85 protein-coding genes and 2 pseudogenes (1 of these 87 only partly in view) are annotated in these 102,137 nt (G+C 71.5%); 34 read left to right on the top strand and 53 right to left on the bottom strand.

Features of this window, described 5'->3' with window-relative positions; all coding sequences use genetic code 11:
* Nucleotides 1-283: 283 nt before the first annotated feature.
* The 5 genes and pseudogenes from WN71_RS41430 to WN71_RS41425 all read left to right on the top strand — a co-directional run bounded on the left by WN71_RS41430 (nucleotide 284) and on the right by WN71_RS41425 (nucleotide 4,289).
* Entirely contained in the window at nucleotides 284-919 is a 636-nt protein-coding gene (locus WN71_RS41430) for a hypothetical protein (RefSeq protein ID WP_143074816.1), read from the top strand.
* Nucleotides 920-1,151: 232 nt separating this feature from the next.
* A complete protein-coding gene (locus tag WN71_RS08625; RefSeq protein WP_046582041.1) occupies nucleotides 1,152-2,093 on the top strand; it encodes a hypothetical protein in 942 nt (313 codons plus the stop codon).
* Nucleotides 2,094-2,190: 97 nt separating this feature from the next.
* A complete protein-coding gene (locus WN71_RS08620; protein WP_240529599.1) occupies nucleotides 2,191-2,868 on the top strand; it encodes an alpha/beta fold hydrolase in 678 nt (225 codons plus the stop codon).
* Between the two features lie 185 nt (nucleotides 2,869-3,053).
* A pseudogene (locus tag WN71_RS43420) lies at nucleotides 3,054-3,419 on the top strand (hypothetical protein); the annotation flags it as partial.
* Between the two features lie 519 nt (nucleotides 3,420-3,938).
* Nucleotides 3,939-4,289 carry a hypothetical protein gene (locus WN71_RS41425; protein WP_143074815.1) on the top strand — a complete coding sequence of 117 codons (351 nt, stop codon included), beginning with the start codon at nucleotides 3,939-3,941 and terminating at the stop codon, nucleotides 4,287-4,289.
* A 99-nt stretch (nucleotides 4,290-4,388) separates the two neighbouring features.
* On the opposite strand, the gene WN71_RS08610 is transcribed toward WN71_RS41425, so the two are convergent.
* The 4 genes from WN71_RS08610 to WN71_RS43190 all read right to left on the bottom strand — a co-directional run bounded on the left by WN71_RS08610 (nucleotide 4,389) and on the right by WN71_RS43190 (nucleotide 15,037).
* Nucleotides 4,389-5,087, bottom strand: a complete 699-nt coding sequence (locus tag WN71_RS08610) for an alpha/beta hydrolase (protein WP_046582045.1) — start codon at nucleotides 5,085-5,087, stop codon at nucleotides 4,389-4,391.
* Between the two features lie 386 nt (nucleotides 5,088-5,473).
* The gene (locus WN71_RS08605; RefSeq protein WP_046582046.1) at nucleotides 5,474-5,674 is read right to left on the bottom strand and encodes a hypothetical protein; all 201 of its coding nucleotides are present in this window, start codon (nucleotides 5,672-5,674) and stop codon (nucleotides 5,474-5,476) included.
* 4 nt (nucleotides 5,675-5,678) lie between these two features.
* Nucleotides 5,679-6,329: a hypothetical protein gene (locus tag WN71_RS08600; RefSeq protein WP_046582047.1), complete on the bottom strand. Its 651-nt coding sequence runs from the start codon at nucleotides 6,327-6,329 to the stop codon at nucleotides 5,679-5,681.
* On the bottom strand, nucleotides 6,326-15,037 hold the full coding sequence (locus WN71_RS43190) for a polymorphic toxin-type HINT domain-containing protein (RefSeq protein WP_046582048.1): 8,712 nt from the start codon (nucleotides 15,035-15,037) through the stop codon (nucleotides 6,326-6,328). The genes WN71_RS08600 and WN71_RS43190 overlap by 4 nt, the downstream gene beginning before the upstream one ends.
* 252 nt (nucleotides 15,038-15,289) lie before the next feature.
* Here WN71_RS43190 and WN71_RS43185 point away from each other — a divergent pair, with 252 nt between their 5' ends.
* The 3 genes from WN71_RS43185 (at nucleotide 15,290) to WN71_RS08580 (ending at nucleotide 21,940) form a co-directional block, all read left to right on the top strand.
* The gene (locus WN71_RS43185) at nucleotides 15,290-19,282 is read left to right on the top strand and encodes a LamG domain-containing protein (RefSeq protein WP_143074814.1); all 3,993 of its coding nucleotides are present in this window, start codon (nucleotides 15,290-15,292) and stop codon (nucleotides 19,280-19,282) included.
* Between the two features lie 104 nt (nucleotides 19,283-19,386).
* Nucleotides 19,387-21,045, top strand: a complete 1,659-nt coding sequence (locus tag WN71_RS08585) for a hypothetical protein (protein WP_046582050.1) — start codon at nucleotides 19,387-19,389, stop codon at nucleotides 21,043-21,045.
* Nucleotides 21,046-21,166: 121 nt separating this feature from the next.
* A complete protein-coding gene (locus tag WN71_RS08580; RefSeq protein ID WP_046582258.1) occupies nucleotides 21,167-21,940 on the top strand; it encodes a TIGR03084 family metal-binding protein in 774 nt (257 codons plus the stop codon).
* Between the two features lie 232 nt (nucleotides 21,941-22,172).
* On the opposite strand, the gene WN71_RS08575 is transcribed toward WN71_RS08580, so the two are convergent.
* The 15 genes from WN71_RS08575 to WN71_RS08505 form a co-directional block, all read right to left on the bottom strand.
* Nucleotides 22,173-22,352 (bottom strand): DUF6480 family protein, encoded by a 180-nt coding sequence (locus tag WN71_RS08575; protein ID WP_046582052.1) that lies wholly within the window; start codon nucleotides 22,350-22,352, stop codon nucleotides 22,173-22,175.
* 2 nt (nucleotides 22,353-22,354) lie between these two features.
* On the bottom strand, nucleotides 22,355-22,609 hold the full coding sequence (locus WN71_RS08570) for a hypothetical protein (RefSeq protein ID WP_046582054.1): 255 nt from the start codon (nucleotides 22,607-22,609) through the stop codon (nucleotides 22,355-22,357).
* A gap of 594 nt (nucleotides 22,610-23,203) precedes the next feature.
* A complete protein-coding gene (locus tag WN71_RS08565; protein WP_046582056.1) occupies nucleotides 23,204-24,181 on the bottom strand; it encodes a sugar kinase in 978 nt (325 codons plus the stop codon).
* A 12-nt stretch (nucleotides 24,182-24,193) separates the two neighbouring features.
* Complete coding sequence (locus WN71_RS08560) at nucleotides 24,194-25,099, bottom strand: SMP-30/gluconolactonase/LRE family protein (RefSeq protein ID WP_107469595.1); 906 nt, start codon at nucleotides 25,097-25,099, stop codon at nucleotides 24,194-24,196.
* Nucleotides 25,090-25,725, bottom strand: coding sequence for a bifunctional 4-hydroxy-2-oxoglutarate aldolase/2-dehydro-3-deoxy-phosphogluconate aldolase (locus tag WN71_RS08555; protein ID WP_046582057.1), 636 nt, complete (start codon nucleotides 25,723-25,725; stop codon nucleotides 25,090-25,092). Before WN71_RS08555 ends, WN71_RS08560 begins: the two co-directional genes overlap by 10 nt.
* A gap of 154 nt (nucleotides 25,726-25,879) precedes the next feature.
* Nucleotides 25,880-26,677 (bottom strand): hypothetical protein, encoded by a 798-nt coding sequence (locus tag WN71_RS08550; RefSeq protein WP_046582059.1) that lies wholly within the window; start codon nucleotides 26,675-26,677, stop codon nucleotides 25,880-25,882.
* Entirely contained in the window at nucleotides 26,671-27,816 is a 1,146-nt protein-coding gene (gene dgoD, locus WN71_RS08545; RefSeq protein ID WP_046582061.1) for a galactonate dehydratase, read from the bottom strand. Before dgoD ends, WN71_RS08550 begins: the two co-directional genes overlap by 7 nt.
* Nucleotides 27,813-28,574 (bottom strand): FadR/GntR family transcriptional regulator, encoded by a 762-nt coding sequence (locus WN71_RS08540; protein WP_046582063.1) that lies wholly within the window; start codon nucleotides 28,572-28,574, stop codon nucleotides 27,813-27,815. The genes dgoD and WN71_RS08540 overlap by 4 nt, the downstream gene beginning before the upstream one ends.
* A 51-nt stretch (nucleotides 28,575-28,625) precedes the next feature.
* On the bottom strand, nucleotides 28,626-29,384 hold the full coding sequence (locus tag WN71_RS08535; protein WP_046582065.1) for an SDR family NAD(P)-dependent oxidoreductase: 759 nt from the start codon (nucleotides 29,382-29,384) through the stop codon (nucleotides 28,626-28,628).
* Nucleotides 29,385-29,439: 55 nt separating this feature from the next.
* Nucleotides 29,440-31,551, bottom strand: coding sequence for an alpha-galactosidase (locus WN71_RS08530; RefSeq protein WP_046582067.1), 2,112 nt, complete (start codon nucleotides 31,549-31,551; stop codon nucleotides 29,440-29,442).
* Nucleotides 31,548-32,462, bottom strand: coding sequence for a carbohydrate ABC transporter permease (locus tag WN71_RS08525; protein ID WP_240529598.1), 915 nt, complete (start codon nucleotides 32,460-32,462; stop codon nucleotides 31,548-31,550). The genes WN71_RS08530 and WN71_RS08525 overlap by 4 nt, the downstream gene beginning before the upstream one ends.
* On the bottom strand, nucleotides 32,462-33,316 hold the full coding sequence (locus WN71_RS08520; protein WP_240529597.1) for a carbohydrate ABC transporter permease: 855 nt from the start codon (nucleotides 33,314-33,316) through the stop codon (nucleotides 32,462-32,464). The genes WN71_RS08525 and WN71_RS08520 overlap by 1 nt, the downstream gene beginning before the upstream one ends.
* Nucleotides 33,317-33,360: 44 nt before the next feature.
* Nucleotides 33,361-34,653, bottom strand: coding sequence for an ABC transporter substrate-binding protein (locus tag WN71_RS08515; protein WP_046582070.1), 1,293 nt, complete (start codon nucleotides 34,651-34,653; stop codon nucleotides 33,361-33,363).
* Between the two features lie 310 nt (nucleotides 34,654-34,963).
* The gene (locus WN71_RS08510) at nucleotides 34,964-37,075 is read right to left on the bottom strand and encodes a DUF8189 domain-containing protein (protein WP_046582071.1); all 2,112 of its coding nucleotides are present in this window, start codon (nucleotides 37,073-37,075) and stop codon (nucleotides 34,964-34,966) included.
* Between the two features lie 573 nt (nucleotides 37,076-37,648).
* The gene (locus WN71_RS08505; RefSeq protein ID WP_052742890.1) at nucleotides 37,649-38,554 is read right to left on the bottom strand and encodes an LLM class flavin-dependent oxidoreductase; all 906 of its coding nucleotides are present in this window, start codon (nucleotides 38,552-38,554) and stop codon (nucleotides 37,649-37,651) included.
* A 642-nt stretch (nucleotides 38,555-39,196) separates the two neighbouring features.
* On the opposite strand from WN71_RS08505, the gene WN71_RS08500 reads away from it, so the two are divergent.
* From WN71_RS08500 to WN71_RS08480, 5 genes are read left to right on the top strand one after another with little or no spacing between them, the layout of a single operon-like run.
* Nucleotides 39,197-40,219, top strand: a complete 1,023-nt coding sequence (locus WN71_RS08500; RefSeq protein ID WP_167382903.1) for a glycosyltransferase family 2 protein — start codon at nucleotides 39,197-39,199, stop codon at nucleotides 40,217-40,219.
* Nucleotides 40,216-41,733 carry an NAD(P)/FAD-dependent oxidoreductase gene (locus tag WN71_RS08495; RefSeq protein WP_063777665.1) on the top strand — a complete coding sequence of 506 codons (1,518 nt, stop codon included), beginning with the start codon at nucleotides 40,216-40,218 and terminating at the stop codon, nucleotides 41,731-41,733. The genes WN71_RS08500 and WN71_RS08495 overlap by 4 nt, the downstream gene beginning before the upstream one ends.
* Entirely contained in the window at nucleotides 41,730-43,148 is a 1,419-nt protein-coding gene (locus WN71_RS08490; RefSeq protein ID WP_046582072.1) for an aspartate aminotransferase family protein, read from the top strand. Before WN71_RS08495 ends, WN71_RS08490 begins: the two co-directional genes overlap by 4 nt.
* Complete coding sequence (locus tag WN71_RS08485) at nucleotides 43,145-43,588, top strand: hypothetical protein (protein ID WP_046582073.1); 444 nt, start codon at nucleotides 43,145-43,147, stop codon at nucleotides 43,586-43,588. Before WN71_RS08490 ends, WN71_RS08485 begins: the two co-directional genes overlap by 4 nt.
* The gene (locus WN71_RS08480; protein WP_046582075.1) at nucleotides 43,585-45,045 is read left to right on the top strand and encodes a GMC family oxidoreductase N-terminal domain-containing protein; all 1,461 of its coding nucleotides are present in this window, start codon (nucleotides 43,585-43,587) and stop codon (nucleotides 45,043-45,045) included. Before WN71_RS08485 ends, WN71_RS08480 begins: the two co-directional genes overlap by 4 nt.
* A 60-nt stretch (nucleotides 45,046-45,105) precedes the next feature.
* Here WN71_RS08480 and WN71_RS08475 read toward each other — a convergent pair whose 3' ends face one another.
* From WN71_RS08475 to WN71_RS41790, 5 genes are all read right to left on the bottom strand, one after another.
* Nucleotides 45,106-45,432: an SDR family oxidoreductase gene (locus tag WN71_RS08475; RefSeq protein ID WP_052742892.1), complete on the bottom strand. Its 327-nt coding sequence runs from the start codon at nucleotides 45,430-45,432 to the stop codon at nucleotides 45,106-45,108.
* 109 nt (nucleotides 45,433-45,541) lie between these two features.
* A complete protein-coding gene (locus WN71_RS08470; RefSeq protein WP_240529596.1) occupies nucleotides 45,542-46,336 on the bottom strand; it encodes a hypothetical protein in 795 nt (264 codons plus the stop codon).
* A 378-nt stretch (nucleotides 46,337-46,714) separates the two neighbouring features.
* Nucleotides 46,715-46,897, bottom strand: coding sequence for an SDR family oxidoreductase (locus WN71_RS08465; RefSeq protein ID WP_071369808.1), 183 nt, complete (start codon nucleotides 46,895-46,897; stop codon nucleotides 46,715-46,717).
* 155 nt (nucleotides 46,898-47,052) lie between these two features.
* The gene (fxsT, locus tag WN71_RS08460) at nucleotides 47,053-49,320 is read right to left on the bottom strand and encodes an FxSxx-COOH system tetratricopeptide repeat protein (protein ID WP_079177738.1); all 2,268 of its coding nucleotides are present in this window, start codon (nucleotides 49,318-49,320) and stop codon (nucleotides 47,053-47,055) included.
* Nucleotides 49,321-49,418: 98 nt separating this feature from the next.
* A complete protein-coding gene (locus WN71_RS41790; protein ID WP_046582273.1) occupies nucleotides 49,419-49,904 on the bottom strand; it encodes a hypothetical protein in 486 nt (161 codons plus the stop codon).
* 482 nt (nucleotides 49,905-50,386) lie between these two features.
* Between WN71_RS41790 and WN71_RS08455 the strand changes: the two genes are divergently transcribed.
* The gene (locus WN71_RS08455; protein ID WP_052742893.1) at nucleotides 50,387-51,028 is read left to right on the top strand and encodes a uridine kinase family protein; all 642 of its coding nucleotides are present in this window, start codon (nucleotides 50,387-50,389) and stop codon (nucleotides 51,026-51,028) included.
* 331 nt (nucleotides 51,029-51,359) lie between these two features.
* Here the strand turns inward: WN71_RS08455 and WN71_RS08450 are convergent, their stop codons facing one another.
* The 15 genes from WN71_RS08450 to WN71_RS08380 form a co-directional block, all read right to left on the bottom strand.
* Nucleotides 51,360-51,824: an iron chaperone gene (locus WN71_RS08450; protein WP_046582079.1), complete on the bottom strand. Its 465-nt coding sequence runs from the start codon at nucleotides 51,822-51,824 to the stop codon at nucleotides 51,360-51,362.
* Nucleotides 51,825-51,890: 66 nt separating this feature from the next.
* On the bottom strand, nucleotides 51,891-52,529 hold the full coding sequence (locus WN71_RS08445) for a VOC family protein (RefSeq protein WP_046582276.1): 639 nt from the start codon (nucleotides 52,527-52,529) through the stop codon (nucleotides 51,891-51,893).
* 152 nt (nucleotides 52,530-52,681) lie between these two features.
* Nucleotides 52,682-54,853 carry a caspase, EACC1-associated type gene (locus tag WN71_RS08440; protein WP_079177729.1) on the bottom strand — a complete coding sequence of 724 codons (2,172 nt, stop codon included), beginning with the start codon at nucleotides 54,851-54,853 and terminating at the stop codon, nucleotides 52,682-52,684.
* The gene (locus tag WN71_RS41420; protein ID WP_143074812.1) at nucleotides 54,846-55,202 is read right to left on the bottom strand and encodes an effector-associated constant component EACC1; all 357 of its coding nucleotides are present in this window, start codon (nucleotides 55,200-55,202) and stop codon (nucleotides 54,846-54,848) included. The genes WN71_RS08440 and WN71_RS41420 overlap by 8 nt, the downstream gene beginning before the upstream one ends.
* 318 nt (nucleotides 55,203-55,520) lie before the next feature.
* Nucleotides 55,521-56,180 (bottom strand): hypothetical protein, encoded by a 660-nt coding sequence (locus WN71_RS08430; protein WP_046582084.1) that lies wholly within the window; start codon nucleotides 56,178-56,180, stop codon nucleotides 55,521-55,523.
* Nucleotides 56,181-56,289: 109 nt separating this feature from the next.
* Nucleotides 56,290-57,003, bottom strand: coding sequence for a DUF4232 domain-containing protein (locus tag WN71_RS08425; protein WP_046582085.1), 714 nt, complete (start codon nucleotides 57,001-57,003; stop codon nucleotides 56,290-56,292).
* A 273-nt stretch (nucleotides 57,004-57,276) separates the two neighbouring features.
* Entirely contained in the window at nucleotides 57,277-57,942 is a 666-nt protein-coding gene (locus WN71_RS08420) for a nitroreductase (protein ID WP_046582087.1), read from the bottom strand.
* Nucleotides 57,943-58,259: 317 nt separating this feature from the next.
* On the bottom strand, nucleotides 58,260-58,643 hold the full coding sequence (locus WN71_RS08415) for a hypothetical protein (protein WP_046582089.1): 384 nt from the start codon (nucleotides 58,641-58,643) through the stop codon (nucleotides 58,260-58,262).
* A gap of 3 nt (nucleotides 58,644-58,646) precedes the next feature.
* A complete protein-coding gene (locus WN71_RS08410) occupies nucleotides 58,647-58,895 on the bottom strand; it encodes a hypothetical protein (protein WP_046582091.1) in 249 nt (82 codons plus the stop codon).
* Nucleotides 58,888-59,580, bottom strand: coding sequence for a GNAT family N-acetyltransferase (locus WN71_RS08405; RefSeq protein ID WP_167382902.1), 693 nt, complete (start codon nucleotides 59,578-59,580; stop codon nucleotides 58,888-58,890). The genes WN71_RS08410 and WN71_RS08405 overlap by 8 nt, the downstream gene beginning before the upstream one ends.
* A 175-nt stretch (nucleotides 59,581-59,755) precedes the next feature.
* On the bottom strand, nucleotides 59,756-63,247 hold the full coding sequence (locus tag WN71_RS39625; protein ID WP_046582093.1) for an ATP-binding protein: 3,492 nt from the start codon (nucleotides 63,245-63,247) through the stop codon (nucleotides 59,756-59,758).
* Between the two features lie 134 nt (nucleotides 63,248-63,381).
* A complete protein-coding gene (locus WN71_RS08395; protein ID WP_046582094.1) occupies nucleotides 63,382-66,282 on the bottom strand; it encodes an FG-GAP-like repeat-containing protein in 2,901 nt (966 codons plus the stop codon).
* Nucleotides 66,282-68,858 carry a S8 family serine peptidase gene (locus WN71_RS08390; RefSeq protein WP_046582096.1) on the bottom strand — a complete coding sequence of 859 codons (2,577 nt, stop codon included), beginning with the start codon at nucleotides 68,856-68,858 and terminating at the stop codon, nucleotides 66,282-66,284. Before WN71_RS08390 ends, WN71_RS08395 begins: the two co-directional genes overlap by 1 nt.
* A 483-nt stretch (nucleotides 68,859-69,341) precedes the next feature.
* Nucleotides 69,342-69,800 (bottom strand): GreA/GreB family elongation factor, encoded by a 459-nt coding sequence (locus tag WN71_RS08385; RefSeq protein ID WP_046582098.1) that lies wholly within the window; start codon nucleotides 69,798-69,800, stop codon nucleotides 69,342-69,344.
* Nucleotides 69,801-69,958: 158 nt separating this feature from the next.
* Entirely contained in the window at nucleotides 69,959-70,981 is a 1,023-nt protein-coding gene (locus WN71_RS08380; RefSeq protein WP_079177727.1) for a cation diffusion facilitator family transporter, read from the bottom strand.
* Nucleotides 70,982-71,219: 238 nt separating this feature from the next.
* On the opposite strand from WN71_RS08380, the gene WN71_RS08375 reads away from it, so the two are divergent.
* Both WN71_RS08375 and WN71_RS39620 read left to right on the top strand, forming a co-directional pair.
* Nucleotides 71,220-71,930 carry an IMP cyclohydrolase gene (locus WN71_RS08375; protein WP_046582102.1) on the top strand — a complete coding sequence of 237 codons (711 nt, stop codon included), beginning with the start codon at nucleotides 71,220-71,222 and terminating at the stop codon, nucleotides 71,928-71,930.
* 249 nt (nucleotides 71,931-72,179) lie between these two features.
* Nucleotides 72,180-72,413: pseudogene (locus WN71_RS39620) on the top strand (substrate-binding domain-containing protein); the annotation flags it as partial.
* Nucleotides 72,414-72,424: 11 nt separating this feature from the next.
* Here the strand turns inward: WN71_RS39620 and WN71_RS08365 are convergent.
* Both WN71_RS08365 and WN71_RS08360 read right to left on the bottom strand, forming a co-directional pair.
* On the bottom strand, nucleotides 72,425-73,654 hold the full coding sequence (locus WN71_RS08365; protein WP_046582106.1) for an MFS transporter: 1,230 nt from the start codon (nucleotides 73,652-73,654) through the stop codon (nucleotides 72,425-72,427).
* Between the two features lie 251 nt (nucleotides 73,655-73,905).
* On the bottom strand, nucleotides 73,906-74,817 hold the full coding sequence (locus WN71_RS08360) for a LysR family transcriptional regulator (protein WP_046582107.1): 912 nt from the start codon (nucleotides 74,815-74,817) through the stop codon (nucleotides 73,906-73,908).
* A gap of 123 nt (nucleotides 74,818-74,940) precedes the next feature.
* Between WN71_RS08360 and WN71_RS08355 the strand changes: the two genes are divergently transcribed.
* The 11 genes from WN71_RS08355 (at nucleotide 74,941) to WN71_RS08305 (ending at nucleotide 85,111) form a co-directional block, all read left to right on the top strand.
* Nucleotides 74,941-75,939, top strand: coding sequence for a fumarylacetoacetate hydrolase family protein (locus WN71_RS08355; RefSeq protein WP_046582109.1), 999 nt, complete (start codon nucleotides 74,941-74,943; stop codon nucleotides 75,937-75,939).
* Complete coding sequence (locus tag WN71_RS08350) at nucleotides 75,936-76,910, top strand: cyclase family protein (RefSeq protein ID WP_046582111.1); 975 nt, start codon at nucleotides 75,936-75,938, stop codon at nucleotides 76,908-76,910. The genes WN71_RS08355 and WN71_RS08350 overlap by 4 nt, the downstream gene beginning before the upstream one ends.
* A gap of 38 nt (nucleotides 76,911-76,948) precedes the next feature.
* Nucleotides 76,949-78,082 (top strand): FAD-dependent oxidoreductase, encoded by a 1,134-nt coding sequence (locus WN71_RS08345; RefSeq protein ID WP_046582113.1) that lies wholly within the window; start codon nucleotides 76,949-76,951, stop codon nucleotides 78,080-78,082.
* The gene (locus WN71_RS08340) at nucleotides 78,079-79,083 is read left to right on the top strand and encodes an amidohydrolase family protein (protein ID WP_046582115.1); all 1,005 of its coding nucleotides are present in this window, start codon (nucleotides 78,079-78,081) and stop codon (nucleotides 79,081-79,083) included. Before WN71_RS08345 ends, WN71_RS08340 begins: the two co-directional genes overlap by 4 nt.
* 14 nt (nucleotides 79,084-79,097) lie before the next feature.
* Entirely contained in the window at nucleotides 79,098-80,036 is a 939-nt protein-coding gene (locus WN71_RS08335; protein ID WP_046582117.1) for a VOC family protein, read from the top strand.
* Nucleotides 80,037-80,110: 74 nt separating this feature from the next.
* Nucleotides 80,111-81,082 carry a fumarylacetoacetate hydrolase family protein gene (locus tag WN71_RS08330; RefSeq protein WP_046582119.1) on the top strand — a complete coding sequence of 324 codons (972 nt, stop codon included), beginning with the start codon at nucleotides 80,111-80,113 and terminating at the stop codon, nucleotides 81,080-81,082.
* Nucleotides 81,079-81,831, top strand: a complete 753-nt coding sequence (locus WN71_RS08325; RefSeq protein ID WP_046582121.1) for an SDR family NAD(P)-dependent oxidoreductase — start codon at nucleotides 81,079-81,081, stop codon at nucleotides 81,829-81,831. The genes WN71_RS08330 and WN71_RS08325 overlap by 4 nt, the downstream gene beginning before the upstream one ends.
* 81 nt (nucleotides 81,832-81,912) lie before the next feature.
* Nucleotides 81,913-82,668 carry a CoA transferase subunit A gene (locus WN71_RS08320; RefSeq protein WP_046584263.1) on the top strand — a complete coding sequence of 252 codons (756 nt, stop codon included), beginning with the start codon at nucleotides 81,913-81,915 and terminating at the stop codon, nucleotides 82,666-82,668.
* Nucleotides 82,668-83,318 carry a CoA transferase subunit B gene (locus WN71_RS08315; protein WP_046584264.1) on the top strand — a complete coding sequence of 217 codons (651 nt, stop codon included), beginning with the start codon at nucleotides 82,668-82,670 and terminating at the stop codon, nucleotides 83,316-83,318. The genes WN71_RS08320 and WN71_RS08315 overlap by 1 nt, the downstream gene beginning before the upstream one ends.
* 484 nt (nucleotides 83,319-83,802) lie before the next feature.
* On the top strand, nucleotides 83,803-84,435 hold the full coding sequence (locus WN71_RS08310; RefSeq protein WP_046584265.1) for a restriction endonuclease: 633 nt from the start codon (nucleotides 83,803-83,805) through the stop codon (nucleotides 84,433-84,435).
* Between the two features lie 199 nt (nucleotides 84,436-84,634).
* The gene (locus WN71_RS08305; RefSeq protein WP_079177736.1) at nucleotides 84,635-85,111 is read left to right on the top strand and encodes a macro domain-containing protein; all 477 of its coding nucleotides are present in this window, start codon (nucleotides 84,635-84,637) and stop codon (nucleotides 85,109-85,111) included.
* A gap of 93 nt (nucleotides 85,112-85,204) precedes the next feature.
* Here the strand turns inward: WN71_RS08305 and WN71_RS08300 are convergent, their stop codons facing one another.
* Both WN71_RS08300 and WN71_RS08295 read right to left on the bottom strand, forming a co-directional pair.
* A complete protein-coding gene (locus WN71_RS08300; RefSeq protein WP_046584267.1) occupies nucleotides 85,205-86,413 on the bottom strand; it encodes an FAD-dependent oxidoreductase in 1,209 nt (402 codons plus the stop codon).
* Nucleotides 86,414-86,543: 130 nt separating this feature from the next.
* Nucleotides 86,544-86,831 (bottom strand): putative quinol monooxygenase, encoded by a 288-nt coding sequence (locus WN71_RS08295; RefSeq protein WP_052742977.1) that lies wholly within the window; start codon nucleotides 86,829-86,831, stop codon nucleotides 86,544-86,546.
* A gap of 132 nt (nucleotides 86,832-86,963) precedes the next feature.
* Between WN71_RS08295 and WN71_RS08290 the strand changes: the two genes are divergently transcribed.
* Nucleotides 86,964-87,626 carry a TetR/AcrR family transcriptional regulator gene (locus WN71_RS08290; RefSeq protein WP_046584268.1) on the top strand — a complete coding sequence of 221 codons (663 nt, stop codon included), beginning with the start codon at nucleotides 86,964-86,966 and terminating at the stop codon, nucleotides 87,624-87,626.
* A gap of 333 nt (nucleotides 87,627-87,959) precedes the next feature.
* On the opposite strand, the gene WN71_RS08285 is transcribed toward WN71_RS08290, so the two are convergent.
* From WN71_RS08285 to WN71_RS08275, 3 genes are all read right to left on the bottom strand, one after another.
* A complete protein-coding gene (locus tag WN71_RS08285; protein WP_046584269.1) occupies nucleotides 87,960-89,156 on the bottom strand; it encodes an NAD(P)/FAD-dependent oxidoreductase in 1,197 nt (398 codons plus the stop codon).
* 121 nt (nucleotides 89,157-89,277) lie between these two features.
* On the bottom strand, nucleotides 89,278-90,222 hold the full coding sequence (locus WN71_RS08280; RefSeq protein WP_046584270.1) for an RNA polymerase sigma-70 factor: 945 nt from the start codon (nucleotides 90,220-90,222) through the stop codon (nucleotides 89,278-89,280).
* 55 nt (nucleotides 90,223-90,277) lie between these two features.
* Nucleotides 90,278-91,108: a hypothetical protein gene (locus tag WN71_RS08275; RefSeq protein ID WP_046584271.1), complete on the bottom strand. Its 831-nt coding sequence runs from the start codon at nucleotides 91,106-91,108 to the stop codon at nucleotides 90,278-90,280.
* A gap of 882 nt (nucleotides 91,109-91,990) precedes the next feature.
* Here WN71_RS08275 and WN71_RS08265 point away from each other — a divergent pair.
* Complete coding sequence (locus WN71_RS08265; protein WP_046584273.1) at nucleotides 91,991-92,524, top strand: hypothetical protein; 534 nt, start codon at nucleotides 91,991-91,993, stop codon at nucleotides 92,522-92,524.
* A gap of 324 nt (nucleotides 92,525-92,848) precedes the next feature.
* Here WN71_RS08265 and WN71_RS08260 read toward each other — a convergent pair whose 3' ends face one another.
* Nucleotides 92,849-93,628, bottom strand: coding sequence for a SigB/SigF/SigG family RNA polymerase sigma factor (locus tag WN71_RS08260; RefSeq protein ID WP_240529595.1), 780 nt, complete (start codon nucleotides 93,626-93,628; stop codon nucleotides 92,849-92,851).
* 445 nt (nucleotides 93,629-94,073) lie between these two features.
* Between WN71_RS08260 and WN71_RS08255 the strand changes: the two genes are divergently transcribed.
* The 3 genes from WN71_RS08255 (at nucleotide 94,074) to WN71_RS08245 (ending at nucleotide 97,308) form a co-directional block, all read left to right on the top strand.
* Nucleotides 94,074-94,760, top strand: a complete 687-nt coding sequence (locus WN71_RS08255) for a GAF and ANTAR domain-containing protein (RefSeq protein ID WP_240529594.1) — start codon at nucleotides 94,074-94,076, stop codon at nucleotides 94,758-94,760.
* Between the two features lie 343 nt (nucleotides 94,761-95,103).
* Nucleotides 95,104-95,583 (top strand): SRPBCC family protein, encoded by a 480-nt coding sequence (locus WN71_RS08250; protein WP_046584275.1) that lies wholly within the window; start codon nucleotides 95,104-95,106, stop codon nucleotides 95,581-95,583.
* A 108-nt stretch (nucleotides 95,584-95,691) separates the two neighbouring features.
* Nucleotides 95,692-97,308 (top strand): phytoene desaturase family protein, encoded by a 1,617-nt coding sequence (locus tag WN71_RS08245; protein WP_206300043.1) that lies wholly within the window; start codon nucleotides 95,692-95,694, stop codon nucleotides 97,306-97,308.
* 47 nt (nucleotides 97,309-97,355) lie between these two features.
* Here WN71_RS08245 and WN71_RS08240 read toward each other — a convergent pair whose 3' ends face one another.
* Genes WN71_RS08240 through WN71_RS08215 form a run of 6 tightly spaced genes read right to left on the bottom strand, consistent with a single transcriptional unit; the run spans nucleotide 97,356 to nucleotide 101,087 of the window.
* Complete coding sequence (locus WN71_RS08240; protein WP_046584277.1) at nucleotides 97,356-99,098, bottom strand: complex I subunit 5 family protein; 1,743 nt, start codon at nucleotides 99,096-99,098, stop codon at nucleotides 97,356-97,358.
* Complete coding sequence (locus tag WN71_RS08235; protein ID WP_046584278.1) at nucleotides 99,095-99,445, bottom strand: sodium:proton antiporter; 351 nt, start codon at nucleotides 99,443-99,445, stop codon at nucleotides 99,095-99,097. The genes WN71_RS08240 and WN71_RS08235 overlap by 4 nt, the downstream gene beginning before the upstream one ends.
* Before the next feature lie 43 nt (nucleotides 99,446-99,488).
* Nucleotides 99,489-100,229, bottom strand: coding sequence for an MnhB domain-containing protein (locus WN71_RS08230; RefSeq protein WP_046584279.1), 741 nt, complete (start codon nucleotides 100,227-100,229; stop codon nucleotides 99,489-99,491).
* Nucleotides 100,226-100,486, bottom strand: coding sequence for a Na(+)/H(+) antiporter subunit B (locus WN71_RS08225; RefSeq protein ID WP_046584280.1), 261 nt, complete (start codon nucleotides 100,484-100,486; stop codon nucleotides 100,226-100,228). Before WN71_RS08225 ends, WN71_RS08230 begins: the two co-directional genes overlap by 4 nt.
* The gene (locus WN71_RS08220) at nucleotides 100,483-100,935 is read right to left on the bottom strand and encodes an MrpF/PhaF family protein (RefSeq protein ID WP_046584281.1); all 453 of its coding nucleotides are present in this window, start codon (nucleotides 100,933-100,935) and stop codon (nucleotides 100,483-100,485) included. The genes WN71_RS08225 and WN71_RS08220 overlap by 4 nt, the downstream gene beginning before the upstream one ends.
* Nucleotides 100,932-101,087 carry a hypothetical protein gene (locus WN71_RS08215; protein WP_420856473.1) on the bottom strand — a complete coding sequence of 52 codons (156 nt, stop codon included), beginning with the start codon at nucleotides 101,085-101,087 and terminating at the stop codon, nucleotides 100,932-100,934. The genes WN71_RS08220 and WN71_RS08215 overlap by 4 nt, the downstream gene beginning before the upstream one ends.
* A 395-nt stretch (nucleotides 101,088-101,482) precedes the next feature.
* Here WN71_RS08215 and WN71_RS40775 point away from each other — a divergent pair, with 395 nt between their 5' ends.
* Together WN71_RS40775 and fdh are read left to right on the top strand one after the other, a co-directional pair.
* Nucleotides 101,483-101,842 (top strand): hypothetical protein, encoded by a 360-nt coding sequence (locus tag WN71_RS40775; RefSeq protein WP_420856472.1) that lies wholly within the window; start codon nucleotides 101,483-101,485, stop codon nucleotides 101,840-101,842.
* Nucleotides 101,843-101,932: 90 nt separating this feature from the next.
* Nucleotides 101,933-102,137: the beginning of a formate dehydrogenase gene (fdh, locus tag WN71_RS08205; RefSeq protein WP_046584283.1), read on the top strand. It continues 3,041 nt past the right edge of the window; the window shows 205 of its 3,246 coding nt (coding positions 1-205); its start codon is at nucleotides 101,933-101,935; its stop codon lies beyond the right edge, outside the window.

Here is a 102,137-nt window from a genome sequence, read left to right as displayed (position 1 = left end):
CCCCAGCCCCCAGCCCCGACAGCGTGCGGCACGACGCCGCCGGCCGCCCGATACCGTGACATTCTCTGTGTCCCCCGCACACCGCGCCAGAGGGCCTGCCGCCGGGCCCGGACACAGCCGTCCATGCGGGACGCGGGCGCGCCGGGACTCCTCCACGCCACCGTCCGGGCCCCGCCCGCCCGGCACTTCCCCATCACGGTTCACAGCCGTCACAGGATGGCTGAAACCGCTTGTCCCGGTTCCTGGACAGGAGTCTCATCGTAGGCAGGCCACTGGGGGTTCGATGATCAAATTGCTGCTTCGTCTCATCCTGCGCGACAAGCCCACGGCCGGGCCACCGTCACGGGGTGACATCCTCTGGGGAGCCGCCAAGGACGTGCTGACCGGCCGCGACGACGCATCGAGGTTCGCGGACCGCCGGTGCCCCAACTGCCGCGGTTCGGGCTTCCTTGACGCTTTCAGCGGCTCCTACGAACGATGCTGGTGCGTCGGCGCAAACGTGCAGCGAGAACTCACCGCCTACCACCTTCGCACCGCCGTCCCGGCGCCGCCTCCGGGCCGACCTCGAGTGGACCTCTCCGGCTTCGACGACGAACCGGCAAGCACCGGCGCGGGCCTGACCCCCGCCCAGCAGGCTCAGCTCGAAGTCGAGTCCGAGCTGTGGCGACGCCTCTCCCCGGCAGCGCGGCAGGCTCTCGGCAACGGACAACTACCGCAGTGCTGCGCGCACAACCCATGCATCTGCACGGTGAACCACTGGATGAACCAAGGCGGATTCGCCTCGGCGCCGCCTCTCGACGCCCCTCAATATGCACACTGGCTTCAGCATCGATCGTGGATGCTGAGTCATCCTGTCATGAACTACACGTGGGGAGCCGAGCAGTTCTTCGGCCATCCGATCCCCAAGGACCGCCCCTGACAGCGGCCGACGGAACAGCCCTCACGGGCTGAAGCACCGGATGAAGCACCGAGCAGCGACTTCCCACCCGCGCCGGGCCTGCGCCGGTTTGCGTCCGTCGTTCCGCAAGGACCGCCGCCGTCATCGCCCTTCGGTGTCCGGCCTGAACGACGCCCGCGCAAGGCAGTTGCCCGCAACGGCCTCGACGATGAATCCGATCGCCACTGTACCGGCGGGCCGTTACTGTCCCACCATGGACGATTCGCTCTCGTTCGAGAGCTTCTTCGACGGCGCCAGGAGAGCCGCGCAGAAGGCGATGGAGGACCACGGACGCGGCGAGTTCGACGAGTTCGCCCTGCACGCCGGTGTCGCCGTCGAACGGCTGGCGAAAGCCGTTCTGGTGATGAGGAACCCGCTCTACCTGGTGGAGATGCGCAACGGCAACGCAGACCTGCTGCTGTACTTCGGGGGCGACCTGGAGCTGGATGCCGCCAAGGTCCGTACCGTCGGCGCAAAGGAAGCCCTCGGACGGCTGCGGCGCATGGGCGTTCTTCAGCCCGACGCGCAGCTCGACCTGCTCATCGAGCTCCGCAACGGCACCGCCCACACCAGCGTCGGCGATCAGGCAAGGACGCTCCTGCCCACACTCGCCGAGACCACCACGATTCTGCTGACTGCCCTCGGCACACGCTTCGAGGTCTTCTGGGGCCGCTGGTCCAGAGCGGTGGTCACAGCCGTCGACACGCAGCTCGACGAGATCCGCCGGGACGTCGAGATCCGTATCGACCAGGCCCGCCACCTCTTCGAGGACAGGTTCAAGGACCTGCCCGAGGGCACCATGGCGCACGTACGCACAGCGTCCGAACCGGACGTTGCAAGCCCCGAACCCGTCGTCGCGGCAATGTGGCTCGACGAACTCCCCACCGGCGGATTCTACTTCCACCTGGCCACCGTCGACTGCCCCGCGTGCAAAGGACCCGCCACCGCCAGGATCCTCCCCTCCCCGGCGCACAACATCCCCGGCACTGCGGACATGCTGCACTGCGGTCTGTGCCACCTCAACCTGACGGGACAAGACGAAGTCAAGGCATGCGGCATCGGCAACCCGTGGCAGCACGGCCGAACGCCCCGGCTCATAGTGACCTCCGGCATCGGGCCGCACTCCCACACGGATCCCGAGCCGACCGAAAGCTGATCGGACGCCAGCCAGCGCCCGCCCCTTGCCTTCGCCGACCACGGCGTCTTGGTCGTCAACCCGCCGCGAGAGCGGCTGGTCGGCCTACGATGGCGCCGTGAAGTTCGTGATGGTGCCCGGTGGCTGGCAAGGCGGGTGGGTTTTCGACTCGGTGGCTGCCAAGCTGCACCGAGGCGGTCACCACGTCGAGGCGGTGACCCTGTCAGGGTTGGAACTGGACGGCCCGACCGATCCGGACCGGCCGCCGAACCTCGACGCCCACATCGACCAGGTAGCGGACATCGTTTCTCGCAGCGGCGATGGGCCCCTCGCACTGTGCGGGCACAGCTACGGCGGGATGGTGATCGCCGGCGTCGCGGATCGGCTCGGCGACCGCCTCGATCAACTCGTCTTCATCGACGCCTACGTCCCCGACGACAGGGACTCATGCTGGTCTTTGACCAGCGACACCTTCCGGGACTTGTTCATCGCCGGTGCCCACGCCGACGGTCGTTGGGTCGCCGTCCCGGACGGGCTCGACCCGCGTGCGCGACCGCACCCCATGGCAAGCTTCATCCAGTCGATCAGGCTCCGAGGCAAGCCCGGTCGCACGCTCGGCCGAACGTTCATCAGCGGCGGCACGTGGCCAGGAAGCCCGTTCGTGACCCTGACCGAACGGTTGCGCCAAGACTCGAGTTGGCGGGTTCACGAAATTCCGGTTGGCCACAACATCGCCCGCCGCGACCCGCACAGCCTCGCAACCGTTCTCGGCGCACTGCCGCCCAACTCCGCCTGACCCGCGACCCCTCACTCCTTCGCGCCGTCGTCGTCCTCGTCGAGGTGGACCGTCGCAAGGGCGCGCAGGGCGCACCGGCCCTCGTTCGCTGCGGGCGGGCGGCGAAGCTGGAGCGGGCGAGGCCGTTGAGGTCGGCGTGCTGACGACGAAGCGACGGTCGGCCTCGCCTCGAGCGTGCCCGCCGCCCCTTCGACGAGGCCGGATGCGGCAGGGCCAAGGCGGCCCTCGCCGACGGCGCGAAGGGTGCGCCCGCCGGTGCGCCCTACGATCGCCTCATCGCCACTACGGCCGAATCGGCCGTCGCCCCGCCGTGGATCAGTGGGCTGGCCGAGGACGGGCGGCTCGTCGCCCCGCTGACCCTGTACGACACCACCCGCTCAATCGCCTTCGAACGCGACGGTGGCGGTCAGACGGGCCGTTCCTCTCATCTGGCGCGCTTCGTACCCGCGGACGCACCGCCCGAAAGGTGCACTCCAGTACCGGCGCCGCTTTTCGCATGTATGCGGCAATTGCTTTGCCGGCGCGCGCATTGTGAATGTCGCATGGCTTAACTGCGCGTTGACCGCTCATGAGTCCGCATGTGATGTCGGGGCGGCCGTTCTGACGGATCACCAGGGTGTCATCATGAGTCCTTCCGAACCTGATCAACGCCGGTCGGAACCTTCCGCGGGCGAGCGCCTGCGGCTTACGGGTGCCGGGGGGGCGAAGGCACCCACCGATCAAAACCCCTGGGGAGGGACCTTGTCGATCAAGCGAGTCGTCACCACTGCCGCTGCGACTGCAACGGCCGCCGTGCTCATGGCTGCGAACAGCGCCTACGCGTGTGACATCAGCGACTTCACCGCGACGGCGACCTGCGACACGAGCACGGGCGAGGGCAAGGCCGCCATCACGATCACCGACAAGGACCCCCCTCGGGCACGCCCGCGGACATCACGGTGCGGATCCGGATGGCGGTCGGCAGCGACGGCCCGACCGTCGGCAACGGGCACATCGAGCACTCCACCGCGGACGGAGTGAGCACGACAATCCTGGTGCCGTGGCTGCAGGGATACCAGTGAAACATCTACGTGACGGCAGGCGACGTCCACGAAGAGCTGCTCAAGGACCTGCCGATCTCGCCGGACACCGCATGTGAGGCCACTGCCTCCGCCAGCCCCATCGGCACGGCCTCCCCGGCGTCCCCGGCTGCCGACGCCGCGCCGTCCTCGTCGGCGACCGCACCCGCGAACTCTGCGTCGACAGCCGGCTCGGCGTCCCCGGTGCCCGCCGCATCCTCGTCCACCGCCGGCTCCGGGCTGGCCGAGACCGGCGGCGGCGACGGCGCCGCACTCATCGGAGGTGCGGCCGCTTCGGTGATCGCCGCCGGTGGAGGCGTCCTCTACGCGACGCGACGCCGTACGGGCGCCGCCCGCCACTGACCCGGCACGGCCGAACGACACCGCCCCCTCCTCGGCCGGGCCACGCCGGCGCGGGCCCGAGGGCACCATGGGGGGCGCCACCCGCCATGAGAGAGCGCATCAACGGGTGACTGCGATTCCTTCGCCCCGCCTTGGTGAGGGGCGGCCGCTGAGCAGTTCCTGCACAAGTGCAACGACGCGATCGGGCTGCCCCACAAACGGGGAATGGCCCGTCTGCCACTCACGCACATCGGTGCATCGCCTGGACAACTTCCGCTGCAGGACCGGGTCGACGGCCCGGTCCTGTGCGCAGACCACGTACGTGGCGGGAGTGTGCTTCCAGCTCTGGTGTTCCGGAACTCCTCGCCCGCAGCCCGGGGATTGCGCGCGCAGGAGGCCAACCGCCCAGGAAGCGAGAGGTTGAGGACAGTCCGCGCAAAGGGTGCGGGCGGCGCGGTCGGGGTGGAGGCTGGTCGAGCCGTCGGGCTCGAGGACGATCGCGTCCTGGAGCTGCCGGGACCCTCCACCGAGCCCGGCCGCGCTCTCGCCGGCATCAGGCACGAAGGCCGCCACGTAGACCAGATGCCGCACCCCGCGCACCCCGGTGATCACTGACCCTCCGTAGGAGTGCCCCAGGACGATCGGAGGCTCCTGCAGCAGGTCGATGGCAGCCTGGACGGCCGCCGTGTCGGCGGACAGCGAGCCTCGGTGAAGCTCAGGAACGACAACCTCAGTTCCCGCGGATCGCAGGCGTTCCGCTACCGCCGTGAAGTGCTCAGGACGGTGATACAGCCCGTGAACCAGCACCACGGCGGTCAACGTCGCCTGCCTTTCGAAGTCGGCGCCAGGCCAGCCATCCTAAGGCCAGCAATCGCCAGTGCGGTCCTTCGCCGCATGCGCCGACTCCAGGGCACTCGGATCCGGGCACGATGGCGGCAGCCGGGCCACTGACAACGCATGCTGTCAGGAAGGGACCTCCCAGCGGACCTGGACGCCACGGCACTGCGAGACGCACGCCTCGAATGCGGCGGCGGCCGGGCCAAGCCGGTCTGTAGGCCTCCCTTCCGCCAGACATCGAGCCGTCAGGCCTGGCCGGTGGCCACGCCGTTCTCTGCCTCGCAGGGCGGCCGCACCGGCCCGCCGACCCGCGGACCCGCCGACCCGCGGACCCGCCGACCCGCGGACCCGCGGACCAAGATCAGACGTCAGCCGGCCATCAGGACAGCGGTTCCGGTCAGCAGCAGAAAGGCACCGCCCGCGAAGGCGATTCCGGCCATCGAGGCCAGGAATGCGGGCCGCAGCAGAGGCGAGGAGGATCGCGAGTCCCCTGCGGTCACCTTGCGCCGGAGGCCGAGGGCCCGAAACCCGGCGAGGACACCGGCGATTCCGATGACCAGATACGACATGCTGTCAGCCCTCCAGGCCGTTGAGGAATTCTGCGAGTACGGCCACGACAGCCGGGCCGTCTCCTTCGACGTCCAGCTCCTCGCGTCCGGGAACACGAAAGGTGTAGCGTCCCGGCCGGTCCACCGTCACCGACGCCAGGATGTCGCGGGTGAAGGCATGCGGCCGTACGGCGAAGCCGTGGCCCAGTTCCGGGAAGAACCTGCGGATCACGGCATTTCCCGCGGCCAGTTCGACGACGTCACGGTAGGCAGTCGAGTTGGCAGTCGAGTCGCTGTGGCGCACGATCCGCCACTGCGTCTCGCGTTCGTCGCCCCGCTCGTAGGCCGACTGGAGTTCGGAGAACGCGACGAAGGGCCACCGCGCTGCCATCTCCTCCAGCCCGGTCCCCTCCAGCCATGCGTGGGCGGCCCGGACGAGCGCGCTCTTGTCCTGGGTGGCCCCGTGCGCCCAGGCCCACGCGTCCTTGAGGAAGGTGATGACGTAGGCGTCGTTGCCGGTGAGCACGGTGACCCGGGAACGGTCGCCGTCGAGTGCGACGGGGCCTCGTCGGCGGGTCGTCGTGGGAGCGAACCGGTGGGGCGATGCCTCGTCCAGCTCGGCATTGAGCGCATCGGCCAGTTCGGCGCCGGCGGCGGCGCCGGGGAAACCGGTCACGGCGTGTACTCCTTCATCTGCTCGGTGACGTCCTCGCCTCTCATGAACCATCGGATGCCCGACCAGGGGCGGGACTCGCCGATGAACACGTGGTAGAAGATGCGCCACATCTCCCACTCGGTGCCTCGGGTCTTTTCCGGATGATTCACCGCGCGTCCCTTGCTGACCGCGTTCTGGAACACGGCGACGGGATCGGACTCGTCCTCGGCCAAGCCTCCGAGGTCCACGATGATATGCACGTCCGGGTTGCCGAGTGCCGCGTTGACCTCGTCCGCCCACTGGGGGAAGGCGCCTTCGTAGTTCTCGTGCTTGTACGCGTAGAGGTCGCCGTTGAACGTCATCGCACCCTCGCGCTGGGCGAGCGGGACGCCTACGCTCGCGACGCCCAGGACGACACTGTCGCCGGGCGCGGCCTCGACTCCTCGGGGCGGGCCACCGCTGTCACAGAAGCAGAGCTTGGAGTGCCCCTCGGTCCCGCAGTGGTTGTGGACCAGTACCGGCACCCCGCCCGCGACCACGTAGTACGTGTGCAGTTCGCGGACGGTCAGGTTGTATCGCCAGGCCGCACCCGGTGTCGCGCGGATCCGGGCGATCAGGACGTGCCGGCCGTTCTCCGTGGTGAGGGTGTGGCCCGCCAGGAGCCTGCCCGCCGGCACCCAGGTGCGGGTGGTCGCGTCCCAGAAGGGGTGCTTCGACGTCGTGTGCAGGGTGGCCGTGCGCCCGTGGCCGAGGCTCAGCGTGACGTCGACCAGGTCCTTGTCGTGGTTGACCAGCGTCGCCACGACCTCGCGGGCACCCGCGTGGCTGCCGTCGGCGGCGTTCGCGGACTCGACCTTGTCACCGGCCCGGATCCTGCCGATGGCCTTGGTCCTGCCGCCGGCCATGAGGACCGGCGTGTCCGGGGAGAAGCTGCACTGGGTGACTTCGTCGGTGCCCGAGTTCCCGGTGCCCGGGTCGTCGGAGGCGGCCGCCGTCTTGCGGGCGGCCGTCGCCTCCTGCTGAGCGTCGGACTTCTTGGGCTTGGCGGCGTTCGCGCCTTCCGCGTCGCTCGCCGCCTCCTTGCCCGCGCTGGAGGCCGCGGCCGCGTCGCCGGAGCCGCCCGAGGCGCCGGCCGCGTCGTGCGGGGCGGGTTCCGCCGCGGCCTTGGGGGCGGCGTCGCTGCCGCCGCCGGCGGGTGGTGACTCGCCTTCTTCCGCCGCGAACCCGCCGCCCGCACAGCCCATCGCGGCGCAGTCGGCGCCGAACATGCCCGCGACCATGCCCGCGCCCTCGGCAGCGCCGAGGACGCAGGCGGGTGCCGCGACCACGGTTCCGGCGCAGGCGGAGACGACGACCGCGACGGCGACCACGACGACCACGACCGTGACGACGGTCTCGACCACCGGCAGGGCCTTCTTGAAGTAGTGCCCGGCGCAGCCGAAGAAGCCGTGGCAGCCTCCGCTGTGGTGCTTCTTCTGGCCGCTGGAGGTGCTGGTGTCCGCGTAGGCCTTGTCGTTGGCGGCCGCGCACTTGGCGTCGCAGCCTCCGCCGCCGCCGCCGTCCATCGCCAGCATCAGGCCGCTCGGGTCGGAGCCGCTGGCCGGGTTGTCGCCGGCGTAGGTGTAGCCGCCCATCTGGTTGGGGTCGCCGGTTTCGAAGACCGGGTCCGGGGTGAGGAAGCGGCCGAGGACGGGATCGTAGTCGCGCGCGCCGAGCAGGTTGAGTCCGGTCGTGGGGTCGGCCGGCTGGCCGAGGAAGCCGTGGTTCTCGTCCGGTGCCACCCACGACGTGGGCTTGGTGCCCCGCGGATTGCCCCAGGGGTCGTAGGAACGGCGGGTGACGGCGAGCGAGGCGGCGTCGACGGAAGTGACCGACGTGCCCTGCCCGTTGGCGATCTGGTAGGTGACCGAGCCGCTGCTGGAGCGGGTGATGGTGGTGCCGTCCGGTCCGTCGATGTTGCGCAGCCCGGTCCAGGTCTTGGCGGAGACGTTCAGGGTGATCTGTTCGGCGCCGCCGAAGAGGTAGAGGATCCTGGTCTTGTCGGTGCCGTCCACCGCGGCGGTCTGCTCCAGCAGGTCGCCCTGGGCGTCGTACAGGTACTTGCTGGTGCTGGTGTGGGTGCCGGAGGTCGTGGCGACCGTCGAGGTGCGGCCCTCGGCGTCGTAGGTGAACGTCTGGCTCTGGCCGGCCGCCACGGCTCCGGTGGCGGCGTTCGTCCAGGTCTGGCCGCTGCCGCCGCAGGTGGCGATGGTCAGCTGGGTGGCGTTGGTGGCCGAGGCGCCCGGATCGGTCAGGCAGAGCGCGCTGTTGGCGTTGCTGACCAGGGTGCCGGTGGTGGTGACCTTCCACTTCTGCGTGGCGTCGGTCTTGCAGGTGTCGATCACGACGAGGGTGCCCGCGGCGGTGGCGTTGCCGGCCGTGTCCAGGCACATGCCGAGGACCTTGACCGTGCCGTCGGTGCCGATGGTCCACTTCTGGCCGGTGGCGGTGCCGCAGGTGTCGATCTGGACCTTGGCGCCGGCCGTCGTGGAGTTGCCGGCGTCCTCGATGCACTTCTTGCCGCCGCCGGAGAGGGTGAAAGCGGTGGACAGCGGACCGGTGGAGGTGACCTTGCGGCTCGTCGTGTCGCCGGCGTTGAGGTTGCCGTAGGAGGGATCGGCGTACGTGGCGGTCGTGGTCGCCGTTCCGGTGGCGGGGTTGGCCGTGGTGGCCGTTCCCGTCTGGTCCGGCAGGGCCGCGGCCGCCGTTCCGTCGCTGCCGGCGTAACCGACGCTCTGGGTGGTGTCGTTGAGCGCGTTGCCGGTGGTGTCGTGGTTCACCATGCCCGTGCGGTCGCCGAGTTGGTCGTAGGTATAGGTCTGCCAGTACGGTGCCGGGCCGCCGACGGTCGTCGTCCTGATCGGCGTTGTGGTGCCCGTCTGGACCCGTGCGGTGGTGCAGCCGCCGACCGCGCCGGGCGTTGCCGCACCGGGACCGGTGATGCCGGCGGTGTCCGTCCAGGCCGTGGTCAGCCGTTGGAAGGAGTCGTAGGTGAAGCACTGGGTGTCGTGAGTGGTGTTGTCCTGCAGATCGTCGACGGCGGTGAGTTCGCCGGCCTGGTCGTAACGGAGGTTGATCACGTCCAGGGCGGTGGTGGAGGTCTGCAGCATGCTGCTGGCCTGTGTGACCCGCCCGGTGGTGTCGTCGTACTGGGCGAAGGTCGCCAGTTCCTTGCCGGTGCGGCCGTAGTCGGCCTGCAGCACGCGTCCGAAGGCGTCGTGGACGGCGGTGTCGAGGTAGGCGGGCGTGTTGGCGGAGTTGATGAAGCCGCCGATGCCGTCGAGGTTGCCCTGCTGGGTGTAGCCGTAGTCGATGTCCTCGGCGGGCAGGTTGCCGTCCGCCTGGTAGTGCGTGGTGGACAGCAGGCCGGTGGTGGGTGTGTAGCGGGAGGTCGAGGTGTAGGTGACCGTCCCGGAGGTGGGCGCGGTGCTCTGTCCGGCGGCCGCGAACCCGTCGGCGGACGGCACGGTCAGCGTGGTGCCCAACGGCTGGTAGGCGGTGTTGTAGCCGGTGACGGCCTGGGTGTACGCCGTGCCGGAGGCGCCGCCGACGTAGCGGGTGGCGGAGGTCTGGTAGCCCTTCTCCAGGGTGTCGTAGACGTGCGAGGCGAGCAGTTTGTCCGCGGGCGGGGTGGCCGACCAGGCGCCCGCGTACTCGGCGGTGGGACGGTTGTCCCAGTCGTAGGTGAACGAGAGCACCTGCCCGCGCGGGTCGGTGGTCTGCAGGAGGTTGCCGGCGACGTCGTACTTGTCGTAGGTCGTCTTCCCGGCGTTCGGGTCGGTCTGAGAGGTCTTCTGGCCGAGTGCGTTGTAGGTGTACGACCAGGAGTTGCCGGCGCTGTCCTTGATCGAGTCGATCTGGCCGGCGGCGGTGTAGGCGTAGCGGGTGGTGGCGTCCGCCGCCGGTACGGCGTTCGCCGTGCCCTGCTTCCACAGGGTGGAGCCGCCCGAGGAGACCACGGCCGCGGTGGAGTCGTTGCGGATCTGGAAGGTGGCGCCCGTGGTGGCCGTCAGCCCGGTGGTCCACAGCTGGACGGCGGCCGTGCTGAACAGGACCAGGTTGCCGTCGGTGCCGAACTTGGCCCAGGCGCCGGGGTTTCCGCTGGTTCCGGAGGACCAGATGGTCTTGCCGGTGGCCAGTGCGGACAGCACGAGGTTGCCGTCGGCCTGCATGGTCAGGCGGACGCTGTCGGAGGTGAGCGAGGTGCCGGACGGAATGACCGAGCCGCCGGTGAGGCTGACCGTGGAGCCGGTGTTCTTCACGACGGTGCGGGTGGTCTGGCCGACGGCGTCGGTGAAGGTGGCGGTGGCCCGGCCGCCGGCCGGCGCCGTGGTGTCGGTCTCGTCGGCGCCGGGGTAGCTCGCGGACGTGTGCCACTGCTCTACGGCCTGGTGCCACAGGGTCTGCCGCAGCGGCCGGCCCTCGCCGTCGTAGGTGGTGGTGGTCTCGGAGGGGATCTGGTTCTCGTTCGCGGCGTACAGCGTCGTCGTGGGGAAGTTCCCGGGCTCGGAGTAGGCGGCGTACGACGCCACCTGCCAGCCGTGCGAGTCGTAGAAGGTGTCCGAGATGATGCGGCCCGAGTTGGAGTCGCCCATCGCCGTCGACTGGGTCTGCCGGGGTTGCAGCATGCCGTCGTAGAGCGCGATCGATGTGGCGTACGTGCCGTCGTCGCGCAGTGTCCTCGTGGTGACCGACGACGGTGCTCCGGGCTGGGTGATCGTGCCGCCGGGCGCGGGTACGGCGCCGGGGTTGATGGCGTAGTCGAACGTTTCGTCGGCGCTCTGCCCGGACGCCTTGTCCCGGCCGGGCTCCCACACCGCGGTGCGCCTGCCGAGCGCGTCGTAGGTCATGTCGGTCTTGCGGCCGTTGGCGTCGACGCTTTCCAGGGTCAGTCCGCGAAGGGCGTCGAAGGTCGACGTGATCTGCCAGTTCTGGCTGTTGACGGACGTCTCGGCGGTGGCGTTCGTGTTGCCGCCGGAGCTGCTCCAGTCCGGGTCGAAGTCGGTGTGCGTCTTCTGCCCGGTGGCGTCGTAGGCGTCGGTGACGCGGCCACCGCCGTCGTACGTCATGGCGGAGGTGGTCTGCCAGTTCTCGGTCGCGTTGGTGAACCCGGTCGCGGTCTGGGTGCCGGTGGCCCGGCCCGAGGCGGTGACCTGTCCGAAGGCGCCCAGCCCGGAGGGTGTTCCGTCACCGGCGTAGTAGATCTTCTTGTCCGTGAGCAGGCTGCTCGCGCTCACCGAGGTCGAGCAGTCGCCGACGACCGAGGTGACGCGGTCCGCGTAGGACAGCATCATCGTGTTGGACGCGGGCGGGTCCGCGTAGGTGGTGGTGGCGCACTTCTCCTGCTTGGGATCGGTGCCGTCGCCGTGGCCGTTGACGGTGGAGACCCGGCCCTGGCTGTCGTAGGTGGTGTCGGTGCTCGTATGGCGCCAGGTGCCGTCGGCGAGCAGTTGGTACTCGCGGGAGCTGCTCGCCTTGATCCGGTGTGCGCTGAGGTCGGGCAGGGTGGACAGGGCGGGCCGGGTGTCGCCGGGGTTGTCCTCCTGGGTCCAGTCCGTCCAGGGGGTCTGGTTCGCGGAAGCCGTGGTGGTGAAGGTGAAGGGGCCGTTGACGCTGGCCGCGTCGACGGTGCCGCCCTCCTTCGTGTAGGTCTCGTCCTCCAGCGTGGTGCCGGCCAGTTGGTCGGCGTCGGTGACGCTGAGGACGGTGTTGCCGCCGACCTTGGCGTCGACGGTGACCGAGCGGCGCGTGCCGTCGGCCTTGTAGTCGCCGTCCATGCCCTGCAGGTACGTGGTGGTCTGCCGGGTGACGGGCTCGGGGGCCTGGCCGGTGTTCACGGTGACGCTGCGGAAGCCGCGGAACTGGTCCCAGGTGCGGTACCGGTCGTCGGCCTGGGCCGAGTCGTCGCGGTGCCAGGCCGGGCCTGTGTAGCTGTAGCGGGATATCTGGGTCTCGGAGCCCGCGGGATTGTTCTGGGCGTCCGGCTTGTACTGGCCGGCGATGGTCAGGTCGGACACGGCGACGCTGTTGACCGTGACCTTGTTGAACCAGTCCGCGATCGGCTTGGAGGCGCCGGGGACCGTCCAGTACACGGGGTAGCAGGCGTTGGTGTTGGAGTCGGCCTGCTTGATGTCGAGCGACTTCCCGGCGCACGGGTGGGGGTTGTACTCGACGGCGATGGACTCGCCGGTCTCGGTCTGGATGCTGGAGATGCGCGGCCGGTACAGCGGCGGGGCGGACGGGGAGTCGTCGTCGACGCGGTTGTCGATCTCGGTGCCGGTGAACGAGACCTGGTTCAGGCGGATGTCGCTGTTGCCGTTGCCGTAGGTGTCCTTGCCGGTGTGCTGCACGGACTGCAGCCACATCACGGCCTGCAGCATCCCGGCGTCCTTCGGGTCGACCGTGGTGCCGGTGACGGGGTCGACGGTGCCGCCCGCGTCGGAGTAGACCTGGCCCAGGCTGTAGGAGTCGACCGCGGTGAGCTGATCGGTCGCCTTCACATGGACCTTGGTGGTGATGGAGTCCAGCCGGGTGGTGGTCCAGAAGCTGGGGCCCGAGGTGACGCACACGTCCTCGGGCACCTTGGTGGCGCCGTCCGGCATCTTGGTCTTGTCGGTGGAGTCGCAGTGCAGGTCCCATGGCACGTCCGGCCAGTGGGTCGCGGTGGAGTCCTTCAGGTTGCCCGAGGAGCAGTCGGTGAAGGTGCTGGTGGTCTGGCAGCGCTGGGCGAGGCCGAAGTCGACCTCGGCGGCGGGGGCGCGGCCCGCCTGCTCGTCGGCCAGCCGGTAGCCGTACGAGATCAGTGTCAGGGCGCCGCCGCGGGTGTAGGAGGTGAGGGTGCCGGTGTCGTCGGGGTCGTCGCTCTCGCCCGCCTGGCCGCCGCCGAGGTCGTAGTAGTTGGTCTCGGCCGTGTAGTCGTACCGCTGGACGAATCCCGTCGGCGAGACGACGAAGTCGAGGTTCCAGCGCCATCCCTCGGGCTTGTCGCACTGGGACTTCTTGCCGTCGGCGTCGGTGTGGCAGGGGTCGGCGGAGCGCGGGTGCAGCACGGGGACACCCCACGCGGAGTGCGTGGAGGGGTCGGCGGGGCTGGAGTCCATGGTGGCGCCGGTGCCGGGGCCGCTCGGCGCGTGGTCGGCACCGAAGTAGGCGGCGGTGCCGTCGGTGGTGAGCACTCGGTAGTAGAGGCCGTCGTGCAGTCCGTTGGCCGCGCCGGACAGTTCCTGTACGACGGTGCCGTCGTCGCCCTGCAGCCGCCACTGCTTGATCTCACCGGGCACGCCGGGGTCGGTCCCGTCGGGCACGAGCACGCCGGAGTGGGAGCCGAAGGAGAGCGTGGCGTTGTCCCCGCCCCAGCACTCGTCGCCCGAGCCCTTGAGGATCTTCTTGTCGTCGGAGTCGAGGAGGGAACCGCAGCTGCGGTAGCCCCGCTCGACGTAGCCGACCTGGTAGCTCCAGCCGTCGCCGACCCAGGAGGACTGGGCGTTGCGGGCGGTGGTCTCGCCGTCGACGGACTGGGAGTCGTAACTCAGGCCGACGGAGGGGGCGTTGCCGCCGATCGCGGCGGGCACGGAGATCGGGTAGGAGTAGGTGAAGGAGCCGGTGGCGGACGCCTGCCAGCTGCCTGCGGCCGACAACTGGGTGGCGCCGTAGTCGCCTTGGGAGCCGGAGGCGCCGGAGGTCACGGCGAGTGCCGTGGTGTCGGCGGCCGCGGCGGCGGTGAGGGGGGCGGTGCGGGCCGACATCGCCGCCGGGCCGTTCGCGCTGTCGGACGGCTTCGGGGACGCGGTGCCGCGCCCGGACTGCGAGGGACTGGCGGTCGGGGCCGGTGTCGAGCTACCGCTGGCGCTGTCCGCGGGCTGCGGGGAGCCAGTGCTTGCCGACGCCCGCGAACTCGGGTCGGCGCCGGGCGTGTCGGAGCCGGTGCCCGCGCCGTCGCCGGGTGCGGAGTTCATGGTGACGGTCGCCGTCAACTGCTCGGCGCCCGCCCGGTTGGTGAACTTCAGCGGAGTGCTCTTCTGGCACTGCGGCTTCTGCGGAGTGGTCAGCGCACAGCCGGGCAGCTGCACCAGCCGCAGCCGGGAGCCGTAACCGCCGCCGTACGCGCGGGCGATGGCCGAGTAGTCGATGACCACCTTGACCCGGCCCGTGGCCGAGCGGGTGCCGGAGGGGGTGATGCCGAGCAGCATGCCGTTGGCGCCGGTGCGCAGCGTCTGGGTGTGGGACGCGGCCTGCACCCGGACGGAGTCGACACCGTGCCCGGCATCGGCGGGTGCCACCCACACGGGCAGTGAACCAGCCTTGACCGGCTTCGACGTGCCCGGCGAGCCGAGGTCGACGACGGCGGTGCCCGCCTTGGGCCACTGGGCCGCCCGGGCCCGGTAGGTGCCCAGCGCCTTGTAGCCCTTGGGGTGCTTGTTCGCCTTCGGCTGGAGGAGGTGTGCTCCTACGCCCTTGGTGACGGGGAGCTTCTTCGGGCGCCAGACCTCGCCGTCGAAGGAGAAGCCGCCGTGGTGGCCGAATCCGTCGCCGCCGTCGTGACCCGCGAGGAAGCCCGGCATGCCGAACCCGCCGGCGATCGCCACCGGCAGCAGGAGCGCGAACAGCGCGACCGGAACGGTCCACCACCCCGGTCCGCCGAAGAATCTCCGGTGCCATGTGCCCGCGAACCAGCGCCGTCTGCCACTCACGCGTAATCCCCCTACAAACCGGCCCGCTTGAGGGGCCGTCACACAGTCGGATCACTGGTCAGTGATCGTCCGGAGGCTAGGTATGGTCATGATCACGGCTCAAGGGTCTTTGCCATTTCCATGAACAAACCATGCATGTGCATGACAGTTCCTGTGTAGTTTCTGTGCGGCAGTTGATCACTTTCCTGCTCTCTGTGGCACTCGGGCCTTCCCCCACCCGCTGCCCGCGACCCGAAGGAAGCCCACCAGGTGTTGAGACCACCGATACGCATCGGCCGTAGACGCAGTGCCACCGCCGGCAGACTGGTCCTGTTCGCCGCCGTGTTGAGCCTGACGGCGGCCCTTCCGGCGCTCCCGGCCGCCGCCGACACCACCTCCGGCGACCCGCTGCTGGCCGCCCGGACACAGGCCCTCGCCAGCGGAAAGACCGTCCCCGTCGACGCGCTGACCACCGAGGTCTCCACCACCGAGGCACAGCCCGACGGCACCTTCGTCAACACCACCAGCGCCCTGCCCACCCGCGTCCGCAAGGACGGCAAGTGGGCTCCCGTGGACTCCACCCTCACCGCCGACGGCCACGGCGGTTTCGCACCCGAGGCCACGCCCAACGCGGTGACCCTCTCGGGCGGCGGCAACGGCCCGCTGGTCACCCTCACCCACGCCGACGGGGCCGGCATGGCGCTGACCCTGCCCTTCACGCTTCCCGCCCCGACCGTCGACGGCGACACCGCCCTCTACTCCTCGGTGCTGCCCGGCGTCGACCTGTCCGTGTCCGTCACCGACCAGGGCGGCTTCAGCGACGTCCTGGTCGTCCACGACGCGGACGCGGCGGCCGACCCCCGGCTGAAGAAGCTCACCCTGGCCACCGACACCCACGGCCTCACGCTGGCCACCACCGGCTCGAACACCCTGCAGGCGACCTCCGACGACGGCGACCTGGACTACACCAGCCCGCAGCCACTCATGTGGGACTCCGCCACCACCCCCGCCAAGCTCGGCGGACCCGCGGGCGACGTGACCTCCTCCGTGGACGGCCCCGGACCGGAGGCCACCACCGAACCGGTCGCCATGACCGCCACGAGCAAGGCCGTCACGCTGACCCCCGACGCGGGCATGCTCACCAGCCCGGACACGGCCTACCCGGTGTACATCGACCCGTACACCAACCCGGTCACCTCCACCGCGGGCCACTACACCGAGGTGTACTCCAGCTCGACCTGCGACAACTCCCCGCAGTACGACAAGGCACAGACCAACGGCCAGGGCGCGGGCTACCAACGCTGGGGCGGCGCCTGCGGAGTCGGCGTCGAGCGCTCGTACTGGGCGATCAACACCGGCGGGCTGCACCCCTCGTTCGTCGTCGACGACGCCTACGTGAAGATCTCCACCACGTACGCGGCAAGCTACAACTGCAGTCAGAACCAGCCCCTCACGCTCCACACCACCAACGCCATCAGCGCGAGCACCGACTGGCTGTCCCGGCCCGGCGTCCACGACTCCGCCTTCCCGACGGTGTCCGACACCGTGCCCAGCGGCGCCAACTCCGGCAGTTCGTGCAGCAACAGCACGGCCACCTTCCACGTGAAGCAGCAGGCCCAGAAGATCGCCGACGAGGACGGCGACGGCTACGACGCCGACGGCACCTTCGGCGCCGAGAGCAACACCTGGACCATCGGCCTGTACGGCAACGAGTCGGAGTCGTCGAGCAACGACGACTACCTGCGCCTGTCGACCACACTCACCCTGACCACCAAGTTCGACATCCCGCCGGGCATCCCGACCGACCTGCACATCACGCCGGCCGCCGCGGGCGCCTCGGCCCCCTGCACCACCAGTGGCGTGGGCTGGATCGGCGCCACCACCTATTCGGACGCCGGCAGCAACGTCACCCTGCACTCCACCGTCACCAGCCAGATCTCCGGCGAGAAGGTCAAAGCGCACTACTACGTCTGGGACCGCACCGTCGACCCCGACGGCGACGGCAACGGCGCCGCCGTCTCGACCCCGGACAGCGCCGCCCTGGCCTCCGGCACGGACGCGGCGATGAAGATCGGCGCCACCCTCAAGGACGGCCACCAGTACGCCTGGGACGTCTACGCCGAGGACGACTCCGACCAGGCCCTCACCTCCGGCAAGTCCGACCACTGCTGGTTCACCACCGACTTCACCGCCCCCCCGACCCCCGACATCTCCGGCAACCCGGCCTTCCCGCCGGCCGGAACCGCGCGCGAGGGTGACCCGGTCTACGCGGGCCCCGGCAAGACCACCGACTTCACCGTCGCGGGCACCGACTCCCCCGCCAGTGACGACACCTGCGCCCCGGGCCCCTGCAAGTCCAGCGGCATCACGTCCTTCCTGTGGCAGCTCGACTCGCCCCCCACCGCCGCCGACGGCCGGAGCGCCACCGTCTCCGGCACCGACAGCCAGGGCCGCTCCACCGCCACCATCCCCGTCCCGATCCAGGACTGGGGCGTGCACACCCTGTACGTCGCCGGAGTGGACAAGGCCGGCAACATCTCCACCAGCCCCGCCGGTTACACCTTCACGGTGCCGTGGAACCCCGCCACCACCGTCAAACCCGGTGACATCACCGGCGACGGCGTGCCCGACCTGCTGGCCACCACCAAGACCGGCGACCTCGACCTGATCCCCGGCGACCAGGACCCGGGCCAGAGCACCGCGCCCATCCACAGCGACCCCGTCACCGGCACCCCGCCCGCCGTCACCGGTCCCGTCACCGTGTCCACCAAGGAGGACTCACCCGACGGCACCGGCTGGAACAACTACCTCATCGCCCACCGCGGCAACCTGCACGGCGCGAACGGCGACGACCTGTGGGCGTACAACAAGACCAGCCACAACCTGTACATCGTCAAGAACGACCTCGACCCCGTCGACGACGCCTCCATCCCGCGCGCACCGTGGTCCACTCTCGGCGGCTTCGTCGACAAGCGCTTCGACCGCGTCGTCAAGGACCCCTGCGCGGCTTCCGACGTCGTCGCCGACGACACCCGCTGCCGCGGCACCGACTACGACAGCACCACCTGGAACGTCAGCCAGCTCATCGCCCCGGGGAACGTCTTCGGCAACACCGACGACTACCCCGCCGTGATCACCGTCGAGAACAAGGAACTGTGGATCTACCAGTCCGACGGCGGCTACCACCTCAAGAACCCGCTGCTCCTCGGTGACGGCGACTGGACCGGCCAGAGCCTGATCGCCGCCGGCACCTTCAAGGGCAAGCCCGTCCTGTGGTCCCGCGACAACACGACCGGCCAGCTCTACAGCTACCCGATCACCGTCGACCCGGCCACCCTGGTCCCCGCCCTCCTCCACCCGACCGCCCACGCCAGCCTGGGCCTCACCCTGTCGCCGACCGCCTACCCCGTCGTCGCCTCCCCCGGCGACGTCAACAGCCCGGTCCTGGCCACTTCGGCCAACCCCGGCGGCCCGGACGGCTACCCGGACCTGTACACCGTCAACAGCAACGGCCGGCTCATCGAGTACAACTATCGCCAGAGCCTCGTCCTGACCTCCCCGCCCACCTACGACTTCGCCGCGCCGGTCGCGCTCGGCTCGGTCACCGACACCGCCACCCACTGGTGGAAGCTCGCCGAAGGCACCGGCACCACGACCGCCGACAGCACCGGCACCCTGGGGGCCACCCTGTCCGGCGGCTACTCCTGGAGCAACGACACCACCCGCGGCAACGCCGTGACGCTCAACGGCACCACCGGCTACGGCAGTACGACCGGCCCGGCCGTCGACACCTCCAAGAGCTTCACCGTCTCCGCCTGGGTCAAGCTCACCTCGCTGGGTACCGCCAACAGCACCTTCGTCTCCCAGAACGGCACCACCAACAACGGATTCCAGCTGTACTACTCCTACGGCGCCAAGTCCTGGGCGTTCGGCCGGCACAGCACCGACGCGAGCGGCGCCGTCTGGCGGGCCACCTACGGCAGCAAGGTCGTCGTCGGCCGGTGGACCCACCTCGTCGGCATGTACGACGCCTCGGCGAAGGAGATCCGCCTGTACGTCGACGGGAAGCTCACCGCCACCACCGACTGGACGTACACCCCCTGGAACGCCACCGGCCCTCTCCAGATAGGCCGCAAACTCGCCTCCGGGGCCTACGGCGAATACGCCAACGGAACGGTCAGTGACGTCCGCCTGTACCCCACCGCCCTGCCTCCCGCGGACGCCGCGTACGCCGGAGACCTCCCCAAGGTGGCCCAGCTCGACTGACACCTGACCACCCCTTCGCACCACCGCCCGCACCCGGAGACCTCCGGGTGCGGGCCCTTTCTCCAGGCTCCGGCTCCCACCCCACGTCTGCCCTGAGGACCATCATGAGACGCAGCACCCTCCTGGCCGCGGCCACGGCCACCGCCCTGTCGGCATCCCTGTTCACGGGCACCCTGCCGGCCCGTGCGGACGGCACCGCCGGCGGTCCCGTCCTGTCCGACGCGGACGACTGGTACGAGCCGGGCCTGCTCTTCGTGACGGCGCACTCCGACTCCCCACTCACCCGAATCACGGCGCACTTCCACCCCCTGGGCGCGCCGGACGGGGCTCCGGAGGCCGGAGAGACCGAGGACTTCACCCAGTACTCGGGGCAGGACGCGCGGTCGGGCGTGTGGCGGGCGCCGGTGCACCTCGCCGAACTCGGCGACTACCGGATCACCGTCGATCTGGAGGACGCCTCCGGCGCGACCGTCACGGGGGTCCTCTCCCCGCACACGCTGCACTACCGGACGGTCCTCGCCATCTCGGGCCTCACCACCACCCCGAACGTGCCGGACTACCTCCACCAGGAGGTCTCGGTCAGCGGCACCGTCGTGGCCCGGGACCCTCGCGACCCCGACACTTCGGCCCCCGCCGCGGGCATCACCGTGGACACCGACGCCGGACACCTCCACACGACCGCGACCACCGGCGCCGACGGCCGCTTCACCGCCGCGTTCGTCCCCTCCGAGCCGTCGTTCCAGCTGTACACCGTGCCCGAGGCCTCCGGCAGCTACCGTGAGGCGGTCGTCCCACCGACGTACCCGCAGAACCTCCACACCAGTCAGGCACCGGTCCGTTTCTCGGCGAGCACGCACGCCCTGAACCTGGCGCAGGGGGCCACCGGGACCGTCACCGGCCGAGCCGAGATCCAGACCACCGCCGGCTGGCAGCCGCTGCCGAACACCGCGATCGCCCTCGGGGACCAGGCGCACGTGGTCGCACGAACGACCACCGACAGCCACGGCGACTACACCCTGCACGTCCCCTCGGACAGCCCCGCCCCGGACGCCGAACTCGTCGCGGGCACCGGGGACCTGCCCTTCCAGCAGACCGCGGCCGAACCCTTCACCCTCCACGTCGCCTACACCACCCACACCACCCTGAGCCCGACCCTCCACGACGACGGAACCCTGTCGGCCGACGGCTACGTCTCCTACGACGACGCACACGCCCACTGGCCCGCCAAGCCCACCGTCACCCTGCAGTACTCCCAGGACGGCAAGAGCGGCTGGAAGGACGCCGCCACCGTCGCCGTCCCGATCCGCCACAACAAGCCCCTGTGGCAGGAGACGTTCGCGCGCACCCTCACCAAGGTGGACACCGACGCCTACTGGCGGGCCCGCTTCGACGGCAACCCCGACCTGGCCTCCAGCACCACCAAGCCCGTCCACCTCTACCGCTACGCCACCCGCGTCACCGGCTTCCACGCCTCACCCGACCCCGTCCGCAAGGGACAGCCGATCAGCTTCGCCGGCACCCTCCAGTACAAGAAGGGAACCACCTGGAAGGCGCTCGCCGGCGGATCACCCACCCTCTACTTCAAGCCCCGCGGCTCCAGCACCTATCACTACGTCTGCGAGCTGGACACCGACAAGAACGGCCACCTCAAGGGCAGGGTGACCGCCCAGCAGGACGGCACCTGGGCCGTCGCCCTCAGCCGCGAGACCGCAACCCACTACCTCGCAAGCACCAAGGTCACCGACTACGTCGACGTCCGCTGAACCCGTCCTCGGTGGTGGTGCCCGGGGCGCCACCACCGAGTGAACGGAATCCGGCCGCACGGGAGTTGCCCGCGCAGCCGGTACCCGACTCCGGTCAGGACGCGGTGGCAGCATGGCGCCCATGGTGAACTACAACCTCGCCGTCCCCGAAGAGGACGACGCCGATGTCCTGTCCGCGCTGGTGGCCGAGGGCGACGAACTCGACGGTCTGGTCGGTGAAGTGGACGACTGGTCCCTCCCGACCCCGGCGCCCGGCTGGACGGTCGCCCACCAGATAGCCCACCTCACGTGGTCGGACGCGAACGCACTCTGCGCGTTACGCACGCCGGACGCGTTCGACGCCGAACTCCGGCGGGCGGAGACCGAGGGCAGCGCATACGCGGACCGTGCCGCCGCCGCCCGAGCGGCACTACCGAGGCCCGTACTCCTGGACGAGTGGCGGTCCGGTCGAACGGAACTGGCTGCGGCGCTGCGCGACACGCCATGGGACCACGCCTTCCCCTGGTACATGTCGAAGGTGACCCCGGCCCTGATGACGCCCCTTCGCCTGATGGAGACCTGGGCACACGGACAGGACGTCTTCGACGCCGTGGGCCTCGCGCGTCGCCCCACGGATCGGCTGCGGCACGTGGCGTCGCTGGGGGTGCTGGGACGGGCCCTGTCCTTCGCCGCCGTCGGACTGCCCGAACCGGCGGACCCCTTCCGCGTCGAACTGACGGCACCGGACGGACTGACCTGGGTGTGGGGCCCTCAGGCCGCCGCGCAACGGGTACAGGGCAGCGCCATGGACTTCTGCCTGTGCGTCACGCGGCGTCGCTCCTGGTCCGAGACCCACCTGACGACGACCGGCGAGGACGCCCGGAAGTGGCTGGAGGTGGCACGCGTCTTCCTCTGACGGCGCGACGGAGGTCGGTGAGCGGACGAACGAACACCCCGCACCGACCACGCGGCACTCGGCGGGCGGCGCGCAGTGACGGCCACCCTCCCGGATGCCGATGAGCGCCGGTCCGCCCCCTCCCACAACAGAGTGCGCGGATTCACCGTGCGGGCTGCGAGAGCCTCCGCGCAACGGCGGACGGCGGGGCCGTCGCTTCGCTGCGCCTTGCGAGCAGGACCATGTGGCCGCGTCAGAGATCGATGACGCGAGCCACGAAGAACCCGGCGACGAGCAGGCAGCCCAGCAGGATCAGGAACAGCCATACGCGCGGATGCTCCCAGAGGCCGCCGTCGGCTCGTTCCTGGTGCGCTTCGGCGATGCTGCCTTCCACGGGCGGGGTCTCGCCCGGCGGGATGCGAGGCGGGGTCATCGTCACCCCTCCGGTTCGTGAGCGACGGAGTGCAGTCCGACCGGTTCGCGTTCCTCGTAGTTGGCGAGGGCGAGCCCCAGGGCGAAGAACGTGGGTGCCCATTCACCGACGAAGATGCCCCAGCGGTCGGCGCGTTCGAGGTTCTCGGCCTTCGAGGAGGTCAGCCACGACACCAGAGACAGGCCGATCGAGCCGAACGCGGCCAGATAGGCGTGCTCACTCGTGACGCCGGCGTCGTGAAGCTTCTTGACGATCATCGCAGTCTCCTGTCCGCCGGGACCCGTCCTGCGCCCCGTCAGTCATAACGGCACGAAATGCTCATCGTGTCGCTTTCGGCGCCGGTCGGACATGCGGATGCACCCAGGTGTCGCCTTCCTGCGTCCCCGGGCCTGGGGCCGGGTGTCGGCATGAGGTCTCGTACACGTGCGGCCACCCTCTTCGAAGCCGGCCTCAGGGCGACGACGCGGCCTTCGTCGCGATCCGCCGCCTGGCACCCTGACGGCCCGCCGTCATCCGGTGCTGATCTCGTTCCTGCGGCTGCCTCGGGCCGCGTCAGGTGCGGATCCGCCCCACAGACCGGCATCGATGTCGTCCCCGCCCACGTCCACGAGCACGCAGCTCGACGAGCCGCTGGTGCTCGGCCGGGCTGCGCAGCATGGCGTGATCGGCCGGCGAGTGCGCACCGAGCCACGACTCGAATCGCCTCCACTCACGCTCGAACGCGGCAAGATCTCTCGGTGTCATGGACCGAACGTAGACGGCCGCACCGACAGCGGGCTCCCGGGCCGGTCGGCCCGGCCGGGTGAGAGTGGGTGCACCGCCGAGCGGGCGCCTGCGGCCGACGGTGGCGCTCAGTCGATCACGGCGGCCCGCCAGGCCTCCTCGTCGGCGTCCAGGAGCGCCGCGACGCATGCGCCGTCCAGCAGCGGGCCGTGGTCGGCGGCGACCCTCAGCGCCGAGGCCGCGGTCAGATGGCCGAGGCGCAGGGCGCGGTCCACGGACAGCCGGCGCAGCAGGCCGCCGAGGAAACCGGCGGCGAAGGCGTCACCCGCGCCCACCGGTTCGGCGACCCGCACCTTCAGAGCGGGCACGACGTGAGGCTCGGCCCCAACGAACGCGGTGGCAGCACGGTCTCCGTCCTTCACCACGAGAAGGTGCGGACCGGGCAGGAGGTCACGCACCCGTTCGGCATCGGTCACCCCGTCCCCCCACAGGGCCTGGGCCTCGTCGAGGCCGACCAGGACGATGTCGGCCCGGTCCGCGAGCCCGCGCAGCACGTCGGCCGCGGAGCGGTCGGCCCACAGGGCGGGCCGGTGGTTGACGTCGAAGCTGACGGGCCACGGGCGGTCGGGGCGCAGCGCGTGGTCGACGAGGCCGCGGCAGCCGCGCGACAGAGCGGGGGTGATTCCGCTGAGGTGGACCAGCGCGGCGTCCGTGAAGGCCGGGCCGTCGAGCACGTCGGGGGTGAGGGCCGAGGCGGCGGAGCCGGCCCGGCGGTAGTGGACGCGGGTGCCGTGCGGGCCCGGGTCCTTGAACAGCAGACCGGTGGGTCGTCCCGGGTCGGTGCGCACGCCGCTCACGTCGACGCCGCCCGCGGCGACGCGGGCGCGGACGCGGCGGCCGAAGGGGTCGTCGCCCACCGCGGAGACCCAGCGGACGGGGATGCCGTGGTCGGCGAGGTAGAGGGCGACGTTCGACTCGGCGCCCGCGATGTCCACGCGCAGCAGGTCGGCGCCGTCCAGCGGGCCGAGGGGGTCGGGGGCGAGGGCGGCCATGGTCTCGCCGACGCAGACCACGGGACCGGTGCGCAGTGGCCGATGGGTGTTCATGGTGAGGGGTTCCTAGGGTGTGCCGGCGCGGTCGGCCGGGGCGGCGGGGGCCGTCGGGCGGTAGGGGGCGGCCGGGGCACCGGGTACGTCGACCCGGACCGCGAAGACGGCGCCGTCGAGCGGTCCCGGGTCGGGCAGGCCGATGTGCGCGCTGGTGACGAGGAGCGTACGGCCGTCGGGGCCGCCGAGGCAGAGTCCCGCGGGCTGGCGGGCGGGCAGGTCGACGGTCTGGTCGAGTGTGCCGTCGGGGCGGTAGCGGCGGACCTGGCCGGCTCCCCAGACGGCGGTCCACAGGCAGCCCTCGATGTCCACGGTCATGCCGTCGGGGCTGCCGGTCTCGAGGGCGGCCACGGCTTCGGGTGCGCCCAGGTCGCCGCTCTCGGGGTCGACCGGGTAGCGGCGGATGACTCCCCGGGCGCTGTCGGCGAGGTACAGGGAGGTTCCGTCGGCGGCGAAGGCCGGTCCGTTGGGGATCGAGACGTCCCGCAGGACACGGGTGACGCGGCCGTCGCGGTCCAGGCGGTAGAGGGAGCCGGCGTCCTCGGTGGCCTCGCAGGCCATGCTGCCGGCCCAGAAGCGGCCGTGCGGGTCGGCGACGCCGTCGTTCATCCGCATCGGCACGGGTGCGCCGTCCTCGGGGCGCGCGATCCAGACCACGCGGCCGGCGGGATCGATGTGGCAGATGCCGGTGCCTGCCGCGGCGATCCAGTGGCCGGGGCGCCCTTCGACCGGTGCCACGGCCCCCAGCGGGCAGGACAGCCGAGTGATGGGATCGAGCGCCGCGCCGGGCCCGTCGGGCAGGGCGAGCAGTCGGCCGGTGAGGATGTCGGTCAGCACGGCGCGACCGTCCGTCCAGCGAATGCCCTCGCCCAGTTCGAGCCGGTCGGTGCTCAGGACGGCCGGGGCGGTCACCGGCACGGCTCCGGGCGGACGACGTCCCGGAAGACGCGGGCGCGTTCGCGCAGGGCGGTGAGGTCCCCGCCCGCCGCGGCGTCGCCGACCAGGGGCGAGCCGACGCCGACGGCCGTGGCACCCGCAGCGAGGTACTCGGCGGCCGCCGCCGCGTCCACGCCTCCGACCGGTACGAAGGGCAGGTTCGGGAAGGGGCCGCGCAGGTCCCGCAGATAGCCGGGCCCCCCGGCGCTGCCCGCCGGGAACAACTTGAGGGCGTCGGCGCCGAGCCGCTGCGCCTGGAGGATGTCGGTGGGGGTCAGCACGCCCGCGAGTACGGGCAGTCCCAGCTCGTTCGCGGTGGCGATGGCGTCGCTGACCGCCGGGGTCACGAGGAACGAGGCGCCGGCCCTCTGCGCGGCGCGGGCGTCGTCGGAGGTGAGCACGGTCCCGGCACCGAGCGTGGCGTCGGCGCCGAGCGCGGCGCGGGCTCGTGCGATGACGTCGAGCGCGTCGCGGCCCGAGAGGGAGACCTCGATGAGGGTGATGCCTTCCTCGGCGAGGGTGAGCACGGTAGTCAGCGCGGCGTCCGGGTCGCTGCCGCGGACGATGGCGAGCAGCCGGTGGGCTCGCAGCGCGGCGAGCAGGTTCATCCGGAGTCCCTTCTGGTGACGGGTGTTCAGGGGTGGCGGTCCGCCGTGACGGTGAGCCGCCGGGCGACCTGACCGCCAGATGACGGATCTTCAGAGGCAGCGGCCCGCCATGACAGTGAGCCGCCAGCCGATCTCACCGCCAGATGACGGAAGTTCAGAGATGACGGTCCGCCGTGACGGTGAGCCGCCAGGCGACCCGTCCGCCGGGCGGCACGACGGCGGTGTCGCCGTCCGCCGCCGCGGCGCGGTCGAAGACGCGCCCCAGCATCGGCTCGACGCCGATCGAGCGGTACGGCGCGTGCTCGGGGAAGCCGCCGAGGTTGCGCCACAGAGCGACCGCGACCGGCTGTCCCTCGGCCTCGACGGACAGGTGCAGGGTGTCGGTGCCGTCGTGCACGGACACCTGGGAGGTCTGCACGACCGCTCCGACGGCGCTGCCGTCGTCCGGGCCGAGCCGGTCCAGGGGCACGCCGCCGGCGGTGGGCCAGGTGCCGGCGACCCATCGGTCGCCCTCGTCCGGGTAGAGCCGTACGGGGGCTGGTCCGGCGACGCTGATCCGGGCGGCGACGGAGAGGTCGAGCAGGGCGTGGGCGGCCCACACGAAGCGGTAGCCGGGATCGGCGGTGAGCGTGTAGTCGGCGACGACGGCGTTCCCCCGTTCGCCGAGGCGCCGGGTGAGCCGGAAGTCGGGGCACTCCACGGTGTCCTCGTCCCCGGCCCGCCGCCAGGACCGCGACCAGGCGTCCCCGTGGTCGGGCAGCCCGCGCACGGTGGGCACGCACTCCTCCAGCCCTCCGGCGTCGGCGAAGGCGTCACCGGGCCGGACCAGGGGGCGGCGGGGTTCGTCGCGGTGCCACAGCCACTCGCGACCGCCCGCGGTCAGCGAGGTCCAGCGTCCGCCGTGGTCCGCGTCGGTGGCGACACGGACGGGCAGCGGGGTGACGCTCACCATTCGGCGAAGGAGCCGTCGGCGTGCCGCCAGACGGGGTTGCGCCAGGCGTGGCCGGAGCGGTCGGCGGCGCGCACCGCGTCCTCGTCGACGGCGATCCCGAGTCCGGGCAGCTCGGTGCGGTGCGCCTGGCCGTCGACGAAGCGGAACGGCTCGGTGTCGACCAGGTAGGACAGCAGGTCGGCGTCCTTGTTGTAGTGGATGCCCCGGCTCTGTTCCTGGATGAGGAAGTTCGGCGTGGCGAAGGCGACTTGAAGGCTCGCGGCGAGCGCGATCGGTCCGAGCGGGCAGTGCGGCGCGAGGTGGGCCCCGAAGGTCTCGGCGAGCGAGGCGATCCTGGTGACCTCGGATATCCCGCCGGCGTGCGACAGGTCCGGCTGGGCGACGGCGACGCCGGCCGTCAGCACCGGCAGGAACTCGGCCCGCCCGTAGAGCCGTTCACCGGTGGCGAGCGGCACCGGCGAGGCGGCGACCAGGCCCGGCAGCAGGTGTCCCTGCTCGGGCAGGACGGGTTCCTCGACGAACAGCGGGTGCAACGGGGCCAACTCGTCGAGCACGCGCCGGGCGTTGGCGGCGCTGAAACGCCCGTGGAAGTCGACGGCGACGTCCCGGTGCGGGCCCAGGACCTCGCGGGCGGCCGCCACGCGCTCGACGACGGCGGCCGTCTCGGCGGGGCTGCCGATCGGTGAGGTGCGCCCGGCGGCGTTCATCTTGACGGCGGTGAAGCCGGCCTCCACCTGGGCCGTGACTTCTTCCTTGATCCGGTCCGGTTCGTCGCCGCCGACCCAGGCGTACACCCGTACCGTGTCGCGGACCGGGCCGCCGAGCAGGGTGTGCACGGGCACCCCGAGGGCCTGGCCCGCGATGTCCCACAGGGCCTGGTCGATGCCGGCGACGGCGCTGGACAGGACCGGCCCGCCCCGGTAGAAGCCGCCCTTGGTCAGCACCTGCCAGTGGTCCTGGATGCGCAGCGGGTCCTGGCCCACCAGGTACTCCGACAGCACCTCGACGGCGGAGCGGACCACCTCGGCCCGGCCCTCCACCACCGGCTCGCCCCAGCCGACGACGCCGTCGTCGGTCTCGATGCGGCAGAACAGCCAGCGGGGCGGGACGAGAAACGTCTCGACGCGGACGATCTTCACTGTGCCTGGCCGCCCTTCGTCTTCGGTGAACCGTCCGCGTCCTGCGGCTCCTGCGGGCCGCTGACCCGGTCGAGATCGCGCGTCGCCTGATCGAGCAGGGCGCGCATGGCGTGTTCCGCGGCGTCCGCGTCCCGGTCGCGCACGGCGTCGAGGACGGCCCGGTGACTGGGGACCGGGTCCTCGCTGTGCGGTGCGCTGTGCACGAGCTGGTCGCGCTGGGCGAGGCCCGACTCGATGACCATCTCCATGCGTTCCAGCAGCTCGTTGTGGGTGGCCGCGAGCAGCGCCCGGTGGAAGGCGAGGTCGGCCTCGACGGCATCGCTCGCGCCTCCCTGCTGCCCCATGGCGGTCAGCGCGGCCTCCAGCGCCTCCAGGTCGGCGTCGGTGCGGCGGTCCGCCGCGAGACGGACGGCCGCGGGCTCGATGATGCCGCGCACCTCGCCGAGATTGCGCAGCAGCGCGGTGTCCGCGCCGGTGGCGCCGCTCTCGGAGAACTGCCAGCGCAGCATGTCGGCGTCGAGCAGGTTCCAGTCCGAGCGGGGCCTGACGAACGTGCCGCGCTTCTGCCGGGCGTCGACCATGCCCTTGGCGGCGAGCACCTTCAGGGCCTCGCGCAGGGCGGTCAGGCTGACGTCCAGCTCGCTCTGCAGGGCCGCCATGTCGAGCGTCGCCCCCTCGGGGATGTCGCCGCTGAGCACCCGGTGGGCGAGGGCCTCCACGGTCTGGCCGTGCACCCCGCGGCGTGCGTAGGGCCTCATAGGTTTGCCTTTCTTGCTGTTCGGTAGGTGACTGGAGCGGTCGGTGCCGCGTCAGGCCGAGGACTTGGTGACGCTCCAGCCGCCGTCCACGAGCAGAGTCGATCCGGTGATGTACGAGGCTTCGTCGGCGGCGAGGAAGGCGACGGCGGCGGCGACCTCCTCGGGGGTGCCGAAACGGCGGGCCGCGGTCTCGGCGACGCTGAGTTCGCGGTCGGCCTGCGGGACCCGGTCCCATGCGGCCGTCAGGATCGGTCCCGGCAGAACCGCGTTGACGCGGACGTCCGGGCCGTACTCGACGGCGAGTTGACCGCACAGCGAGAGCAGGGCGCCCTTGCTCGCCGCGTACGCGGGGTGGCCGGGGAGACCCCGGTGCGCGTGCACGGAGGAGACGAGCACCGCGGACCCGCCGTGCGCGCGCAGATCCGGCAGGACCGCCTTCATGCCGAGGAAGGCGCCGGTCAGGTTGACCGAGAGCTGGCGCTCCCAGGAGGCGAGCGTGGTCTCGTGGGCCGGCGCCACGGTGACCGTGTATGCGTTGCTCACCAGGACGCCCACGGGCCCGAAGCCGTGCGCGGCGGTGACGACCCGCTGCCAGTCCTCCTCGCTCGTGACGTCGGCGGCCACGAACACGGCCCTGGCCCCGTCCTTGCGCAGCCGCTCGGCGGTCTCCTCGCCGCGCTCGGCGGCGATGTCGACGAGGACGACGGCCGCGCCCTCCGCGCTCAGGCGGGCGGCGCAGGCCGCGCCGATGCCGGACGCGGCGCCCGTGACGACGGCGACGCGGTGGGTGAAACGGGCGGCTGGGTTCATGGGGTGGATCTTCTCCTGTTCGGGGGCCTGCGGGGCGCGGATTCGTCCGCTGTCGTCACTGACGGGTCAGGACGGTCAGCTCCGCGTCGTGTTCGGGGGTCCAGGCGTACGGCAGCCCCGAGTGCAGCAGATGGGCGCCGTTGTAGCGGGTTCCGGTGGCCGTGTCGGTGTACACGGACCCCGGGGCGAGGCCGCGCAGGCGCAGCCGGGCGGGCCGTCCGGGCAGCAGGGGCGCGCCGTCCAGGGGCCCGGTGTTCCAGGCCGTCACCACCACGCGGGCGCCGCCCGGTTCCTCGTACTGGACGCCGCACGTCGGGTCGGCGGGGCTGCCCAGCAGATGGACCTCGCCGTGGTGGACGACGTCCCGGATCTCCTTGTACCGGGCGATCCACCGGGCGGCTTCGGCGCGCTGGCGCGGCGTCCAGTGGCGGATGTCCGCGCCGATGCCGAGCACGCCGGCCATGGAGTTGACGAAGCGGAAGGCGAGTGAGCGCGGCCGGGGGTCGAAGAGGCCGGGGGCGTCGGTGACCCAGGAGCTCATGGTGTGCGGGGCGTGCGCGTGGAGGTAGCCGTGCTGGATGCGCAGCCGGTCCATGGGCGCGGTGTTGTCGCTGGGCCACACCACGTCGGTGCGGGCGATGGTGGCGTGCTCGACGCGGCCGCCGCCGCCGGCGCAGCCCTCGACGGTGACGTGCGGGTGCGCGGTGCGCAGGTGGTCGAGGACGCGGAGGTAGCCGGCGACGTGGGCGGCGTCGAGGTCCTGCCGCTCCGGGTCGGGGCCGTCCGGGTGGCCCGGGCGGCCGCGTTCGGTGGGGGGCCGGTTCATGTCCCACTTGAGGTAGCCGATGGCGTGGGAGCCGAGCAGCCGGTCCAGGGTGGCCAGGACGAACTCCTGGACGTCCGCGCGGCCGAGGTCGAGCAGCAGCTGGTTGCGCACGAGCGTCACCGGGCGGCCGTCGATCCGGTACACCCACTCGGGGTGCTCGGCGTACAGCTTCGAGCGGGGACTGATGCCCTCGGGTTCGACCCACAGACCGAAGTCCATGCCGAGGGCGCGGACGTCCTCGACGAACCGGTCGAATCCGCCGGGGAACTCGGCCGGGTCGGGGTGCCAGTCGCCGAGGCCGCCGGTGTCGTCGGCGCGGCCGGTGAACCAGCCGTCGTCGACGACGAAGAGTTCGGCGCCCAGTTCGGCGGCGAGCGTTGCGAGTTCGAGCTGGCCGGCGGCGTCGACGTCGAAGCCGGTGGCCTCCCAGGAGTTGTACAGGACCTTGTGGGGGCGGTCGATGCGCTCGCCGGTCAGGTGCCGCTCGTAGCGGTGCCAGACGCGGGCCAGGCCGTCGAGGCCGTCCGGGCTGAAGGCGCAGGCGAGCCGGGGCGTGACGAGGGTGGTGCCGGGGGCGAGGCGGACGGCGCCCTCGTGGGGCACCCGGCCGGCCCGCACCCGTACCGCGCCGCCGGGTTCGGCGTCGGCGGTGATCCGCCAGTTCCCGGACCACTCCAGTGCGATCCCGTAGGTGGGGGTGGTTCCCTCGGCGGGGTCGGCGGCGTCCTGGACGGCGAGCCAGGGGTGGTAGGCGTGGCCCGCCGAGCCCTGGGTGCTTTCCATCTCGAAGCGCCCGCGGTCCAGTTCGACGTTCTTGAGCTGGAACTCCTGCGACCACTGGCCGGCCAGGTAGGTCAGCCGCGCGCCGCCCTGGACGGGCACGTTGACGGCGGCGGAGTCGAAGCGCTCCAGCCGTACCTCGTCCGCTCCGGTGCAGGTGAGTTCCGTCCAGCGCAGGACGACGTCGGTGCCGGGCACCGTCTCGTAGCACAGCGTGGTGCGCAGCCCGAGGAGGTCGTCGGCGAACTCCAGGCGCAGGGCACGGTCGCCGTCCTGCGTGGCGCCGTCGAAGCGCCACCAGCTGCCGCGGTCGTGGCCTGGGCGGGAGGCGATCAGGTCGGCGCCGGTGAACGGCCGCAGCCCGTACGGGATGTACTCGGCCGGGGCGGCGTCGGCGGGGGTGATGAAGTGGGTACGGCCGGACCAGTCCATGGGCGAGGGTCCGTCCTCGGCGCCGTGCGGCCCCCACGCGGCGAGTTCGGCCCAGCGTCCGTCGCCTTCGAGGGTGACGGCGTAGGTGGTGGTGTCGGTGCGCAGCAACCACCGGTCGGGGGCGGTCATTTCACGGCTCCGAGGTTCAGTCCGGCCACGAAGTGGCGCTGGAAGCGGAGGAAGACGGCCACGGTCGGGGCGGCGGCGATCACCGATCCGGCCGCGATGACGTTCCACATGGACACGTACTGGCCCTGCAGTCCGATCAGTGACGCGGTGACGGGCATCTGGCTGTCGGTGCGCAGCACCGTGATGGCCCACAGCAGGTCGTTGAAGATCCAGGTGAACGACAGGGCGGTCAGGGCCGCCAGCGCGGGGCGGGCCAGCGGCAGGATGATCCGCCAGTAGATCTGCCACGGGCCCGCGCCGTCGATGACGGCGGCCTGCTGGATCTCACCGGGGATCGCCCGCATGAAGCCGTGCAGGACGAAGACGTAGAAGCCGACGCCGAAGCCGACCTGCACGCCGATCAGGGCGTACAACCGGTCGTAGATGCCGAGCACTTCGCTGAGTCTGGAGACCGGGATCAGCAGGATCTGCGGAGGCAGCAGGTTGCCGCCGAGCATGAGCAGCAGCAGGACGCGCCGCAGGGGCAGGTCGTAGCGGCTGAGCGCGAACGCCGCCATCGAGGCGAGGCCGAGCGAGATCGCCACGGTGGGCAGGGTGACCAGCATGCTGTTGACGAGTGCGCGCTGCTGGCCGCCGTCCACCCACGCCTGGCGGAAGCCGTCGAGGCTGAACGAGTGCGGCATGCTGCCCACTCCGTGCGCGGCGATGTCGTCGAACGTGCGGGTACTGGTGACCAGCACGAGGACGATCGGCAGCAGCCACAGCGCGGACAGCGCTGCCGCGGAGAGGTGGAAGCCGGCCGTGCGCAGCCTGCGGCCGTCCAGGAGGGGGCGGCGGGGCGCCGCGGTCTCGCGGGGTGCGGTCCGCACCTCGGTGTCCTCGGCGGGTGCGGCCGTGTGGGTGGCGGTCATCAGTCGGCCTCCCGGAAGGCGCGCACGAGGTAGCTCACGATGACACCGAAGGCCAGCAGGAAGATGACCACGGCGAGCGCGGAGCCGTATCCCAGGCGCAGGGACTGGAACGCGGTGGAGTACATGTAGGTGCTCAGCAGTTCGGAGGAATGGTAGGGGCCGCCGCGGGTGAGCGCCCATACGACGTCGAACGAGCGCAGCGAGTCGATGACGATCACCGACAGGACGACGGCGTTGACGCTGCGCAGCTGCGGCAGGGTGATGTGCCGGAACTGCTGCCAGCGGGTGGCGCCGTCGACCTTGGCGGCTTCGTAGAGGACGGGGTCGATGCCCTTGAGGCCGGCCAGGTACAGCACCATCACGTAGCCGACCTGGCGCCACAGCGCGGGCACGATGACCGCGTAGAAGGCGGTGTCCTGGTCGGCGAGCCAGGCGTGCTTCCAGCCGCCGAGACCGACGGCCCCCAGCACGTTGTTGATCAGGCCGTCCGGCTGGTACATGGCCTGCCACACCAGTGCGGTCGCGACGAGCGAGAAGACCACCGGCAGGAAGAGCGCCGCCCGGTAGAAGCCGATGCCGCGCCGCTCCTTCTGCAGCAGCATCGCGGTGCCGAGCCCGAGGGCCGCGGAGAGCCCGCCGAACAACAGCAGCCACAGCACCGTGTTGACCGCGGCGGTGCGGAAGACCGCGTCGTGCAGCATCTCGCTGTAGTTGCCGAGACCGATGAACTTCGGGGCCGCCAGGCCGTCCCACGAGGTGAGGGAGAGATAGAAGCCCTGCAGGGCCGGCCAGAAGACCCAGAACCCCTCGGCGAGCAGCGGGACGAGGACGAAGGCCAGGACCACCGGGGGCACTCGCGTGGCCCTGGACCGTCGTGCGGAGCCGGTCAGCGCCATTGTCACTGGCTCCAGATCTTCTGTGCGCTGCGCTGCCAGGTGGTGAGGATGGAACCGATCTCCTTGGGCTTGGACAGGTAGTGCACCAGGGCCGTGTCGGCGGTCGGCTGGAGTGCGTCGCTGGAGTCCCGGTTGAAGAACTGGGTGAGGTCGGCGGCGCTCTCGATGAGCTTGCGGCCCTTGAGGACCAGCGGGGTGCCCGCGTCCTTGGCGTCCGGGTGGGTGGGCAGCGTGGTGCCGGACGAGCTCTTGAGGTAGAGCTCCTGCGCCTCGGCGGTGGCGAGGTAGCGCAGCAGCTCCTTGACGTCGTCGCCGCGTCCGGTGCGGGCGCTGGCGAAGTAGCCGTCGGTGGGCGCTTCTTCGGCGACGGGCACCTTCGGGTCGATGATGGGGAACTGGAAGAAGTCCAGGTCGTCCAGGGCGTCCTTGGGTGCGGCGTCGGCGAAGAAGGTGCCGATGAGCATCATGCCGGTGTGGCCCTGGAGCAGGCGGGTGGTGGCGTCCTGGAAGGGGATCGCCGTGCCGTTCGGGTCGAAGTAGGGGCGGACCTCGTCCCACTTGTCGAAGACCTTGCGGACCTCGGGTCCGTCGAACCGGTGCTTGCCGGCGAGGAGTTCGCGGTGGAAGCCGGCGCCGTTGATGCGGATGTCGAGGTAGTCGAACCATGCGGAGGCGACCCACGGGGTGTCGCCGCCGGCGCCGAGGCCGATCGGGTCGACGCCCTTGCTCTTGAGCTTGTCGCACAGGTCGAGGAACTCGTCCCAGGTCTTGGGCTCCTTGACGCCCCACTTCGCGAAGTTGGACTTCCGGTAGAACATGCCCCACCAGTAGTAGCTGGTGGGCACGAAGACCTTCTTGCCGCTGGAGGACGAGGTGCAGAGCTTTTTCAGCGCGTCGGTGTAGCCGGAGAGTTCGGGCTTGGTCCAGATGTCGTCGAGGTCGAGGAGCAGGTCCTTCTTGGCGTACGACTCGGCGACGGAACCGGGGTACCAGGTGTAGACGTCCGGCGGGTTGGCCGAGGTGAGGTAGGTCGGCAGCTGCGTGCGGAAGGTCTCCGAGGCGACGGTGTTGAGCTGTGCCGTGGCGTCGCCGCGCTTGTCGAAGGCGGCGACGATCTTCTGCATCGCGGCCTTGGCCTGCGGTGAGGAGAGGTTGGACTGCAGGGTCACGGGGCCACCGGACTTGCCTGCGGAGGAGGACGGGCTCTGCGTGACGCAGCTGCTGAGCAGCGCGCCGGCGCCGACTGCGCCGCTTCCTATGAGGAATCTGCGGCGGGTGGCGTTGAAGGCGGTCATCTGTGCACTCCCTTGGTGCCCATGGAACGGAGCTTGAGGCCCCCTGACGGCCCGGCTCAGGGCGCGGCAGGCACAGCTTGGCTCAGGCGCCGGAGGGCCGTCAAGATTAATTAGTAATTTATTTCGCGGAGGGTGTGCCCCGGGGCGAACAAGCCCCCGGGGCACACCCGTTGCCACGGGGTGAAACCGGGTCATACAGTGACGCGGCGATGCTTCGGCATGTCAGTGAGTTCGTGCTTCGGTGGGTCGGTGCTTCGACGCTTCGGTGAGTCGGCGCGTCAGCACGTCGGTGCGTGGGTGAGAGCGCGGCTCAGAGGCCGGTCTGGTGCACGCGCCCGTCCACCCCGCGGAAGGCGGCCAGCACGCCGCCGTCCGGCCCGGCCACGGCACCGAGCGCCCCGTCGAAGGCGCCGCTGACGAAGCCGTCGACCTTGCTCCAACCGGCCCAGCCGCCGGATGCCGTCCAACTGCGGGTCCACAGCGTGTAGTCACCGGCCCGTGCGTACAGGTGCACCGTGCCGCCGGACGCCACCAGCGTCGGACTGCCGCTCACCGTGCCGCCGAGGGACGTCCAGTCGGACCACTCGCCGGAGGTGTCGCGCGTCCGCTCCCAGACCGCGTCGTCGGAGGTGCGCACGGCCACGTGCAGGCGGCCCGCGTCGTCCACGACGCCGGAGGGGCGGCCGGTGAACGCCTTGTCCTGCGGGGCGCCCTGCGAGGTCCAGCCGGAGGACGGCCCGCGCGACCACAGCCTGCCGTCCGCGCCGCGGGCGACGAGCGTCCAGTCGTCCGGGCCGGAGAAGGCCACGGTCGGCGCGTCCGTCAGCGTGCCGCCCAGGTTCTGCCAGCGACCCCAGTGCCCGTTCGCGTACACGCGCCGGTAGGCGTTGTCGTCGGTGCCGCGCACGAAGACGTCGATCCGGCCGCCGGCGGAGGCGTACGCGGCGGGCTGGCCGAGGATCCGGCCGTGGGTCGGGCCGCCCAGATCGCTGGTGCGCGCCGTGGACCAGTCACCGTCACGGGCGGTCTGCGCCCGCAGGGACCCGTCCGTGCCGCGCGTGAAGGCGGTCATGGTGTCGCCGTCGCGCACCAGGGCCGGGCTGGCCGAGGAACGGCCGGACAGTTGCGTGCCGGGCGCCTGGTCGGTGCCGGTCAGCTTCAGGAACGCGGTGCCGTGCGCGGGGACGCGCACGGTGTAGGAACCGGTGAAGGTGCCGCGCGAGGTGCGGGCCCGCAGGTCGCGGACGCCGACCGCGCCCGTCAGGCCGGCGTCCGCGAACGTCACCGTGCGGTCCTGCGCCTGGTCGGAACGGTTGAGCAGGACGACCGCCCGGCTGCCCGCGCCCTGGAGGACCTTGCTGTAGACGTCGCCGACGGAGTCGGTGGCCACGCGGGCGCCCTGGATGCCCAGCGGGTCCTGGTCGACGGCGATGATCTCGGGGTTGCGCAGGGTGTCGAGCATGGACTGCGACAGGGTGCGCGGGTCGCTGCCGAGCATCAGCGGCGAGGCCATCTCGGCCCACATCACGAACTGGGTGGTGGACTCCTCCTGGTCGAGTTCGTAGCCGCCGTCGGCGAGCTTGCGCATCGGGATGAGGTAGTCCGGGTCGTTCCAGTGCCCGGGTCCCTGGGCCTCGGGGTGCCAGGCGTTGGCATCCATGTTGCGCAGGATGTTCGGCCACTCCCCCGCCGTCGGGGTGCCCCAGGCGATGTCCGTGCCCGTGCGCCAGGAGTCGGCGGTCGTCGGCCCGTAGACGAAGGTGTTGTGCGCGTCCTGCGCGGGGGTGTGGGACATGCCCCAGTCGTCGGTGAGCGGGTTGCACAGGTTGAGCAGCATCTTCCGGCCGGACTTGGCGACGGCGTCGCTGAACTCCTTGAAGGCCGTGCCCGGATCGAGCCCGGCGCCGATGCCGCACAGGAAGTCCGCCTTGATGGCGTCCACCTTCCACTCCGCGAACTGCCGCGCGTCCTGGGTGTAGTGGCCGCGGCTGCCGAGCCCGCACCACGTGCCGCCGTCGTACTCCCCCGCGTCGGTGTAGATGCCGGCCTTGAGGCCGCGCTGGTGGAGGTACGTCACGAGGGCGGGGATGCCGGAGGGGAAGCGCGTGGGACTGGCCACGAGCCGACCCGTCTCCGGATCGCGCGGCTGGTCGGCCTGCCAACCGCCGTCCAGCCAGACGATGTTGTATCCGCTGTCGCGCAGCCCGCTGCTGACGAGGTAGTCGGCGACCTTCTTGACCTGGTCCTCCGTCGGGGCGCCGAGCCCGTAGTAGGTGTTCCATCCCATGTACGGCGTGGAGGCGAGGCCGCTGTCGTAGTACTGCGGCGCACCCTGGTCGTCCGCGGCGTGTGCCGCCGGAACGGCCGACCCGACCAGTGCCGCGGCGCCGAACACCGCCGCGACCCGCCGCACGCGCGCCATGTCTGCACGATGCGAAGTCACTTGATTCTCCCGAGAGTTGGGGGACACGAGGCACCCCCGATCCGGCCGTTGCGCCGGGGGTCGGTGCCACGGCGGAAACTGTGCCCAGCCCCTCGGGACCTGTCAATATTAATTGCTAATTAACTTATAAACGCGCTCTCAAGAGTGGCGCGACGGGCGCGCCCAGAGGCTGTCGGACGGAGACCCAGGCATCCGTGCCCGGTACGGCACCGGCCCCCGCCAACGCCGCAGGGTGCCCTCCGGACCGACCTCGTACGGCGCGCCGCAGACACCGCGCGCAACAGCCACGCGTCGGCGGGCGTGTGCACGGGCAGCCCTGTCGCCGTGGAGCGGACAGTACGCCGCGCCCAGATCAGCGCCGCGGTCATCGGGGCCGCGGTCGGCGGGGCGAGCCACCACCGCTTTCCCGACCTGGCCCTCACCGTGCCACCGAGCGACGTGCGATGGCGGCCCTCGATGCGGTCCCGCGGACTGCTCGCCCGCCCGGTACGGACCACCGACGCGGGCCGGGACGCCGCCAGTAGCTTGATCAAACAGGGTGCACCGATGATGTCATCGGGTTGATGCGCTCGGCGTCGCCGCATCGCGTGGGACCGGGGGCCCCGATCTGATCCGAGAGCTGACCAGTTCGACCGGCCCCCGGAACCAGCCCAGTTTCTCGACCCACCAGGTGAGGCCTGACGTACGGTACGGAGCGACGACCGCCGCGTCGGTGTCCGATCGGACCCCGGACGTCTGGCCCTCCATGACGACGTCGAACGGCCCGTGGCGGCCGCCGCGTTGGGCGCTGACGTAGGAGACGACGTCTTCCAGGTCAGCGGGCGGCATCATCTGCGTATGGCCCACCCCGGCCCGCGTGGGGAAGACGCCGTCCCACTGCGAGGCCCGCCGCATGGGGCGCCTCGCGGGCCAGGTGCCGGCGATCCACACCGGGATGCGGGGGCGTTGCGGGCTCACCGGCTGGAACGTCTGATCCGTGACGGTGAACCAGCGGCCCTCGAAGGTGAAGGGCCCGCCCGTCCACAGTCCGTCGAGGACGTGGAGGGCCTCGTCCAGTTTCTCCGCACGCACCCGCGGGTCCGGATCGTGGCCCAACGCCCGGAACTCGGCGGCGGAGGATCCCAGACCGGCGCCGAAGATCAGCCGTCCGCCACTGAGCATGTCCAGCGCGACCGTTGCGCGGGCGACCTCGGCAGGCTGCTTGAGGGCCAGCACGTTCACCATGACACCGAGTCGCAGGCGCTCGGTGTCGGCGGCGATCGCGGCGAGGGCGGTCCACGAGTCCGTGACGTGCTCGTCCGGGTGTTCCGCAACCTGGCCGTCCCAGAGGAAGAAGCCGTCCCAGCCCGACTGTTCCGCCAGCGTCGCCAGTTCGCGGAGCAGACCCGGATCCGCGTACTCGCGCCGGTTCGGCAGTCCCACGGCGTAACGCAGCGGCTGTTGTGGCGTGACGTCCATCGGTCCTCGCCTTCCTGGTCGGACACGGTGGTCGGCTCCAACTCGAGCGCCCGTCACGATGATCCCGGCTGAACAGTCACCCCGGCAAATAGAGCAAGGGGAGCAAAAAACGCACCGCGGCCGCTGGCGCCCCGTCGCCCGAACGATCGCCTGTATCGGCCACCGACTACCTGCGAATCACAGCGGCCCGACGATCGAATGCCTACGATCCCAACCGGCCCAGACGATCGAGGGCCCACTATCGCAGCAGGTCAGCGGCGCCTCCGCATGCCACGGGCCGGCAACGATGCTACGTTTCACTGCGGGCCGGAATCGCGGGAAGCGATTCCGATGATCTCCCCGCGCGGCGGCGTTCTCCCCGACGAGACGGCGCGCCGTCCCCCCTTCACATCGGTGATCGAGCGGAGCCCCTCGGCGGCCGCGACCTGCGGCTTGCTCGCGGCTGGCTGCTGGCTGCTTGCTGCCTGCTGCTTGCTTGCAGCTCGCGGCCTGCGGCTGAGCACAGGGCGCCTCCGACGCCCGCGAGGGCCCGCGAGGCCCGGCCTTGTGCCGCTCGCACCCGTCACCGCCGTCCGCATCCATCAACTCCGCCCGCACCTATCACCTCCGGACGGAACAGCACCGGAGGAGAAAGGAGCAGCGATGCCCGAGAGCAGTGCAGCTTCGAGGATCAGTCCACGGTCTTTGATCAGCGTCGTCGTGCCGTGTTTCAACGAGCAGGATGTTCTGCCGCAGACCTACGAGCGGTTGACGGCCGTGATGAGTCGTCTGCCCGACTGCGACCACGAGTTGGTCCTGGTGGACGACGGCAGCACGGACCGTACGTGGGAGGTGCTGCGAGAGCTGGCGGCCAACGACTCCCGACTCCATCTCGTGCGGTTCAGCCGGAACTTCGGCCACCAGTGCGGACTGCTGGCGGGGCTCCGCGAGGCCGTCGGCGACGCGGTGGTCATGATCGACGCGGATCTCCAGGATCCGCCGGAGGTCGTTCCCGAACTCGTGGGCAGGTGGCGGCAGGGCTGGCCCGTCGTGTCCGCCCGCAGGACCTGCCGAGAGGGCGAGTCCTGGTCCAAGCGTGGCTCCGCCTATGCCTTCTACCGGCTCCTGGACATGCTGGCCGACCAGCCGGTGGCCAGGGACACCGGTGACTTCCGGCTCCTCGACCGCAGCGTGGTCGACCTGATCGCGACCCTCCCCGAGCGCAGGCTCTTCCTGCGCGGCCAGATCAGCTGGGCCGGCTTCCCCGAGACCACGGTGGAGTACGTCCGTCGGCCCCGCCCCGCGGGGACGTCCAAATACGGCATCCGCCGTCAACTGGCCCTCGCCCACCAGGCGCTGATGAGCTGCTCCGCCTTCCCGGCCCGGCTTCCCGTACTCGCCGCGGCCACGGAGCTGGGCGTGGCCGTCGCCGGATCCCTGGTCGGCCACAAGGCACCGCGGGGCACCTGGGCGGTGGGCGTCCAACTGCTCTGCCTCGGTGTGCTGGCGGACTACGCGTTCCAGGAGTACGACCAGATGCGAGGCCGTCCCGCCTACCTGGTCCGCCAGAGCGTGCCGGGCCGGTCCGCGGCCCGGACCGCGCGCACCGCGGCTCCCGGGGAGTTCCCGCCTTCCCACGCCGGCTCGGGCCCCGCCCGGCCCGACGACCAGGCGGCGGCCTCGTGACCGGCCGGATGCCGCGCCCGGCCCCGCAGGAGAGCCGGCTGCCCGCCGCCCAAGCCCGCGCCCTGGACCGTGACGACGAAGCACTCACCCGAGCGCCCGGCGACGAAGTCCTGGTCATCGGCGGCGGGTTCACCGGCCTGGCCGCCGCGCACGAGCTGGCGCGGGCCGGGGTTGCCTGCCGGGTGCTGGAGTGCGAGCCGTATGTCGGCGGTCTGGCAGGGTCCTTCGAGGTCGAGGGAGCCCGGCTGGAACGCTTCTACCACCACTGGTTCTCCTCGGATCTGGAGGTCCAGCGGCTGTGCGCGGAACTCGGCTGCTCTCACCTCCTCCAGCAGCACCGGACGCAGACCGGCGTGTACTACGCGAACTCGGTGTACCGGCTCTCGAGCCCGTGGGACGTGCTGCGCTTCGCCCCGCTCCCCCCGCGCGACCGGGTCCGGCTGGGCTGGTCCGCGGTACGGGCCCGCCAGGTGAAGCACTGGCGGGACCTGGAGGACCTCACGGCCCGCGAGTGGCTGCTGGCGCTGAGCGGGCCGAAGGTCTACGAGACGGTCTGGCGCCCCCTGCTGGAGGGCAAGTTCGGCGAGTACGCGTCCGAGGTCGGCGCCACCTGGATGTGGACCAAGCTCCACCTGCGAGGGGGCAGCCGGTCCCACAGCGGCCGCGAGGTTCTCTACTACCTGCACGGTGGCTGCGCCGCCCTGCTGGACGCCTGGACCTCGCGCCTGTCCGAACTGGGCGTCCGGATCTGCACGAGCACCCCCGTACGGCAGGTGCTGACGGACGACCACGGGGTGTACGGAGTCCGCACCGACACCGGCGTACTTCCCGCACGCCGGGTCCTGGCCACCACGGCACCGGACCTGCTCGCCCGTCTGCTCGCCCCCACCGACACGGGACCGCCGGCCCATCCCGACGCGCCCGCCGTCCGTCGCCGGCTGTCCTCGATCCCCTATCTCGCCAACCTGTGCCTGGTGCTGGAGAACGACCGCCCGCTGTCGGACACCTACTGGCTCAACGTCACCGACCCGTCGTTCCCCTATGTCGGTGTCATCGAGCACACCAACCTGGAAGGCTCCGACGCCTACGCCGGGCGCCATCTCGTCTACCTCTCCGCCTACCTGCCGACCAGCGCGGAGCTGTACCGGATGGACGACGACGCCGTGTTCGAGGCCAGCCTCCCGCATCTGCGCCGCATGTTCCCGCAGTTCCACCGCGACTGGGTCCGGCGCCACCACGTCTGGCGGGCCGACCACGCCCAGCCGGTCGTCACACCGCACTACTCCGACCGCATCCCGGCGATGGAGACCGACCTGCCCGGGCTCTATCTGGCCAGCATGGCCCAGGTGTACCCCCAGGACCGGGGCACCAACTACGCCGTACGGCAAGGGCGGCACGCGGGCCGCCTGATCGCCGACCGGATGCGCACCGCCCGCCGTACCGGCCCCCACCCGCTGCCCGACGCCGGACACGGCACGGGCCCGCGGTCCGGCCCCGAGGAAGGGACGCCATGAACTCCCTGATCAGCACCGAGGAATGCGAGCGCATGCCCATCGCGCGCATGCACGAGCTCTACCGTCGTCATGTCAGCAGTGGCCAGGTGACCCTGCTCTCGGCCTTCGGATTCGGCCGGGACGCCGTGGACAGCGCCTCGGGCTGCTGGATCACCCTGCGCGACGGACGGCGCGTCCTGGACTTCACCGGCGGGATCGGCGTCCTGAACCACGGCCACAACCACCCCCGCATCCTCGCCGCTCGCAGACGCTTCCAGGAACTCCAGCGCATGGAAGTGCACAAGAACTACTTCTCGCCGTACGTCGCCGCGCTCGGCCACAACCTGTCCCAGCTGCTGCCCGCGGATCTCGACGTCAGCTACTTCCCCAACTCGGGCGCGGAGGCCGTCGAGGGCGCCCTCAAGATGGCCTACAAATACCACCGCGGCCATCGCGGCACCGTCCTGCACAGCGACATCGCCTTCCACGGCAAACTGCTCGGCGCCGGAAGTCTCACCACCTCGCCGGAGGTGCACTTCAGCTTCCCCAAGATCCCCGGCACGGACAGCTTCGCCTTCGACGACCTCCCCTCCCTCAGGCTGGCCCTGGAGCGGCACACCACGCCCGAGGGAGGAAGCGACGTCTACGCCCTGGTGCTGGAACCCTTCAGCGCGTCCAGCCTGCGCGAGTGCTCGCCGGAGTTCCTGCGCGAGGCACGCCGGCTGTGCACCGAGCACGACATCGTCCTGATCTTCGACGAGGTCTACACCTCCTGGGGCAGGACCGGTTCGCTCTTCCACTTCATGCGCCACCCGGGCCTCGTCCCGGACGTCGTCACCACCTCCAAGTCCTTCGGCGGCGGCAAGGCGTCCATCTCCGGCTACGTGGCCAGGGAGCCCGTCTTCCGCCGGGCCTACGACTCGCTCCCGGACGCCACCCTGCACAGCACCACGTACTACGGATTCGGGGAGGAGACGGTCACCGCGCTGGAGGCGGTGGCGATCACCGTCGAGGACGACTACCCCGCCCGGGCCCGCCGCCTCGGCGCACGGCTGCACCGCGGCCTCACCACCCTCGCCGCCGGCCACCCGCATCTCGTCGCGGAGGTCCGCGGCACCGGCGCGCTCCACGGCGTCGTCCTGCGCCACGGTCCCGCCGCCCTCGACCACGCGCTGCGGCTGCTGCCGTCCTCCTTCGCCCGCGACCCGCAGGCCCGCGCCAAGCTGGCCACCGCCGCCGTGGTCGCGGACCTCTACCGCAGCCACGGCGTGCTCACCTACTACGGCTCCAACCACGACCTGCCCCTGATCGCCGCGCCTCCGCTGGTGGCCGAGGACTCCGACGTCGACCTCTTCCTGGAAGCGCTCGACGCGACCCTGGCCAAGGGAATGCCCCGTCTCCTGGCCGGCCTGGTCAGGGAGAAGGTCGCCGCATGACGTCCACGGCGATCCGCCCCGCACCGCCCGCCGCCGAAGGGTCCTCCCCTCCCGCGTGCGAGAACCGTCGACTACGGCTCTGGGAACGACGCGTACGGACTGCAGGACTCCCGCGGTTCTGGGCGGGCCGCTGCACCGCCCTGTCCGAACCCGCCCGCCGGGCGGCCGCGATCCGGCACACGGCCGCCACCTTCGCCGCGCTCCCGACGCCGTACCGCCTCGTACTCGCCCTGCTGTTGCGCCTGTTCCCGGTCGCCGTCGTCCTCGCCGACCCCCTGGCCCCGCTGCACGGCACCCCGGACCGGGCCCGACTGCAACGCCTCGCCGACCGTCTCGGCACAGTGCCCGGCTGCGCCGAACTGCTCAAGGCGAGCAGCGCACTGGCCCTGTACGGCGCTCTGGACACACCCTCCCCCGCACGACGGAAGGCGCCCGGATGACCAGGACCACCGCCACCGTACGCTGCGACGCACTGGTGATCGGCTCGGGCGCCGGAGGCAGCACCGCGGCCCTCGAACTCGCCGCCGCCGGCCGGGAGGTCCTCGTCCTCGAGGAGGGCCCGCTCATCTCGCAGTCGCGGATCACCCAGTCGTCCGCGCCGGAGAATCTTCGCCGGCTCTACCGCCAGGGCGGTCTGGTGCCCATCCACGGCACACCCACCATCCCCTTCGGCGAGGCGCGTTGCGTGGGGGGAACCACCGTCGTGAACGGAGGGCTGCTCTGGCGTCCCCCCGACCGCCTGCTGGATCACTGGGCGTCCGCGGGCGTCGACGGCTTCCGGGCCCACCATCTCGCCCCTCACCTGACCGAGGTGGAGCGGCGCCTCGGCGTCGTCGACCAAGGGCCCGGCCACGGAAACCTCGACTCCGTGCTGCTCGCCGAAGGGGCCGACCGGCTGGGGTGGCGCTGGGCCCCGGCCCGCAGAGCGGTGCGAGGCTGCCGGCACGCCAACCGGTGCGTCACCGGCTGCCCCACCGGGGCCAAGCAGAGCATGCTGGTGAGCTACCTGCCCTCCGCCGAACGGCTCTCAGCGGTCGTCCAGCCGGACACCCGGGTCGTCCGGCTCGACCACGACGGCACCCGGGTCACGGCCGTGCACGCCCTGCGCGGCGGCCAACGCCTGCGCTACCTCCCCCAGACCGTGTTCCTGGCCGCGGGCCCCGTCGGCACCGCGCTGCTCCTACGGCGCAGCGGCATCGGCGGACGCGGCCCGGGCCGGGCCATCGCCTTCCACGTCAACTTCCGCACCGTGGCGAGATTCAGCGAGCCGGTCCGCGCCGACGAGGGCACCATCTTCACCGCGCAACTCAAGGAGTTCACCGACCGGGGCATGCTGGTGATGCCCGCGAACCTGACGCCGGGGTCGGTCGCCGCGGCCCTGGCCGCCCACCCCGCCGGGACCGTGGACCGGATCCTGGCCCAACTCGACCACATCGCCGTCTACACCACCCAGGTGAGCGTCCGGAGCGCCGCCAGGCTGTCGGCGGTACCCGGCCTCGGCGCGGTCCTTCGCCACCGCCTGACCGGGAGCGACCGCGACACCCTGCGGTCCGCCTTCCGGCACACCGCCGAACTCCTCCTGGAGGCCGGCGCGGTCGAACTCCTGCCGCCCACACCCACCAGCCTCACCACGGCGGCACAAGCGACCGACTTCGCGCTGCACGCCCGTCCCGAGACCTGGGACCTCATCTCCGTCCACGCCATGGCGTCCTGCCGGATGGGCCCACCCGCCCTCGACGGGGTGTGCGACACCCAGGGACGCCCGCACGGCTTCACGAACCTGCGGCTGTGCGACGCGAGCATCCTGCCCGGGGCCACGGGCATCAGCCCGCAGGAGACCATCATGGCCTTCTGCCGCCTGATGACGACCCGATACCTGGACCATCCCACCGGCTAGCCTCGCCGCCACCCTTGAGCACGGCCGGGCTTCGGGCCGAAGAGGCTCTGTGTGTGACCACTACGTCCGAGGCGACTGGAACGGCTCCTCGATCATGAGGCCGTCGCCGTGGAGGAACTCCCGGGCACCGCGGATCCTGACCCGCAACCTCTGCTGCGTCGCGCGGCTGTCGAGGCGCACGTCGAGGGGCCCGGGCAGGGCGGTGTCGGCTCGTCGCCCGGCGGGCAGACGCGCACTGCCAAGTCCCTGACGCCGGGCGATGAGCACACCAAGGTCGTAGCGACTCACGGCATCCGGCCCGGCGAGGTGGAACACCCCGGCCGCGTCGGACAGCACGATCTCCCACATGGCGGCGGCCAGGTCCTCGACATGCATCAGCACCACCACCGCCGCGACCGGCGACCGGCGACAGCCTCGCCCTCAAGTGACCCGGGCAGGTCCGGCTCCCGGATCCGTCCGGGAGCCGGACCTGCCCTGCCGCACGCGGCGACACCGTCTACTTGAGTGCGACGGAGTCTCCGCCGGACACGATCTGCGCGGTGGTCGTCGTACCGGGGAAGTACCAGCGCCAGGTGCCCGCCGATGTGGCCGTCACCTTGGTGCTGAGAAGACCGGTGCTGTTGGTCTTGACGGTCTTGACCGTGCTGTACGTCGACGAGGCGGCCTTCTTGAACTGCAGCTGTACCGACTGCCCTGCGAAGCCGTGGTACTTGAGGTCTTCCCAGTTGGCCCGGGACAGTTTGCCGGTGACGGTGACCGTGCCGCCCTTCGCGACCGGCTCGGGTGCCGCGTCCGTCGTCAGCTTCGAGGCGCGCTTGAGCTTGTACTGGGCGATGTTGTCCGAGATCCAGTAGTCGCCGTCGTTGGCCTTGACGGTGGCGTTGACGGTCCAGTAGCCGGCGTCGTTGTTCTGGTCGGAGTCCGAGTAGCCGCCGATCCACGCGGGAACCACTGTCATGGTCGCGGTGCACACCGAGGTCGTGGACGTCTTCTTCTGGCACGTCGTGCCGGTCCAGTCGATGAAGCCGTGGCCGGTGGTCCGGTTGAAGGTGCTGGCGTGCGAGAGGCCCTTGACCCCGGAGTTGTCCGTGATGGTGATGGCGATCGGAAAATTGATCGTCTTTTCCGTTCCCACCAGGACGTTCGTGCCGCCGTCGACGACGGCCGAGACGACGCGGATGTCGCCCTTGCCCTCGGCGCGCGCGGCACTGGGCGTCAGCAGCACCAGTGCTGCCGCGCCGACCATGGGCGCCCAGGCGGATCTTCGTCGCGCCGTTGCCTTGTTCTGCATGTCCCTCCCTGTCGTGCACCGATCAGTTGATCAGTGCCGAGAGAGTACCGACACGGGTCACGAGAGGCCCGGCCCGGTCGGTGTCCCGCCGCACCCGGCCTCCGGGACCCAGCGGACGCCGGGACGGTCCGGTCTCACGAGCGCGCCGCGGACGTCCTGCGGCTGCTCATGAGCGAGTTCCAGGGGCTCATGGCGCTGCCGGGGACGCCCGCCATGGCCGACTCCGAGCGGTCCAGAGTGATCCTTCCCGGGGCGGCGCCCGCGTCTCCCTCTGACGCCGCGCGTCCACCCGGACACCCGAAGGCGCCGTCGACCCTCACCGCTTTGCATCCGACGGGGTCCAAGGTGCGTTGTTGTACGGTCGTCGGGAGCGCGACGTCAGCCGAGCTGTCCGGTCGGCCGCATGGTGATCTGGTTGATGTCCACGCCCGCGGGCTGGTTGACGGCGTAGACGATCGTGTCCGCGATCTTCTCGGCGGTCATCGCCGGCGCCGCCTCGGGGGTCCCGCCGCGCTCGTCCCAGAACGGGGTGTCCATCACCCCAGGGGCGATGACGGTCACGCCGACTCGGTGACGGCCACGCGGTGGCGCTGCCCGTTGGCCGTGCCCCCTCGGGTACTGCTCGGTGAGGTTGGCCCCGGCGTCACCGTGGGTCCTCGCCAGGGCCGTGAGGACGATTTGGCGTTCGCGCCGCGCAGCATACGTCGTACCCGGGATCACTGCCCGGCATCGGCCTCGGGGCCCCACGCCTTCCTCCACCAACAGGTCAGGTTGCGCTCGGTGGTGAGGGTGTCGGGGTGGTCCGGGCCCAGCGTCCGCGACCGGGCCTCCAGGAGTTCGCCGTAGGCCTGGGTGGCTCCCGCCGCGTTGCCCGCCTTCCCCAGCCAATGGGCGAGGCGGTCCAGGCTGGTGAGGGTGTCGGGGTCGTCCGGGCCCACCGTCCGCGACCGGGCGTCCACGAGGTGGGCGTAGGCCTGGGCGGCCCCGTCCGCATCCCCTGCCTCTCCCCGCCAGTGGGCGATGCTGTCCAGGCTGCTGAGCGTGTCTGGATGGAACGGGCCCAGCGTCCGCGACTGGCCGTCCAGGAGTTCGCCGTAGGCGCGGGCAGCCCCGGCCGCGTCCCCCGCCTCCCCCCGCCAGTGGGCGAGGCAGTGCCACGTGTCAAGGGTGGACGCGTGGTCCCGGCCCTGCACCCGGGCCCTGTCGCGCAGGAGTTCCGCGAAGGCGTCGGCGGCCGCGGCCGCGTCGCCCGCCTCTCCCCGCCACCAGGCGAGCTCTTGCCGCGCGACGAAGGTGTGGGCGTGGTCCGGGCCCAGCACTCTCAGCTCGTGCTCGAGGAGTTGGGCGAAGGCGTCGGCGGCTCCGGCCGCGTCCCCCGCCTTCCCCAGCTGGTGGCCGAGGCTGTACCGGGTGGCGAAAATGGACCAGTCGTCCTGTCCTGGCATGCGCAGTTGGTGCTGGAGGAGCTTGGCGTAGGTGTCGGCAGCCCCGGCCGCGTCCCCCACCTCCCTCTGCCACCAGGCGAGCCCTTCCCGGGCGGTGAAGGTGGAGGGGTGGTCCGGGCCGAGGTGGCGGGTGGTGGCTTCGGTGAGCTGCTCGAAGTAGTTCGCGGCAGCGGTGGTCTGGCCGGACTCTCCGAGGTTCCAGCCTGCCCGGTGGAGCACGGGGTGGGCGTCGGGCTCGTACAGCGCGTCCTCGGCGGTGGTGGCGAGGGCGGCGGTGTTGGCGCGCAGGGCTGTGGCGAGGGCGGTGTAACGCTCGGTCTCGGGCCAGGCGCCGAGGAGGGCGTCCGCGGCGGTCCGGGCCAGCTGGTGGCGCTGGGCAGGGGTGAGGCTGTCGCGGACGGCGCGCTGGACGAGCTGGTGGACGCGGACCGCCTGATGGGGTCTGTCGGCGCTGTGGTCGATGAGGCTGAGCCTGCGCAGCGCCCCCAGGGCCAGTTGGACCTGTTCCGCCGTGACCGGACCGGCGGCGGCCAGGTGGCCGGTCAGGTGGGTGAGGGCGGGTTGGCTGGTCAGGACGGTGGCGGGGATGCCGTTGGGGCTGAGGAAGGCGGCGAGCTGGAGCACGGGGCGGGCCAGGCCGGCCGGGCGCAGGGTGTCGGCGCGTTCCAAGGACAGGGTCCAGGTGGCGGCCACGGTGTGGGTCTGGTCGTCGGGCAGGGTGTCGGGGGCGGTGTCGGCCAGGGCGCGGGTGCGGTCGCTGAGCAGGTCCCGGTAGGCGCGACAGCCACTGCCGGTGTCGATGAGGTAGGCGACGGCCTGCGACAAGGCCAGTGGCAGACAGCCCAGATCCTCCGCGAGGGCGGTGAGCTCCGGCTCGGGTTCGTGACGGCCGAACCTGGCCAGGGCGCTGGTGAGGTGGGCCAGGGCCTGGTCGGGGGTGAACAGGCCGATCTCGATGAGACGGCGGCCGCCTCCGGTGAGGGCCGCGTCCTTGCGGCGGGTGGTGGCGACGGTGCGGCCCTGCGGGCTGGAGGGCGGCCACAGTCCGCGCAGGTCGGCGGGATCGGCGATGTCGTCCAGGACGACCAGCCACCGGCACGGCGCCTGCTGCGGCTTGGGTTCCAGCCACGCCAGGAATCTCTGAGCCGCCCTTTCCGGGCCGCCGTTGTCCAGACCGCCCTCTTCCGCTCCGAGCAGTTCGACGCCGGCCTGCCCGTACCCGGTCACGGCGGCCGTACGGCTGCTCGCAGTGATCCACACCAGCACGTCCAGCTCGCCCTGCTGCCAGGCGGTGCGGGCGTAGTGGGCGGCAAGCTGGGTCTTGCCGACCCCGCCCATCCCCACCAGCACCCCGCCCACCCGTGCCTGGTGAGCGGATTCGACGACCGCTGTCCCGCCGGTGGCCAGGAGCTGGGCCAGCCGGTCGGTCTCGGCCCGGTCCTGGAACCATTGCGCCCGAGGCGGTACGACCCCGACCTGATGCGGCCAGGGAGCGGGTTCGCGCGGCGCGGCGTGATGGTGCTGGTGGAGGTGGCCGATACTCTCCGCGGCAACGCTGCCGGCCGTCGCGATGATGACTCTGCCCGAGCCGTCGTACGAGGCGCCGGGCGGGCTGGTGAGGTCGGTGCCGGGTGCGGTCAGCCCTGGTCCGGGCCCGGCCGGTGAGGGTGTGGCGCGGACCCGATCGTCACGTCGCCCATCCTCAGCGCGGCAGCCGAGCCGCGATCTGCCGTGATGTCCACGCTGCCGGCGACGGCCTGGCCGTCGTCGGACGCCGACACGCCACCGGACACGGTCGCTGCCGTCCCGGTGGCCTGCAACTGCTCCACCAGGGCCAGCAGGGCCTGGGTGAAGTCCGGGTCGTGCTCGGCAGCGTCCTCCAGGGAGTCCGTCAGTCGGCGTCTGGTCCGTTCCGAGGGCTCGCCCTGCCCGGACTCGGCCTCTTCCGCCGCCCGCTCCAGCGCGGGATCGCGTCCCAACTTGCGGCTCACCAGGTCGTGAAGCCGTTCCATGCCTGCGTCCAGCCCGCGGTCGACCTCCGCGTCCGCCCCCCTCGCCAGCCGCCCGGCCTTGCGCACCAGCCACGCGAAGACATACCCGACCGCGACCTCGATGCCCGTCATACGCCCCCCTCACCGAGCTGTGACCATGCGTCAGACACTAATCCTCCGCCGGCCCCGCGTGGTCGAAACCGACCCGCACCGGCCCGCCCGCAAAAACGGCAGCCAGCCGGCAATCGCGACCGCCGGCGGAGCAGGTGCGGGAAGCTGGTCCACAGACGCTCCCGCTTGATGGGCGGCAGGCCCGCCCGCCTCGGCCACAGCGCCGACGGCAGCCCCGGCAGGAGCAGCTGCGGGGCTCGGGCTACGGCACCCGCAGCCGCCACTCCTGCGGCAAACGGCGGCCGGGAAGGATCCGGATGCCAGCCCGGCCGCGCAGCGCCGAGACGGTGCGCACGCCCGCCGAACGCCGCGGCGCTGGAGCACGCCGGACCGGGCCGCGTTCGTCTGCTTGCCATCGGGGATCACGCCGCCGTACATTCCCTGGACTCGGCTTGTCCAGCCGCTGCGTCTATCCCCCTTTGAGCACATGAGGAGCGCCCGGTATGACGGGTGTACTGGCGGTTGCAGGCGGCACCGCGTCCGGCAAGTCCACCCTTGCCGAGGCCCTGTCGCTGCAGCATCCCGAGAGCGTGGCACTGGTCCATCTGGACGACTACTACGTGCCCGCGCACGACCGGCTGAACGGTGTGTGGACCGTCAGTGCCGACGGGCACCCCGTCCTCGACTGGAACCATCCGGGATCGATCGACGAGAGGGCGGCGGCGCACGCCGTCGACGCGGCGCTGCTGCGGCCCGGGGTGCGGCTGGTGGTAGTCGAGGGCCTGTTCGCGCTGTCACTGCCGTCCGTGCTCCGGCGGGCGGCCTGGCGGGTGTACGTCGAGACGCCCGACGACATACGCCTGGCGCGCAAGATCCTGAGGAAGATCGAGGTCCAGCGGCAGGACCCCGGACTGTCCCTGCGCAACTACCTGCAGACCGGCAGGGATCGCCACGCGGACCATGTCGCGCCCTCCCGGGCAGCGGCCGATCTGGTCGTGGACGGGACCGCGAGCGAGGCGGAGATGCTGGCGGCCGTCATGCCGCTGATCGGCCCGGCCCTCGCGCAGTCGCCCGCGGCACCCTCGCAGGCACGAGGGGTGCGCGCTGTGCCCGGTGCCTCCGCAATCCCGGCACTCGCCGTGTGACGCGTCCCGAGGACGTACGCCCCGGCGAGGAACACCGCATGAACGCCCCGTCCGGCCCTACGACGCCTGACAAGCCCCGAACCCCGCCGCCGCCGGCCCAGGCCGTACGGACACCCTCACCGGCGGCCGGCCCCGACCGTGGAACGAGCAGTGTGCCTCCCGCCCGCGACCTTCCCCACGCACGCGGTGAGCAGAGCCCGCGGTGGGTCGCCGCGTACGCCGAGGGACCGTCGCCGCGAGCGCGGGGGCGGCGCCGGTCCTTGGCGGCGACAGCCTCCGGTTTCGGCTGTCGCTCCGCCCGGCGTGCTCTCGGCGCGTTTTCGAGCCGGCCTCAGCCGGCCGCCCTTTTCACCAGGGCGATGATCAGCTCTTCGTCCGCCGCGGTCAGGTTCTTCAGGGCGTAGGCGGTCGGCCACACCGCGCCGTCGTCGAGTGCCGCCTGGTCGCTGAAGCCGAGCGTGGCGTACCGCGTCTTGAACTTCTCCGCGCTCTGGAAGTGGCAGACGACCTTGCCGTCCCGGGCGTACGCGGGCATCCCGTACCACAGCTTGGGCGCGAGGCCGGGAGCCGTGGCGCGGACGATCTCGTGGATCCGCTCGGCCAGGGTCCGGTCCGCTTCCGGCATCTCGGCGATCTTCGCCAGTACGTCCTGCTCCGCCGCCGCCTCCTTCTGAGCCTTCGACCCGCCGCTGCGCGCTGCCGCCTTCTTCTGCTCCTGTGCGTGCTCCTTCATAGCGGCCCGCTCGTCGGCGGTGAATCCCTCGTACTTCTCGGCGGGCGACTTCCTGGACGGCATGGCGGTCTTCCTCTCGTACGCGGTAGGACGGGGCCGTGCGGATGTGCGGTCTGGCGTCGGGACGGGCTACGCGCCGGCCTCCCAGGCGAAGCCGTCAAGGTCGGTGAAGCTGTCTTCGGTGCCGCCGAGGACGATGTGGTGCGAGCCGGTGCCTTCGGCGGGGACGCCGAGGTCCTTGGCCAGGGCGCGGCGCTTGTACAGGGCCAGTTTGGCGATGCTGGAGTCGCCGGGGGCGAACTCGGCGTACTTGCCGCCGAAGCTCTTGGCCACGGTCAGCCCCCGTCCGACGTAGAACTGCCGGGTGGCCTTCACGTCCTCGACGCCGATCAGGACCACGACCTCGTCGATCTCGAGGGCTACGGGCCCGGTGTCCTTCTTCGCCGATGTCGCGATCTTCCAGGTCGTCCCGTCCGGTGCCTGCACGACGCCGCTGTAACCCCACAGCGACTTCGCGGCGGGCTTCAGCACGGTGGCGCCGGCGCCCACGGCGGCGGCGATGAAGCCGTCCACAGCGCCGGGTCCGGCAACTGTCAGCGCCATCGTGAAGCCGCGGAAACCGGTCGTGGGGGCCGTGGAGGGCCGCAGGCGTACGCACGTGTCGACGCCGAAGGCGGTGTAGAAGACGCGGGCGGCCTCGACGTCGGCCACCTCAAGAGTGACGGAGGTGAGGGATACCCGGGCTGCGGTGGAAGTAGTGGTTGCCATGACCACCACGCTAGAGGTCGCACGGCCGCGGACGCTTCTCCGATCCTGACCAGTCTCTCGCAGCACTCGCTTCGCCGAGCAGGCCCACATCCCCGTTTCCCGGGCGATTCCTCACCCCCGGTCATCCGCCGGATGCCGGGCGGCGCAGGGGTTCAGTCGGCGGCTGCCATGGCGATCGGCGGCACGCATATCAGTGCCCAGATGAGGGCGTGGGCCACCGCGGTGGTGGTGGTCGTCCAGTGCGCGGGGTGCCAGGGGGAGAAGATGAAGAACGAGGCGATCAGGCTCCAGACGGCGGTGAACGGGGCAAGGAAGATCGTGACCGAGATGAAGAAGCGGTCTCCGGTCAGGACCAGGGGGATCGTCACGGCTCCCATCAGGAGGAACGGCGCCACCATCTGCTCCGACGAGAGGAAGGCGGTGTTGTCGTCCAGGTCGGCGGCCAGGGTTCCGTGGGTGATGGTGACGATGGTGCCGTGGTAGCTGTTGAGGGTGAGGTGGGTGCCGGCAGGGGTGCCGTCGTGGAATGCCTGGCCGACGTTCCAGGTTTCCTGCTTGCCGCCGGCGGTGGTGAAGGTGACGGTGTAGGTGCTCGTGTCCTGGTCGGACTCGACCGCTCGGTCGGTGGCGGTTCCGGCTTGTTGCGTGAGGCAGTTGGTGGTGTCCGCCCGGCTGATCTGGTCCTTGGTGCACGACGCGAGGCGGGTGTAGGCGAAGTGCTGGATGTAGGCGGCGGCGAACGTGGCAACGGCGGCCGACAGGAGCAGCAGGGAGAGCAGCATCGCTGTGCTCCGCACGGCTGCCGACGTGTTCCCGGTGCGCGCTGCGATGCGCAACCGGGCTTTCCAGGTGCGTTTCGGCTGGGGTCTCGCTGCGTAGCGAGGCTGCGCGGGGCGGGGTGCCGGTGCGGCGACCGGGAAGGGGGCGGCGACCGCCGTGCCGGAGGTGGTCGACCGGGTGGCAGCCGGGGCCTGGAGCCGGGCCGTCAGCGATTGCGCGGCCTCGTCGGGAACGGACGCGACAGGGGGATCCGTCAGTCTCGTCAGCTGCGAGCGCAGCACGCGCAACTCTCGGGAGACCTCGTCGGCCTCTCGCCGGATCTCGGTCAACTCGGCTTCCAGTGCACGGGTGTAGCCCGCCGCGTGGCTCAGCTGTCTGCCCTGCTCGTCGACTGTCCCCTTCAGACGGGCCAGTTCCTGCTCTGCCTCGACTGTGGCTCGTGCGTGCTCGGTTCGCTCACGCTCCCACGCCGAGCGCAGCGCTCTGATCTCGGCCTCCTGCTCCCGGTTGACCCGTTGCAGTGCGGCGATCTCCCGCGGGTCGTGAGCAACAGCCGTATCCGCAGCGTCACGCAGGTCCATGATGCGCTGTTGTGCGGCATGGTCCAGGCCACAGCCGTGCTCGTCGAGGCAGTCGAAGAAGTCGTGGAGCACTTCCACGGGGGCGATGCGACGGCCGCTCAGGTAGCCGGCGACCGCCTCGCCCGACAGGAAGAGGGCCTGCGCGAGCCGCGTCTCGGTGAGCCCACGCTTCTGGCCGGACGCGAAGGCCGCCGTCATCGCCAGTCCGTACTGCTCGATCACCTGGGAACCGACGTACTGGGCCACGTTGCGGGTGAACGGGAAGCGGTCAGCGGTGTCGGTGGAACCCTGCCGGGGCCGCGGAAGACCGCTGCTCAGCAGCCGGAACTGGAGGTGGGGGTAGAGAGCGCCGAAGGTGAGCCACTCGGGGGCGCCGGGGACCCCGGTCCGTACCAGCTCGATGAGTTCGCGGGTGAAGGAGGTGGCGGTCCCCGCCTGTTCAGCCAGCGGGACCACGTGTGCCGCGCCGTCGGAAGCCGCCAGAGTGTAGGCACCCTCGATGTCGGTGGTGCCGGCGGACGGGTCGGCCATCGTGTTGACGGCCCGCCCGGAGTTGCAGGAGTCCAGCACGACCGCCTTGACTCTGGCGGGACTTCCCAGCAAGAGCTGCCGGACCTTGTGGAACGTCAGGGCAGTGCTGTCCGCTTCCGAGGGGTTGGTGTCCGTCAGCGTCAGACAGAGCTGTCCGTCGGGCAGGATGATGCCGTGCCCTGCGAAGTACAGGAACAGGACGTCCGGGGTCGTCTCCACCAGCTCGCGCAGCCTGGGGACGAAGGTTCTGATGTCCTCAGGGTCCTGAAGGACCGTCACCCGCTCCTCGGGCCAGCCGCACAGACCAGGGTCGATGAGAATGTCGCGCATTCCGGCCAGGCTGTTGGCCACGGCCGGCAACGACGGCAGGCGCGGGTCCTGATATGTGCTCGTCCCTATGAGAATGGCGCGGGACGTGGTGCGGTCAGGCATCGTCACGGTCCAGCACCCGCGTGATGGCCGGCAGTGCCTCTTCGGGCCTCAAGTTCGTCGCCTCCACCGTCACGCTGTTGCCGTCCGGCGTCGACACCGTGATCTTCACATCCGAGCGACGAGTCTGAAGCCATACCGTCAGTGATCTGGCCAGTACGGCGGAGGCCCCTCCCGACCCCAACAGGACGGTCAACACACCTACACCGGCGCCGAGTTCTCCTTCACCGGGCAGACTCGCGGCACTGCGGACGAGTCCCGTCAGCTCACGCTCGCCGCGCAGCCATTCCCACAAGGCCGCGGTTTCCCCGACCTGGTCACCACCCGTCACCTTGAGTTGCGCATCAGCCACTTCAGCCCCCGTTCACCCCCGCTGCACCATCGGCAGGATGGCTAGAAACTCCCCCATCACGCACGCGCATAACCCACCGAGGCGCCGCGCACACGCACCACCCCACCATGCCGGAATCCCCCCGGGGGCAGGGCTCCTGGCCGGATGCCGACGCAGAACCCCGCCGCGGAACTGGCGCGCGCCGCTGGTCACAGGCACTGATTGAGGACTGTGACCAGCTCGCTCGCTTCGCGGCGGACCGCGCGCTTGAGCTTCCTCGTGGCAGCGGCTCGGTGGCGATCAACGCCCTTTTCCGTCAGGGCTGGTCGCGGGAGCGGATCAGGGACTGGGAGTCTCTTCGGGAAGTGCGAGGTCCGGCCAGCCCCGCGTGAGCCCGAGGCGGCCTGATCGCAAGGCCTCACGCTGGTTGACGGCCCAAAGCTCCACCTGGTCGGTGGAGTCCGCGAGGGACCGGTCCGTGGTGTCGATCACCTCGGTGGACCAACGCCGGTCGGTGGCGGTCCAGTCGGTCCAGCGGCCCCAGACCATCTCGGACCAGCTGTCGTCGGTGATGGCGTCGGGCCGGTGCCGGGGGTCCTGGGCGTGCTTGCGATGCCAGTCGGCCCAGCCGAGAAACGCTTCGACGGCCGGTGCGTCCCACCGGCCCGGATCACGTTCGGTGAGTCTGCGGCGCCTGACCTGGTCGGACACGTCGACCAGACACACCGCGATTCCCTCCAGCAGCGGTGCCGAGGGAACGGCCAGGATTTCACCGAGCGGAGACTGCCCGGTCAGGAGCAGGTCGAGCCCACGCCGCTGGTACTCCAGCGCGCGGCACAACCACATCTCGGTCGTGCGGTGCCGCCAGACCCGGTCCGCATCGTCGGGAACACCGACTTCGTCGAAGTCGTGCACGACGAGCCTGTCGAGCCGTGCAGCCAGGGCACGAGCGATAGCGCTCTTCCCCGAGCAGCTGGAGCCCGTCAATGTGAGCAGCACCCGCCCACACTGACAGACCACTGCTGGGCACTCCACGCCGGCCTCAAAGCCCGCGGCCGGAAGGTGCCGGCGCTGGAGACCGCACGACGCGTCATCGGCCGGCGGGCCGTCAGAAGTCGTACGGCTTCTTGACGTTCCAGTTCAGTACGTCGGCCTCGTTCCAGGTGAACTGCTGGTTCTGGCCTTTGCTGACGACGGAGTAGAAGGGGCCGCGACGGCCGTCCTCGCCGCGCAGCGCGAAGGCGAGCGACTGGGCCGTGTGGTTCTTGGAGCCGTAGTCGAAAAGATTCACCGCGCTGTACACCGTGCCTCCGGGCTGCAACGTGATGCGCTTGTCTCCGCCCGGGGCGTCCTTCTTGGAGTGCGGCAGCGCGGTGTCGTCGGACTTCCAGTCGAGCACCACGGCCGGGTAGGAGGTGACCCAGCAGGGCTTGGTGCCGTCGTTGACCGCGGTGAGCAGCAGGTGATCGCCCTGCTCGCCGGCGAACCGGTGCACCGCGGTGACCAGCATCTCGTCTCCGCGGCACTGCCGGGCGAGGGCCGTTGTGCTCTTACTCGCGGTCGTCGACGCCCCGGCCGCGGCGGTCGCCGAGGGCGCCTCTTCCTTGGTGTCACCGCTGCTGTCGGCCTGCGCCGTGCTGCCCTTGGTGTCCCTGTCGGACGCGGACGGGCTCTGGGCGGTAGCCGGGCTGTGGTCGCCGCCCGCGGCCTTCGAGGAGTCGCCGTCGGCGCCGCCACAGGCGGCCAGGCCAAGCGTCAGCGCGGCAGTGACGGCGGCCAGAGCGGCGGTACGGGCGGTACGACGGGCACGGTACGTGGTCATGATGAAAGCTCCCCCATGGTCTGCCAGGTCGCGGCGCCTCCCTTGCTTTCGCAAGACGGGCAGCCGCATCGGCTGTTTCGCTACAGCTCATGAGATGACGCCGGGACGAGCATTGTTCACCCTGCTTTGTCCGCATTCAGTAACAAGGCAGCTGCACCCAGACGCGGCGGCGACAGTCGCCGACTCCTTCCGCCTCCCACAGGCCCGAGCCCGCACCGAGCGACGCGACACCGACCGACGAACCGTCCGCTGAGACGATCGCCGGCACAAGGGTCATCCCCCGACGAAGCTCACCGTCTCCGCCATGTCCGCCCGCCCCGTACGCGGCTGCGGCGCCCCGTCCTTCTCGAATCCCACCGAGACACCGCAGAACAGCACGAGTCCGTCCTCAGCTCCGACTATGTCGCTGACGGTCTCGCGATACATCGTCCACATCACCTGCGGGCAGCTGTGCAACCCTTCCGCCCTCAACAACAGCATGACCGTCTGCAGGAACATCCCCGCGTCCCCCCACTGTCCGGGGCCCATCGTCCGGTCGAGGTAGCAGAACAGGACGACCGGCGCCCCGAACGCCTCCGAGTTCAAGGCGGCGATCTTCGTGGGCCGGGCGGGGTCGTCGCGCTCGATTCCCAGCGCTGCGTACCGCTGGGCGGCCGCGGCCGCAAAACGGTCCAGGAAGCGTGGGGCCAGTTCGGCCGGGTACATCGGATACTCCCGCTCATCACCCGGGTCTCCCGCCAGCGCCCTGGCCGTCGCACGTCTCTTCAGCTCGGCCAAAGGCTCACCGGCCACGACATACACCCGCCACGGCTGGAGATTCCCACTCGACGGAGCCTGCGTCGCCGCCGCCAGCACCCGCTCGAGCACCTCCCTGGCCACCGGCTCACCACTGAACGCCCGCACAGCCCTGCGACTGGCCACGGCCTCATACACATCCACGCCTTGTCGTCCTCTCAGTCCATGACGGGCGGCGAAGACACCAGGATGACCACCGCGCCCGGCGAACAGGCCGGCATGGAACGCGGCTCCGTCCAATGCACCCACCGCTCGGGGCCGGGATCAAAGGGCGCGGACCTTGCGGGACTGGCCCGGCGTAGATGGAGCGCCGACCGCGCCACGGGAAGCCGGGTGTGGATGGCGGCCTGCCTCAGCGGCTCGACGGCCGATTCCGCCGTCCCCAGCCAGATCGCCCGATACCCGAACGGTCAACGTGAGCGCAGCGGCGGGCCTTGCACCACCGACCGGGTGTTCCGGGGTCAGACCTGGCGCCAGGAACGCAGTCTCTCCGCGATGCCGTACGAGTCCAGTCGCAGCCCGCGGATGTCGTAGATCAGCTCCCGCCAGACCTCGAATTTCGTGTCCACGCGCTCGCCGGAGGCCTCGAGGTAGGCGATGGCGATGCCGTAGCCGTACATCTCGTTGCGGGCAGGGAGCGGTCGCAGGAGTACACATTCCTCGAGCATGACCGCGGCCCGCCAGAAGGCGTCCGGATGGTGCTGGTCGTGCCGGGGCGGATCGACTCGGTGGCGCTGGGCCAGGCCGACGAGGATCGAGAAGTCGTTGACGGTCAGGTCGTCCCGGAGGATCTCCTCCTGGCGCTCCAGGAACCACCGGTAGTCGACGTGGACGACGGGAGGCACAGGTCAGGCCGCCCGCGAGGTGTCCTGCGCGACGGGCGGCAGCCCCCCGAACTCGGCGTCGAAGGCGTCCATGACGCCGGGCTCGCGGATCGCGCGGCGGAACGCGGCGGTCGCCGTCCGAAGCGCCCGCTCCTGCTGCTTCTCGCCGGCGAGCTTGGCGAGGTATGCCTTCACGGACAGACCTTCGGCAGCGGCGAGGCCCTGCAGGGTGTCCCGGGTGTCCGTGTCGACCTTGACAGTGGTTTCAGCCATACCCGCAGTATCCCGCACGGTATACGCGACGCGCTACCTGTTCGCTCCGGCGAGCACACACGCCGGCACCGACCATAGGGGAAGTCGGCCGGTCAGCTTGTGCCACGACAGGGCGAAGGTGCTTCCTGCCGATGCTGGTACCAGCACGCGTCGATCTCACGCCCGTCACCCAGGGTGAAGTGTGCCGGTCCTGGCGCAGGGGTGAAGCCGGCTGCGGCGAGTGCTCCCGGGACGCGTCGTTCGTCGCTTCCGCGCCTGCTCGTACGACCTTGAGGCCGAGATGCCGATGACCGAGCTGAGCGGCCGCGCCGAACAGTTCGGCGCCCAGTCCATGCCCACGGTAGTCCGGGGCCAGCCAGCCACCGACCTCGCCGGTTTCCAGGCTCGCGCTCGTCGCGCCCGCGTATCTGCCGTCGGCCGCATGGACTGCGGTCAGCCGGGCGAACCGCTCGGCGGACTGCTCGAGCTTCCTCATCATCTTCAGGCGGTCATGGGCCTCGAAGCCCGACAGGTCGTCATCCGCGCGCATGGACAGCAACACCTCTCGCGTGCCCTCGTCCCGCACAAGCTCCTCAGCCCTGGACCCCAGCCAGCGCTGCGCCTCGGCGTCCGATCCAGCCGCGGCAGAGGCCATCACATCCAGGGCGATGAGCGGCGTGTAGAGGAGCAACCGCTCGCTGCGCAAGACGTGCCGGCCCTCACCACACCTGCCGCGCACAGGTGGATGAAGGGGTCCCGCAGACCGGCGAAACATCGCTTGCCACTTCTTCATACCCGCCCCCAGGAAGAAGACCGCTTGCCGACCATCACTCACGCCGCTCGCTCCACCAACTGTAAGCAGCTGTGGGAGCTGCGTGCCCTCACCTCGGTGTCCAGACTCCGTCCGGCTCCCCGCGGTCCGCGAGCCGCAGGGCCTCAGCCGCCCGGCTGAGGCCCGCCGGATAGGGCAGCGACGCTGCCAGGTCCGCGGCGCCGGTCAGGGCGTTCCGCGCCTCGGCCGTCTTGCCGAGCCGGAACAGGGCCGCCCCCAGTACGACGCCCGCTTCCACCTCGGCCAGCAGTTCCCCGGCCCGGCCGGCTCGCGTCGCTTCCGCGCGGGCGCGGCGTTGCGACGCCTCGGCCCGGCCCGACAGGAGTTCGGCCCAGGCGGCCAGCACGGGCAGGTCGTCCTCCGCGCCGGACAGGGCGGCCAGCGCCTCGTCGGGACGGCCGGCGCGCAGGGCGAGTTCGGCGCGTCCGGCGCGTACCTCCTGGCCGGCCTGCCGGTCCCGGGGTGCCGTGGCCGCCGCCCCTGCCCGGTCGAGGAGTCGGGCCGCTTCCTCGACGGCCCCGGTGTGCAGGCGTACCTGGGCCAGGGTGGCCAGTGCGTACGGGAAGCACCAGGCGTCGTCCTGCTCGGCGCCGCGCACGGCAGCCTCGGCGAGCGTGGCGGCTGTCTCCGGTTCCTCCAGCAGCAGGCGCAGTTCGGCCAGGTTGGCTCGTTCGAAGGCGGCGGAGGTGGGGTCGCCGGAGCGTTCGGCGAGGGTGAGGGCGCGCTCCCCGAGGGAGACCGCCTCGTGCAGCCGTCCGCCGCGGCGCGCGTTCTCCCGCAGGGTCGACAGCACTGGGACGATCATGGTCGGGTCCCCGGAGGCCTCGGCCGGTCCGAGCGCCTGGTCGGCCGCCTCGCGCGCCTCCTGGAAACGGCCGGCCAGGGCGAGGTTGCGGGCCTGGACGACGAAGGAGCGGGCCTGGAGCGCCATACCGGTGGTCCCCGGTACCAGCCGGGCGGTCCGCAGCGCGGCCAGCCCGGACGTGTACCCCTCGTCGTACCGCCCGCGCACCCCTCGTACCAGGGACAGGGCGAGGTGGTGGCGGGCGGCGGGGCCGGGCGCCGTGGACTGCGAGGCGGGGTGGGCCCGCAGGACGTCCAAGGCCCGGCCGGTGTCGCCGGCCTTGGTGAGCGTGTCGGCCAGGTGGGCCGCCGCGAGCACCGTGGCGTCGTGGTCGTCCCGTCGTACGAAGTCGGCCAGCGCCTCCGTCAGGACTTCCGCGGCCTCCCCGAAGTGGCCCATCCTGCCGAGCACTTGGCTGTGCGCGACCCGGGCGTGAGCGGCGTCCACGTCGAGCCGGGCGACCAGTTCCCGGTAGTAGCGGTCGGCGGTGTCGTTGGCGTAGAGCGCGGCGGCGCGCTCGGCCGCCCGCCGGAGATATTCGGCGGCGCGCGGGTCGTCGGCGCGGGCGAAGTGCGAGGCCAGTTCGTCGACGGCGTCGGGGCGGCGGCGCAGGACCGTCCGGGCGAAGGCGGCGTGCAGCTGGCGTCTGCGGACCGTCGTCAGGCGGTCGTAGCAGGTGAGGCGGACGACGGGATGGCGGAAGGCGATACCGGCCTCGGGGCGGCCGTCCACGATCACCTGGCGTTCCTCGACCAGCGAGACGGAGATGGCGCGTTCGAGGGCGTCGGCGGCGGCCGCTCCGGAGACCTGCGGGCGCAGTCCGTGTTCGGCCACGTCCAGCAGGTCGGAGAGCGCGGCCTCGTTCCCGGCCGCGGAGAGCGCCTCGACGACCCGCCGGGTGTTCGCGTCGAGCCTGCCGAGCCGCCCGGCGACGAGTTGTCGCACACTCTCCGGGGCCGCCGCCTCGGTGCCGGGCTGCGCAAGGGGCAGGCCGCGGGCCAGTTCGACCGCGAAGAGGGGGTTGCCGCGCGAAAGTTCCCACACGCGGGCGAGCCCGTCCGCGCCGTCGGCACGGTCGATCTCGCCGGGCAGGGGGTCGTGTCCGCGGTCGCCGACGCCCGGGTTCAGGGCTGCCGTCGCCGCGTCGCGATCCCCGCCCACCTCGCCGGCGCCCGCAGCGCCGGAGGAGGCGAGGGCGTCCGCCGCGACCGCGAGGCACGCCTCCCGGTCCAGCCGCCCCACCTCCTCCCGGACCGCGAGTCCGTGGCGCAGCAGCGCGGTCAGACCGGTGCGACGGGGGTCGTCCTCCGGCAGCTCCTCCTCCCGGCAGACGACCAGGAACCGCAGCCGGGTCCCGGTGTCCGACGCCCGACGGGCGAGATGGCCCAGCAGCTGGAAGGAACCGGTGTCGGCGGCGTGCAGGTCGTCCAGCACGACCAACACGGGGTGCGCGGCGCACAGTTCGCCGAACAGCGCGGCGGTGCCGGCGAACAGCCGGTCGCGCTGCTCCTCCGGACTGCGTTCGGTGCCGTCCCCGGTACGGCCCAACGCGGGCAGGATGGCCGCCAGTTCGGGATGCTCGGCGCCGACCAGGGCGCGCTCGCCGGCGTCGCGCCCGGCGAGCCAGCCGTTGAGCGCCTCGGCCAACGCCCCGTACGGGGTGTGCCCTTCCGCGTCGTGGCCGCCGCCCCACAGCACGGCCGCCCCGGCACCGGCCAGCCGCCGTGAGGCCTCCGCCGCCAGCCGTGTCTTGCCGACTCCGGCCTCGCCGGTGAGCAGCCGCACCGGTGGCCCGTCGGCACCGAGCAGCCGCGTCAACAGCGCGTCCCGGCCGCGCAGCGGTGTGCCCTGCCGGCCGCGGAGCACGGCGGGCAGGGCCGGCGCGGCGGGGGCGGAGGCCATGGCCGTGGGCCGGGGCGCCAGTGCGGCGCGGTGCAGCCGCTCCGTCTCCGGGCCCGGCCGGACGCCCAGTTCGGCGTCGAGGACCTCTCGGCACACGTGGTACTGGCGTACCGCGCGGCGCCGCAGCCCCTGCCGGATGTACACCTCCATGAGGACGCGATGCGCCAGTTCCTCCGCCGGACTGGCCGCCAGCACCTGCTCGGCCGCCGCGGCCGCCTCCGGTACGGCGCCGCGCTCCAGGTGGGCGGCGGCGAGCCCGAGCAGCAGCTCCTCGCGGAGCCGGGCGAGCCCGTCGCGGCGCGGCTGGGCCCAGGTCGCGTACCGGTCCTCGGGCAGCAGCTCTCCTGCGAACTCCGCCAGGGCGGAGGCCAGTTCGCCGGGGTCCTTGGATTCCAGCGCGGCGCGGGCCGCCGCTTCGGCGTGGTCGGCGTCTATCCACACCGTGTCCGGGTCCAGCCGCAGCATGGCCCCGTCCGCGACCAGGTAGGAGGAGGCGGCGCGGGGGGCGAGTTCGGGTTCGAGGGCGCGGCGGGCGGCGTGGAGAGCGACCCGGAGGCTGCCGGCCGCGGCCTGCGGGTCCGCGTCGGGCCAGCAGATGTCCATCGCCTGTTCGCGGTGGAGGGCGTGTCCGGGGACGACGGCGAGGAGCTTCACCAGGGCGCGGGCGCTGGGGCGGGGCCATCTTTCGGACAGCGCGGGGCCAGTGTCGCGGGTGGCGCGGAAACTGCCGAAAAGGTGCAGGCGCAGGACGGGTTGGGCGGCGTTGCCGGGTTTCGTGGTGCGCCGCTCGTTCATGAGGGCGCCACTGTAACCGAGCGATCTGAGACGCTCGGTCAGGTGGGTGGTCTCGAGACCCCCCGGGGATCGCCCGGGGGGTCCCGGTCTCGGATCCTCAGGACGCGGAAGAGGTCACGTCGGAGGGATCCGGGTCAGGAGAGCTTGTACGTGGACACCTCGTGGATGGAGCTGTTCGCGATCAGGTAGCCGCCGCCGAGGCTCTCCGCCATCTCGTTGGTGCCGCGGTCGTCGAAGTTGAGCGTGACGATCTCGTCCACGCCGTCCCCGTCGAAGTCGCCCGTCGTGTAGTTGCGGGCGCCTCCCTCGGTCGCGGTCTTGCCGAGGTAGGCCGGATAGGCATCGTCACCGAGCAGTTCGGACTTGTCCCAGAGGTAGATCCCGCCCTCCGAACCGGTGATGCCGACCTGCTGTCCGCCCGGTCCGGTGACCAGTCCCGCGTTGTGGGTCGTCGGGGTGAAGATCACACGGGTGTCCGCCCCGTCGGCACCGAACCCGTAGACCGAAGCCGTGCCGGCCTCGGCCAGCGACCCGTTCACGTCGAAGTAGTTGCTGTGCGTCCACAGACCACCGGTGGTCTGCTGGTGCACCACCTTGCCGGTACGCCCGTCGCGGATCTCCACGTAGTTCTCGGTGCCGACGACGTTCGTGTTGCGGATCTGCTCGTCCACCAGCCAGGTGTAGACCACGGCGTTGCCGTCGGCGTACGGGATGCTGGTGGAGGTGTACGTCGCGTTGTCCAGGTATCCGCCGCGGATGCCGCTCAGGGCACCGGCCGGAACCTCGGGGGCGGCGTCCCAGCCGACGGCCCCGGTCGCCCCGTCGAGCTGGAGTGCCTTGTTGACGGGGGTGTCCAGATCCAGGGCGTCGGCGCTGGTGTACTGGGTGTACACCTTGCCGCCGCTCACCGAGGGGTCGCCGAACAGGACGTCACCGGCGCTCGCGGGCGCGGAGTACGACCACAGCGCCTTGCCGTTGCCCTTGTAGACGTGCAGCGAGTCGGTGGGGACGAGGATGTCCGCCTTGCCGTTCCCGTCGACGTCGCCGAGGACGACCGAGCGGACGTACTGGCCGCCGCCGTCGATGGTGGCGAGGGTCGCGCCGGTGGCCGAGTCGAGCACGACCACCGCGCTGTCCGCGGCGACGACGATCTCCGGGGTCTTGTCCCCGGTCACGTCGGCGGTCTCGATGGCGTGCACCGCGCCCGGCAGGGTCGCCTTCCAGAGCACCTGCGGCTTGCCGTCGACCAGCGAGGTGCCCTTGTAGGCCCAGATACCGTTCGACTGCCCGCCCTCGACCAGGTCGTCCTTCTTGTCACCGTCGACGTCGAGCGTCTGCGCGTACGCGATGTCGCCCTGGAGCGGGGTCAGCTGCTCCTGGGTGCCGTCGGTGAGGCCGTAGGTGCGGACGTTCTGGTCGGTGTCGACGACCCGGATGTGCTTGCCGCCGGTGTCCTTGTAGACGTCGGCGAAGACGGGCGAGGCGGTGGCGCCCTTGGTCTGCCAGGCCACCTTGCCCTTGGCGGTGAACACGGAGAGGGTCGCGTAGCGGCCGCCGGCGTTCTCGGCCTTGCCCAGATCCGTATCGTCCTCGCCGGCAGCGACCAGCTTGTTGCCGGTCACCTCCAGCTTCCAGGTGCTCGGGCCGTCCGCCCCGTTGTCCGCGCCACGCTTGGTGGTGGACTGCCAGAGAGCGGTCTCCGGGTCGTCGCCGCTCAGCACGCGGATGGTGCTCGCGTTGACGAACAGGTCGTCGGTGAGCGAGGACTCGCTGACGACGTACTCGTCCCCGGTGTCGCTGGTGAGGTCGCCGACGGTGAACGCGGTCGGCAGCACGTTGACCCTGCTGGACAGGGTGGTGCGGCGGCCGTTGTCCAGGTCGTAGGCGACGACCTCGTAGCGGACGCCGTCGGTGTAGTCGGACTGCTCCACGGCCACGAGCTGGTCGCGGCCGGTGTCCAGGCCGAGGTGGCGGCTGTAGAGGGAGCTGTCGGCCTTCCACACGACCGAGCCGTCGTTCATGTCGACGACGACCGTGTGCCCTTCCGAGCCGTTGGTGTCGCTCTTCTCCACGTCCCAGGAGACGGCAGCCCTGCCGTCGCCGAGGTCCTGGACGGCGGCCCAGTTGGAGTAGGCGGTCGTTCCCGTGTCGTAGCTCCAGGTGCTCGACGGAGTGAGCGCGCCGTCCTCGTAGCTGAACCGGGTCGAGGTCAGCTTGGCCGAGCCGGTGGTCGTGCCGTTCAGCGAGGGCGCGTCGCCGACGAGGAGTGCGCCGTCGACGACCTTCACCAGCGACGCGTAGGCGTACACCTTGGAGTACAGCGTCTTGCCGGTCGCGCCGTCCAGGACGGTGACGATCGTGCCCCTGGTCAGCGTCGAGTTCGGCAGGTCGACCCCGACGGCCGGGCTGAAGCCCAGGTTCGCCGAGAAGACGACGTCGGGAACGCCGTCGCCGGTCAGGTCGCCCGTGTCGTAGCCCTGCCCGGAGTTGGCGGTGAAGGGGCCGACCGCGTTGAAGCCCATCACGATGCGCGGCGGGTAGAACTCGGTGTCCCAGGCGCGCAGGAACTTGACCCCCCAGTCGGAGTACAGCGAGGCGGAGTCCCGGCTCCACTGCTCGGTGCCGTCGGCGGCGGTGCGCGAGACGTGGCCGAGGCTGTGCAGGGTGAAGTAGTCGCCCTTCTTGTTCCCGACCGGGATGGTGGTGCCGTAGCCGCGGACACCCTCGACCTTGGACGTCCGCGTCGTGGTGATCTTGGACGCGGCATCGGTGGAGGAGCCGTCGGACGCGGAGCCGTCGCTCGCGGAGTCGTCGGACGAGGTGTCCGAGGACCCGGTGGCGGCATCCTGGGCGTCGTCGCCGTAGACGTCCGTCTGCACCCGCTCCGCCAGCGCCTTGCCCTCGGCGCTGGTGAGCTTCATGCCCGTGGAGTCGGTGTCGGCGGCGAGGGCCTGCGGGGCGAAGCTCATCGCGAGGCCCGCCGCGACCAGCATGGAGGCGAGCCGCAGGGCGCGCCGGGAGGCTCGGTCTCTCATCACTTCTCTCCCTGCGTGAAGGTGACGGCGGAGGAGGCGCTGACGACGGACTGGTTGTACGCGTACTGCAGGCCGTCGGTGCCGGTCTGGTTCTCGATGCCGATGGTGGCGCTCGCGCCGCGGTCGTCGACCGTCTTGTACTGGAGCGTCACCGAGCCGGTGGCCTCGTCGAAGACCGCCTCGAAGGTGGCGCGGTCGGCGGAGCCGTCGGCGTAGGCGGCCTTGTTCCAGATGATCGCGAACTGCCGGTTGCCCTTGGCGCCGGTGGTGGCCGTCTGGACGGTGGACTTCTTGTCGAGGACCAGGTCGTCCCAGAGGGCGGCGATGGTGCCGTTGGGGCGGGCGGCGGTGGGCAGCGCGGTGTTGGCGTAGTCGCCGATCCGCGGCTCCAGGAAGTTGATCAGGCCGTTGGTGGTGATCGAGGCGCTGGTGTAGGAGACCCCGTACAGGCTGACCGCGAAGGGCAGCGAGACCGTGGTGGCGTCCTCGTCACCGCTCAGGGACACGTCCGTGGTGCCCTTGACCCACGAATAGGTCGCCGGGGTGCAGGAGTTGCCGGCGGAGTCGGAGAGCGCCGGGAGCTTGATCTTGGCCGTCTCGTCGCCGTCGACGACCAGGCTGCCGCTGTAACTGCCGTTGCAGAGCTTCGGGTCGGCCGGCGTCACGGAGAGGGTGTAGGTGCCCTCGGCGACGTCGGACAGCGTGAACGCGCCGCTCGCGTCGGTGGTGACGGGGTTGACCGGCGTGCCTTCGACCGTGACGGTCGCCTTGGACAGCGGGCGGCCCTGGACGTCCAGGACGGTGCCGGTGACCTTGTGCGAGGTGACCGCGTCGAGCGTGAAGTCCTCGGTGAGCTTCTGGCTCTCGGTGATCGCCACGTCGGTGAGGGACTTCGAGGAGTAGCCGTAGCCACTCAGCGCGAAGGAGTAGGTGCCGGCGGCCAGGGTCAGGCGGTAGGCGCCGTCCGAGCCGGTCTTGACGGTGCGGGCGGTGCCGACGGCGTCGGTGGCCTTGACGCTGATGCCGGACAGGGCCTTGCCGGTGGCGGAGTCGGTGACGGTGCCGGTGACGGTCGCGGCGGTGTGCGGGGCCAGTCCGACAGAGGCGTAGATGTCGAGCTTGCCCTCGCCCCAGACGTCGTTGCTGTCGGAGGTGCCGCCGCAGTGCGTGTCGTCCACGTTCCGCGCGCCCTCGTTCAGCAGCGCCCGGGTGGCGTCGATGTCACCGATGAGCGAGGGTGCCGCCGACCACAACAGGGCTACCGCGCCCGCCACATGGGGTGTCGCCATCGACGTACCGGAGATGGTGTTGTACGTGCTGCCCGGCCAGGCCGAGCGGACGTCGACGCCGGGAGCGGAGATGTTCGGCTTCTCCGAGCCGTCGACCAGGGACGGGCCGAAGCCGGAGAACGAGGCGATCTTGCCGGAGGAGTCGTAGGCGCCGACACCGTAGGACGGGGCCTGGGAGCCCGGGGCGTGGGTGGTGGAGCAGGTGGTGCCGTCACCGTCGTTGCCCGCGGCGAACGCCTCGAAGATGCCTGCCGAGTTCCACGCCTCGACGATGTCCTCGTAGAACGTCGTGTCGCCGCCGCCCCAGGAGTTGTTGACGATGTTCGGCGCCATGTCGGGGCGCGGGTTCTCGCCGTTGGAGTCGGTCGGCGCGAGGATCCACTGGCCGGCCGCGAGCAGCGACTCGTCGGAGCAGGAGTCCGACTCGCAGCCCTTGGCGGCGATCCAGGTCGCGCCGGGCGCGACGCCGATGCCGTTGCGGCCGACCATGGTGCCCATGGTGTGCGTGCCGTGGCCGCTGTTGTCGCAGGGCGCGGACGTGGCGCACTGGCCGGTCGCATCGTAGAAGTTGTAGTCGTGGGTGAAGGTGCCGTCGCCGTTGTTGCCGCGGTAGTTGGCGACCAGGTCGGGGTGGTCGTACTGGACGCCTGTGTCGACGTTGGCGATGACGATGCCCTGGCCGGTGTCGTCGTACTCGTCCCACACCTTGTCGGCCTGGATGTCGGAGACGCCCCACTCGGGGGTCGACGTGTCGTCGGTGCCGGCCGACTGGACCGCCTTGTCGACGGCCTTCTTCGTGGCGTCCTGGGTCTCGACGTTGGTGGTCCGCGTCTCCAGGTCGTCGAGCTTGTAGGTGTGCTCCTTGACGATCTTCTCGACGTCCGAGCGCGCGGCGAGCTCGTTGACCAGGTCCTGGTCGCCGGTGACGTAGACGGCGTCGGCGATCCAGTAGTCCTGGTGACCGACCTTCTTCTTGTCGAGGAAGGAGTCGATCGAGGTCTGGCTGTCCGTCGCGGTCTCGCGCAGCGCCTTGTACGCGGCCTTCGCCTTCGCCGCGTGCGACTTCTTCTTCTTGGCGCCGGACAGGTCGGCCTGGTCCTTGAGGACGACGAAGAACGAGGCTTCGCCGCCGTCCTGGACGGCCTTCTGCAGGGCGGTGTCGACCTTGGGCGAGGTGTCGTTGCCCGCGGCCGCGGCGGGCAGCGGGCTGGTCAGCAGAACGGCCGCGGTCACGGCGGCCGACGCCCATGCGGCGGATCTGCGCCGGGGGTGGCGGGGCAGGTGCATCCGGGTGCTCCTCCTGGGACGGAAAGGGAGGGCACGGACGTTAGGAGGAGGCCGTTACTGAGCCATTACCGGAGAGCCGGGGTCGGGTCGCCGGGCGGGAGGCAGGCGGCGGTGCGCCGCCGGTTCAGGTTGTTCAACCGGGGATGTGCGGCAGTGGACGCTCGCTTCGGGCAGCCACGGGATTGCCGGTCGGTATCCCGTGGCTGTGCCCGCCTGCCGTGCTCGCGTGTCAACCCGTCCGGCGTGCTCGTGGAAGCGCCCTCCCCGATGGGAGGAGGCCGTCGGCGGACGCGTGAGGAGTGCGTCCGGACGGGCGCGCGGGCGAAGAGGCGGACGGGCGCGCGGGCGGAGAGGCGGACGGCCGGACACGCGGGCAGATCGGGTGCGGGCGGACGGATCAGTGTGCGGGCGGCGGGGCTTACCGCCGGGGCCGGGAGACCGCGTGACGAAGGATGCTGGACGTTGCCTCCGCGGTCGTACGACTCATCCCAGCGCCACCACCACGACGCTCTGCTTCCCGTCGGGGGCGTCGTAGCTCACCGTGTCACCGGCGCGGTGGCCGAGCAGCGCGTGGCCGAGCGGGCTGTCGGCGGTGACCACCCCCTGGTCGGCCTCCGTCGCCATCACCGCGATGTGCAGGTTCTCCACCGCACCGTCCGCGAGGCGCACCGTCACCGTGCTGCCCACGCCCGCCACGTCGGTAGGAGGCGCGCCCGACTGCGCCGCCTGCTGGAGGCGCGTGGTGATCGCCGTGATGCGGGCGTCCAGGCGCTCGACGTCGTCGGCCCGCTGCAGCTCGTCCGCTGCGTCCGCGCTGTCGCCCGCGATGTCGTCGCCACCCAGTGTCGCGGCGACCGTAGCGCGTTCGCTGCGCAGAGTGGCGAGCTCCTCTTCGAGGGCACGACGGGAGGCGTCACTGATCGGTTCTGGCTCGCTGGACATACCGGATCCTCGGGAGAGGGAGTTCGTGCAGCTCCGGAACACCGGATCCGACCATCGTAGCCGCGGTGCACCAGGTCAGCTTCTCGGCCCGGACGACGCCGACCGGGCTGCCCGAGCCCCACCGAGGGGTTTCGAGGCGCGGACGCACGCTGTTCTCGTCAAGTGTCGCGACGGGGCGGGGTCGGGTCGAGATAGACGAGTCTGACCGCCGGGATCATCGCCCGGAGGCGGCTCTCCGCCTCCTCGCAGGCCCATTCGATCTGGTCGGCCGTGGAGTCGTCCTGGAAGTCGACCTTCGCGGCGACGAGGATCTCCCCGGGACCCTGCACGACGGTGGTCAGCTCAAGCACCTGTTCGATGTGCCGGATGGAGACGAGTTCCCGGCGCAGCGCGTCGCGCAGCGGGCCGGGCAGCGCGCGGCCGACCAGGAATTCCGTGTTGGAGCGGCCGAGGACGACCGCGACACAGACGAGCAGGATTCCGATGAGGATCGACGCGACACCGTCCCACACGCCGGAGCCCGTGAGTTGTCCGCCGAGAAGTCCGAGGGCCGCGAGCACCAGGCCGACAAGTGCCGCCGAGTCCTCCATGACGACCGCCTTGACGGCCGTGTCGGGCGTGAACCGGAGGTAGCGCAGGGTCGGGACGCGGAAGTGCTGCGCCCGGCCCGTCGCCTGCTTGAGACCGGTGCGCAGGGAGAGCCCTTCGAGGAGAAAGGCGACGGCGAGCACGATGTAGGAGACCGTCGGATCGCCCGGGTTCTCGTCCTGCGTCAGCGCGTGGATGCCGTCGTACAGGGCGAACACCCCGCCGCCGACGAAGGTGGCGACGGACGCGAGCAGGGCCCAGATGTACCGCTCGGGGCCGTAGCCGAGCGGGTGGTCCTCGTCCGGCGGCTTCTTGCTGCGTTTGAGGGCCACGAACAGGAGCGCTTCGGTGATGGTGTCGGCGACCGAGTGCGCGGCTTCGGCCAGCATCGCGCTGGAGCCGCTGAGCAGACCGGCGACGGCCTTGGCGAGCGCGACGCCGAAGTTGGCGGCTGCCGCCACGACGACGGTGAAGGTGGAGCCACCGGCCCCCGGACCACTCAGGGAGCCCACACGGGCATCGAGAACGGGACCGGCAGGACCTGGTTCCGCCGACGGATTCCGCGACGGTTCAGGTGTGCCCTGGGTGTTCATAACGGGAGAATATGCCGCCGCCGCCCGGTCTCCGTGCAGCCTGGTGGCCGTGACCGGCGAGGCGGCGAGGCGGCGAGGACGTACAAGGATTCACCACGCAGTCCACGCGGTCCACGCAGCGATGACAACCGGCAGCGAACTGTTCGGTCGGCCCACGGGCCGACTGCCGTTCTGATCAACTTAGCTGTCACCGTCGGCCTGACGACGCCGAGCCATCACGCAAAGGGGCGCAACCACAGTGGATTTGCTGGACGACGTACTGGCCGACAACGAATACCCGGGCCGCGGCGTGCTGTGGTGCACCACCGGCGACGGCACCGCACTCTGCGCCTACTTCCTCACCGGGCGCAGCCCCGCCTCCCAGGCCCGCACCCTGCGTCTCACCGACGCAGGCGAACTGGTCGTCGCGCCCACCGACGCCGGCGAACACGACCACCTCCGCCACTATGTCGCCGCCCGCCAGAGCGCGAACTGGCTGGTCTTCGGCAACGGAGAGCAGGTCTCCACCGTGGCCGACCGGCTCGCCCGCGGACAGGCTCCGCTCCTGGCGCTGGACGGACTCGACTACGAACCCGACCCGCCGATCTTCACTCCCCGACTGACCGTGGTGACGGACACGGAGGGCCGCCAGGCCTGGTTCGGCGCCGCCCGGCACAGCGCCGGGGACCGCACCGCCACCAACCGGCTCACCCTGCACGTCAGCGACCTGGCTCCCCACGGGGGAGTGCTCATGACGACGTACCGCTCGAACGGGCAGGAGGTCGCCACCGGCGCCCCGTTCGCGGAGATCCGCACCACCGCCGAGACCCGCACCGACCTTCTCGACCAACTGTGGTCGGCGCTGCCGCCTCACCTCCGCATCGCCGCAGCGGTCTTCACACCCGGGGACCTGGCAGGTGCCGACATCCGGCACCGGCCGATCATCGGTCGATGCGCAGGGTCAAGGTAGCTGCCTGCGCCGTCTCATAATCTGCGCCCATGACCACCGAGGAGTACCGGCTGAGGAAGCCGTGGTCGACGAGTTCGGCCACGAGCCGGGAGTCCGTGGCCCCTCGAGGATGCGGACCGCCCGGGAGAGCACCGAGTCGGGGTGTGGTGTACGGCTACGTCAGCGGTCCCGACCGATTGCAACAGGTGCACGATCGGCGCCGGGGCGCGGCCGCCGCGGTGCGCCTGGCGGGACTCCCCGCGATGGCTCGGACTGAGGGTGCCCGACGACATCGCCGTGATCGGCTACGACGACATCGAGTTCGCGGCGTCCGCGGTCGTACCCCTCACCTCGGTGCGGCGCCCGGCCGTCGCGCTGGGCCATCAGGCCGGCCGGCTGCTGATCGAGGACACGGCGTCGGACACCGTCCACGAGCACGACCACGTCGTACTGCAGCCGGAACTGGTCGTGCGCCGGTCGACCATGCGGTCGCCGGCGCACTGAAACCCGACCCGTCACAGGCTCTCGGGGGCGGGGGAAGCCACCGGCCGGGCACCCCGGCGCGTCAACGGCACCAGCACGGCCGCGACCAGCGCCGTCAGCAGACCGAGCACCCCGACGGCAGGGGCCAGGGTGCCCAGGCCGCTCTTGCCCGCCAGCAGGACCAGCGGGCACAGGAACTCGCCGAGGAAGAACGCCGCGGTCCACAGGCCGGTGCCGCGTCCCCGGTCGGCGAAGTCCAGCCGGGACAGGGCCAGGGTCAGCAGCGATGGCAGCAGCAGGCCCGTACCGACGCAGTTGACGACCGCTCCGACGACGAGCACGGCGACGTGGTCGGTCGCGGCCATCAGCAGGAAGCCGGCGGCGCACAGCAGGAAGGTGGCGGGCAGGCGGCGCAGCGGGCGGGCGTCGAGCCGGGTGAAGAGCACCGACCCGGCGACCGTGGCAGCGCTGGCCAGTGCCGTCACCCCGCCGACCACGCCCGTCGACGTCACGCCCGCGTCGTCCAGCAGGTAGGACATCTCCACCGGCACGGTGTAGAAGACGATCGCGCCGAACACGGTCAGCGCGCAGATGCCCGCGAGGCGTCGTACCGGGAACGGGCGGGGAACGGTCTCCTCCTGTTCGCGGGCCGCGGACCGGGGCACCGGCAGGGTGCGGGCCATGACGGGGGCGAGCAGCAGCCCGATGGCGTACAGCCAGAACGGGGCCTTCCAGCCGGCCGATCCCATGGCACCGCCGAGGACGAAGAAGACCGTGGCGGAGGCCGACGCGCACATGGTCTGCAGGGCGAGATAGCGGTCGCGGACCCGGCCGGTGTAGTAGTCGCCGATCAGGGTCGTGCAGCAGGTCATGATGGCCGCTTCGGCGATGCCCACCAGGACGCGGCTGAAGAGGATGGCGTACAGCGAGGACAGCCACAGCGGCGCGGTGCCGAACAGGGCGTACAGCACGGTGGACACGACCAGCAGCCGTTTGCGGCCCAGGCGGTCGACGAGCACTCCGGCGAACGGGGCGAGCACCGCCAGGGACAGCGCGGGGACGGTCAGGACGAGCGGGACCAGGGCGGCGCTGCCGTCGGCCGAGTCGAAGTGGTCCTGCATCCGGGGCAGGACGGGCGCGATCAGGACGGCGCCCAGGATCGGCAGGCAGCTGCCGGCCATCAGCAGCAGGGCGGGCAGCCTGCCCCGGACAGAGGGCCGCCCGTCGCGGTCGGAGGCGGGCGGGGCAGCGGAAGCGGGCATGGCGACACTCCGGACGCAGGGCGGGAAGGGAGCACCGCATCGCGTGACGGCCCGGCGCGCGGACGTCTTGTGACGTCGCGGGACGGCGCTGCGGTGTGCCACGACTATGCGGTGCGGGTGACGGTCTGCCCAGACCCCGGGTGATCCAAGTTGCCGATGGCGCCGATCCGGACGCTGGATGGTGCCGTGGAAGAGACTCGCCGCATGGTTGCGCGCACGGCGGGGGCCGGTCGGCAGCACCCCTGGGCCGGTCAGCCGGCCTGCGGCAGCGTCGCCCCGACGCGTGCGGCCGTCTCCCGCAGCCAGATGTGTGCGGCGTCGTGGGTGTGGACGGGGTGCCACCACATGGCTTCCCGCAGGGGTACGGCCTCGTAGGGCGGCTCCATCGCACGTACCGCCGTGATGGGCGCCAGCAGCCGTGCCAGGCGCGCCTGGACCAGGGCGATGCGGCGCGTACCGGCGACGAGCAGGGGCAGCGACTGGAAGCTGTCGACGGAGACCTCGACCTGGGGTTCGATGCCGAGCATGCCGAGCTGGCGCACCGCGGGGGCGTCGTAGGTGCGCTGGTAGGTCACCCAGGGAAGGTGCGCCAGGTCCTGGCGGGTGAGCTGCTCGCCCACGTCGGGGTGGCCGTCGGCGACGAGGAAGACCCAGCGGTCGTCGTAGAGGTCGGTGGCGGGGAAGCCGCTGATCACGCCGTGCGGCATGAACAGACCGTCCGTGGCGCTCAGGAGGGTGGCGGTGTCGTCGACGACGGTCGTGGGGGTCTGGGAGAAACGCAGCCGGATGCCGGGAGCCTCGTCGTGCACGACCCGCGCAAACTCGGTGCCGAAGACGGCGACGGCGTAGTCGGAGGCGACCAGTCTGAACTCGCGGGTCTCCTTCGCGGGGTCGAAGTCCGCCTGGCTGGCGAAGAGGCGCTCCAGGACGTCGTAGGCGGTGGAGGTGCGGTCGAGGAGGACCTGGCCGAGGGCGGTGAGCTCGTAGTGGCCGCCGACGCGGGAGAGCAGTTCGTCGTCGAAGTGGCGGCGCAGGCGGGCGAGGGCTGCGCTCATGGCCGGCTGGCTGAGCCCGATGCGCTGCCCGGCCCGGGTGACGTTGCGTTCCTCGAGCAGGGCCCGCAGGGCGACGACGAGGTTGAGGTCGAGTCGGGCGAGGTTCACGGGCTCCCCTTGCGGTGCGGCGACACCATAAGAATAAACACAGTGGATGAGGCTCATCCACACAATCGATTTCCCTGATTGGAGGTGCAGGGTTCAGATTAGTCACATCGCCATCAGGAGGACATGTCCGTGAAACCTGAACCCGCGTCCGCCCTCTTCGCCGGACCGTTCGCTCTCGCCACCCTCTCCGCCCCGCACTCTGACGCCTTCCCCGCCCTGGTCACGCCCGACGGCCGGACCGTCGACCTTCGGGCCGCGCTGGGCATCGAAGGGCTTACCGTGCTGGGCGTCCTGGAGGACTGGCAACGGGTTCTGCCGCAGCTGCGCACGCTGGCGGCCAACCCCGACATCGCCGGCGTCCCGCTCGCGGATCTGACCGTGCACGCGCCTCTCGCGCCCCGCCAGATCTTCCAGTCCGGCGCGAACTACCGCCAGCACGTCATCGACCTGCACGTGGCCCATCGCGCCCCCGGGGACGACCGCTCCGAGGACGAACGGCGCGCGGAGGCCGCGGAGATCATGGACCAGCGGGCCGCGAAGGACCAGCCCTACGTCTTCACCGGGCTGCCCACCTCGATCACCGGGCCGTACGACGACGTCGTCCTCCCCCACTGGGCCCAGCAACCCGACTGGGAACTGGAGTTGGCCGTCGTGATCGGCCGGCCCGCGTACCGCGTCCCCGTCGAGACGGCCGCCGAATACGTCGCCGGGTACACCATCGCCAACGACCTCACCGACCGCGCCACCGTCTTCCGCCGCGACATGGCCGCGATCGGCACCGACTGGCTGCGCAGCAAGAACGCCCCGGGCTTCACCCCGCTCGGCCCCTGGATCGTGCCTGCCGGGTCGATCACCGACCCCGGCGACCTGCGCCTGACGCTGCAGCTCAACGGCGAGACCATGCAGGACGAATCGACCAAGGACATGATGTTCGGCATCGCCCGCCTCATCTCCTACGTCTCCCAGAGCGCCCGACTGCTGCCCGGCGACCTACTGCTGACCGGCAGCCCGGCCGGCAACGGCATGCACTGGGGGCGCCTGCTGCGCGACGGCGACGTCATGGACGCCGCCATCACCGGCCTGGGCACCCAGCGCACCCGGTGCGTCGCGGAGACGTCATGACCCAGGGCCCCGCCCTGAACCCGGCCGACCCCGAGGGCGCCATAGCCGCGGCCGCCAAGTCGTACTCCAACTGGGGACGTTGGGGTGACGACGACCGGCTCGGCACCCTGAACTTCCTCGACGCGGCCAAGCGCCGCGAGGGCGCCGCCCTCGTGCGGCGCGGCGTGAGCTTCTCGCTGGCGCAGTCCTTCGACATGGACGGCCCGCAGAAGGGCTGGCGGCGGCGCACCAATCCGGTGCACACCATGCTCGACACCGGCACCGACGCGGCGCTGGGCAACCAGGGCTTCCCGCACGGCATCGGCGGCGCCGACGATGTGATCGCGATGCCGCTGCAGTGCTCCACGCAGTGGGACGGCCTCGGACACATCTTCGACCACGGCTTCGCCTGGAACGGGCGCCGCGCGGACAAGGTCGTCACCTCCGACGGTGATCTCGTCACCGGCATCGAGCACATGGCACCGCATGTCGCCGGCCGCGGCGTCCTCCTCGACGTCGGCCGGGTCGTCGGCGAGGACGGTGAGCTCCCCGACGGATTCGCCGTCACCGAGGAGCACTTGACGGCGACGGCGCGGGCACACGGCGTCACCGTGGGCCGCGGGGACATCGTGGTCGTACGCACCGGTCAGCTGGCCCGCGTCAGACGCACGGGCTGGGGCGACTACGCCGGCGGGCCCGCGCCGGGGCTCTCGTTCACCACGGCCGGCTGGCTGCACCGCACCGAGATCGCCGCGATCGCCACCGACACCTGGGGATTCGAGGTACGGCCCAACGAGTTCGAGCACGCCTTCCAGCCCCTGCACCAGATCGCCATCCCCAACATGGGCCTGCTCATCGGCGAGATGTGGGACTTGGACGCCCTGGCCGAGGACTGCGCCGCCGACGGCCAGTACGCGTTCTGGCTCACCGCGGCGCCGCTGCCCATCACCGGCGCCGTCGGGTCACCCATCAATCCGGTCGCGGTCAAGTAGCACTCTTTCCGCAGCAGTTGAGGAACAAGGGAGTTCCCATGAGTACCCTCCCCCGCACCGTGCTGGTGATCGGCGGTGGCGCGTCCGGCAACGCCGCGACGATCCTTTTGCGCCGCGCCGGGGTCGACGTGGACCTGGTCGAGGCCAAGGACGACTGGAACGCCACCGCCGGCTCCGGCATCACCCTCCAGGGCAACGCCCTGCGTGTCCTGCGCGAACTCGGCGTCTGGGAAGAGGTCGAGGAGTCCGGCTACGGCTTCGACTCCGTCGGTATCACCGCCCCCGACGGCACCGTCCTGCATGTCCAGCCCGATCTGCGCACGGGGGGTGACGACCTGCCCGCGACCCTCGGCATGCCGCGCCCCCGGCTGCAGCAGATCCTCATCGACGCCGTACGCGACTCCGGCGCCCGCGTCCGTCTCGGCACCCGGGCCTCCTCGTTCGACCAGGACGCCGACGGCGTCACCGTCCGGTTCACCGACGGGACCGAGGGCCGCTACGACCTGGTGATCGCTGCCGACGGGCTGGGATCCACCACCCGCGCCGCGATCGGCATCAGCGCCAAGCCCGAACCCACCGGCATGGCCATCTGGCGGATCGCCGTGCCCCGCCCCGAGGGTCTGACCCGCACCGACCTCGCCTACGGCGGCCCGGCCTACATCGCCGGATACTGCCCCACGAGCGACACCACCATCTACGCGTACGTCGTCGAGGCCCATCGCGACCGCGCCGCCATCCCACCGCAGACATACGCCGAGGAGATGCGTCGGCTCGCCTCCGCCTACGGCGGCTTCTGGCCGGAGATCACCGAGCGGATCACCGACCCGGCGGAGGTCAACTACACGTGGTTCGACCGGATGCTGGTCGAGGGCTCCTGGCACCGCGGCCGGATCGTCCTGGTGGGCGACGCCGCGCACTGCTGCCCGCCGACCCTCGCGCAGGGCGCCGCGCTGTCGCTGGAGGACGCCTGGGTCCTCACCGAGATGCTCGCCGAGACGGACACCTGGGACGACGACCTGCTGCAGGCGTACTACGAGCGCCGGATCGACCGCGTCCGCTCGGTGGTGGAGGCGTCGGTGCAGATCGGCCAGTGGCAGCTGGACGGCGTCCGCGACGCCGACGTCCCCGGCCTCATGGGCCGCACCATGACCATGCTCCGGGAGCTTCCGTGACCCCTTCCCCCCTCACTGTGGACGTGCACGCCCACGTCCTGCTGCCCGAGATCGAGGCGCTCGTCGAGGGCACCGCCGGGCTGGCCGAGGCAAGGGCGCTGGACGCCCGCCGCAACGGCCCCGCGGCCCTGGCCGTCAGCGGCCCGATGGTGCGTGAGCGGATCCCGAAGCTCACCGACGCGCAGGCGCGGCTGTCGGCCATGGACGCGCAGGGCGTGGACGTGCAGTTGGTCAGCCCCTCGCCCTCGCACTACCACTACTGGGCGGACCAGGAGACAGCCGCGAAGCTGTCGCGGCTGGCCAACGAGGCGACGGCGGCGCACTGCGCGGCCGCCCCCGACCGGCTGCGCGGACTGGGACTCGTGCCGCTGCAGCATCCCGGGCAGATGGCCGACGCCCTCGAACACGCCCTGGAGCAGGGGCTGCTGGGGGTGGAGATCTCCAGCCACGCTCCCGGCCGAGAGCTCTCCGACCCGGCCTACGAACCCTTCTGGGACCGTGCGGAGCGAACCGGTGCGTTGCTGTTCCTGCATCCCTTCGGCTGCACCCTCGACGAGCGCCTCGACCGCTGGTACCTGTCCAACACCGTCGGCCAGCCCACCGAGAACGCCGTGGCGCTGTCCCATCTGATCTTCTCCGGCGTCCTCGACCGCCACCCCGGCCTGAAGCTGATCGCGGCCCACGGCGGCGGCTATCTGCCCACCCACATCGGGCGTTCCGACCACGCCTGGTCGGCCCGCTCCGACGCGGGCGCCGGCTGCGCCCACCTGCCCAGCAGCTATCTCAGGCGCCTGTGGTTCGACTCCCTCGTCCACGACCCGCACGTGCTGCGCGAGTTGGTCCGTTCCGTCGGCGCCGACCGGGTGCTGCTCGGCTCGGACTTCCCCTTCGACATGGGCAGCGAGGACCCCGTCGGCGCCCTGCGCGCCGCGCACCTGTCCGACGCCGACTTCCACGCCGTGCGCGGCGCCAACGCCGCCGCCCTGCTCGACCTCGCCTGAAGGAGGCACCCCTCATGAGCGGACGTCTGCTCACCCACCTGCGGCACGTCGACCTCGCCGTGCCCGACTACGACAAGCAACTCGACTTCTACGCCGGGGTCTGGGGCCTGACCAAGGTCGCCGAGGACTCCGGGATCTCCTTCCTCGCCGCCGAGGGCTCGCCCGAGCAGTACGTCGTACGGCTGCGCAAGGCCGACGAGAAGCGCCTGGACCTCGTCTCCTACGGCGCCGCCTCCCCCGCGGACGTCGACGCCCTCGCCGAACAACTCCTCGCCGGAGGAGTTCAGTTGATCTCACAGCCCGGCAAGGTCGACACACCCGGCGGCGGCTACGGCTTCCGCTTCTTCGACGTCGACGGCCGCACCATCGAGGTGTCCGCCGACGTAGAGGCGCGTCGGCACCGCAGGATCGAGGAGAAGGAGTCCATCCCGGTCAAGCTCTCCCACGTCGTCCTCAACTCCCCCGACCTGGACCGCACCCGGGCCTGGTACGAGCAACACCTCGGTTTCCGGCTCTCCGACACCCTCAGCTCGCCGCACATGGGCGAGGTCATGCACTTCATGCGGATCAGCAACCAGCACCACTCCATGGCCATCTCCAAGGGGCCGCACACCTCCCTTCACCACGTCTCCTTCGAGATGCGCGGCATCGACGAGTACATGCGCGGCTCGGGCCGCGTCATGCGGGCCGGCTTCAAGAAGGTGTGGGGACCCGGCCGGCACATGGCGGGCGACAACACCTTCACCTACTTCCTCGACCCGCACGGCAACACCGTCGAGTACACGACCGAGTTGGAGTGCCTGGACGAGGACACCTGGCACCCGCACATCTACGACTTCTCCCAGCCCGAGGTCACCGACCAGTGGGGCACCGCCAACCCCATGAGCGAGATCGTCGCGAAGGAGTCGTTCAACGACGTCGACCGCGGCGTCTTCGTCGCCCCGCCGGTCTGATCCCCCGCGCCGGGGGTGCGGCACGTGACACGACCGCGCGCCGCACCCCCGGACCACCTCGCCAGGAGTCCCCCGTGCGCTTCGCCGCCTACGAACACCACCACCGCACCGGCGTCGCGGTCGTCGACGACGCCGGCGTGCTGTACCCGGTCCCCGGCGCCCGCTCACTGACCGAGCTCATCGCAGCCGGCCAGGGACTGGCCGCCCTCCTCGACCTCGGTGCCACCACCCTCGACGTGCCTCCCGGCCCCCACGTGAGCGAGGTCCGCCTGCTGCCACCGCTGCAACCCTTGTCCGTACGGGACTTCGTCGCCTTCGAGGAACACGTCGAGGGAGTGCGCCGCGCCGTCGACGGCACCTCGGGCGTCCCCGAGCAGTGGTACGCCGCCCCGACCTTCTACTTCACCAACCCGCACGCAATCCTGGGCGCCCACGAGGACGTCCCCGTGCCGCCCGGATCCGCCGCCCTCGACTTCGAACTGGAGGTCGCCGCCGTCATCGGACGGGCGGGCCGCGACCTCACCCCCGAACAGGCCCACGACCACATCATCGGCTACACGGTCTTCAACGACTGGTCCGCCCGCGACCTGCAGTCCGCGGAGATGAAGGTCGGTCTCGGCCCGTGCAAGGGCAAGGACACCGCCACCACCCTGGGCCCGTACCTCGTCACGGCCGACGAACTGGAGCCCTACCGCGACGAAGAGGGCTTCCTGCGGCTCGCGCTGACGGCCGAGATCAACGGCGAGACCGTCGGCACCGACCTGCTCTCCAACATGAGCTGGACCTTCGAGGAGATGGTCGCCTACGCGTCCCGCGGCACCTGGGTGCGTCCCGGCGACGTCCTGGGCTCGGGCACCTGCGGCAACGGCGGCTGCCTCGCCGAACTGTGGGGCGTACGCGGCGAACAGACCCCACCGCCGCTGAAGCCCGGCGACACCGTCACCCTCACCGTCGAAGGCATCGGCACCGTCTCCAACACCGTCGTCCCCGGCCCCGATCCGTTGCCGCTGCCCGCGGCACGCCGCCGCCCCCGGGAACGGCCGTGAACGATCTGCAGCCCGAGAAGCTGCTGGGCAAGGTCGTCGTCATCACGGGCGCGGCCCGCGGCCAAGGCGCCGCCGAGGCCGAGGCCCTCACCCGCGAGGGTGCCCGTGTCATCGCCACCGACGTCGAACCCGGCGCCGGCTGCCGACGTCTCGACGTCACGAGCGACGAGGAATGGGCCGCCCTGGCCGCCGAACTGCGCACGTCGTACGGCCAGGTGCACGGCCTCGTGAACAACGCGGGCATCACCTGGCGGGCCCGGCTCGGCGAGATCCGCCCGCAGGACATGGCACGCGTGCACGCCGTCAACGTCACCGGAGCCCTGCTCGGCATCCAGCACCTCGCCCCGCTGATGCCGCCCGGCGGCTCCATCGTCAACGTCGGCTCCTCCGCCGCCCTCACCGCGCACTACCCCGTCGCCTACACCGCCAGCAAGTGGGGCCTGCGCGGCCTGTCGAAGGCGGCGGCGCTCGAACTCGGCCCGCGCGGCATCCGCGTCAACACCGTCCACCCCGGGTTCATCGAGACGGAGATGACCGCCTCCGCACCGCCCGCCTTCCGTACGGCGAACATCCGCGAGACACCGCTGGGCCGCACCGGCACCGTCGACGACATCACCCCGCTGATCGTCTTCCTCCTGTCCGGCGACTCGTCGTTCCTCACCGGGACCGACATCCCCGTCGACGGCGGCCTGACAGCCCACGGGGGCGTCAAGTCCGTCTCCGACGCTCTGCGCGAGGAGGCGCCGTGAGGCACGTCGGCCCCACGGCACCCGCCCCCCCGACCCGCACCCGCACCGGCCGACACCCAGAACTGATTAGGACTCCCCCGAATGAACAAGGTCCGCGCGAGCGCGGCGGAAGCCGTGGCCGACATCCCGCACGGAGCATCACTCGCCGTCGGCGGCTTCGGCCTCAGCGGCGTGCCCGAGGTGCTGATCCGCGCCCTGCACGCCCAGGGCACCGGCGAGTTGAAGGTCGTGTCGAACAACTGCGGTGTGGACGACCGGGGACTGGGCGTCCTGCTGGCAGCAGGCCGGATCGCCCGCGTCACCGGCAGCTACGTGGGCGAGAACAAGGAGTTCGCCCGCCAGTACCTGTCCGGCGAACTGGAGGTCGAACTCGTCCCGCAGGGCACCCTCGCCGAACGCCTGCGCGCGGGCGGCGCGGGAATCCCCGCCTTCTACACGCCGGCCGGCATCGGCACTCAGATCGCCGACGGCGGCCTGCCCTGGCGCTACGCACCGGACGGCACGCCGATGGTGACCTCTCCTCGCAAGGAAACCCGCGACTTCTCCGGCACCTCCTACGTCCTGGAGGAGAGCATCGTCACCGACTTCGCCCTCGTACGGGCCTGGCGCGGCGACACGCACGGCAACCTCGTCTTCCGGCACGCCGCGGCCAACTTCAACCCGCTCGCGGCCATGGCCGGCCGGGTCACGATCGCCGAGGTCGAGGAACTCCTCGAACCCGGCGAACTGGCCCCGGACGCCGTCCACCTGCCCGGCATCTACGTGCAGCGCGTCGTCGCGCTCACTCCTGGGGAAGCCGCCGACAAGCACATCGAGAAGAGGACGGTACGACTCTGATGGCCTGGACCCGTGGCCAGATGGCCGCCCGCGCCGCCGCCGAACTCACCGACGGCTCCTACGTCAACCTCGGCATCGGCCTGCCCACCCTGATACCCGAGCATCTGCCGCCGGACGTCCAGGTCGTACTGCACTCCGAGAACGGCATCCTCGGCACTGGCCCCTACCCCACCGAGGACCAGGTCGACCCCGACCTGATCAACGCGGGCAAGGAGACCGTGACCGTCCTGCCCGGCGCTTCCTTCTTCGACTCGGCGCTCTCCTTCGGGATGATCCGCGGCGGTCACATCGACACCGCCATCCTCGGCGCCATGCAGGTCTCGGCCCGCGGTGATCTCGCCAACTGGATGATCCCCGGGAAGACGGTCAAGGGCATGGGTGGCGCCATGGACCTGGTGCACGGCGCCGGCCGCGTCATCGTCCTCATGGACCACACGGCCAAGGACGGCAGCCCCAAGATCCTCGACGAGTGCACCCTCCCGCTGACCGGCGCAGCCTGCGTGCACCGGATCATCACCGACCTGGCCGTCCTCGACGTCACCCCCACCGGCCTCGCTCTCGTCGAGACGGCGCCCGGCGTGACGGTCGAGGAGCTCACAGCCGCCACGCAGGCCCGTATCCGGATGGACCACACCACGTCCGCCTGCTGACCGGGCGAGCTGCGACAACGTCCGCCTGCGGCCGGGCGCGGCCCGGTCGAGGTACCGGCCGATCCGTCCCCGCCTGTTGCCCACGCCCCGCAAGATCGCACGCCTGTCCCGCCCCCTCCGAGACAGGGCCGGGGTGTGGGGCGGAGCCTTGCCTGTCCTGATCCACACCCGGGGCCTGTGTTCAAGTCTCCTTATTTCAGGGGCCGTTCGCGGCCCGTTGTCAGTGGCGGCTGCCAGCATGGGCGGTTGCGCGGGGATCTGGCTTCGAGGGGGAGGCTTTCATGCCTTGGGTACGGGACCACGTACACGCCGACCGGACACCGGTTCGCGTCGACGACACTCCGGCGGTGTGGGTGAGGCCGCAGCCGACGGTGTCGTACCCGATCCGGTTCCCCTCTCTGAAGGGGCAGCGGTGACCGGGCGGCGGCCGCCCGGGCGGCGGCGCACCACCCGGCGGCCGGCCCGGCGCCGACAGCAGCAGGACATGGAGCTGTTCGCCCTGGTCGCGGTCGGGGCGGTGGCCATCGCTCTGGTGATCGCGGTGGTCAACTGGCTGACGGCGCACTGGTGGGTGCTCGTCGTCGTCCTGGCGGCGGCTGCGCTGGCGGGCGCCGGCTGGATCCACCAGCGGCTGCAGCGAGCACGGTGGGAGGCGGTGCGGGCACACGGTCTGCGGTTCGGGCTGGGGCAGTTGGACGCGCTGCATCACTCGCGGTTCGAGGACGCGATACGGGACCTGATGCACCGTGACGGCTGCCGCAATGCGGTGCGGGTCGGCGGCGCCGGGGACATGGGGGCCGACGTGAAGGCCACGGACCCGTTCGGACGGCGCTGGGTGATCCAGTGCAAGCACCGTCGCAACGGGGCGCGGGGCTCGGCGGTGGGCACCCCCGAGCTCCAGGTCCTCAACGGGACGGCCCGGCAGGTGCACGGGGCGGACGTGGCGGTGATCGTGACGAACGGCCGGGTCACCGCGGGCGCCGTGACGTTCGCCCGGCAACAGCGCCTGCACGTGGTGGACCGGGAGATGCTGGGGGTGTGGGCCTCCAGCTCCCGCCCGTTGTGGGAGCTGCTCAAGGCCGTTCCGCCCCCGCGTCGCGCGGCCCCGTCGAGCTGATCACCGCTCCGTCGAGGGGAATCCGGCGCAGCTGCCGGGTTCCCCTCCTTCACAAGACCGGCCCTCCACGACATCCGCAGCGACGACGCCACCGGCAGGCGCCGTGGCCTTCGCCAGGCAACGCCGAACAGCTCGGAAGCGGTCGACACGAAGGGAAAAGCGTTGGCCTCTCGTCCCGGACCCGGCGACCATGGCTTCCGTGAAACCCCTCAAGATCATCGCGGGCGACGCGACCAACCCTCAGGCAAAGGGCCCGAAGATCATCGCCCATGTCTGCAACGACCTCGGCGGATGGGGCAAGGGTTTCGTTCTGGCCGTCTCACGGCACTGGCCCGAACCGGAACGCGAGTACCGCCGCTGGCACCGTGAGCGCGCAGGCAACGACTTCGCCCTCGGAGCAGTGCAGATGGTTCGCGTCCGATCCGACATCCTGGTCGCGAACATGGTCGCGCAGCGCGGGACGAAGGTCGGCAGCGGCGGTCCACCCATCCGATACGACGCCGTCGGACACTGCCTGCGGACCGTCGCGGAACGCGCCCTCCTCGACAACGCCTCTGTTCACATGCCCCGGATCGGCTGCGGTCTGGCCGGCGGGACGTGGCAACGCATCGAACCGATCATCATCAAGACCCTGAGTGCCCGCGGGATCGCCGTCACGATCTACGCCCACGCTTGAGGCCGACCCTTCCACCTGTCCGCCGCCGCGGACGACGGCAGGACGAGGCATACGGCGGATCCGGCGATGGATCTGGACAGCAGGTCAGGCCGGTCAGGCGGGTTGCAGAATGCCCCTCCCCATCTCGGCGAGCTGGTCGGCGATCTGGCCGGGGCTGCGTTCGCCCACCTGCTTCTGCAGCAGCGGCGTGTGATCGAGTATCAGGTCGCGGAGCTGGCGGGCACCGGGAGGCGCGTGGTGGAAGAGCTTGCCGAGCGCGTAGGCCTGCTTCACCTGGAACGTGGTGTGTTCGACCCGGTGGGTCTCGTACTTCGACACCGCGGCGCGTACGGCGCCCAGATCGGCCAGGTCGACCCCGGCGAGGGACTGTCCGAGGAAGTATCCGTCGACGATCGACATGCCGGCGCCGTAGGCGGCGTACGGGCTCGTCGCGTGGGCCGCGTCACCGGCCAGGACCACCCGGCCCTCGGACCACCGTTGCGGGGGCGTCCCGAGGTCACGCACCGGCCACACGGTCATCTCCGGCGTGCTGGCCTCGATGATGCGCCGCAGGTCGTCCGGGAACTCCCGGGCCAGCGCGAGACAGTGTTCCTTCAGCGCGACCCCGTCGGGGACGGCGGCGTCGGGGTCCCACGCCTGCACGAAGTACCACCCGATGCCTTGGCGGCCCCCGCCACGGATTCCGGCCCAGCTTCCCTGGACGGTCGCGGAGTGGCGGATGACGAACTGCGCGGGGTCGAGTCCATCGGGGATGTCGAAGGTGTAGCCCATGAAGACGACCAGCCGGTGCGCGCGCACCTCGGTGCCGGGCACGAGCTGGCGCCGTATGCGCGAATGGATCCCGTCGGCCCCGACGAGGAGCGGGGTCTGCACCGTGGTGCCGTCGCCGAGTGTCACCTCGACGTGGTCGCCGCGGTCTGCGAAGGACTCGACGGCCTTGCCTGCGGTCACCTGGTCCGCGGGCAGCGTGTCTCGCATGAGCTTGTACAGGTCGGGGCGCAGCACGCCCCAGATGTAGCCGCCGAACTCGGCGATCTGCGCGGGGTCGAACCTGACGTCGACCCGGAGGCGATCCTCGGAGTTGCGGAACGTGACGGGGCACGGGGAAGCGAGGTCAGTGGTGTCGACGCCCATGCTCTGCAGGGCCTTGACGGCAGGTGCCCACAGGTTGATGCCCCCACCCTGAGGCGTGCTGTCCTGCGCGCGTTCGTAGATGTGCACGTCGTGGCCTGCGACGCGCAGGGCCAGGGCGGTCGCCATACCGGCCGGACCGCTTCCGGCGATGACTATCGGGTTGTTCATGTCGGTGCGATGACCTCTCGTTGCGGGGCTGTGGCGCGGCGCCGGTGGGCGACCGCGGGAGAGCACGGCCGGGCACCGCGGCGGTGGCCGGATCGGGGATCCGGCCGCGTGCGGTGCGCCGGTGGCGGGCTCAGCCGGTGGTGGTGTGCAGCGTCGCTTCCGGTACGGCCTCGGTCAGACCGTCGACGCGTGTCAGGAAGGTGCTGGTGCGGGGGTGTGCCAGGTGGGCGTCCAGGGCGGCGCGGTCGGCCCAGACCTCGGTGCACACGATGACGTCGGGGTCCTCCAGGTCGGCGGCGAATGTGTAGCTCACACAGCCGGGGGCGCCTCGGGTGTCCCGCGCCATCTCCACGGCCGCGGTGACCAGTCGGTCGCGGGATCCCGTGACCGCACGGGCGCGGGTCAGAACGATCAGCATCGATACCCCCAACATAACCGTAGCGTGCGCTACGGTTATTAGAACCGGGTGAGGGTGTCTGCTGTCAACAGGCGGGAGCCGACATCGTGCCCCGGATTCGGAGGGCGGTCCGCGCGGGCCGACAATGGGGTCATGGCCACCTCAGCAGCGCGCAGCGACGACTTCGCCATCCGTGAGCCCCGCCAGGAGCGCACCCGGCAGGCGTGGATGCGCATCCTGGACGCCGGCGTCGCCCTGGTCGAGGAAGGCGGCTACGAGGCGTTCACCATCGCCGCGCTGTGCGACCGGGCCCAGGTCGCGCCCCGCGCCCTCTACGACCGCACGACCAACAAGGACGCGCTGTTCCTCGCCGTCTACGAGCACGGCATCGCGCGCATCGCCGAGGACCAGCGCGTCTTCGCCGATCCGGGCGCATGGCAGGACCTGGCCCCGAGCGAGCTGATCACGGCGGCGGTCGCCGAACTCTCCGCCGTCTTCCGCCGCCACGCCGCCTTCCTCAAGCCGGTGATGCTCCTCTCCGGCGTCCACCCGGAGGTGGCTCGGCGAGGCAGCGCACATGTCCGCGCTCTCGGCGACGCCTTCACGGCACTCCTGCTCCGCGAGCGGGCGAGCTTCGCACATCCGGACCCGGACCAGGCCGCATGGCACTGCTTCGGCACCGTGTTCTCGGCGTGCGCGATGCGCACCTCGCACGGCGCCGGCTTCGCCATGCCGGCCGTGGACCACGAGGTCTTCACCGCGCAGCTGGCCCTGACGGCCCGGCGCAGCCTGCTCTGCGCCGATCCCACCGGCTGACCGCCGGAACGCGCCTACGACGGTCGCGCGCCGACCACCCCTGCGGCCGACGGCTCACTCGATCCGGACCCGTCACCCGATCCGGACTCGTGACGGGCTCTCGGGGGCGGAGGCCGCGTCCGGCGCCGCACCGCGGCGTGTCGGGGGCAGCCGTACGGCCGCCACCAGTGCGGTCCGGACTTGACCACCGGCCGGGCACATCGCCGCGACCTTCGCACCGGGCACGGACGCGGCCCGGCGCCCGCACGGCCGGACGGCCGCCCCCATGGCGGGACGGCCCTCGGCGCCGGCGGGTCGCGGTCGGGCTCCGGCCTGCGTGTGGACGGGGCAGTGTCAGGCCCTCGCCTCCGTCCGGGCGGGTCGCGGGGCGTCCGCTCGCACCACGCGCCGCCGCCGGGTCGGCAGGCCCACCGTCGGGTTGGCGACGCCCCACGCCGCGCCCTTGCAGATCAGTTCCTTGTACACGGCGGCCGAACGGCCCGTCAGGACACGGTCGACGGCTTGGTCGTCGGCGGTGACGAACTGGATCAGGCCCTCCTTGCGGCCCAGGGAGACGCACTGCTGGTAGTACCGGATGGAGACCTGGGGCACCTTGGTGCCGGTGAGCCGGGCGGCGATGGCATCGGCGGCCTGCCAGGCCATGGGCACTCCCGACGCGCAGGACATGCGCAGGGGCTTGTCCTGGGGGCCGACGGCCAACGCCGCGTCGCCGATGGCGTACACGTCGGGATGCGAGACCGAGCGCATGGTGGAGTCGACCAGGATCCGACCGGTCTCGCTGGTCTTCAGGGTGGTGGCGCCGGCGATCGGGTGGACGGCGAAACCCGTGGTCCACACGGTGACCGCGGCGGGGAGGGTGCGGCCGTCGGCGGCCGTCGCGCCGTCCACCGCGACGGCGGTGACGGCCGCCTCCTCCTGTACGTCGATGCCGAGTCCGTCGGTCACCTTGCACAGGTGGGCGCGGCCCTTGGGCGAGAGCCAGTCGCCGAGGGCGCCGCGGACGGCCAGGCGGACGTCGAGGTCCGGGCGGGCCTCGGCGATCTCGGTCGCGGCCTCCACGCCGGTCAGTCCGCCGCCCACGACGAGTACCGGGGCGCCCGCGTCCAGTGCGGCCAGGCGGTCGCGGAGGCGGCGGGCACCCGGCCTGCTCGCCAGTTCGTCGGCAAATTGGGCGACGCCCGGGACGTCCCCGTGGTTCCAGCGACTGCCGAGGGCGTAGACCAGGGTGTCGTAGGGCAGCTCGGCGGGCCCGTCGGCGCCGGTGACGGAGACCGTCCCGCGGTCGGCGTCGACGGCGGTGACCGTGGCGAGCACCAGTTCCACGCCGGTGCCCGCGAACATCTCGTCGAAGGGCCGGGCCTTGAGGTCCTGCCCGGTGGCGAGCTGGTGCATCCGGACACGCTCGACGAAGTCCGGCTCGGGGTTGACGAGCGTGATGGCGACGTCCGCGCGGTGCAGTCGCTTGGCGAGGCGGCCGGCGGCGACGGCTCCCGTGTAGCCGGCTCCGAGGACGACGATGCGGTGCTGCATGTCCGTGCTCCTGTCTGGAACGGTCCGCCGTGGTCCGGCGTGGTGTGCCTCTTGAACCGGGCAGCCCGACGATTCCTGACAGGATCCGGATGTGTCCTGCGTCACATCCCGCGCGTAGGTGTCAGAGGGTGCAGATCGGCCCTTCCGCGTGCTCCGCGGCGGCCCACTGCCGCGTCGCGCGGACGAGCTTGTCCGGGTTGACCTGGCTGCGGACCGCCGTGATCCCCTCCGGGGTGACCTCCAGGCAGGTGATGGCGGCGACGCGACCGTCCACGACCGCGACGATCGCGGGTCCGCCGTTGGCGATGGCGGCGTACATCCCGGGAACGCCGCCGATGTACGCCCGCTTGGCCGGACTGGGCTTGAACAGCCCGCGCAGGAACGTGGCGACCGCCTTCGCGCCCTCGAACGCCTTGGCACGGGCCGGGACCTTGCCGCCGCCGTCACCGATGGCCACGGCGTCCTGGGTGAGCAGGCGCACCAGGGGTTCCGTGCGCCCGCTGGTCGCGGCCTCCAGGAACTCCTCGACGACCCGTCGCGCGGCGGCTTCGTCCACCTCGGTGCGCGCCCCGCCCTCCGCGACGTGCTTCTTGGCCCGGTGGTAGAGCTGCTGGCCGGCCGCCTCGGTGATGTCCAGGATCTCGGCGATCTCCCGGTGGGGGTAGTCGAACGCCTCCCGCAGGACGTACACCGCCCGCTCCTTGGGCGACAGCCGTTCCAGCAGGACCAGGACGGCGTAGGACACCGACTCGCGCTGTTCGGCGGTGTCGGCCGGGCCGAGCATCGCGTCCCCGGCGAGCAGCGGTTCCGGCAGCCACTGCCCCACGTACGTCTCGCGTCGCGCGCGGGCCGAAGTCAGCTGATTGAGGCAGTAGTTGGTCAGGACTCTGGTCAGCCACGCCTCGGGGACCTCGATCCGCCCGATGTCGGCCGCCTGCCAGCGCAGGTACGTCTCCTGCACCGCATCCTCCGCCTCGGCCGCCGAGCCGAGCAACCGGTAGGCGATCGCTTCCAGCCGGGGCCTGGCGGTCTCGAACCGGTCGACGTCACTCATGATCGAGGCCATGCGACGATCGTAGACGCCCGGTGCGCCGATACCGCGGGCGAGGCGGCAGACGCCCTCACGACCGGGAAAGGGTCTGGCTTCCCGGCAGCTTGTCGTAGGTCACGAAGGTGTAGGTCGCGTCGTACGACAGCAAGTTGCCATCGGACGCGGGCAGGCCGAGCCGTCGGTCGAGCAGGCCGGTGAGCGGACCGCAGTGGCTGACCCCCGGGGCGGTGAACGTGTCGTCGTACGCGGAGAACTTGATGATCGGCGGGTCCTGGGATATCCACTCCGACGGCCCGGACCGCTTGAGCTGGAAGTCCACGGGGGTCTCGCCGCCGATGGCGCACCGCCGCGACAGCAGGGGGTTCGTCAGCTTGAAGCGCAGACTCAGCCGCCCCGTGTAGAAGTCGGAACTACCGCCGTACTCCGCCGTGATGAACAGCTTCTCCGGGCGGTGCCCGGCTCGCTCTCCCCGGCCGGAGGCCCTGGTCCCGTCCAGTCCTCCGGGTACGGGCGTGGGCGTGCTGTGCATCGCACCCCAGACCTGCCCGGCACTGCCGTCGGGGAGCGGGCCCTCGGCATGCGTCATGGTGATCGGGGCCAGCGTCATGGTGACGTTCCCCAGGGTCACCTCGGGGGCGGCCGTGTGCACCTCGCAGCGCCACTTCGCCGGGTCCACGCCCGCGGGCAGGGACGGGCAGTCGCCGAAGTCGGCGGGGCCCTGCGCCGTGGACGCGGCCGTCGGTCCACCGCTCTCGGTGGGAGCCGGCGGTGAGGCGGACTCGGCGTACGCCGGGGTCGGCGCGGACAGGGCCGCCAACGCGAACGCGGCGACGCCGAGGGCACCGACGGCGGCACGCCTGGCCGAGCTGGAGCGGCGGTGATCTGTGAAGGTCTGTGGCATGGATCCAGCGTGCCGCCGGGAGCTCCTGCGTCACATCGGTGACATCCCGGAGCCGCCCCCGACCCACCCCTGACACAGCGTCAGGGATCTGCTGGGTGTGGAGGCGTGTGCGGCGTTCGCGCTCCGCACGCGATGTCCGGCCCGAAGGCCCGGGACCGCCGCCCTCTGCTTCGCCGCCGCCTACCAGGTCGCCGGGAACAGCTGCCGACCCAGGTCCTCGACCGGCCGGCCGCCGCGGAAGGAGCCAGCGCCGAGGCCGGCGCAGTGGAGTGCGGGCCGCAGCGGGTCGAGCGACTGGCCAGCGCTTGCCCCGCACCCTCCTCGCCACCACCTCCTTGGCCAGCTCCACGGTCGCCGACGACGACCCCACTCAACTCAAGTCCACCGTCTGCGAGTTGAACCCTCAGGTGCACCGCCTGCGGGAGGCCGTCCCTCTCGCCCCCCGACCCTGAACACCCCGCCCCACCCATCCGCACAACCCCACACCTCTAACAGACATACACGTTCCTCTGGGTGTGGGAAACAGTTATGCTCCACAAGCACGCCGGCTGTCGGACCCCGAAACGCGGAGGCAGGCACTTGCACGGTGGAACAGTCATGCCCGAACCGTCACCCGACGGCCGCTGCCGCCTCACAGAAGCGCCCCGAACGTGACGGCGCCGGTCGGAGACTGAGACCCCGGAGCCCATTCCGTGGCTCCACCCTGCCTGCTGATAGGGCGACCCCCGGCCGACGCGCGGCCTGCCCTGCCCCACGCGCCGCCCAAGGCAGGTACAGCAGGCGTCCGACCGCCTGCCCCGAGGGCAGTCGCGGCCTGTCCGGGACCGACAGCCCAGGAGCCTGACCCGAATCCGGCACAGAAGAACAGAAGAGGAGCAGAACATGGCCGACGGGCCGACGGGCAACGACGGCGACGGGAAGTGGCTGATAGGGGCCATCGGCACCGCGCTGGCCGTCGCCGCCTTCTTGGGCATCCACAACGTCTCCCAGCTCGAGGACTGGGCCAAAGGCTCCAGCCACACCGCCGGCACCCCGCAGCCGACGTCCGCCTTCTCGACGACCCCCCTCTTCTCGCCGGCACCGGCGACGACGGCCACCTGCTCCTCCGACCCGTACTGCGGCACCACCCACTTCAATGCGGAGGGAACCCCTCAGTTCGACGGAGACTGCCGTACCAGCAGCGACGGCGGGTGCCCGGTCTCGCGCGTGTTCACCAACAACGGCACGGAGACCGGTGGAGCAACCGCCACTTTCACCCTCTACAAGGACTCCAACCACACCGACGTCGCCGCCACGTGTACCGCCATCATCCCGTCCACCCCCCAAGGCGGATCCGTCACCGCCCGGTGCACCATCCAGACGTCCTACGACGGCAAGGTCTGGCTCCGCGCCATCCCCAACAACCCCACGGACTGACGCACCCACCCACACCACCCTGACCCGCCGCACCCGCCCGACAGCCAGGCCGGCACCCCCGGCGCCCCCGGCCGACGACAGCGCGGCCTGACCAGGAGCCCGGCGAGGACCAGGGCGAAGGGGCACAGGGTCAGGGTGTCCGGCCCGCCGAGCGCGTCGAGCCGGACCCCGATCTGCCGCGTGTTCAGCTCTCCGACGGCTCGTCGGGGGAACTCGGCTGCGCGTCGAAATCCGGCGGAAAGCGGGAACTCTCACTCCGACCGTGCACGAGCACCTGAGACGGCGACGGGCTCTCGCGCCTGAACGCCTGAATGCCTCAGCGCCTCAGCGCCTCAGCGCTTCCTCGCGCACTCGTTGGCAGCTGCGGGTGATGAGCCGGGACACGTGCATCTGTGACAGCCCCAGCTTCTCGCCTATGCGGCTTTGCGTCATGTCCTCGAAGAAGCGCATGTAGAGGATGGATCGTTCTCGCTCGGGCAGCCGCCGCAGCGCCTCCTTCGCGGACTCCCGGTCCACCACGACGTCGTAGGAGGGATCGCTCTCGCCCAGGGTGTCGGCGAGACTGCGCCCCTCGCCGCCTTCGGTCAGTTCGGCGTCCAGTGACAGCGCCTTGAAACTCTCCAGTGCGTCGAGACCTGCGGCGACATCGTCCACCGTCATATCGCAGTGGGCGGCGATCTCGGCGTGGCTCGGCTCCCGTCCACCGGGACGCTCGGCGAGTTCCCGGCGTGCCACCCGCACCTTGTTGCGGAGCTCCTGGACACGCCGGGGCACTCGCACGGCCCACATCCGGTCCCGGAAATGCCGCTTCACCTCGCCGGTGATGGTCGGAATGGCGTAGCTCTCGAACGCTCCTCGGGCGGGGTCGAAACGGTCGACGGCCTTGACCAGACCGAGGGCGGCGACCTGCCGCAGGTCCTCGACGGATTCACCGCGGTCACGGAAGCGGCCGGCGAGCCGGTGCGCCATCGGCAGCCACAGGGCCACCAGCTCCTCCCGCACACGGTCGCGCTCGGAACCGGCCTCCAAGCGTGTGAGGCGCGCGAAGAGGGGGGCGGACGCGGGGCAGCCTTCATGAGCCCGCGTGGGGACCCGCGATGTCACACAGGGCTCCGACGCGGAGCCTCCGACAGCGTGCGGACGGGAGTTCACGGGCGAATCAGAGAGCACAGGGTCCACTCCTGAACGGGTGAGCGCCGTGCACGGGCCGGAACGACCAGGCACGACAGCGAACAAGCCGGGTTCGCCGCACGGAGTTCCACTCGGCCGGAAGCAGTGCGGCGGCAGAGGGAGGAGCCCGCTCGGCATGCGCCTCCGGTCCGAAGCGCCACGGTGGCGCGTGCCCCGCCGCCGCGACAGCAAACACCCCGTCACCGAGGGTGACCACACCCGTGGCTCGTCCACCCACCGTCCCTCGCCTCGGTCCCACGCGCTCCTCCGCCGCCGCACTGTGAAATCGGCAGGCGGGCGGAATGGCCTGCGTCCGTCCTGCGCGGTTACCTGGAAGAATGGGTAGCAGGCGTACGGGCCGGCGACGTGGGAGGCGGACGTGGACTGGGTGGCGTTCGCGCAGCAGATGGCGGCGATGGCGCGGGATCTGCTGGCGCAGGATTCGGTGGATGCCACGCTGGAGCGGATCACCGCTTCGGCGACCGAGCTGGTCACGGGGTGTGACGCGGCCGGCATTCTCGTGCTGCACGGCACGCGGGTGGAGAGCCTCGCCCCCACCCATCAGCTGGTCGTGGACAGCGACCGGCTGCAGGAGCGGCTGGGCGAAGGACCGTGTTTCGACGCCGCCCGCAGCTCTCTGGGCGACCGGGTGTTCCGGATCGCCGATGTCACCGACGAGCAGCCGCGGTGGCCCGCCTACGCTCCCGAGGCCAAGGCCCTCGGCATCGGCAGCATGATGGGCTTCCTGCTGTTCACCGACGACGAGGATCTCGGCGCCCTCAACCTCTACTCCCGCGAGCCCGGCGCGTTCACCGAGGACAGCGAGACGGCCGGCTGGCTGCTGGCCTCGCACGCCGCCGTCGCCTTCTCCGCCGCCCGCACCCACGCCCAGATGGAACATGCGGTGGCGACCCGGCACCTCATCGGCGAAGCCATGGGCATCCTCATGGGCGCCCGCCACCTCACCGAGGAGCAGGCCTTCGACGTCCTGCGCCGCTACTCCCAACAGAACAACATCAAGCTCCGCGAGGTCGCCCGCCGCATCTGCGCCCAGGGCAGCCTGTAGTCACCGTCTGCAGCCGTCGGCAACCGCCCGCCGGGAGGTCCTGGTGCCTCCCCGGCACACGGTCCGAACCGGAGAGGCCTGGGCCGGGCGGGCCTCCCGGGGGACGCCGAGCGCCCGGTCCTGCCCGCCGGGTCCCCCGCCTTCCGCACCCGACACCTGCCACGCCCCACCGGCCACGACCCTGCCGAACGCATCACGGAAGGGCCGCCCTCGGCCTCCCGCGCCTGACGGCCGGTCAAGGCCGGCGTCCCGGATCGCTGCCTCCCCGGGCGCAGTGTGTACCGGGCTCCGAGGTGGGAACCCGCGGCAGGGGAACAGGGCATTTCGGACGGCGGAGGCATCCATGGCCGTACGACACCGTTTGATAAGGAAGTCTCCCGACGACGTCTGGAAGATCCTTTCCGACGTCGAACGGTACGGGGACTGGGTCGTCGGTACCTCACGGGCCGCACTGGACGAGGGGGTGTGGCCCGAGCTGGGAGCGGCCCTACGCTACGAGATCAAGATCGGACCGCTCACCCTGCACAACCAGACCGTCGTCCGGCGCAGCGAACCACCCTCCGTCCTGGAACTGGAAGCGCACAGCGGGCCGCTGGGGACCGCGAGGATCGCGATGGAACTGCGGCCCTGGGGCGAGCACACACTGATCATCCTCGACGAACATCCGCTGCGCGGCGCGGGCGGCGCCCTGCACAACAGCCTCCTGGACGCGGCGCAGCATCTGCGCAGCCGCGCGATGCTGGCCCGTCTCGCCCGGCTGTGCGAGGAGGACGACACCTCGTCCCGCACGACAGCCGGGCGACCGCGACCGCGCACGGCCTGAACCGGCGCCGACCGGCGCCGAAAACACGGAGGCAGCCCGGCGCCGGAACCTGGAGCCGGCCGCGCCCCCTCCCAGGTGCCGCACCACCCAACCGGCCGGGAGCACATCATGACGGACGCAGTAGTGATCGGGGCCGGTCCCAACGGGCTGGTCGCCGCGAACCTCCTCGCCGACGCGGGCTGGAGCGTGGAAGTCCTCGAGGCCCAGGACGAGCCCGGAGGAGCGGTCCGGCACGACCGCGGGGTCGACCCCGACTTCGCCAGCGATCTCTTCAGCGCCTTCTACCCCCTCGCCGCCGCCTCCCCCGTCCTGGCCGGCCTGCACCTGGAACGGGAGGGGCTCGGCTGGAGCCACGCCCCGAAGGTGCTCGCCCATCCGTTGCGGGACGGCCGCTGCGCGGTCCTCAGCCGAGACCTGGACGAGACGGCGGCGAGTCTGGAGGCGTTCGCCCCCGGTGACGGAGCCGCGTGGAAGGAGCTCCGGGACGACTGGGAAGCCCTACGGCCCGGCCTGCTCGACGCCCTGTTCACACCGTTCCCTCCGATCCGCGCCGGCGCCCGGCTGGCGCTGCGGCTGCGAGCGGCAGGCGGGCTGCGGCTGGCCCGGACCATGCTGCTGCCCGTCCGGCGCATGGGCGAGGAGAAGTTCTGCGGCGAAGGAGGCAGGCTTCTGCTCGCCGGCAACGCCCTGCACGCGGATCTCGCACCGGAGTCGGCCGGCAGCGGCGGATTCGGCTGGCTCATGTCCATGCTCGGCCAGACCTACGGCTTCCCCGTCCCCACCGGCGGCGCCGGAACGCTCACCTCGGCTCTGGTCCGCCGACTGGCGCACCGCGGCGGCGCTGTCCGGTGCGGGGAGCGCGTCACCGAGGTCGTCGTCCGCGACGGCCGAGCCGTCGGCGTCCGCACCGGGGGCGGGGAGACGGTCACGGCCCGCAGAGCGGTCCTCGCCGACGTCACCGCGCCGGCGCTCTACGGTTCCCTCGTCGCGGAAGAACACCTTCCCAGCAGGCTGCTCGCCAACCTGAAACGCTTCCAGTGGGACTTCGCCACCTTCAAGGTCGACTGGGCACTCGACGGTCCGGTGCCCTGGACCTGCGCGCAGGCCGCGCAAGCGGGAACCGTCCATCTCGCGGAGGGCGTGGACGCCCTCACCCGCTTCGCCGCGCAGATCGCCACGGGCCATGTCCCCGACGAACCCTTCGCCCTCTTCGGCCAGATGACCACCACCGACCCCAGCCGTTCGCCCCGGGGCACCGAGTCCGCCTGGGCGTACACGCACATACCGCGCCGGGTGCGCGGCGACGCGGGGGACGACAGGCTCACCGGATCCTGGGACGCCCGGGAGCAGGAAGCCATGGCGGACCGTGTCGAGACACAGGTCGAGCGGTACGCCCCCGGCTTCCGCGCTCTCGTCAGAGCCCGGCGGATCCTCGCCCCGCCGACGCTGGAGAGTCTGGACGCCAACCTCGTCGGCGGCGCGATCAACGGCGGCACCACCGCACTGCACCAGCAGCTGGTGTTCCGTCCCACCCCCGGCGCCGGCCGTCCCGAGACCCCCGTGCGCGGGCTCTATCTCGCCTCCGCCTCCGCGCACCCGGGCGGCGGCGTCCACGGCGCACCCGGCGCCAACGCCGCGCGCGCCGCCCTCCGCCGACAGCGCACCGGCGCCGTCGCCCACCTCCAGAAACGACTGACCCATCGCGACCGCGCCGGACAGCGCTGACAGCGCCCACGCCCCGGCACCCGGCACCCCCCGCACCCCGGCGGGGATCACCCCGCGAGAACGCCCGGCAGGGCCAGCGCGCCGAGCAACGTGATGCCCGCCAGGAGCCAGACCACGTAGTCGCCGATGTGGCCCGAGTGGAGGCGGCGGAGCGGCTTCGTCCAGGCGTGCGGTTCCCGGCGGACGGGGCCGCGGACGCTCGCGCCGGCCAACACCACCGCGAGCGCGGCCGACACCAGGCCCAGGACGAGACCCTCCGCAGTCCAGTGCGGTGGATTCCCGGCGTCGAACGCCTCGCCCACCCGCGTCGCGAAGCCCGGGAGCAGACCCGCCACGAGCGCCCCACCCAGCAGGACGGCCGGTACCGCGGTCATCGTCGTGGGCACCCGGCCGAGCCGCCCCCGGCTCTCCGGCTCCTCCCGGTCGCCCGTCGTCTCGAACGCCTGCGCCGCCGCGGGCCGCTCCCCCGCACCGAGGAACACCCGTGCCGCGACCCGGAGCACCGCCCCCGCGGTGACCGCCGACGTGGCGACGAACACGACGGTGAGCATCGCGCCGCCCGCCTCCTCCGCGAGCGCCTTGCCGAGACCCGTGGAGAACGGAGGCAGCCCGGACAGCGCCAGCGCGCCGATCGCGAACAGCACACCGACCCCCTTCAACTCACGTGCGCGACCGAACAGTTCATGCTCGTCGACGCTGCCGTACCGATCCAGCAGGATGCCCGTGCAGGCGAAGAGAGCGGCCTTCGCACCCGCGTGGCCGGCGATGTACACGGCGATTCCGCTGGTCGCCGTGGAGTCGAGCAGACCGATGCCGATGAGGAACAGACCCGTGTGGGCGACGGTGGAGAAGGCGAGGAGCCGCTTGATGTGCCGTTGCTGCCAGCACATCACCGAACCGGTCAGTGCCGTCAGGACGCCGAGGGTGACCAGGGCGCGTTCGGCGTCCGGCGCCGGGATGCCACCGGGTCGGGCGAAGACGGTGTGGTACACCCGCCACACGCCGTACGTGCCGAGTTCGACCATGACCCCGGACAGCAGCATGCAGACCGGGGTCGGTGCCACGGCGTGCGCGTCCGGCAGCCAGAAGTGGAACGGCACGGCCGCCGCCTTGACCAGGAGACCGGTGAGGACCAGGACGAAGGCGGACAGGGTCAGCGCGTCGGGCCCGCCGAGCGCGTCGAGTCGGACCCCGATCTGCCGCATGTTCAGCTCGCCGGTGCGGGCGTACAGCAGCACGATCCCCGTCAACGTCGCGTACGCGCCGAGCGAGTTGACCACTCCGAACGTGAGCGCGCCCTGCACGGCCTTCGCCTCCTCCACGCGATAGCCGGTCAGCGCGTACGCCACGACACCCATCAGCTCGAAGAACACGAAGGCGTCGAAGAGGTCCCCCGTGAGCGCGAAGCCGCACATGCCTGCCTGGAAGAGCAGGACGAGCGCGGGGAAGGAGCCCGCGTGCCGGTGCGGCGGCTCGTCGAAGTAGCGCCAGGAGTAGACGAGTACGGCGACGACGAGGAGGGAGACCAGCGACGCCAGGCCGGCCCCCGGCACGTCGCCGACCAGGACGATGCCGACCCCCTCGCCGCCGTGCGGGCGCCAGCCGCCCACCCACTCGACGGCCCCCGGCCCCGCATCGGCAAGGAGCGCGACGGCCAGCCCCGCGGTGGCGGCCGCCACGGCGCAGCCGATCGTCTCGGCGACGACGCGCGGCAGGCGGCGTCCGGCGCCCACCAGGACGGCGGCGCCGAGCAGCGGCAGCGCGACGACCAGGGGCAGCAGTCGGCTCATCCGCGCAGCTCGGACAGTTCGTCGGGGTCGACCGTGCCGTGCCGCTTGGCGACCTGCATCACGAGGGCGAGCAGGAGGGCCGTCACCGTCGCGCCCACCACCACGTCCGTCAGGGCCAGCGCCTGCACGACGGGGTCGACCAGCGGTCTCGATCCCGGTCGCAGGTCGGAGAAGACGGGAGCGGTACCGCCGTCGCGATAGCCCACGGCCAGCAGCAGCACGTACGTCGAGGACTGGCAGACCGCCAGGCAGCCGACCGCGTGCACCAGATGCCTGCTGGTGGCGAGGCCGTAGCAGCCGGCCAGGAAGATCCAGCCCGCGACCAAGTACGGCACGACGGACATCATGACGCCCTCCTGTCCCCACGGCCGTCGCCGCCCCGATGCTCGCTCATGTCCCTTTCTCCTCCTCGATCTCCACCGCCTGGTCGAGGAAGCGGGCCAGCAGCACCACGACCGCACAGGCCACCTCCATACCGACGGCCATGTTCAGCAGGGGCACGGTGCCGCCCGACGCGAGCGTGTTGAAGGTGCCGTGTCCGATGACGCTGTTGGCCAGGAACGAGGAGCCGGCGACGAATCCGGCGAGGCCCAGGACGAGGTAGGCGCCCTCTCCGGCGGCGTCCCCGAACTCGTAGACGCCGACCGGGCGCACGCGTTCCAGGGCGTGGTAGTCCGCTCCGATGTAGAGCAGGTGCAGCGCCGTGGCCAGGACGACTCCGCCCTGGAAGCCGCCTCCCGGACTGAGCTGGCCGTGGGCGACGACGTACAGGCCGACGACGATCGCGACGGGCAGCAGGACGAGCGCGTAGCGGCGGACGAGGAGGGGGACACGGGCCGGCTCCGGAGGCACCTCACGCTCCTCGCGCGTCTGGCGCAGCAGGACGACCGTGCCGAGCACGGCGGCGAACAGGATGCTCTCCTCGCCCAGGGTGTCGAAGGCCCGCTGGTCGAAGTTGACCGCGGCGATGACGTTGGCGGTGCGGTGGGCCAGCGCCGCCCGCACGGCCCGCTCGCCATAGGGGTGGCTGTCTCCGCCGAAGCCGGGCAGCCGCAGGCAGGCGGCCGCGAACAGGGCGGCGAAGCCCAGACCGCCCACGGCCAGGATCCACATCCGCACCCGGCGGCTCATCGCTCACCCTCCTCGCGCCGCCCGCGACGCCGTACCTTGCGCACGGACAGCAGGATCAGCAGCGGGGTGAGTGCCGAGCCGACCGCGAGCTGCGACAGGGCGACATCGGGCGCCTGGAGGACGGTGAACAGCACCGCGAGCGCCAGGCCGAGCACCGAGAGCACCAGCGCCTGGCGGGCGGGGTCACGCACCACCACAGCGGCCGTGGCGGTCGCGGCGACGGCGAACAGCGAGATCAGGACGAGCGCGTCAGTCATCCGTGGCCTCCGTCGCGGTGGGCCGCGGACAGGTCCCGCGAGGCGATCACGTTCCCGGCCGCGAGCAGGACTCCGACGAGGGCGACCTTGACCGCGGCCCTTCCCGGGCCGGTCGCGACGCAGGACGCGATCACGACCAGTGCGGTGGCCCCGACGGCCAGCGCGGTCGCGGGCCGCGCCCAGCGCGGTGCCTCGCCCAGTTCGTCGGCGAGCAGGCGCGCGAAGACGAGCGTGCCGACCGGGCCCAGGACGGCGAGGACGAGGGCGAGGTCGGTGTAGGCGGGGCGCCCGTAGCCCTGGGCGAGCAGCAACATCACCAGGCACACGACGGAGGTGCCGCAGTTCTGCGCCATGGCCCGGTGCCCGAGCGGACCCCGCGCCGTGCCCCACACCACGGGGAGGAGACCTGCCACCAGCAGCAGGGCCGCACACGCGAGCCACGCGTTCACCGGCCGCTCACCGCCCGGCGCGCCGCCACCGCAGCGACCGCGCCCACCAGCGCGCAGCCCAGCCCGACGAACACCTCCAGCGGTTCGACGGTGCTGATGAGCACGAACCACAGTGCCGTCAGCGCGACCTGCCAGAGGAGGATCTCGGCCACGACGGCGGCCGGCCGTCCCGCCCTCATCTCAGGTCACGGCCGGATGCCGGGCGCCGACTCGGCGAGCCGGGACACGGGCGGGGCGACGACCTCGCGCTGCCGGCCGGAAGGAGTGCCGTCGTCGCGTGCAAGGTGACCTCCGCGTGGTCGTGGTCCGCGTGCCCGTCGTGGTCGCGGTGCGTGAGCCCGGCTCCTCCAGTGCCCTGCCGCGCGGCGGACATGCACCACGCGGGAGGGACGGGCCCCGGGGGAACCGGTGGCGGGCGGCCCCGCGCGGGTCCGTCGGCGCCGGGCTCGACGCGGGCGATCCGGCGATCCGGCGATCACCTGCATCATCACGAACGAGAGGGGTACTTGCGCGTCACGCCACACCCGCGCGACGAAATGAGGACGCTGTGAGCGAGCCCCGTCCGCACGGCCCCGGGACCGGTGAGGGGCCGATGCCGAAGCCCGTACCGAGGGACCTGCCCGATCAGCAGGCGTCAGCCGGCGAGGACCCGTGGGACGTCGTGGGAGAGCGCGGACCGTCGACCGGGAGCGGCGCCGGGGCGCGGCGCCACGGCCCGGAAGACGAAGCCGAGGACTCGCGGCGGCCCGGCCCTGCGAACACCGACACGTCCGAGGCGGACCCGGACACAGGCGTCCCCGACACGGAGGTCCCGGACACGGACGAGGCGGGCACCGGCCGCCGGGGCGCCGCGCACTCCGGCAGCTCCCGCCCCGAGCACCCGGTGCCGGACGAGTCGTCCGGCTGACACCCTCGCGCGCCGCGGGCGCTCGGACGGCGACGCGGGGAGCGAGGCCCGCGACCACCGACCGGACCCGGCCGCCGGAAAGGAGTCACGATGGGGATACGCACGTGGATCGGCGAGTGGCCCGTCTACCGTCAGCTGACCGGACCCGACCCGCTGGGGCGCGGCAGCGCCGCCGTGTCGCGCCGCACGAAGCGACTGAGGCCGCGCACCGACAACGCCGAGCGGGTGGTGCAGTCGGTCTGCCCGTACTGCGCGGTCGGCTGCGGCCAGCAGGTCTACGTCAAGGACGAGAAGG

It is taken from the genome of Streptomyces mangrovisoli (genome assembly GCF_000974985.2).
Classification (GTDB): Bacteria; Actinomycetota; Actinomycetes; order Streptomycetales; family Streptomycetaceae; genus Streptomyces; species Streptomyces mangrovisoli.
This window is presented reverse-complemented; position numbering and strand designations above follow the sequence as displayed.

Excerpts from the sequence above, each read along its gene's own strand:
- WN71_RS41430 (WP_143074816.1), top strand. The coding sequence starts at position 284 with ATGATCAAATTGCTGCTTCGTCTCATCCTGCGCGACAAGCCCACGGCC.
- WN71_RS08625 (WP_046582041.1), top strand. The coding sequence starts at position 1,152 with ATGGACGATTCGCTCTCGTTCGAGAGCTTCTTCGACGGCGCCAGGAGA.
- WN71_RS08605 (WP_046582046.1), bottom strand. The coding sequence starts at position 5,674 with ATGTCGTATCTGGTCATCGGAATCGCCGGTGTCCTCGCCGGGTTTCGG.
- WN71_RS08585 (WP_046582050.1), top strand. The coding sequence starts at position 19,387 with ATGAGACGCAGCACCCTCCTGGCCGCGGCCACGGCCACCGCCCTGTCG.
- WN71_RS08580 (WP_046582258.1), top strand. The coding sequence starts at position 21,167 with ATGGTGAACTACAACCTCGCCGTCCCCGAAGAGGACGACGCCGATGTC.
- WN71_RS08575 (WP_046582052.1), bottom strand. The coding sequence starts at position 22,352 with ATGACCCCGCCTCGCATCCCGCCGGGCGAGACCCCGCCCGTGGAAGGC.
- WN71_RS08570 (WP_046582054.1), bottom strand. The coding sequence starts at position 22,609 with ATGATCGTCAAGAAGCTTCACGACGCCGGCGTCACGAGTGAGCACGCC.
- WN71_RS08565 (WP_046582056.1), bottom strand. The coding sequence starts at position 24,181 with ATGAACACCCATCGGCCACTGCGCACCGGTCCCGTGGTCTGCGTCGGC.
- WN71_RS08555 (WP_046582057.1), bottom strand. The coding sequence starts at position 25,725 with ATGAACCTGCTCGCCGCGCTGCGAGCCCACCGGCTGCTCGCCATCGTC.
- WN71_RS08550 (WP_046582059.1), bottom strand. The coding sequence starts at position 26,677 with ATGGTGAGCGTCACCCCGCTGCCCGTCCGTGTCGCCACCGACGCGGAC.
- WN71_RS08540 (WP_046582063.1), bottom strand. The coding sequence starts at position 28,574 with ATGAGGCCCTACGCACGCCGCGGGGTGCACGGCCAGACCGTGGAGGCC.
- WN71_RS08535 (WP_046582065.1), bottom strand. The coding sequence starts at position 29,384 with ATGAACCCAGCCGCCCGTTTCACCCACCGCGTCGCCGTCGTCACGGGC.
- WN71_RS08530 (WP_046582067.1), bottom strand. The coding sequence starts at position 31,551 with ATGACCGCCCCCGACCGGTGGTTGCTGCGCACCGACACCACCACCTAC.
- WN71_RS08525 (WP_240529598.1), bottom strand. The coding sequence starts at position 32,462 with ATGACCGCCACCCACACGGCCGCACCCGCCGAGGACACCGAGGTGCGG.
- WN71_RS08515 (WP_046582070.1), bottom strand. The coding sequence starts at position 34,653 with ATGACCGCCTTCAACGCCACCCGCCGCAGATTCCTCATAGGAAGCGGC.
- WN71_RS08510 (WP_046582071.1), bottom strand. The coding sequence starts at position 37,075 with ATGGCGCGCGTGCGGCGGGTCGCGGCGGTGTTCGGCGCCGCGGCACTG.
- WN71_RS08505 (WP_052742890.1), bottom strand. The coding sequence starts at position 38,554 with ATGGACGTCACGCCACAACAGCCGCTGCGTTACGCCGTGGGACTGCCG.
- WN71_RS08500 (WP_167382903.1), top strand. The coding sequence starts at position 39,197 with ATGCCCGAGAGCAGTGCAGCTTCGAGGATCAGTCCACGGTCTTTGATC.
- WN71_RS08490 (WP_046582072.1), top strand. The coding sequence starts at position 41,730 with ATGAACTCCCTGATCAGCACCGAGGAATGCGAGCGCATGCCCATCGCG.
- WN71_RS08485 (WP_046582073.1), top strand. The coding sequence starts at position 43,145 with ATGACGTCCACGGCGATCCGCCCCGCACCGCCCGCCGCCGAAGGGTCC.
- WN71_RS08480 (WP_046582075.1), top strand. The coding sequence starts at position 43,585 with ATGACCAGGACCACCGCCACCGTACGCTGCGACGCACTGGTGATCGGC.
- WN71_RS08470 (WP_240529596.1), bottom strand. The coding sequence starts at position 46,336 with ATGCAGAACAAGGCAACGGCGCGACGAAGATCCGCCTGGGCGCCCATG.
- WN71_RS41790 (WP_046582273.1), bottom strand. The coding sequence starts at position 49,904 with ATGACGGGCATCGAGGTCGCGGTCGGGTATGTCTTCGCGTGGCTGGTG.
- WN71_RS08455 (WP_052742893.1), top strand. The coding sequence starts at position 50,387 with ATGACGGGTGTACTGGCGGTTGCAGGCGGCACCGCGTCCGGCAAGTCC.
- WN71_RS08450 (WP_046582079.1), bottom strand. The coding sequence starts at position 51,824 with ATGCCGTCCAGGAAGTCGCCCGCCGAGAAGTACGAGGGATTCACCGCC.
- WN71_RS08445 (WP_046582276.1), bottom strand. The coding sequence starts at position 52,529 with ATGGCAACCACTACTTCCACCGCAGCCCGGGTATCCCTCACCTCCGTC.
- WN71_RS08440 (WP_079177729.1), bottom strand. The coding sequence starts at position 54,853 with ATGCCTGACCGCACCACGTCCCGCGCCATTCTCATAGGGACGAGCACA.
- WN71_RS08425 (WP_046582085.1), bottom strand. The coding sequence starts at position 57,003 with ATGACCACGTACCGTGCCCGTCGTACCGCCCGTACCGCCGCTCTGGCC.
- WN71_RS08410 (WP_046582091.1), bottom strand. The coding sequence starts at position 58,895 with ATGGCTGAAACCACTGTCAAGGTCGACACGGACACCCGGGACACCCTG.
- WN71_RS39625 (WP_046582093.1), bottom strand. The coding sequence starts at position 63,247 with ATGAACGAGCGGCGCACCACGAAACCCGGCAACGCCGCCCAACCCGTC.
- WN71_RS08395 (WP_046582094.1), bottom strand. The coding sequence starts at position 66,282 with ATGAGAGACCGAGCCTCCCGGCGCGCCCTGCGGCTCGCCTCCATGCTG.
- WN71_RS08390 (WP_046582096.1), bottom strand. The coding sequence starts at position 68,858 with ATGCACCTGCCCCGCCACCCCCGGCGCAGATCCGCCGCATGGGCGTCG.
- WN71_RS08385 (WP_046582098.1), bottom strand. The coding sequence starts at position 69,800 with ATGTCCAGCGAGCCAGAACCGATCAGTGACGCCTCCCGTCGTGCCCTC.
- WN71_RS08380 (WP_079177727.1), bottom strand. The coding sequence starts at position 70,981 with ATGAACACCCAGGGCACACCTGAACCGTCGCGGAATCCGTCGGCGGAA.
- WN71_RS08365 (WP_046582106.1), bottom strand. The coding sequence starts at position 73,654 with ATGCCCGCTTCCGCTGCCCCGCCCGCCTCCGACCGCGACGGGCGGCCC.
- WN71_RS08355 (WP_046582109.1), top strand. The coding sequence starts at position 74,941 with ATGTCCGTGAAACCTGAACCCGCGTCCGCCCTCTTCGCCGGACCGTTC.
- WN71_RS08350 (WP_046582111.1), top strand. The coding sequence starts at position 75,936 with ATGACCCAGGGCCCCGCCCTGAACCCGGCCGACCCCGAGGGCGCCATA.
- WN71_RS08345 (WP_046582113.1), top strand. The coding sequence starts at position 76,949 with ATGAGTACCCTCCCCCGCACCGTGCTGGTGATCGGCGGTGGCGCGTCC.
- WN71_RS08335 (WP_046582117.1), top strand. The coding sequence starts at position 79,098 with ATGAGCGGACGTCTGCTCACCCACCTGCGGCACGTCGACCTCGCCGTG.
- WN71_RS08320 (WP_046584263.1), top strand. The coding sequence starts at position 81,913 with ATGAACAAGGTCCGCGCGAGCGCGGCGGAAGCCGTGGCCGACATCCCG.
- WN71_RS08315 (WP_046584264.1), top strand. The coding sequence starts at position 82,668 with ATGGCCTGGACCCGTGGCCAGATGGCCGCCCGCGCCGCCGCCGAACTC.
- WN71_RS08310 (WP_046584265.1), top strand. The coding sequence starts at position 83,803 with ATGGAGCTGTTCGCCCTGGTCGCGGTCGGGGCGGTGGCCATCGCTCTG.
- WN71_RS08300 (WP_046584267.1), bottom strand. The coding sequence starts at position 86,413 with ATGAACAACCCGATAGTCATCGCCGGAAGCGGTCCGGCCGGTATGGCG.
- WN71_RS08295 (WP_052742977.1), bottom strand. The coding sequence starts at position 86,831 with ATGCTGATCGTTCTGACCCGCGCCCGTGCGGTCACGGGATCCCGCGAC.
- WN71_RS08290 (WP_046584268.1), top strand. The coding sequence starts at position 86,964 with ATGGCCACCTCAGCAGCGCGCAGCGACGACTTCGCCATCCGTGAGCCC.
- WN71_RS08285 (WP_046584269.1), bottom strand. The coding sequence starts at position 89,156 with ATGCAGCACCGCATCGTCGTCCTCGGAGCCGGCTACACGGGAGCCGTC.
- WN71_RS08280 (WP_046584270.1), bottom strand. The coding sequence starts at position 90,222 with ATGGCCTCGATCATGAGTGACGTCGACCGGTTCGAGACCGCCAGGCCC.
- WN71_RS08275 (WP_046584271.1), bottom strand. The coding sequence starts at position 91,108 with ATGCCACAGACCTTCACAGATCACCGCCGCTCCAGCTCGGCCAGGCGT.
- WN71_RS08265 (WP_046584273.1), top strand. The coding sequence starts at position 91,991 with ATGGCCGACGGGCCGACGGGCAACGACGGCGACGGGAAGTGGCTGATA.
- WN71_RS08250 (WP_046584275.1), top strand. The coding sequence starts at position 95,104 with ATGGCCGTACGACACCGTTTGATAAGGAAGTCTCCCGACGACGTCTGG.
- WN71_RS08245 (WP_206300043.1), top strand. The coding sequence starts at position 95,692 with ATGACGGACGCAGTAGTGATCGGGGCCGGTCCCAACGGGCTGGTCGCC.
- WN71_RS08240 (WP_046584277.1), bottom strand. The coding sequence starts at position 99,098 with ATGAGCCGACTGCTGCCCCTGGTCGTCGCGCTGCCGCTGCTCGGCGCC.
- WN71_RS08235 (WP_046584278.1), bottom strand. The coding sequence starts at position 99,445 with ATGATGTCCGTCGTGCCGTACTTGGTCGCGGGCTGGATCTTCCTGGCC.
- WN71_RS08230 (WP_046584279.1), bottom strand. The coding sequence starts at position 100,229 with ATGAGCCGCCGGGTGCGGATGTGGATCCTGGCCGTGGGCGGTCTGGGC.
- WN71_RS08225 (WP_046584280.1), bottom strand. The coding sequence starts at position 100,486 with ATGACTGACGCGCTCGTCCTGATCTCGCTGTTCGCCGTCGCCGCGACC.